This window comes from Sedimenticola thiotaurini, from assembly GCF_001007875.1.
GTDB classification, from domain to species: domain Bacteria; phylum Pseudomonadota; class Gammaproteobacteria; order Chromatiales; family Chromatiaceae; genus Sedimenticola; species Sedimenticola thiotaurini.
Genome location: NZ_CP011412.1, coordinates 979,170 through 1,094,512, shown reverse-complemented (window position 1 = coordinate 1,094,512; position 115,343 = coordinate 979,170). Strand labels below are relative to the sequence as shown.

The 115,343-nt window shown below is 55.9% G+C and carries 100 protein-coding genes and 1 pseudogene (2 of these 101 cut by a window edge); 63 read left to right on the top strand and 38 right to left on the bottom strand.

Translation table 11 applies throughout. The features are described 5' to 3' along the window. The 8 genes from AAY24_RS04805 to AAY24_RS04770 form a co-directional block, all read left to right on the top strand. Positions 1-267 carry the final stretch of an FAD-binding and (Fe-S)-binding domain-containing protein gene (locus tag AAY24_RS04805; RefSeq protein ID WP_046858727.1) on the top strand. 2,565 nt of this gene lie to the left of the window's left edge, so only the last 267 of its 2,832 coding nucleotides appear in the window; the start codon falls outside the window, past its left edge; it ends in the stop codon at positions 265-267. Positions 268-318: 51 nt separating this feature from the next. Further along, the gene (locus AAY24_RS04800; protein ID WP_046858726.1) at positions 319-1,776 is read left to right on the top strand and encodes a sulfatase family protein; all 1,458 of its coding nucleotides are present in this window, start codon (positions 319-321) and stop codon (positions 1,774-1,776) included. Positions 1,777-2,038: 262 nt separating this feature from the next. Beyond that, positions 2,039-3,715 carry a VRR-NUC domain-containing protein gene (locus AAY24_RS04795; protein ID WP_046858725.1) on the top strand — a complete coding sequence of 559 codons (1,677 nt, stop codon included), beginning with the start codon at positions 2,039-2,041 and terminating at the stop codon, positions 3,713-3,715. After that, entirely contained in the window at positions 3,685-6,000 is a 2,316-nt protein-coding gene (locus tag AAY24_RS04790) for an ATP-dependent DNA helicase (RefSeq protein ID WP_335337212.1), read from the top strand. Before AAY24_RS04795 ends, AAY24_RS04790 begins: the two co-directional genes overlap by 31 nt. Before the next feature lie 77 nt (positions 6,001-6,077). Next, complete coding sequence (locus tag AAY24_RS04785; protein ID WP_046858723.1) at positions 6,078-6,731, top strand: alpha/beta hydrolase; 654 nt, start codon at positions 6,078-6,080, stop codon at positions 6,729-6,731. Positions 6,732-7,036: 305 nt separating this feature from the next. Next, positions 7,037-8,140 (top strand): Re/Si-specific NAD(P)(+) transhydrogenase subunit alpha, encoded by a 1,104-nt coding sequence (locus AAY24_RS04780; RefSeq protein WP_046858722.1) that lies wholly within the window; start codon positions 7,037-7,039, stop codon positions 8,138-8,140. Positions 8,141-8,278: 138 nt separating this feature from the next. Continuing rightward, complete coding sequence (locus AAY24_RS04775; protein ID WP_046858721.1) at positions 8,279-8,563, top strand: proton-translocating transhydrogenase family protein; 285 nt, start codon at positions 8,279-8,281, stop codon at positions 8,561-8,563. A gap of 15 nt (positions 8,564-8,578) precedes the next feature. After that, positions 8,579-9,982, top strand: a complete 1,404-nt coding sequence (locus AAY24_RS04770) for an NAD(P)(+) transhydrogenase (Re/Si-specific) subunit beta (RefSeq protein WP_046858720.1) — start codon at positions 8,579-8,581, stop codon at positions 9,980-9,982. A 1,365-nt stretch (positions 9,983-11,347) separates the two neighbouring features. Here AAY24_RS04770 and AAY24_RS04765 read toward each other — a convergent pair. The 3 genes from AAY24_RS04765 to AAY24_RS04755 are packed head-to-tail and all read right to left on the bottom strand — an operon-like array spanning position 11,348 to position 13,792. Next, positions 11,348-12,391, bottom strand: coding sequence for a succinylglutamate desuccinylase/aspartoacylase family protein (locus AAY24_RS04765; RefSeq protein WP_046858719.1), 1,044 nt, complete (start codon positions 12,389-12,391; stop codon positions 11,348-11,350). Between the two features lie 3 nt (positions 12,392-12,394). Beyond that, the gene (gene rimK / locus AAY24_RS04760) at positions 12,395-13,300 is read right to left on the bottom strand and encodes a 30S ribosomal protein S6--L-glutamate ligase (RefSeq protein WP_046858718.1); all 906 of its coding nucleotides are present in this window, start codon (positions 13,298-13,300) and stop codon (positions 12,395-12,397) included. A 15-nt stretch (positions 13,301-13,315) separates the two neighbouring features. Next, on the bottom strand, positions 13,316-13,792 hold the full coding sequence (locus AAY24_RS04755) for an ATP-dependent zinc protease family protein (RefSeq protein ID WP_046858717.1): 477 nt from the start codon (positions 13,790-13,792) through the stop codon (positions 13,316-13,318). A 255-nt stretch (positions 13,793-14,047) separates the two neighbouring features. On the opposite strand from AAY24_RS04755, the gene acnA reads away from it, so the two are divergent. The 7 genes from acnA (at position 14,048) to AAY24_RS04720 (ending at position 22,292) form a co-directional block, all read left to right on the top strand. After that, the gene (acnA, locus tag AAY24_RS04750) at positions 14,048-16,762 is read left to right on the top strand and encodes an aconitate hydratase AcnA (RefSeq protein ID WP_046858716.1); all 2,715 of its coding nucleotides are present in this window, start codon (positions 14,048-14,050) and stop codon (positions 16,760-16,762) included. Between the two features lie 143 nt (positions 16,763-16,905). Next, positions 16,906-18,243: a DUF2254 domain-containing protein gene (locus AAY24_RS04745; RefSeq protein ID WP_046858715.1), complete on the top strand. Its 1,338-nt coding sequence runs from the start codon at positions 16,906-16,908 to the stop codon at positions 18,241-18,243. A gap of 317 nt (positions 18,244-18,560) precedes the next feature. After that, a complete protein-coding gene (locus AAY24_RS04740; RefSeq protein WP_234422243.1) occupies positions 18,561-19,496 on the top strand; it encodes a TRAP transporter substrate-binding protein in 936 nt (311 codons plus the stop codon). A 61-nt stretch (positions 19,497-19,557) separates the two neighbouring features. Beyond that, entirely contained in the window at positions 19,558-20,064 is a 507-nt protein-coding gene (locus AAY24_RS04735) for a TRAP transporter small permease (protein ID WP_052761067.1), read from the top strand. A gap of 30 nt (positions 20,065-20,094) precedes the next feature. After that, a complete protein-coding gene (locus tag AAY24_RS04730; protein ID WP_046858713.1) occupies positions 20,095-21,396 on the top strand; it encodes a TRAP transporter large permease in 1,302 nt (433 codons plus the stop codon). A 15-nt stretch (positions 21,397-21,411) separates the two neighbouring features. Next, positions 21,412-21,819 (top strand): bacteriohemerythrin, encoded by a 408-nt coding sequence (locus AAY24_RS04725; protein WP_046858712.1) that lies wholly within the window; start codon positions 21,412-21,414, stop codon positions 21,817-21,819. 26 nt (positions 21,820-21,845) lie between these two features. After that, positions 21,846-22,292, top strand: coding sequence for a MarR family winged helix-turn-helix transcriptional regulator (locus AAY24_RS04720; protein ID WP_046858711.1), 447 nt, complete (start codon positions 21,846-21,848; stop codon positions 22,290-22,292). Positions 22,293-22,345: 53 nt separating this feature from the next. Here AAY24_RS04720 and AAY24_RS04715 read toward each other — a convergent pair whose 3' ends face one another. Both AAY24_RS04715 and AAY24_RS04710 read right to left on the bottom strand, forming a co-directional pair. Next, positions 22,346-23,359, bottom strand: a complete 1,014-nt coding sequence (locus AAY24_RS04715; RefSeq protein WP_046858710.1) for a class I fructose-bisphosphate aldolase — start codon at positions 23,357-23,359, stop codon at positions 22,346-22,348. 77 nt (positions 23,360-23,436) lie between these two features. Continuing rightward, a complete protein-coding gene (locus AAY24_RS04710; RefSeq protein WP_046858709.1) occupies positions 23,437-23,895 on the bottom strand; it encodes an Lrp/AsnC family transcriptional regulator in 459 nt (152 codons plus the stop codon). Positions 23,896-24,032: 137 nt separating this feature from the next. Between AAY24_RS04710 and AAY24_RS04705 the strand changes: the two genes are divergently transcribed. Next, the gene (locus AAY24_RS04705; protein ID WP_052761066.1) at positions 24,033-25,760 is read left to right on the top strand and encodes an aminotransferase class V-fold PLP-dependent enzyme; all 1,728 of its coding nucleotides are present in this window, start codon (positions 24,033-24,035) and stop codon (positions 25,758-25,760) included. Between the two features lie 78 nt (positions 25,761-25,838). Here the strand turns inward: AAY24_RS04705 and AAY24_RS04700 are convergent, their stop codons facing one another. Continuing rightward, positions 25,839-27,467, bottom strand: a complete 1,629-nt coding sequence (locus tag AAY24_RS04700) for a methyl-accepting chemotaxis protein (RefSeq protein WP_046858708.1) — start codon at positions 27,465-27,467, stop codon at positions 25,839-25,841. Between the two features lie 231 nt (positions 27,468-27,698). Here AAY24_RS04700 and hrpA point away from each other — a divergent pair, with 231 nt between their 5' ends. After that, positions 27,699-31,607: an ATP-dependent RNA helicase HrpA gene (gene hrpA, locus AAY24_RS04695; protein WP_234422242.1), complete on the top strand. Its 3,909-nt coding sequence runs from the start codon at positions 27,699-27,701 to the stop codon at positions 31,605-31,607. Between the two features lie 15 nt (positions 31,608-31,622). On the opposite strand, the gene AAY24_RS04690 is transcribed toward hrpA, so the two are convergent. Further along, the gene (locus AAY24_RS04690) at positions 31,623-33,029 is read right to left on the bottom strand and encodes a diguanylate cyclase domain-containing protein (RefSeq protein ID WP_046858707.1); all 1,407 of its coding nucleotides are present in this window, start codon (positions 33,027-33,029) and stop codon (positions 31,623-31,625) included. 201 nt (positions 33,030-33,230) lie between these two features. Between AAY24_RS04690 and AAY24_RS04685 the strand changes: the two genes are divergently transcribed. Beyond that, on the top strand, positions 33,231-33,722 hold the full coding sequence (locus tag AAY24_RS04685; protein ID WP_046858706.1) for a YchJ family protein: 492 nt from the start codon (positions 33,231-33,233) through the stop codon (positions 33,720-33,722). Between the two features lie 342 nt (positions 33,723-34,064). Continuing rightward, positions 34,065-34,829 (top strand): OmpA family protein, encoded by a 765-nt coding sequence (locus AAY24_RS19560; RefSeq protein ID WP_052761065.1) that lies wholly within the window; start codon positions 34,065-34,067, stop codon positions 34,827-34,829. Positions 34,830-34,996: 167 nt separating this feature from the next. Here AAY24_RS19560 and purB read toward each other — a convergent pair whose 3' ends face one another. Beyond that, on the bottom strand, positions 34,997-36,364 hold the full coding sequence (gene purB / locus AAY24_RS04675; protein ID WP_046858705.1) for an adenylosuccinate lyase: 1,368 nt from the start codon (positions 36,362-36,364) through the stop codon (positions 34,997-34,999). Between the two features lie 357 nt (positions 36,365-36,721). On the opposite strand from purB, the gene acnB reads away from it, so the two are divergent. Further along, positions 36,722-39,310 (top strand): bifunctional aconitate hydratase 2/2-methylisocitrate dehydratase, encoded by a 2,589-nt coding sequence (gene acnB / locus AAY24_RS04670; protein WP_046858704.1) that lies wholly within the window; start codon positions 36,722-36,724, stop codon positions 39,308-39,310. Between the two features lie 90 nt (positions 39,311-39,400). Here acnB and AAY24_RS04665 read toward each other — a convergent pair whose 3' ends face one another. From AAY24_RS04665 to AAY24_RS04605, 13 genes and pseudogenes are all read right to left on the bottom strand, one after another. After that, positions 39,401-39,829, bottom strand: coding sequence for a hypothetical protein (locus AAY24_RS04665; protein WP_046858703.1), 429 nt, complete (start codon positions 39,827-39,829; stop codon positions 39,401-39,403). 113 nt (positions 39,830-39,942) lie between these two features. Beyond that, positions 39,943-40,560: a high frequency lysogenization protein HflD gene (gene hflD, locus AAY24_RS04660; RefSeq protein WP_046858702.1), complete on the bottom strand. Its 618-nt coding sequence runs from the start codon at positions 40,558-40,560 to the stop codon at positions 39,943-39,945. After that, positions 40,560-41,648, bottom strand: a complete 1,089-nt coding sequence (gene mnmA / locus AAY24_RS04655; protein WP_046858701.1) for a tRNA 2-thiouridine(34) synthase MnmA — start codon at positions 41,646-41,648, stop codon at positions 40,560-40,562. The genes hflD and mnmA overlap by 1 nt, the downstream gene beginning before the upstream one ends. Before the next feature lie 3 nt (positions 41,649-41,651). Further along, positions 41,652-42,215: a hypothetical protein gene (locus AAY24_RS04650; protein WP_052761064.1), complete on the bottom strand. Its 564-nt coding sequence runs from the start codon at positions 42,213-42,215 to the stop codon at positions 41,652-41,654. Continuing rightward, positions 42,212-42,826, bottom strand: a complete 615-nt coding sequence (locus tag AAY24_RS04645; RefSeq protein ID WP_052761063.1) for a hypothetical protein — start codon at positions 42,824-42,826, stop codon at positions 42,212-42,214. Before AAY24_RS04645 ends, AAY24_RS04650 begins: the two co-directional genes overlap by 4 nt. Then, positions 42,813-43,262, bottom strand: coding sequence for an NUDIX hydrolase (locus tag AAY24_RS04640; RefSeq protein ID WP_046858700.1), 450 nt, complete (start codon positions 43,260-43,262; stop codon positions 42,813-42,815). Before AAY24_RS04640 ends, AAY24_RS04645 begins: the two co-directional genes overlap by 14 nt. 42 nt (positions 43,263-43,304) lie before the next feature. Continuing rightward, a pseudogene (locus AAY24_RS04635) lies at positions 43,305-43,900 on the bottom strand (pseudouridine synthase). A gap of 108 nt (positions 43,901-44,008) precedes the next feature. Further along, positions 44,009-44,932 carry a GGDEF domain-containing protein gene (locus tag AAY24_RS04630; protein WP_063370480.1) on the bottom strand — a complete coding sequence of 308 codons (924 nt, stop codon included), beginning with the start codon at positions 44,930-44,932 and terminating at the stop codon, positions 44,009-44,011. A gap of 367 nt (positions 44,933-45,299) precedes the next feature. Beyond that, positions 45,300-46,043, bottom strand: coding sequence for a YciK family oxidoreductase (locus AAY24_RS04625; protein WP_046858699.1), 744 nt, complete (start codon positions 46,041-46,043; stop codon positions 45,300-45,302). A gap of 91 nt (positions 46,044-46,134) precedes the next feature. Then, a complete protein-coding gene (locus AAY24_RS04620) occupies positions 46,135-46,836 on the bottom strand; it encodes an HAD family hydrolase (protein WP_046858698.1) in 702 nt (233 codons plus the stop codon). Next, positions 46,829-47,545 (bottom strand): bifunctional 2-polyprenyl-6-hydroxyphenol methylase/3-demethylubiquinol 3-O-methyltransferase UbiG, encoded by a 717-nt coding sequence (gene ubiG / locus AAY24_RS04615; protein WP_046858697.1) that lies wholly within the window; start codon positions 47,543-47,545, stop codon positions 46,829-46,831. The genes AAY24_RS04620 and ubiG overlap by 8 nt, the downstream gene beginning before the upstream one ends. A gap of 82 nt (positions 47,546-47,627) precedes the next feature. Then, positions 47,628-48,101: a DUF302 domain-containing protein gene (locus tag AAY24_RS04610; protein ID WP_046858696.1), complete on the bottom strand. Its 474-nt coding sequence runs from the start codon at positions 48,099-48,101 to the stop codon at positions 47,628-47,630. Between the two features lie 83 nt (positions 48,102-48,184). Further along, entirely contained in the window at positions 48,185-49,501 is a 1,317-nt protein-coding gene (locus tag AAY24_RS04605; protein ID WP_046858695.1) for a TRZ/ATZ family hydrolase, read from the bottom strand. 61 nt (positions 49,502-49,562) lie between these two features. Here AAY24_RS04605 and mtnA point away from each other — a divergent pair, with 61 nt between their 5' ends. The 7 genes from mtnA (at position 49,563) to AAY24_RS04570 (ending at position 59,489) form a co-directional block, all read left to right on the top strand. Then, positions 49,563-50,639 carry an S-methyl-5-thioribose-1-phosphate isomerase gene (gene mtnA / locus AAY24_RS04600; RefSeq protein ID WP_234422241.1) on the top strand — a complete coding sequence of 359 codons (1,077 nt, stop codon included), beginning with the start codon at positions 49,563-49,565 and terminating at the stop codon, positions 50,637-50,639. A gap of 174 nt (positions 50,640-50,813) precedes the next feature. Beyond that, positions 50,814-53,396, top strand: coding sequence for a DNA gyrase subunit A (gene gyrA / locus AAY24_RS04595; protein WP_046858694.1), 2,583 nt, complete (start codon positions 50,814-50,816; stop codon positions 53,394-53,396). Between the two features lie 221 nt (positions 53,397-53,617). Beyond that, positions 53,618-54,697, top strand: a complete 1,080-nt coding sequence (serC, locus tag AAY24_RS04590; RefSeq protein WP_046858693.1) for a 3-phosphoserine/phosphohydroxythreonine transaminase — start codon at positions 53,618-53,620, stop codon at positions 54,695-54,697. Between the two features lie 237 nt (positions 54,698-54,934). Further along, positions 54,935-56,110, top strand: coding sequence for a phosphoglycerate dehydrogenase (locus tag AAY24_RS04585; RefSeq protein ID WP_046858692.1), 1,176 nt, complete (start codon positions 54,935-54,937; stop codon positions 56,108-56,110). Positions 56,111-56,381: 271 nt separating this feature from the next. After that, a complete protein-coding gene (gene pheA, locus AAY24_RS04580) occupies positions 56,382-57,467 on the top strand; it encodes a prephenate dehydratase (protein ID WP_046858691.1) in 1,086 nt (361 codons plus the stop codon). Between the two features lie 31 nt (positions 57,468-57,498). Further along, positions 57,499-58,611, top strand: coding sequence for a histidinol-phosphate transaminase (gene hisC / locus AAY24_RS04575; protein ID WP_046858690.1), 1,113 nt, complete (start codon positions 57,499-57,501; stop codon positions 58,609-58,611). Continuing rightward, a complete protein-coding gene (locus tag AAY24_RS04570) occupies positions 58,608-59,489 on the top strand; it encodes a prephenate dehydrogenase (protein ID WP_046858689.1) in 882 nt (293 codons plus the stop codon). The genes hisC and AAY24_RS04570 overlap by 4 nt, the downstream gene beginning before the upstream one ends. 44 nt (positions 59,490-59,533) lie before the next feature. On the opposite strand, the gene AAY24_RS18865 is transcribed toward AAY24_RS04570, so the two are convergent. The 3 genes from AAY24_RS18865 to AAY24_RS19675 all read right to left on the bottom strand — a co-directional run bounded on the left by AAY24_RS18865 (position 59,534) and on the right by AAY24_RS19675 (position 60,207). Further along, complete coding sequence (locus tag AAY24_RS18865) at positions 59,534-59,734, bottom strand: DUF1289 domain-containing protein (protein WP_082117034.1); 201 nt, start codon at positions 59,732-59,734, stop codon at positions 59,534-59,536. Between the two features lie 98 nt (positions 59,735-59,832). Then, positions 59,833-59,994 (bottom strand): hypothetical protein, encoded by a 162-nt coding sequence (locus tag AAY24_RS19120; RefSeq protein ID WP_199930494.1) that lies wholly within the window; start codon positions 59,992-59,994, stop codon positions 59,833-59,835. 12 nt (positions 59,995-60,006) lie between these two features. Beyond that, a complete protein-coding gene (locus tag AAY24_RS19675) occupies positions 60,007-60,207 on the bottom strand; it encodes a bacterioferritin-associated ferredoxin (RefSeq protein ID WP_082117033.1) in 201 nt (66 codons plus the stop codon). Positions 60,208-60,369: 162 nt separating this feature from the next. On the opposite strand from AAY24_RS19675, the gene bfr (AAY24_RS04565) reads away from it, so the two are divergent. From bfr (AAY24_RS04565) to AAY24_RS04555, 3 genes are all read left to right on the top strand, one after another. Beyond that, on the top strand, positions 60,370-60,837 hold the full coding sequence (gene bfr / locus AAY24_RS04565; protein WP_046858688.1) for a bacterioferritin: 468 nt from the start codon (positions 60,370-60,372) through the stop codon (positions 60,835-60,837). A gap of 25 nt (positions 60,838-60,862) precedes the next feature. Next, complete coding sequence (gene bfr, locus AAY24_RS04560; protein WP_046858687.1) at positions 60,863-61,333, top strand: bacterioferritin; 471 nt, start codon at positions 60,863-60,865, stop codon at positions 61,331-61,333. Positions 61,334-61,639: 306 nt separating this feature from the next. Then, complete coding sequence (locus AAY24_RS04555; RefSeq protein WP_046858686.1) at positions 61,640-62,248, top strand: DUF4202 domain-containing protein; 609 nt, start codon at positions 61,640-61,642, stop codon at positions 62,246-62,248. A gap of 186 nt (positions 62,249-62,434) precedes the next feature. Here AAY24_RS04555 and AAY24_RS04550 read toward each other — a convergent pair whose 3' ends face one another. Next, on the bottom strand, positions 62,435-62,824 hold the full coding sequence (locus AAY24_RS04550) for an ArsR/SmtB family transcription factor (protein ID WP_046858685.1): 390 nt from the start codon (positions 62,822-62,824) through the stop codon (positions 62,435-62,437). 347 nt (positions 62,825-63,171) lie between these two features. Here AAY24_RS04550 and AAY24_RS04545 point away from each other — a divergent pair, with 347 nt between their 5' ends. Together AAY24_RS04545 and AAY24_RS04540 are read left to right on the top strand one after the other, a co-directional pair. Next, positions 63,172-64,191 carry a permease gene (locus tag AAY24_RS04545; RefSeq protein WP_046858684.1) on the top strand — a complete coding sequence of 340 codons (1,020 nt, stop codon included), beginning with the start codon at positions 63,172-63,174 and terminating at the stop codon, positions 64,189-64,191. Between the two features lie 69 nt (positions 64,192-64,260). Next, the gene (locus AAY24_RS04540) at positions 64,261-64,962 is read left to right on the top strand and encodes a type 1 glutamine amidotransferase (RefSeq protein ID WP_052761061.1); all 702 of its coding nucleotides are present in this window, start codon (positions 64,261-64,263) and stop codon (positions 64,960-64,962) included. Positions 64,963-65,089: 127 nt separating this feature from the next. On the opposite strand, the gene AAY24_RS04535 is transcribed toward AAY24_RS04540, so the two are convergent. After that, a complete protein-coding gene (locus AAY24_RS04535) occupies positions 65,090-65,551 on the bottom strand; it encodes an Lrp/AsnC family transcriptional regulator (protein ID WP_046858683.1) in 462 nt (153 codons plus the stop codon). Between the two features lie 147 nt (positions 65,552-65,698). Here AAY24_RS04535 and AAY24_RS04530 point away from each other — a divergent pair, with 147 nt between their 5' ends. Then, the gene (locus AAY24_RS04530) at positions 65,699-67,012 is read left to right on the top strand and encodes a D-amino acid dehydrogenase (protein WP_046858682.1); all 1,314 of its coding nucleotides are present in this window, start codon (positions 65,699-65,701) and stop codon (positions 67,010-67,012) included. A gap of 28 nt (positions 67,013-67,040) precedes the next feature. On the opposite strand, the gene AAY24_RS04525 is transcribed toward AAY24_RS04530, so the two are convergent. Beyond that, complete coding sequence (locus AAY24_RS04525; RefSeq protein WP_046858681.1) at positions 67,041-67,373, bottom strand: hypothetical protein; 333 nt, start codon at positions 67,371-67,373, stop codon at positions 67,041-67,043. 265 nt (positions 67,374-67,638) lie between these two features. On the opposite strand from AAY24_RS04525, the gene AAY24_RS18410 reads away from it, so the two are divergent. Then, complete coding sequence (locus tag AAY24_RS18410) at positions 67,639-69,372, top strand: sensor domain-containing diguanylate cyclase (RefSeq protein ID WP_082117032.1); 1,734 nt, start codon at positions 67,639-67,641, stop codon at positions 69,370-69,372. Positions 69,373-69,447: 75 nt separating this feature from the next. Here AAY24_RS18410 and ppnN read toward each other — a convergent pair whose 3' ends face one another. The 3 genes from ppnN to AAY24_RS04505 all read right to left on the bottom strand — a co-directional run bounded on the left by ppnN (position 69,448) and on the right by AAY24_RS04505 (position 73,199). Further along, complete coding sequence (gene ppnN / locus AAY24_RS04515; protein ID WP_063370443.1) at positions 69,448-70,887, bottom strand: nucleotide 5'-monophosphate nucleosidase PpnN; 1,440 nt, start codon at positions 70,885-70,887, stop codon at positions 69,448-69,450. A 286-nt stretch (positions 70,888-71,173) separates the two neighbouring features. Beyond that, positions 71,174-72,349, bottom strand: coding sequence for a vWA domain-containing protein (locus AAY24_RS04510; RefSeq protein ID WP_046858680.1), 1,176 nt, complete (start codon positions 72,347-72,349; stop codon positions 71,174-71,176). A gap of 4 nt (positions 72,350-72,353) precedes the next feature. Next, positions 72,354-73,199 (bottom strand): AAA family ATPase, encoded by an 846-nt coding sequence (locus AAY24_RS04505; protein WP_046858679.1) that lies wholly within the window; start codon positions 73,197-73,199, stop codon positions 72,354-72,356. Between the two features lie 254 nt (positions 73,200-73,453). Here AAY24_RS04505 and AAY24_RS04500 point away from each other — a divergent pair, with 254 nt between their 5' ends. The 5 genes from AAY24_RS04500 to ppk2 all read left to right on the top strand — a co-directional run bounded on the left by AAY24_RS04500 (position 73,454) and on the right by ppk2 (position 77,689). Beyond that, entirely contained in the window at positions 73,454-73,735 is a 282-nt protein-coding gene (locus tag AAY24_RS04500) for a YebG family protein (protein WP_046858678.1), read from the top strand. 172 nt (positions 73,736-73,907) lie between these two features. Beyond that, positions 73,908-74,846 (top strand): nucleoside recognition domain-containing protein, encoded by a 939-nt coding sequence (locus tag AAY24_RS04495; protein WP_046858677.1) that lies wholly within the window; start codon positions 73,908-73,910, stop codon positions 74,844-74,846. Positions 74,847-74,968: 122 nt separating this feature from the next. Further along, entirely contained in the window at positions 74,969-76,252 is a 1,284-nt protein-coding gene (locus tag AAY24_RS04490) for a nucleoside recognition domain-containing protein (protein ID WP_046858676.1), read from the top strand. A gap of 9 nt (positions 76,253-76,261) precedes the next feature. Then, positions 76,262-76,675 carry an alternative ribosome rescue aminoacyl-tRNA hydrolase ArfB gene (gene arfB / locus AAY24_RS04485; protein ID WP_046858675.1) on the top strand — a complete coding sequence of 138 codons (414 nt, stop codon included), beginning with the start codon at positions 76,262-76,264 and terminating at the stop codon, positions 76,673-76,675. Positions 76,676-76,810: 135 nt separating this feature from the next. Beyond that, positions 76,811-77,689 (top strand): polyphosphate kinase 2, encoded by an 879-nt coding sequence (ppk2, locus tag AAY24_RS04480; protein ID WP_082117031.1) that lies wholly within the window; start codon positions 76,811-76,813, stop codon positions 77,687-77,689. A gap of 76 nt (positions 77,690-77,765) precedes the next feature. Here ppk2 and AAY24_RS04475 read toward each other — a convergent pair whose 3' ends face one another. Next, positions 77,766-78,659: a DMT family transporter gene (locus AAY24_RS04475; protein ID WP_046858673.1), complete on the bottom strand. Its 894-nt coding sequence runs from the start codon at positions 78,657-78,659 to the stop codon at positions 77,766-77,768. 186 nt (positions 78,660-78,845) lie between these two features. Between AAY24_RS04475 and AAY24_RS04470 the strand changes: the two genes are divergently transcribed. Then, positions 78,846-79,520: a hypothetical protein gene (locus tag AAY24_RS04470; RefSeq protein WP_046858672.1), complete on the top strand. Its 675-nt coding sequence runs from the start codon at positions 78,846-78,848 to the stop codon at positions 79,518-79,520. Positions 79,521-79,617: 97 nt separating this feature from the next. Here AAY24_RS04470 and AAY24_RS04465 read toward each other — a convergent pair whose 3' ends face one another. The 5 genes from AAY24_RS04465 to glpK all read right to left on the bottom strand — a co-directional run bounded on the left by AAY24_RS04465 (position 79,618) and on the right by glpK (position 84,435). Continuing rightward, positions 79,618-80,298: a DUF3334 family protein gene (locus AAY24_RS04465; RefSeq protein ID WP_046858671.1), complete on the bottom strand. Its 681-nt coding sequence runs from the start codon at positions 80,296-80,298 to the stop codon at positions 79,618-79,620. Between the two features lie 142 nt (positions 80,299-80,440). Further along, entirely contained in the window at positions 80,441-81,010 is a 570-nt protein-coding gene (locus tag AAY24_RS04460) for a phosphoribosyltransferase (RefSeq protein WP_046858670.1), read from the bottom strand. A 155-nt stretch (positions 81,011-81,165) separates the two neighbouring features. Next, the gene (locus AAY24_RS04455) at positions 81,166-82,068 is read right to left on the bottom strand and encodes a DMT family transporter (RefSeq protein ID WP_046858669.1); all 903 of its coding nucleotides are present in this window, start codon (positions 82,066-82,068) and stop codon (positions 81,166-81,168) included. 43 nt (positions 82,069-82,111) lie between these two features. Beyond that, positions 82,112-82,861 (bottom strand): alpha/beta fold hydrolase, encoded by a 750-nt coding sequence (locus tag AAY24_RS04450; RefSeq protein WP_046858668.1) that lies wholly within the window; start codon positions 82,859-82,861, stop codon positions 82,112-82,114. An 83-nt stretch (positions 82,862-82,944) separates the two neighbouring features. Then, the gene (gene glpK / locus AAY24_RS04445) at positions 82,945-84,435 is read right to left on the bottom strand and encodes a glycerol kinase GlpK (RefSeq protein ID WP_046858667.1); all 1,491 of its coding nucleotides are present in this window, start codon (positions 84,433-84,435) and stop codon (positions 82,945-82,947) included. A 214-nt stretch (positions 84,436-84,649) separates the two neighbouring features. Between glpK and glpD the strand changes: the two genes are divergently transcribed. Beyond that, positions 84,650-86,161: a glycerol-3-phosphate dehydrogenase gene (gene glpD / locus AAY24_RS04440; RefSeq protein ID WP_046858666.1), complete on the top strand. Its 1,512-nt coding sequence runs from the start codon at positions 84,650-84,652 to the stop codon at positions 86,159-86,161. A 123-nt stretch (positions 86,162-86,284) separates the two neighbouring features. Continuing rightward, positions 86,285-87,298 (top strand): UDP-glucose 4-epimerase GalE, encoded by a 1,014-nt coding sequence (gene galE / locus AAY24_RS04435; protein ID WP_046858665.1) that lies wholly within the window; start codon positions 86,285-86,287, stop codon positions 87,296-87,298. 9 nt (positions 87,299-87,307) lie between these two features. On the opposite strand, the gene AAY24_RS04430 is transcribed toward galE, so the two are convergent. Beyond that, positions 87,308-87,508 carry a hypothetical protein gene (locus AAY24_RS04430; protein ID WP_046858664.1) on the bottom strand — a complete coding sequence of 67 codons (201 nt, stop codon included), beginning with the start codon at positions 87,506-87,508 and terminating at the stop codon, positions 87,308-87,310. Between the two features lie 319 nt (positions 87,509-87,827). On the opposite strand from AAY24_RS04430, the gene AAY24_RS04425 reads away from it, so the two are divergent. Genes AAY24_RS04425 through AAY24_RS04415 form a run of 3 tightly spaced genes read left to right on the top strand, consistent with a single transcriptional unit; the run spans position 87,828 to position 90,173 of the window. Continuing rightward, complete coding sequence (locus tag AAY24_RS04425; protein ID WP_199930492.1) at positions 87,828-88,136, top strand: HPr-rel-A system PqqD family peptide chaperone; 309 nt, start codon at positions 87,828-87,830, stop codon at positions 88,134-88,136. Further along, entirely contained in the window at positions 88,133-89,056 is a 924-nt protein-coding gene (locus AAY24_RS04420) for an HprK-related kinase A (RefSeq protein ID WP_052761059.1), read from the top strand. Before AAY24_RS04425 ends, AAY24_RS04420 begins: the two co-directional genes overlap by 4 nt. Before the next feature lies 1 nt (position 89,057). Further along, positions 89,058-90,173 (top strand): nucleotidyltransferase domain-containing protein, encoded by a 1,116-nt coding sequence (locus AAY24_RS04415; protein WP_046858662.1) that lies wholly within the window; start codon positions 89,058-89,060, stop codon positions 90,171-90,173. Positions 90,174-90,234: 61 nt separating this feature from the next. Here the strand turns inward: AAY24_RS04415 and AAY24_RS04410 are convergent, their stop codons facing one another. After that, positions 90,235-90,831 carry a hypothetical protein gene (locus tag AAY24_RS04410; protein WP_046858661.1) on the bottom strand — a complete coding sequence of 199 codons (597 nt, stop codon included), beginning with the start codon at positions 90,829-90,831 and terminating at the stop codon, positions 90,235-90,237. Between the two features lie 793 nt (positions 90,832-91,624). Between AAY24_RS04410 and AAY24_RS04400 the strand changes: the two genes are divergently transcribed. From AAY24_RS04400 to AAY24_RS04315, 18 genes are all read left to right on the top strand, one after another. After that, positions 91,625-92,416, top strand: coding sequence for an outer membrane lipoprotein-sorting protein (locus AAY24_RS04400; protein ID WP_052761058.1), 792 nt, complete (start codon positions 91,625-91,627; stop codon positions 92,414-92,416). A 40-nt stretch (positions 92,417-92,456) separates the two neighbouring features. Next, a complete protein-coding gene (locus tag AAY24_RS04395) occupies positions 92,457-93,962 on the top strand; it encodes a hypothetical protein (protein WP_052761057.1) in 1,506 nt (501 codons plus the stop codon). A 126-nt stretch (positions 93,963-94,088) separates the two neighbouring features. Beyond that, positions 94,089-96,773, top strand: coding sequence for an MMPL family transporter (locus AAY24_RS04390; protein ID WP_052761056.1), 2,685 nt, complete (start codon positions 94,089-94,091; stop codon positions 96,771-96,773). A gap of 448 nt (positions 96,774-97,221) precedes the next feature. Continuing rightward, positions 97,222-97,845, top strand: a complete 624-nt coding sequence (locus AAY24_RS04385) for an XrtA/PEP-CTERM system exopolysaccharide export protein (RefSeq protein ID WP_046858658.1) — start codon at positions 97,222-97,224, stop codon at positions 97,843-97,845. A 214-nt stretch (positions 97,846-98,059) separates the two neighbouring features. Then, positions 98,060-99,643 (top strand): XrtA system polysaccharide chain length determinant, encoded by a 1,584-nt coding sequence (locus AAY24_RS04380; protein ID WP_046858657.1) that lies wholly within the window; start codon positions 98,060-98,062, stop codon positions 99,641-99,643. After that, entirely contained in the window at positions 99,640-100,608 is a 969-nt protein-coding gene (locus tag AAY24_RS04375; protein WP_046858656.1) for an XrtA-associated tyrosine autokinase, read from the top strand. Before AAY24_RS04380 ends, AAY24_RS04375 begins: the two co-directional genes overlap by 4 nt. A 12-nt stretch (positions 100,609-100,620) precedes the next feature. After that, entirely contained in the window at positions 100,621-102,063 is a 1,443-nt protein-coding gene (locus tag AAY24_RS04370; protein ID WP_082117028.1) for a TIGR03016 family PEP-CTERM system-associated outer membrane protein, read from the top strand. 18 nt (positions 102,064-102,081) lie between these two features. Further along, a complete protein-coding gene (wecB, locus tag AAY24_RS04365) occupies positions 102,082-103,242 on the top strand; it encodes a non-hydrolyzing UDP-N-acetylglucosamine 2-epimerase (RefSeq protein WP_046858654.1) in 1,161 nt (386 codons plus the stop codon). Between the two features lie 2 nt (positions 103,243-103,244). Beyond that, positions 103,245-104,114 (top strand): XrtA system polysaccharide deacetylase, encoded by an 870-nt coding sequence (locus AAY24_RS04360; RefSeq protein WP_335337211.1) that lies wholly within the window; start codon positions 103,245-103,247, stop codon positions 104,112-104,114. Positions 104,115-104,172: 58 nt separating this feature from the next. Then, the gene (locus AAY24_RS04355) at positions 104,173-105,225 is read left to right on the top strand and encodes a FemAB family XrtA/PEP-CTERM system-associated protein (RefSeq protein ID WP_046858653.1); all 1,053 of its coding nucleotides are present in this window, start codon (positions 104,173-104,175) and stop codon (positions 105,223-105,225) included. A gap of 7 nt (positions 105,226-105,232) precedes the next feature. Continuing rightward, positions 105,233-106,450: a TIGR03087 family PEP-CTERM/XrtA system glycosyltransferase gene (locus AAY24_RS04350; protein ID WP_046858652.1), complete on the top strand. Its 1,218-nt coding sequence runs from the start codon at positions 105,233-105,235 to the stop codon at positions 106,448-106,450. Between the two features lie 61 nt (positions 106,451-106,511). Further along, positions 106,512-107,993, top strand: coding sequence for an exosortase A (gene xrtA, locus AAY24_RS04345; RefSeq protein WP_052761055.1), 1,482 nt, complete (start codon positions 106,512-106,514; stop codon positions 107,991-107,993). Between the two features lie 90 nt (positions 107,994-108,083). After that, positions 108,084-109,970 carry an XrtA/PEP-CTERM system amidotransferase gene (locus AAY24_RS04340; RefSeq protein WP_046858650.1) on the top strand — a complete coding sequence of 629 codons (1,887 nt, stop codon included), beginning with the start codon at positions 108,084-108,086 and terminating at the stop codon, positions 109,968-109,970. A 17-nt stretch (positions 109,971-109,987) separates the two neighbouring features. Further along, a complete protein-coding gene (locus AAY24_RS04335; protein ID WP_046858649.1) occupies positions 109,988-111,199 on the top strand; it encodes a TIGR04063 family PEP-CTERM/XrtA system glycosyltransferase in 1,212 nt (403 codons plus the stop codon). Between the two features lie 48 nt (positions 111,200-111,247). Beyond that, a complete protein-coding gene (locus tag AAY24_RS04330) occupies positions 111,248-112,351 on the top strand; it encodes a glycosyltransferase family 4 protein (protein WP_046858648.1) in 1,104 nt (367 codons plus the stop codon). A gap of 251 nt (positions 112,352-112,602) precedes the next feature. Then, positions 112,603-113,952: a phenylacetate--CoA ligase family protein gene (locus AAY24_RS04325; protein ID WP_046858647.1), complete on the top strand. Its 1,350-nt coding sequence runs from the start codon at positions 112,603-112,605 to the stop codon at positions 113,950-113,952. 55 nt (positions 113,953-114,007) lie between these two features. Then, positions 114,008-114,766 carry a class I SAM-dependent methyltransferase gene (locus AAY24_RS04320; protein ID WP_046858646.1) on the top strand — a complete coding sequence of 253 codons (759 nt, stop codon included), beginning with the start codon at positions 114,008-114,010 and terminating at the stop codon, positions 114,764-114,766. Positions 114,767-115,109: 343 nt separating this feature from the next. After that, positions 115,110-115,343 carry the 5' portion of a putative O-glycosylation ligase, exosortase A system-associated gene (locus tag AAY24_RS04315; RefSeq protein ID WP_046858645.1) on the top strand. It continues 1,080 nt past the right edge of the window, so 234 of the gene's 1,314 nt are visible here — the first part of the coding sequence; the start codon lies at positions 115,110-115,112; the stop codon falls past the right edge of the window.

The following is a 115,343-nucleotide window of genomic DNA, read 5'->3' as shown; positions in this document are numbered from 1 at the left end:
CTGATCGAGATCGCCAAAGCCTGCGCCGATGAAATTTTCATGCCGGAAGAGACGGGTTGTTGCGGCTTTGCTGGTGATCGGGGGTATATCTATCCCGAACTGAATGCCAGTGCCCTGAGTCGGCTTAAAGGACAGTTGCCGGCAACCTGCCGGGAGGGTGTCTCCAACAGTCGCACCTGCGAGATCGGCCTGTCGCGCCACGCCGGCATTCCTTACCGGTCGATAGCCTACTTGGTGGATCGCTGCTTTGTGGCACCCAATGATTAAGTGGTCGGTTGAAATATCCCATAGACATTATCGATCATAGTGAGTTTGATTATGAAGCATGAAAATCAAAACCTGGTCATTATCATGTCGGATGAGCATAACCCAAAATACCTGGGGTGTTATGGCCATGAACTGGTTTCGACTCCCCATCTGGATGCGCTGGCCGCTTCCGGCACCGTATTTGAAAATGCCTATACACCTTCCCCGGTCTGTGTGCCGGCGCGGGCGGCCTTTGCTACGGGGCGACCGGTCCACCAGATTGGCTACTGGGACAATGCCACACCTTACGATGGCAGGGAGGTCTCCTGGCATCACACTCTGCGACAACAGGGGCACCAGGTGGTATCTATCGGTAAGCTCCATTTCAGCGGTGAAGGGCGTGACCACGGTTTCAGCGAAGAACAGATTCCCCTGCATGTACTCGACGGCAAAGGGGATCTGATGGGGTTGGTTCGTGACGATCTTCCAGTACGTGGAAATGCCTGGAAGATGGCCAGGCTGGCCGGTCCCGGAGAGTCCTCCTACACGCTGTATGATCGGGAGATCGCCGCCCGGGCGCAGATATGGTTGCAGGAGGCGGCAAACCGGGATCATGCAAAGCCGTGGTGCCTATTTGTCTCTTTTGTCGCGCCCCATTTTCCCCTGACAGCGCCGCCAGAATACTATTATCGTTATTACAACGATCCCGATCTCCCCATGCCAAAGCAGTATGGTCAGATTCCCTCCCATCCGTTCCACCAGGATTATGCTCGATCCTTCTGCTACGACGATCATTTTGAAGATGCGGACAATGTTCGGCGAGCGATTGCCGGCTATTTTGGATTGTGTACCTTTCTGGATGAGCAGGTGGGCAAGGTACTGGGGGCGTTGGACAGAACCGGGTTGTCTGATTCAACCCGGGTCCTTTATCTTTCCGATCACGGAGACTCCCTGGGCGCCCGGGGACTGTGGGGAAAATCCAATATGTATGAGGAGGCCGTTTCCGTGCCCCTGATTGCCAAAGGACCGTATATCCCCGCCGGGCGACGGCTTTCGGCACCCTGTTCACTGCTGGACGTGCACCCCTTTATCCTGGAGACGGTGGGAGCCGAAGGGGATGATACCGTGCGACCTGGTATCTCCCTGACGCAACAATGGCAACAGCCAGACTGTAACCGGGTAATCATCAGCGAATACCATGGTATGGGATCACGCACCGCCGCCTACATGGTACGCCGGAGGGAGTGGAAATATATTCACTACGCCGATCCCGCTTATCCGCCGGAGCTGTTCAACCTGGTACTGGATCCCGAAGAGCTGATCGACCTGGCAGCGGAGCCGGATTGTCAGACGGTCCGGGCTGAGCTGCTGGCGGAACTGGAACAACAGCTGGATCCGGTGGAGACCGATCGGCGTGCGAAAGCCTTTCAGGAAGCACTGCTTAATCAACATGGTGGACGTGAAGTGGTTATCGCCCGGGGTGATCTGGGTTTTTCACCGACGCCGGGTTCAGGTGCCGATCTGCGCTGATACAGGCTATAGGCACCGGGTCATATTTTCCGTTGGGTGGCTGTGTCAGTCTGGACAGCATACAGTGCGTGATTCTGGTCGAGGCATTGCGATTGGCCGGCCCGGAATCAGAGATCGATTGGTTGAACAGCTTATAAATCACTCTTCAATGATGCAGGGCCCGTGATCGGGAACCCGGCGGGATCTGGGAACCGTTTAAGCCGCGGCTGGAAATTTTTGTCTGCGCATTCCAAGCCCTGTACGACTGGGACATAATAAATGGGTGACCACACCACTACCCATTGCTGCTCCCCTGGATGATCCGCTCTACTACCTGGCGAATTTCCGCAGTGTGCTTGCCTGGATACTGTCCCACCATCGGGATCTCCTGAGCCGATCCGAAACTGATCGTTTGCAGCAGTTCGACTCGCTTCCCCGGGCAGCCCAGGCGCTGCTGGTGCGACTTGTGATGCGCAAGGGGACCCTGTTTCGGCTGGACAAGCTCAACTATCCGGAGCTTGGCGTGCCACTTGACCAGGCGCTGGAGCCGCTGTTCAAGGCCGCCTGGCTGGATCCACAGCCGGTGCTGGCACTGGAGGATCTGTTCCGACTCCTGACCCGCCGGGAACTGGTTGTGGTGTTTGCCCGCCGGCTTGAACAGAGCGGTCTGCCGAGCAGCGTCTCCAAGGGGGCGATGCGTGATGCTCTGACCACCCAGACCTTGCCGCCAGCCCCTCTCCATTCCTGGTGGCCGGATACATCGACACAGCTGGTGGAGGTGACCGATACGCCCCTGTTCGAACGGGTCCGGTTACTGTTCTTCGGCAATCTGCGCCAGAGCTGGAGTGAGTTTGTCCTGACCGAACTGGGTCATCAACGCTATGAGAAAGTGGAATTCAAGCGCACCTCCCGTGCCTTTCAGAGCCGGGCAGAGGTGGATGCCTATCTGCATCTGCAACGCTGCCGCGAGGCACTGGAACAGGAGGTGTCACTGGCCGAGGTGCTGGCGGCGATTCCTTCCGAAACAGCTGTCAATCCTTGGCTGGAGAGTCGTCGTGGGCGGCTGCTTTATGCCCTGGGGCACAAGGCGGAGCGGGGTGGACAGCTGGATCTGGCTATCCAGGCCTATATCCAGAGCAGCCATAGTGAGGCCCGGGTGCGCTGGTTGCGGGTGCTGGAGCGCCAGGGTCAGCTGACTGAGGCGGTCGAACTGGCCGAGCGGTCGCTGGCGTCGCCCGTCCCGGCGGCACAGCGGGAAGCGATTGAACGGCTTCTGAGACGTGTCGCCAGAAAACTGGGCCGATCCGCGCCAGTCGCCGATCCCCGACCGGTCATTCCGGTGATGGATCTGGGCCTGCCACCCCTGAAGGATGTCAGCGTGGAGCAGGCGGTGGCCCGCTACCTGACTGAGCCGGATACGGTACTCTTTTATGTGGAGAATACCCTGATCAATGGGCTGTTCGGCCTGCTCTGCTGGTCGGCAATCTACGCCCCCTTGCCGGGGGCCTTTTTTCACCCGTTTCACGCCGGCCCGGCGGATCTCTACCGGGATGATTTTGTAACGCGACGCCAAGCGCTGTTTGATGCCTGCCTGGCGGCACTGGATCGGGGTGATTACCGAGAATACATTGTTCAGACCTATGAACAGAAACAGGGTATTGCTTCCCCTTTTGTGCACTGGCCGAGCCTGGATAGGACGCTGCTGGAACTCGCCCTGCAGTGCATACCCGCCGACCATCTCAAGCGCATGTTCCGGCGTCTGCTGGAGGATCCGGGGCAGCATCGCTCCGGCCTGCCGGATCTGGTGCAGTTCTGGCCAGAAGAGGGGCGCTACCGCCTGATCGAGGTGAAGGGACCGGGGGATCGTCTGCAGGATAATCAACGGCGCTGGTTTGACTACTGCCTGGCCCAGGATATTCCGGTGCTGCTGTGTCAGGTGCAGTGGATGGAGCCGGAGTGATGCGGGTGGCGGTTAAATCTCTGTGTGAGTTCGCTGCGCGACGTGGCGACCTGGACCACCGTTACACACCATCACCCACCGCCAGGGAGGGGATAGAGGGACACGGACGGGTGCAGAAGGGACGTGAGCCGGGGTACCAGGCGGAGTATCCGTTGAGCGGAACCTGTGAAGGCCTTGAACTGGTGGGCCGGGCGGACGGCTATGACGCCACGACGGGCTATATCGAGGAGATCAAAACCCATCGCGGCAGCCTGGAGCGGCTGCCCGAGGCGCAGCAGGCACTGCACTGGGCTCAGCTGAAAGTGTATGGCGCACTGCTGTGTGCGGCCCGGTCGCTGGACAGCATCGAGTTGCGCCTGACCTATTTTGATCTGGATCGGGAGCGGCAGACCACCCTGACCGAGCGGGCCTCGGCCGAAGCTTTGTGGCAGGCTCTGCAGTCGTTGTGTCGGGTCTACGCCGCCTGGGCGGTACGGGAACAGGCCCATCGGGAACGACGGGACCGGGCCCTGGCCGGACTGCGTTTTCCGTTTGATGATTTCCGGCCGGGACAGCGTCAGCTGGCAGAGCAGGCTTACCGCTCGATCTGTACCGGCCAGAGTGTCATGTTGCAGGCCCCGACCGGGATCGGCAAAACCCTGGGCACCCTGTTTCCCGCCCTGATGGCCATGGCCAGACGGCCGCTGGATAGGCTGTTCTACCTGACACCGCGCAACACCGGGCGCCGTTTGGCGGTAGCCGGGGTGGAAAGGATCCGGCAGCGGCAGGATCGACCACTGCCGCTGCGGGTACTGGTGCTGGCCTCCCGCGAACAGAGCTGTGAGCATCCGCAGCTGGCCTGCCATGGTGAATCCTGTCCCCTGGCCAGGGGCTTCTTCGACAAGCTGGTTGCTGCCCGGGACGCGGCGGTTGCCGACACCGGTATCCTGGATGAGGCGCGGCTGCGCGCCATTGCACTGGATTATGAACTCTGTCCCTACTATCTGGCCCAGGAGATGGCCCGCTGGTGTGACCTGGTGATTGCCGATGTAAACCGCTATTTCGATCAACAGGCCATTCTGCATGCCCTCACCAAGCAGAACGGCTGGCGCGTCGGCCTGCTGGTGGACGAGGCCCATAATCTGGTCGATCGGGCCCGGGGCATGTACAGCACCGAGCTGCAGCAGCAGCGGCTGCTGGCTCTGAAGCGCCAGACTCACCCGGCGTTGAAGCGTCCCTTCACCCGTCTGGCCCGGGCCTGGAGTGACACCCTGGCCAAACAGGGTCTGAGCCGGATCGACAAGGCGAGGGGGGATAGGCAACAGCAGCTTGAGGCGCTGCCGGCTGGACTGCTGGGTGCGGCCCACGGCGCGGTGGCGGCGATCAGTGACTTTCTCAGTGAACACCCGGCTGATGCCGATCTGCAACAGCTGCTGTTTGAACTACTGGGATTTCTCCGGCTGAGTGAGTTGTTCGATGATCACTCCCTTTGCAGCCTCAGCCTGCCACGCCGGGGGCGTGGATGTCTGGCTATCAGCAACCTGATTCCTGCCGATTTCCTGGCTCCACGGTTTGACAGCGCCGATAGTAGTCTGCTCTTTTCGGCCACCCTGCGGCCGGCTGATTATCACCAGCAGCTGTTGGGACTGCCCGACACGGTGCGCTGGCTGGATGTGGATAGCCCGTTCCATCAGCAACAACTCCAGGTGAGGCTGGAGACCGGTATCAGCACCCGGTTGCAGCACCGCCAGGACTCAGTAGAGCCCATTGTGCAACTGATCGCGGCGCAGTTTCAGCGCAAGCCCGGTAACTACCTGGCCTATTTCAGCAGTTTCGCCTACCTGGAGGCGATCCATGAGCGGTTTCAGACAGCGTTTCCCCATATCCCCGGTTGGCGCCAGCAGCCGGGTATGTCGGATCAGGCGCGCAACGACTTTATCCATCAGTTCCGGGAGGCGGGGCAGGGGGTTGGCTTTGCCGTGCTGGGTGGGGCCTTTGCCGAGGGAATAGATCTGCCGGGTAGTCGCCTGATCGGGGTGTTCATCGCCACCCTGGGGCTGCCGCCGTTTGACCCCTGGCACCGGGTCTTGAGTGACCGGCTGCAGCAGCGCTATGGCAAGGGGTATGACTATACCTATCTCTATCCTGGCTTGCAGAAGGTGTCCCAGGCGGCAGGTCGGGTGATCCGCGGTCCCGACGATACCGGCGTAGTGGTACTGATCGATGACCGTTACGCCGATCCCCGGGTGCAACAGCTGTTGCCGGACTGGTGGGGATTGCCACACCCCTCTGATTCCCGGACCTGATGCCAGATTGCTGCATTGATGTGGCCGGACTTCAGATAAATATGTGGACCGGCTGGTTTGTTGATAGGATGTGATGCATGAATATTATCGAGTTGGAAACCGGCGATACCGTTGATGCAGCGATTATCTGGCTGCACGGACTGGGTGCCAGCGGGGAGGATTTTATCCCGTTGGTGCCGGAACTGCGGCTTCCGGACAGCGCCGGGATACGCTTCCTGTTTCCCAATGCCCCGCAACTGCCGGTGACAGTAAACGGTGGTTATGTCATGCCGGCCTGGTATGACATCCTGGAGATGGATATCGATCGCCGGATCGATCAGGTTCAGTTGCTGGCATCCGCCAGGGCGGTAGCGGAACTGATCGATGAACAGGTGGAGCAGGGCATCGACTCCCGGCGGATTATGGTAGCGGGCTTCTCACAGGGCGGAGCGGTCAGCTACCAGGTGGCCCTGACCTATCCCCGGCCGCTGGCCGGTCTCATCGGCATGTCCACCTATTTTGCCACTGCCGACACCATTACTCCCCATCGCGCCAACGGGACGCTTGCCATTCAGCTGCATCACGGCAGCGAGGATCCGGTGGTGCCGGAAATGCTCGGTCAAAAAGCGCGGGACCAACTGGTCGCCCTGGGTTATCAGCCGGAGTATCTCACCTATCCCATGGAGCACACCCTCTGTATGGAAGAGGTCGCCAACATCGCCCGCTTTGTCCGGCAGCGACTCTCGCTCTAGTTGCCAACTCGTTTCAGAGAGGCGTCAGGCCGGATATTAGCCGGGTCGGTGATTCCGGGCCCCGTTGTCCCAACCTGCTGGCAGTCAAGGAAAATGCCACTACACTCTATTGAATGTTTAACCGGCTTTCCGCAGGGATATTGTCGGATTGGCAGGACGTTATTTCGGTAAAACGGAATGGATAAAAAAATCTTTGGCATTCCATAACATTACTCACTTGTACACCGCCTGTTCTAGAAAAGATAATGGACTGTTTTTATTAAAAAATTAAACGTTTTTCGGGAAATTTCAGAAAGCTGAACGATATGAAAATAGGGGTTCCAAAAGAGATACGGCAGGGGGAGACAAGGGTCGCTTCCACACCTGATGTGGTCAAGAAGCTGGTCGCCAAGGGGTTCTCTGTACTGCTGGAACGGGGGGCCGGTAGCGGCGCCCATTTTACGGATGCCGAGTATGAGCAGGCCGGAGCCACCCTGGTGGACCGGGCCACTGCCCTGGCGGCGGACATTGTGCTGAAAGTGCGTAAACCAGACCTGGAAGAGATCGCCATGATGTCTGAAGGTTCGGTGCTGGTCGGTTTTATGGAGACTTGCGAACAGGATGAGACGCTGCGTGCCCTGTTCGACAAGAACATTCGACCCATAGCGCTGGAGCGGGTGCCACGTATTTCCCGTGCCCAGTCCATGGACGCACTCTCCTCCCAGAGCAATATTGCCGGTTATCGTGCGGTCATTGAGGCGGCTACCCGCTTCGGGCGCTTCTTTCCGCTGATGATGACCTCGGCCGGTTCAGCCAAGCCGGCCCGGGTGGTGGTGCTGGGTGTGGGGGTTGCCGGTCTGCAGGCTATCGCCACGGCGCGCCGCCTGGGTGCGGATGTATACGCCTATGATATCCGGCCGGAGACCCGGGAGCAGATACTCTCACTGGGTGCCAAACCGATCGACCTGGATATCGGTGAGAGCGGTTCAGGCGAGGGGGGTTACGCCAAAGAGCTGTCAGATGAAGCCAAGGCGAAACAGCAGCAGTTGCTGGCGGATGAGCTGAGCAAGGCCCATATCCTGATTACCACCGCACTGATCCCCTGCCGTCCGGCACCTGTTCTGGTCACCGAAGAGGTGGTCAAGCGGCTGCGTGAAGGTTCGGTAATTGTGGACCTGGCGGCGGAGAGCGGCGGCAACTGTCCCCTGACGGAAAAAGACCAGGTGGTCAACAAGGATGGCGTGATTCTGGTGGGACACACCAACTATCCCGCCATGATGCCGTCGGATGCCAGCGCCTTCTACGCCAAGAATATCGCCAACCTGCTGGATATTATGGTCAGTGTGGAGGAGGGCAAACCGGTGCTGAATGATTTCGAACAGGATGAGATCACCCAGGCGGCACTGGTCAGGCCCGAGACCGGGAGCTGATCCCGGTAATCGCCGGACCGTCAGGTCGGGATCTGAAGTATCACCGTTACAGTTTTTCGGGGCCGCATCGGGTTGCCATGGGACAATGCTCATGGAGGGCCGGACGGCACGATTGGAATCGAACAGGAGGGCAGTCAAATGCCTGATACATTGGTAGCACTCTACGTTTTTGTGCTTGCTTGTTTTATTGGTTATTACGTGATCTGGGGTGTCACCCCGTCACTGCATACGCCGCTGGTATCGCTGACCAACGCCATTTCGGGAATCATCATCGTCGGTGCGCTTTTGGTGACCGGGCTTGAGGAGGCGAGTGTGGCTGCGGAGATCATGGGTTTCTTCGCGGTGCTGCTGGCCTCGATCAATGTGTTTGGTGGCTTTCTGGTGACCAACCGCATGCTCGCCATGTTTAAAAAGAAGAAGTAGGGGAGCCGGACAACCATGCAGATTTCAGCTAACTACCAGGCGGTTGCCTATCTGGTTTCCGCTATTCTGTTCATTTTTGCCCTCAAAGGGTTGACCCACCCGGCTACCGCACGGCGTGGCAACTACTACGGTATGGCCGGTATGGTACTGGCTATCGGGGCCACCCTGCTGGGGGCCGAGGTGCAGTCATACGGTTTCATCGTGGCCGGTGTGATTGCCGGTGCCGCCATCGGTGCGCTACTGGCCTCGAAAGTGAAGATGACCGCTATGCCCCAGTTGGTGGCGGCACTGCACAGCTTTGTCGGTATGGCTGCGGTGCTGGTGGCGATCGGCACCTACATCAACCGGGCCGCCGCCGGCACCCTGAATCCGGTACTGATGACCGAACTGTCGGTGGGTATCGTGATCGGTGCCATCACCTTCAGTGGTTCGGTGATCGCCTTTGGTAAGTTGCAGGGCATCATCAGTGGCAAGCCGGTGATCTTCAAAGGGCAGCATATGCTGAATGCGGTGCTGGCCCTGGTCATTGTCGCCTTCGGTGTGCACTTCGGCATGACCGAGAGCGTGGTCTCCCTGGTGCTGATGACTCTGCTGGCCTTTGTGCTCGGTTTCACCCTGATTATCCCCATCGGCGGTGCTGACATGCCGGTGATCATCTCCATGCTCAACAGTTACTCCGGCTGGGCCGCGGCGGCCACCGGTTTCACGCTGCAGAATAACCTGCTGATTATTGTCGGTGCCCTGGTGGGATTCTCCGGCGCCATTCTCTCTTACATCATGTGTCGGGCGATGAACCGTTCCATTATCAACGTGGTGTTCGGTGGATTTGGCAGTGATTCCTCCGGTGGGGTATCCAGTGCGGCGGCCCAGGCGGTGGAAAAGGGTGTCCGTTCCGCTTCCGTGGAAGATGCCATCTACTGGATGGAGGATGCCAACAAGGTGATCATCATTCCCGGTTACGGCATGGCGGTGGCACAGGCGCAACACGCCCTCAAGGAGTTCATGGAACTGCTGCTGGAACGTGGCGTGGAGGTGAAGTTTGCTATCCATCCGGTGGCCGGGCGTATGCCGGGCCATATGAATGTACTGCTGGCGGAGGCGGATATTCCCTACGACCATGTGTTGGAGATGGACGAGATCAATCCGGAGTTTCCAACCGCCGATGTGGCGCTAGTGGTGGGTGCCAACGACGTCACCAACCCTGCGGCGAAGACCGATCCCTCCAGCCCGATTCACGGTATGCCGATCCTGGATGTCTCCAAGGCGAAACAGATTTACGTCATCAAGCGCTCCATGAATCCCGGTTATGCCGGTGTGGATAATCTGCTCTACTACCAGGACAACTGTTCGCTCATCTTCGGTGATGCCAAGGATGTGTGCGAGGGGTTGGCCAATGCGCTGAAAGGTGGGGGGCACTGAATCCCGCTTGAGTAACTCGAAGGGGAAAGATCTTTTCAGGTGAGGGGGAAGAAGGGATTGACCTGCCAAAGGCATTTCGCCCGGCCTGACGGCCTTTCGCGAGGTACTTTTGTGGCCAAAAGTACCCAAAAGCCTTTCCCCGGTCAGCCTGCCCTTCGGGTGCTCTGCGCTTCTCGGCCTGAGCGGCGAGTGAAAAAAACTCGCCGCTATGCGGCTCAAACAATTTCATGCTTGATTCCGCTCAGTCCTGCGATGCTCGACAGGCTGAACGGGAAGGCGCACGAATATACAGCCTGCCAATCTGCTCGTTCATCAGAAAATAGCCCCCGAGATTCAGGTTCCGCAAGGTAATCCGACTTCCGCGCCACCGAGTATCGCAGCCAGGGACGGAAAAAGGCGCGCATCTGTTTGAGCGCAGCGAGTTATGCGCGCCCCGTCGCTGGCGAGAAACGCAGGGAACCCCGCAGGGGTGGCGTGGTGGAGCGGGGGTTTTGGTTACTTTTACCCGTAAAAGTAACCCGGCCCAATGGGCCGGAACCCCTTTTTAACAAAGACTCTTCGCCGCTAATAGTTAACAAATATTTGACCAGCAAAAGGCATTTCGCCCGGCCTTGCGGCCTTCGGCGAGGTACTTTTGTGGCCAAAAGTATCCAAAAGCCTTTCCCCGGTCAGCCTGCCCTTCGGGTGCTCTGCGCTTCTCGGCCTGAGCGGCGCGTGAAAAAACTCGCCGCTATGCGGCTCAGACAATTTCACGCTTGATTCCGCTCAGCCCTGCGATGCTCGACAAGCTGAACGGGAAGGTGCGCTATCATACGGCCTGCCATTCGGCATGTTCATAATAAAAAGCGTTATTAAGGGTTTGGGTTCCGCAGAAAGATCCGACTTCCACGCCACCGAGTATCGCAGCCAGGGACGGACAAAGGCGCGCATCTGTTTGAGCGCAGCGAGTTATGCGCGCCCCGTTGCTGGCGAGAAACACTGGGGACCCCGCAGGGGTGGCGTGGTGGAGCGGGGGGGTTGGTTACTTTTACCCGTAAAAGTAACCCGGCCCAGCGGGCCGGAACCGCTTTTTAGCAAAGACTTTTGGCAGCTAATAGTTAAGCAATGCTTGACCTGCCAAAGGCATTTCGCCCGGCCTTGCGGCCTTCGGCGAGGTACTTTTGTGGCCAAAGGTATCCAAGCCTTTTTCCGCTCAGCTCTGTGATGCTCGACAGGCTGAACGGGGCAGTGCACGGTTATCGGTCCTACCAATCCGGTTTGTTCATCGTGACACAGATCACTTGATACAATTGGCCAAAACTCCCGTTTAACACGATCAGCGATGTTACTGACACATCGTTCTTTTGGCGTGCCAAACTCACCTCACTAAACAATCACCGGCTCATCCTGCAGATAGGGAATGGCAGGCAACGGATCCTCTTCCTGTATGGCATCTTCCAACTGTTCCATCTCATTCCGACCGAGTCGGGCGATGTGATAGAGCGCTTCGCCCTGGTAAGCCAACGGTAGCGTGGTGCGACCGATGACAATGCCGCGCCAGGGTGAGATGACCTGGGTCTCACTCTCGCCAAAAGGGTCGCTGATGTAACCGAGGATACTGTTTTTCTCCACGCTGGCACCCAATGGTGCCACCGCCCTGAGAATGCCGCTCTGGGAGGCACGCACCCAGGCGCTGGTGTGGGTCACCACTGATGCCTGTTTGCTGCGGGTAGCCCGGGCTGCCGGTAGCATGCCGAGGTGGCGCATGACCCGCACGATGCCCCGCAGCCCGATACGAATCGAGTGTTCATCGAAACGCAGTGCCTCGCCGCACTCATAGACAATCATGGGTATACCCAGGGTGGCGCCGGCCTGGCGGACCGATCCGTCGCGCAGGTTGGCGTTGAGGGTGACCGGTGTGCGAAAAGCCTCTGCCATGGCGGCAGCGATAGGGTCATCCAGGTTGGCACGCACCTGGGGCAGATTGGCCCGGTCGATGGCGGCTGTGTGCAGATCAATACCGTGGCTGCACTGGGCCACAATCTCGTTGAGAAACAGGTGGGCCACACGACCGGCCAATGAACCCTTTTCCGAGCCGGGAAAAGAGCGGTTCAGGTCACGGCGATCGGGCAGATAGCGGGAGCGTTGCAGGAAGCCAGGTACATTCACGATGGGGACGGCGATCAGGTCACCGCGAAGTTTCTTCAGTAGTGGCAGGCTCAGCAGTCGACGAATAATCTCCACGCCGTTGATCTCGTCACCGTGAATGGCGGCGCAGACAAACAGTCGCGGGCCGGCCCGGCGCCCCCGAATGACATGTACCGGCATGGTCATGGGGGTATGGGTATAAAGCTGGGCAAGGGGCAGGTCGATGGTGAGATTCTGTCCCGGTAACACCTCTTCGGTTCCGATACGAAGTGGTTTGTCCATGATTCAACCCTTGCCCCGGGTCTTGGTGTGATTGGGGCGACCGTTTTTTTCGATAAACTCGATAATAGTGCTGGCGATATCCTTGTTGGTGGCGTGCTCGATCCCTTCCAGACCGGGAGAGGAGTTTACCTCCATCACCACCGGGCCATGATTAGAACGCAACAGATCCACGCCACACACATTGAGTCCCATGACCCGGGCCGCCCGGGTCGCGGTGGAGCGCTCCTCCGGCGTGATGCGGACCAGGGCGGCGGAGCCGCCCCGGTGCAGGTTGGAGCGGAACTCACCCTCCCGGGCCTGGCGCTTCATGGCTGCCACCACCTTGCCACCGATGACCAGACAGCGCAGATCGGAACCCTTCGACTCCGAAATGAACTCCTGCACCATGATATTGGCCTTAAGACCCATGAATGCCTGGAGCACGCTCTCGGCCGCTTTGTGGGTCTCTGCCAGTACCACACCGATACCCTGGGTCCCCTCCAGCAGTTTGATCACCACCGGGGCACCACCTACCTGGGTCATCAGGTCATTGATATCGTCCGGTGAGTGGGCGAATCCGGTCACCGGCAGGCCGATGCCCTTGCGGGCCAGCAGTTGGGCTGAACGCAACTTGTCCCGGGCGCGGGAGATGGCGACCGACTCGTTCAGCGGATAGACCCCCATCATCTCGAACTGGCGCAGCACCGCGGTACCGTAGAAGGTGATGGAGGCGCCGATGCGGGGAATCACCGCATCGAAATCATCCAAGGTCTCCCCCTTATAGTGGATGGATGGGCGATGCGAGGTAATGTTCATGTAACAGCGTAGCGGGTCGATAACCCGCACCTGATGTCCGCGCGCCTTGGCTGCTTCCACCAGTCTGGCGGTGGAGTAGAGTCGGGCATTGCGTGACAAGATAGCGATATTCATGGCATGGTTTCCTGGTCATTCAGATAAGGGGTGTACCGGTGTGCCGGCCTGAAACGAGCGTTCCGCATCGACCAGAAAATCTCCCCGTAATGCCGTGCGGCCCAACAGCATTCGAAACAGCATGGTATCCCGGTCGGTCAGGGTCAGCTCGATCTGCTTGGTGAGTGAGCCGATCACCACCTCGGTCTGGATCACGTAACGCATTTCACGATGTCCACCCGAGTCGCTCACTACCCGCTGCTCCAGCAGATCAGCGGTGCAGATGATGGCGTTGTCCCGGTCCCGCTGGTGGGGATGCACGCCGAAGCGGACCCGGTCCCGGCCCTGATGCCGGTACGGATCGATAAAGAACGCATGCAGGGCCGACGTTCGGGCACCGGTATCCACCTTGGCCTTGATACGTGGAATGCCCAGTTCCGGCAGGGCCAGCCACTCCCGCCAGCCCAGGGTCAACGGTGCGTCGGTCAGTTTTTTTTCTTTTAATCTCTTCACAACCCAATATTAGCACCAGAGATTCCCGGCTCGAGAGAAAAAGTTTTACCGGGTCGGATGGATCCGGCATATGGCCGGTGTGGTGCTTTTTCGACAGCCCGGTGGAATGCAGGGTAGGAAGTCGATAAGCGGTCTTTCCGAGTACGCCCTGTAACCGGCGATCTGCTAAACTTATCCGTGTATCGGAATATTTCCGGTCACACCTCTACCGCGCGACTGCGGCATTCCAGATTCAGACCCGGGAGACTTCAGGCGATGAGCAGCACCTACAGCCAGTCGGCAAAATTGATGGTCGGACAGACCGAATACACCATCTACCCCTTTGACCAGCTTGAGCAGCGCTATGCCATTGAGCGACTGCCTTTTTCGCTCCGCATACTGCTGGAGAATCTGCTCCGGCACGGGGACGAGAACTATGTGTCGGATGAGGATGTTGAATTCCTGGCCAGCTGGGATCCCCAGGCAGAGCCATCCCAGGAGATCGCCTTTGTGCCGTCCCGGGTGCTGTTGCAGGACTTCACCGGGGTGCCGGCTATCGTGGATCTGGCGGCGATGCGCGATGCCATGGTGGAACTGGGTGGAGCGGCGTCCCGTATCAATCCGCTCTCTCCGGTGGAACTGGTCATTGATCACTCGGTCATGGTGGACCACTTTGGCACCAAGGATGCACTAAGCCAGAACACGGAAATAGAGATCGCCCGCAATCTGGAACGCTACAAGTTCTTGCGCTGGGGACAGACCGCCTTTGAGAACTTCAAGGTAGTGCCTCCGGGCACCGGCATTGTGCACCAGGTGAATCTGGAGTACCTGGCCCGGGGTGTGTTTACCCGGCAGCAGGATGGTGAACAGCTGGCCTATCCGGACAGCCTGGTGGGCACGGACTCCCACACCACCATGATTAACGGCCTGGGCGTGCTGGGCTGGGGTGTGGGAGGAATCGAAGCGGAGGCGGCCATGCTCGGTCAGCCTATCACCATGCTGATTCCCCAAGTGGTGGGATTCCGCCTGGTCGGTAAGCTGCCTGAAGGCGCCACCGCCACTGACCTGGTGCTGACGGTTACCCAACAGCTGCGTGAGTTTGGCGTGGTGGGAAAATTCGTGGAATTTTTTGGCGAAGGGCTGACCAATCTCTCCCTGGCCGATCGTGCCACCATAGCCAACATGGCGCCGGAATACGGGGCCACCTGCGGTATCTTCCCGATCGATGCCGAGACCATCCGTTATCTGCAACTGACCGGTCGGGATGATCACACTCTGGAACTGGTGGAGAGCTACGCGCGCCGGATGGGCTTATGGCATGACGCCAATACGCCAGAGGCCCATTACAGCGCCCTGTTGACACTGGACCTGTCCGAAGTGGTTCCATCAATTGCGGGCCCGAAACGCCCTCAGGACAGGATTCCCCTGACCGATGCCAGCAGCCGTTTTCATCAGCTCCTTTCCGAACATCACCAACAGATATCGGCTGCCGAGGTGGTCACCGATTTTGAAGAGGAGGGCGGACATCCACCGAGTGATAACGGTGCAGTAGAGGTGACCTACCAGGGCGAGACCTTCATCCTGGAGCAGGGGGCGGTGGTAATTGCCGCTATCACCAGCTGTACCAATACCTCCAATCCTGCGGTGCTGGTGGCCGCGGGTCTGCTGGCCAGAAACGCACGCAGACTCGGCTTGCAGACCAAACCCTGGGTGAAAACCAGTTTTGCACCGGGTTCCAAGGTGGTGACCGACTATCTGCAGCGGGCCGGCCTGATGAAAGAGCTGGAGGCCCTGGGTTTCTATCTGGTTGGCTATGGCTGTACCACCTGTATCGGCAATTCCGGGCCACTGGCCCCTGAGATCAGCCAGGGGATCAATGCCGGGAACCTGCTGGTCACCTCGGTACTCTCCGGCAATCGCAATTTTGAGGGGCGTATCCATCAGGAGGTTCAGGCCAACTACCTGGCCTCTCCACCGCTGGTGGTGGCCTATGCACTGGCCGGCAACATGAGTGTGGATCTGTACAACGATCCGCTCGGTCTGGATCCGCAGGGAAATCCGGTGAAGCTGGCCGACATCTGGCCCGACAGCCAGGAGATCCAGGCGGTGATGGCCGGGTCACTGGATGCGGCGATGTTCCGCAAAAAGTACCAGGATGTCTATACCGGCAACGAAGTGTGGAACAATCTGCCGATTGAGACGGGTGAACGCTACGCCTGGGCCGATTCCACCTATGTACGTCAGCCCACCTTCTTTGAAAATATTGCACAGAAACAACCGGGCGTGGATTCGATTACCGATGCCCGCTGTCTGGTGAAAGTGGGCGACAGTATCACCACCGATCACATATCGCCCGCCGGTGCCATCGCCATCGACAGCCCCGCCGGCATCTACCTGCAGGCCCACCAGGTGGCGCCACAGGATTTCAACTCTTACGGTTCACGGCGGGGCAATCACGAAGTGATGATGCGTGGTACTTTCGCCAATATTCGCCTGCGCAATCAGTTGGCGCCGGGCACGGAAGGGAGCTGGACCACCCACTTCCCATCCGGTGAACAACTCTCCATATTTGACGCCGCTGAACGTTACAAGGAGAGCGGGACACCACTCGTTGTGCTGGCCGGCAAGGAGTATGGCACCGGTTCATCCCGTGACTGGGCGGCCAAGGGACCGGCGCTGCTGGGTGTGAAAGCGGTGATCGCGGAGAGCTATGAACGGATTCACCGCTCCAACCTGATCGGCATGGGTATTCTGCCTCTGCAGTTTGCCGAAGGTGAATCGGCGGAGAAGTTAAAACTGGATGGCACGGAGTATTTTTCCATTCCGGCCATTACCGAAGGACAGGAGTCTGTCGAGGTATCGGTTCGGCGGGATAGCGGGGATCGCTTCAGTTTTATGGCGAAGATTCGTATCGATACGCCTAATGAGTTTGCCTATTACGAGAATGGCGGAATATTGCACTACGTACTTCGGCAGCTAGCGAATAGCTGACCGGGGATGTCGTCGCTATGTTGATCGACTGTTTCAGGTGATGTTGCGGAGGGGATTGACACACTTCGCGGGTTTGTAGAAAAGAGCCTGTCTGTTTCTCAACACCGGTTGGAAGCCGGTTATCATCGGAGCCCGGGGTAAAAGTGAAACCGCTCAGATATAGCCGGCTTTTCAAATTATGGGACCAGGTACACTCCAGTTACTGGTTTATCCCCACACTGATGGTGGCGTTGTCGGCCATGTTGGCGTTTCTGCTGATTCTGGCCGACCAGCATTACGTCTTGGACCCGGCCGATGAATCACCCTGGCTGTTTCCGGGCGAGGCGGATTCTGCCAGGGTTATTCTCTCCACCATAGCGACGGTGATGATGACTGTCGTCAGTCTGACCTTCTCCATCACCATAGTGGTGCTGACCCTTGCCAGTTCCCAGTTCGGTCCGCGCCTCATCTACAACTTCATGCGTGATCGCAAGAGCCAGGTTGCACTGGGGCTTTTTCTTGCGTGTTTTGTATTCTGTCTGTTGATCTTACGTTCTGTGCAATCAGCGGCTGGCGGCGGTTTTGTTCCGCAACTCGGTACCAGTGCCGCCATGCTGTTTGCATTGGTCAGTGTCGGCATGCTGATCTTCTACATCCACCACATTGCCGACAGCATTCACGCCAGCAGAATAATCGCCAACGTACGCAATGAGTTGGAGATGATAGTGACACGGCTATTGCCTGAACGCTCTGGAAGTGCCGTTGAGGAAGAAGAGGATCGTCAGTACCTGATCCGATTGATGGATGATTCAGCCGTACCGGTTCCGGCCCGGGAGCGGGGCGTTTTGCAGGCGGTGGAAGAGACCCGGCTGGTCACCTGGGCCGAACAACATGATCTGTTTATACGGCTCAATTATCGTCCCGGTCAGTTTGTACTGTGCGGAGCCACGCTGTTTGATGTATCGCCGTCGGAACGTGTGCCAAAGGAGCAACTGGATGACCTGCAGGATGCATTTCGTTTTGGTCACCAGCGGACCCTGGTACAGGATATTGAGTTTCCGTTTCAACAGCTGGTAGAGATTGCGTTGCGGGCCTTGTCACCAGGTATAAACGATCCCTATACCGCCACTTCCTGTCTGGATGAGCTGGGTTCCGGGCTGGTGCTGTTTTCCGGCCGCGGTGCCGGTTCCACTATCTGTCGGGACAAAGATGGAAAAGCACGTGTTCTGCTACAGGCTGTGGACTTTACCCGGCTGACCGATACAGCTTTTGTGCAGATCAGGCAGTCAGCTGCGGTTTTCCCGACCGTCATGATGCATATGTTGAAAGTGATCGGAGCGATAGCTCCGGTTATTGATGATAGAGAGCACGACACCATTTTACGGCGCCACGCGATTGCGATTCATGCCATGGCTGTTCAAGCTCTCTGCTATTCAGAAGACCGCCATGCTGTTGATGCCTGTTTCCGTCAGGTGATGAGTCAGCTGGATGGGGGCGAATGAATCCTGTTGTATGGCAAGAATAAAAAGTCTGTGAGCCTCGTCGCGCAAGATGGTCAAGACGACAGGGTTCAGCTTTAATCCATCTGCCATTTTTGGTGGACGCTGGTTTGGTTATTCAAACGAAATACCGGCTATTTCCATCTTGTTTGTGCAGTATTGTCGAGTTGACATAAGTTACACATGCAACTAAGTTGAACTTGATCGACAGATCCTGAGGAGGAATGCACATGATAAAAAGAGCTATAACAGCCAGTTTATTGATTGTATCAATCGTCATCAGTACAGCGACTTTTGCAGCCGATACAATTGAACTCAAAATGAGTCACTTTCTGCCATCGACCTATCCCGTACAGCGCGACTTTCTGGAGCCCTGGGCCAGGGAACTGGAAGCACGCACTAACGGGCGGGTAAAGGTACAGATTTTTCCGGCAGGTTCATCCTTTGGCCATGTGGCAAAACAGATGGATCAGGTACGTGCCGGGGTGGTGGACATCGCCCACGGTCTTACCGGCATTCCGCGGGGACGTCTGCCACGCACATCCATTATCGATCTGCCATTCCTGGTCCAGACCTCTGATGCCGCCAGCAGGACCTTGTGGAAACTCTATCCCAAATACCTGAAGAGTGAATACCGTGGGGTCAAGGTGTTGGCCCTGCATGCCCACAACGCGGGTCTGATCCATACCCGTGACAAGAAGGTTACTTCCATCGATGACCTGAAAGGGCTGCGTCTGCGCACACCGTCGCTGGCCATCTCCATGATGCTGGAAGAGTTGGGGGCTTCACCGGTGGGTATGCCGCCCACGCAGGTTTATGAAAACCTGGAAAAGGGGGTTATCGATGGTACCGTGTTTCCCTGGGATGCAGTAAATGGTTTCAAACTTTACGAGCCGCTTAACTATCACCTGGATGCCCGGGCGTACACCACCTCATTCTTTTTCGTCATGAACGAGCGCAAGTATAACGCGCTACCCGCTGATATCCGGCAGGTGATTGACGAGATGTCCGGCGAAGCCCTGGTCAACAAGTTTGGTGACTGGTGGAATCAGTGGGATCAACCTGGATTGGATGCGGCGATGAAGAAGGGCAATGAGGTGAGCAAACTCACTGCTGAGCAGCGTACACAGTGGAGAGAGCGGTTGGCCCCGGCCATTGAAAGATATCTGGTCGACCTGGAAAAGAAAGGGATCAAGGATGCACGGGAGATTTACCGGAAAGCGCAGGAGTATGTGGCGGAAGTCGAAGGTAAATAGGCCGCTGGCGTGGTGATGGCGGCTGTCTGTCATCACACGCTCGAAGGCTGTGTAGATATCCATGATCCGACAACTTAATCGTGTGCTGTTGCTGATCAGCAAGTGGTCCGCCTGGGGCGGTATACTGCTGCTGTTGGGTGCGGTGCTTGCCACCACGGCCGATGTACTGGCCAGAAAACTGTTGGGTTTTACTTACCAGGGTACGATCGATGTGGTGCAGTTGTTCGTGCTCTCCGCCGCCTTTCTGTCCATTCCCTACGCCTTTATCAGTCGCAGTCATGTGGCGGTAGCCCTCTTTACCGATAAGTTTGGCCCCCGTGGACAGTCGGCTATCTCCCTGCTGGCCAGTTTTTTGGCAACTGTGATTATGGCGGCCTTTGCCTGGTTTGGTTTTGGCCATGCGGCTATGCAGATGGAGTATGGTGATGTCTCCCAGACCATTGGCATTCCCATTATCTGGTATTGGGTGCCGGTGATTTATGGTTCTGCTCTGTCCAGTCTGATCTCCCTGGTCATGAGTAGTGAATCGATCTGTAAACTGCTGCTCGGGGAGCGCTCCCTGACATGAAGCCTGCTGATCTCACAGTGGTGACCGACTATGTCTGAAACGGTGCTTGGATTGGTCGCGATCGCGGTGATGTTTCTGCTGATAGGTTTACGCATTCCCATCGCTATTGCCATGGCGACCGTGGGTGCCGGTGGTGGACTGATTCTGAACGGTTCGGAGAGTGTCAGTTTTATTATGGGATCACTGCCGTTTGAAACTGTCTTTCCCTACAGTCTCTCAGTCGTTCCGTTGTTCATCATGATGGGAGTATTTGCTGCCCGTGCCGGGCTTTCCAAGAGTCTTTATACAGCGGTACACGCCTTTATCGGTCATTACCGGGGCGGCCTGGGCATGGCGACTGTGGGTGCCTGTGCCGCCTTTGGCGCCATCTGCGGCAGTAGCCTGGCTACCGCCGCCACCATGAGCAAGGTAGCGATGCCGGAGATGCGCAAGCGTAACTATCACGACGGCCTGGCTTCGGCAAGTATTGCTGCTGGTGGCACCCTGGGGGTACTGATTCCTCCCAGCGTCATTATCGTCATCTATGCCCTGCTGACCGAACAGTCCATCGGCCAGATGTTTGCGGCTGCGATTATTCCGGGAATTCTGGCCACACTGCTTTATATGCTTGCGGTGTGGGGCCAGACATTGATTGATCCTGCTGCCGGACCGGCGGATGAACGGGTGAGGGCGCGCGGGCGTATTCAGGCGCTGCTCAATGTCTGGCCGGTACTTTTGCTGTTCGGCCTGGTTATCGGCGGCATCTACCTGGGCTGGTTTTCTCCCACTGAGGCGGCTGCCATTGGCGCCTTCGGTGCCTTGTCGCTGGCGCTTTTGAAACGGAAGCTGACCCTGGATGTGTTCCTGGACTGCCTGGGTGAAACCGCCACAACCAGTGGCATGATCTTCATGATTCTGATCGGTACGGCGCTGTTTAACTATTTTATCGAGACGACCGGTTTGCCCCATCAACTGGTGGCCTACGTGGATCAACTCGGCTGGGCACCGTTGGCCATATTGCTGGTGCTGATCGTTTTCTATATTCTGCTCGGCTGTGTAATGGATGCGCTCTCCATGCTGCTGTTAACGCTGCCGTTTGTCTTTCCCCTGATCCAGTCGCTCGGGTTCGATCCAATCTGGTTTGGAATTATCATGGTATCGGTGGTGGAGGTGGGGCTGATTACGCCACCTGTCGGCATGAATCTGTTTGTCATTATGGCCACAACACCCGATCTGAAATTGGGCACAATCAGCAAGGGAGTGATACCTTTTCTGATGGCGGACGCCGTGCGGGTAGCCCTGCTGGTCCTGTTCCCGGCGCTGGTGCTCTGGTTGCCTTCCTATATGCAGTAGATAAGGAGTAGACTATTGGCTACACTGGAGTGGAGTGAAAGCTACAGCGTTGGTATTCCACGCCTGGATGCACAACACAAGGTGCTGATTCGGGTGATCAACCAACTGGAAGAGGAGCGACGTACCGGTGGTTTGATCGTGGCGGTATTTGCCGATCTGCGCCGTTATGTAAAAGAACATTTCCGCGATGAAGAGGCCATGATGCGGGCGGCCGATTATGCGGATCTCGAGCCACATATCCAGGGGCACCGGCATTTCGAAGAGTGGCTGACATCCATCGAAATGGCCTATAACAGTGGCGGCACATCGGCCTATTACATAGCCGAGAGCGTACATCAATTTCTCAAGGACTGGCTGATTACCCATATCCTCGCCAAGGACATGGCGTACAAGGAGACCTTGACCAGACAGATTAACGATTAAGCGGCGTTGCAGGACGAGGTATTACAATGGAGCTTGCCAGCTTTCTTCCCTATCGCTTTTCCGTATTAACCAACGACATTTCAAAAAGTATCGCCTCTATCTATTCAAAACGATTTCATATCTCCATCCAGGAGTGGCGTATCATCGCCAACCTGGGTGACCGTCAGCCCCTGTCAGCCAACGAGATCGGCGCCCATGTTAATCTGGACAAGGTGCAGATAAGCCGGGCACTGAACAAACTGATCGACAAGGGATTGGTGCTGCGTACGCTGGACAAGGTGGATAAACGTAAATCCTCATTGCGGCTGAGTCGCAAGGGACACCGCCTGTACGAGAAAATTGTACCGATCGCACTGGAGCGGGAACGCCAGTTACTCGCCGCACTGAATCGACAGGAGCAGGCCCAGTTGAACCGTATTCTGGACAAGCTGGAACAGCGGGTGCGGGCGCTGCCGGATATCAATCCGGAGTGAGCGGGTGCCGGGATGAGAGGGATAACTGAATCCCGCTTCCGATACGGCTCCCTCTATTCCATGTTTGTCTGGTACTCCCCGCGTCGTGCCGCGCCGTTCAACCCGGCGCGCCGGTAGAGGGCCGCCTGAGCCGCAGCCACATTGTCGGGATCACCCTTCCAGGCCAGCAGGGCCGGTTGCTGAAGCGCCCGACCGTAGGAGAAGCTCAACTCCCAGGGTTGTGGCGCCAGGGCGTTCATGGCATTGAGATTGGCAGTGGCCTGTTCCGGTGACTGTCCACCGGAGAGGAAATTGATACTGGGTAGGGCCGCCGGCACTGTACGGCGCAGGATACGCACGGTCTCCCGGGCCACTTCCTCCGGCCTGGCCTGGTGGGGATGCCGGTTGCCCGGTGTCACCATACTGGGTTTCAGCAATGCGTGTTCCAACACCACCCGGTGCCGGTGCAGGGCGTGAAACAGGGCGTGCAGCACCACCTCACTCACCTCCGCGCAGCGCTGTATATCATGCTCCCCATCCATCAGGACCTCCGGCTCCACAATGGGTACGATGCCCTGGGACTGACAGATGGCGGCATAGCGGGCCAATACCTCTGCATTGGCTTCGACGGCCAGGGGGCTCGGGGTATGGGAGGAGATGTGATAAACGTTACGCCACTTGGCGAAGCGTGCTCCCTGTGCCTTGTAGCCGGCCAGTCGCTGCTCCAGACCATCCAGTCCCTGGGTGATCTCATCACCGGGGGCATTGGCCAACGGCCCCTTGCCCTTGTCCACCTTGATACCGGCAACCACGCCTTGCAGGCTGGCCAGTTCCGGCAGCAGTGTACCCTCATCGGTACGCTGCTCCAGTGTCTCCTCAAACAGAATGATGCCGCTGATATAGTCCCCCAGCCCGGGCGTCTCCAGAATCAGGCTGCGGTAACGGCGGCGTTGTTCTTCGGTGGATTCCACACCGATGGCGTCGAATCGTTTGGCAATAGTCGGGTTACTCTCGTCAGCCGCAAGTATCCCTTTACCCTTCTGTACCAGCTGTTCAATGGTTTCCTGCAACTCATCCTGTATAGCCATTGCTCTGCACTCCCATGCATGCGTCCAATCTGCCGCTCTGATACCAGTATAGTCAGTGAACCACTCACCCGGGTCACTCAGGCATAGTCCACCGGCAGGGCGGTGGTGTATTTGATCTGCTCCATGGCGAAGCTGGAGCTGACGTCCTGGATATCCACCTTTTCGATCAACCGTTTGTAGAACTTGTCATAGGCGGTGATGTCCGGCACCACGACCCGCATCAGGTAGTCGATCTCACCGCTCATGCGATAGAACTCCACCACTTCGGGGAAGGCCGATACCGTGCGGGCGAATTCATCCAGCCAGGCGGCATTGTGGTGGCGGGTCTTGATGGAGACAAACACGTCCACACCCAGGTTGATGCGACTCCGCTCCAACAGGGCGACCCGCTTGCGGATCACACCGCTCTTTTCCAGGTTCTGTATGCGTCGCCAGCAGGGCGTGGTGCTGAGTCCGACCTGGTCGGCAATCTCCGCCGTAGTCAGATTGCTGTCCTGTTGCAGAAGGTTCAGTATTCTCTTGTCTGTCTTATCCATGAAAAAATATACTGTAATTATTCAATTAAGTAGAAAAATAACATAAATAATCCCCCTTTATACAGATAATGGAGAAACAACTGCCTGCCGTCACGGTGTAGGATAGGGTGGAATGCATGCACAGGGGTAGGCGAGTAATGAAACAGCTCAAACCGGACTATTTGCGCAGCCAGATCATCGGTATCGATACGGTATTACAGACTCCGTTTGGAGAGCGTTGCATGGTTTACGCAGACTACACCGCGTCGGGTCGGGGAGTGCAGTTTGTGGAGGAGTACCTGCAGCGCATCCTGCAACTCTACGCCAACAGCCATACCGAGGATGACACCAGCGGCCGTACCACCACCCAACTACTGCATCAGGCCGAGCAGGTGATCAAACAGGCGGTGAATGCCGGCCCGGACGGTTGTATCATCGCCTGTGGCAGTGGCGCTACCGGCGCCATCGATCGTATGCAACAGATAGTGGGGGTGAAACTGCCGGCGGCCAGCCGTCAGTTGCTGGACTTCCTGTGGCGGGGATTTACCGGAGAGGAGCAGGCGGAGGCCTTTGCCGACTACTGCCGAAGCCATCAGCCGGTGGTGTTTGTGGGACCCTATGAACACCACTCCAACGAGGTCTCCTGGCGCGAAAGTCTGGCCACCGTGGTGGAGGTTCGCCTGGATCAGGATGGCGGTATCGACCTGGCGCATCTGGAACGGCTGTTACAGCGGCCGGAGTACCAGGGGCGTTTACGTATCGGTTCTTTCTCCGCCGCCTCCAATGTGACCGGGATGAAGTCCCCGGTACATGAGATTGCCGTACTGTTGCATCGTTATGATGCACTGGCATTTTTTGACTACGCTGCCAGTGCGCCCTACGTGGAGATCGATATGAACCCGCCGCCGCAGCCGGACGGTGGCGATGCCTCACTGGATGCCGTGTTCATTTCGCCCCACAAGTTTGTCGGCGGACCGGGTGCCAGTGGCGTCCTGGTGTTTGACAGGCGTTGTTACCATGCCGAACTGCCCCCCAGTGTGGCGGGTGGTGGGACGGTTGATTATGTCGGGCCCGACAGCCACGACTTCATCCGGGATATCGAGACCCGGGAGAATGCCGGCACACCGGGCATTCTGCAGACCCTCAGGGCTGCCCTGGTTTTTCAGATCAAACAGGCGGTAGGGCAGGATGTGATCGATCAGCGGGAGCATGCCTATCTGCGGCAGGCGTTGACGCGTTGGGGCCGGCATCCCCATATCGAGATTCTGGGCAACCCGGACCCGGAACGGCGCATCGGTATTGTATCATTCAACCTGAAGGGCCCGGGGGGACGCTATTACCACCCCCGTTTCATTACCACCCTGCTGGATGATCTGTTCGGCATCCAGAGTCGGGCGGGCTGCTCCTGTGCCGGCCCCTATGGCCACAAACTGCTGGGCATTGACGATGCCATGGCCGAAGAGTTCCGGGCGGTTATCGCGGATGGTCACTGTGGGATCAAGCCGGGTTGGTGCCGGATCGGTTTTCACTATCTTTTTGACCAGGCAGAAGTGGACTATCTGTTGGATGCGGTGGAGTTTGCAGCCGAGTACGGTTATCGGTTTCTGCCGCTGTACCGGTTTGATTCGGCCACCGGTCTCTGGCACCACGCCGGGCAGGTCCGCTCCACAGTCCGCCTTTCCCTGGACGAGGCGCTGGCGAACTCCTCTCCATCAGGGGAACAGCTCTCCCCCCGACAACGGCAGCAGCACTACAGCGCTAATCTGGCGGCGGCCCATCGATATGCCGCGGGACTGGAAGATGTTGGTGGTGACGAGATAACTCTGAAAGGGGACCAGGGAGCGCTGCAGTTTTTTCTAGTTACCCGGGAGAGCCTTGAGGACTGACAGACTCCGTCTGGACTCACAACAGATCCGCATCGCGGTGGCTAAAAGTGGCCGCGATGCGGAATCTGTAGCGGTCGCTTAGACCTTGAACTGTGCCATCTCTTCGCGCAATTCAGAAGCCAGTCCGGCCAGCTGTTTGCTGGTCTGGGCGATCTGCTCCGAGTGATCAGCGGTCTGCCCGGTGACGTCACTGATCGCGGTGATGTTGCGACTGATCTCGCCGGCCACCATGCTCTGCTGCTGGGCGGCAGTAGCGATATGCTCATTCATCTGGCTGATGGTGTTGATGGAGTGGGTGATCTTATTCAGGGATTCACCCACATGGCCCGCCTCGGCGACAGTGGCTTCCACCCGCTGCTGACTCTGGGACATCATGTTGGCGGCGTTCTGGGACTGCTGCTGCAGTCCTTCGATCATTCCCTGGATCTCCTGGGTGGCCTGGTGGGTGCGGGTTGCCAGGGTACGCACCTCGTCCGCCACCACGGCAAATCCACGCCCCTGTTCGCCGGCCCGGGCCGCCTCAATAGCCGCATTCAGGGCCAGCAGGTTGGTCTGTTCGGCAATATTGGTGATCACTTCCACCACCTTGCCGATACCGTCACTGTCCGCTTCCAGTTGTCGGATTACGTCGAACGCCTGGTTTACCTCACTGGCCAGCGCGTTGATGCTGGCGATGGCGCTGCTGACCACCTTGCCGCCCTCGGCCGCCTCTGTATCGGCATGGTTGGCGGCATCCGAGGCGTTAGCGGCGCTGCTGGCCACTTCGTTGGAGTTCGCCTCCATCTCGGTCATGGCGGTGGCCACCTGTTGACTCTCCATCTGCTGGCGCCGCACACCCTCGATACTCTGGGTAGTGATGTCGGTCAGGTGGGTGGACTCCTCAGCCAGCTGCTGAGTCGAGTTATTGACATGGTTGATGATGGAGCTGAACTTCTCCATCATCAGGTTGATGGCCTGTGCCAGCCGCCCCAGTTCGTCACTGGAGTGGTCACTCGCCCGTAGACCGAGGTCCGATTCCCGCTCAATCGTGCGAACCAATTCGGTGACCCGACGCAGCCGTGCAACGACCAGCTTTTTCAGGATGAAGCTGATGATGATGAGCCCGCCGATCAACAGGGCAGAGTTGAGGCCGATATTGGTCCACAGCTCCTTGAGCACTTTATCGTCGAGTATCTTCAGGGAGTAATCGACCCGCACCGCGCCGAGCACCTCATTTTCCGGAACCGGGTGGCAGAGCAGGCAGTTGGTGCCGCGGTAATCTTTCTTGGCAAACATGGGCAGGATCACGGTCAGCACACGCCCGTTCTCATCTCTGTAAAGCTCGTCGATCTTTTCACCGGCCAGGGCGCGTTTGTCCAGATCATCCCGGATCTCGTTCTGTTCAGTGCCAGCGCCGTAAGTGTCGATTATCGCCTTGCCGCGAATAATGCGGGCGTCCAGTACGTCTTCCCGGGCGATGACCTTTTTGCGCGGGATCTCCTTGTTGGCCATGCCGCCGGTCAACATCAGGGTGTTGACGTTGTCGAAATAGGAGTCTGCCAGGGTCTCTGTCTGATCCATGACCATATGCTCGACCAGATCCCGCTGGCTGTTGAACTGATAGAGCGCGGAGACGATCAGGATAATCAAAAACAGCACGACTAATGCAAGGTCGATTTTGGTGCTGATGGAGAGACCGCTGGCGCGATTATTACTGGCTTTTTTCATCTAGGAATCCCGCAAGTATCAGTTTCAAAAAGGTAAGGACTAAAAAAACCGGTTGCTTTCCAGTTTTTATTTCGACTTGTTGGGCAGTTTCTTTAGGTGTTGAATTTCTAATTGCACCATAAATGACCTGTATCAATATCCATGCCATTCCCGTGCTGGGGGTGAGGAATCTGTGTGCAAGCAACGCAAATCTGTAAAATAGCCGCTCTTTTATGAAATGGGCCCCCTGTTGTGAAGGTAGAGTCGACAATTCCTGCGCTGGAGATACTGGATGGTTGCCTGATTCAGGATCGCCACCGATTGCGGCGGCAGATCAGAAACCTGCGCAGAAAACAGCGCGACGGTCAGGTCCCGGAGGCCGAGCTGACACGCCTTCAGGAGCGGATTGAGCGATCCCGCAAGGCGGTGGAGCTGCGCCGGCAACGGCTCCCCGCAGCCCATTTTCCGGATGAGTTGCCGATTAATGAACGACGTTCGGAAATCGCTGAACTGATTGCCGGGCATCAGGTGGTCATTCTGTGCGGTGAGACCGGTTCGGGCAAATCGACCCAGTTACCGAAAATCTGTCTGGAACTGGGGCGGGGTATATTTGGCCGCATCGGTCACACCCAGCCGCGCCGTATTGCGGCCCGCGCCCTGGCCAGCCGTATCTCCGAAGAGCTGGGCCGGGAACTGGGGGATTCGGTAGGTTACAAGGTGCGTTTTCATGACCGGGTCGGGCCCAACAGCCACATCAAGCTGCTGACAGACGGTATGCTGCTGGCGGAGATCCAGCAGGATCGCTACCTGAACGAATACGATACCCTGATTATTGATGAGGCCCACGAACGTAGTCTGAATATCGATTTTCTGCTGGGTTACCTGAAGGAGTTGCTGCCGAAACGTCCCGATCTGAAGCTGATCATCACCTCGGCGACCATCGATCCGGAGCGATTCGCCAGGCACTTCTGGGATGCACCCATTATTAACGTCAGCGGGCGAACCTATCCGGTGGAAGTGCGTTACCGGCCGCCCCAGGATGAGGGGGGTGGGGAGCGGGATGATGCGCTTCAACAAGCCATCCTGGAGGCGGTGGATGAGCTGTCCCGCATCGACCGGGGCGATATCCTGGTGTTTCTCAGTGGTGAGCGGGAGATCCGTGAAACCGCCGAAAATCTGCGCAAGCATAAACTGCCATTGACCGAAGTGCTGCCGCTATACGCGCGACTGGGTCCCGCCGAGCAGGCGCGGGTGTTCCGCAGCGGCGGCAGCCGGCGCATTATTCTGGCTACCAATGTGGCGGAGACCTCGCTCACGGTACCCGGTATCCGCTATGTCATCGATGTTGGCTATGCCCGGATCAGCCGTTACAGCCATCGCAGCAAAGTTCAGCGCCTGCCGGTGGAGCGGATCTCCCGGGCCAGTGCGGATCAGCGCAAGGGGCGCTGTGGTCGGGTGGCGGCAGGTGTCTGCATCCGGCTCTACAGCGAGGAGGATTTTAGCGCCCGGGCCGAATTTACCGAACCGGAGATCCAGCGTACCAACCTGGCTTCGGTCATTCTGCAGATGCAGTTGCTGGGTTTCGGGGATATTGAACAGTTCCCTTTTGTTGATAAGCCGGACAGCCGCCTGATTAAAGATGGCTACCGGGTGCTGGAAGAGGTCGGCGCGATGACCGGTGATCGCCAGGTGACAGCCATCGGTAAGGCGCTCTCCCGCCTGCCGGTGGATCCCCGGGTGGGACGGATGCTGCTGGCAGCGACGGAAAACCGGTGTCTCAATGAACTGCTGGTGATCGCCGCGGCCCTGAGTGTGCAGGATCCGCGGGAGCGTCCCATGGAGAAACAGCAGGCAGCGGACGAGGCGCACCGTGAATTCCGCCACGAAGAGTCCGATTTTCTCACTATTCTCAACCTTTGGCGGCACCTGGAAGAGGTGCAGCGACACCTTTCGCGGCGTAAATTCCAGGCCCACTGCCGGAGCCGCTTTCTCTCCTGGACCCGGGTGCAGGAGTGGCGCGATATTCACCACCAGCTGCGTGGCCAGTTGCACGAAATGGGTTATCGGGAGAACGAGGAACCGGCCGACTATGAGGCGATTCACCGTTCGCTGCTGAGTGGCTTGTTGAGCTATATCGGTATGCAGCAGGGCGGCAAGAATCGCCAGTACCTGGGTACCAGAAACAGTCACTTTTCCATATTTCCCGGATCGGGCCTGTTTAAAAAGCAACCGAAATGGGTGGTGTCGGCGGAGCTGGTCGAGACCAGCAAACTCTACGCGCGCACCGTTGCCCGAATCCAGCCGGAATGGGTCGAGACGATCGCCGGGCACCTGATCAAACAGAGCTATTCCGAACCCCATTGGGAGAAGAAACGGGGCCAGGTGGCGGCCTATACCCGGATCACCCTGTTTGGTCTGCCGATAATTCCCCGGCGCAAGGTCAATTACGGGCCGATCAACCCGGTGGAGGCGCGGGAGATATTTATCCGTTCCGCCCTGGTGGATCAGGATTTCCAGACCCGGGCACCATTCTGGCGACACAACCGACAGGTGATCGACTCGATTCATCTGCTGGAGGAGAAGACCCGCAGGCGCGATCTGCTGGTGGATGAACAGACACTGTACGACTACTACGACAAGCGGATTCCGGCCCGTATCTACAGCGCCGCCCAGTTTGAAAAGTGGCTGCGGGAAGCGAGCAGAGAACAGCCTAAACTGCTCCATATGCGCATGGAGGATCTGATGGTCAACAGCGCCGACGATACGGCTGACCTCTATCCCGACACCTTTGCCATGAACGGGCTGCGTCTGCCACTGGCGTACCGGTTTGATCCCGCTGACCCGGCAGATGGGGTCAGTCTCAGGATTCCCCAGGCGGTACTCAACCAGGTATCGGAGGCCCATACCGACTGGCTGGTGCCCGGGTTGTTGCGGGAGCGGATTATCGCCCTGTTGAAGTCCCTGCCGAAATCCCTGCGTAAATCGTTCGTGCCGGTGCCTGATTATGCCGACGCCTGTCTCAAGGTGATGACTCCATCGGATAAGCCACTTACCCGGCAGTTGTCGGAGCATCTGCACCAGATGACCGGTGTCTACATCCCGGAAGATGCCTGGCAGGAGAGTGATCTGGAGAAGCATCTGCGGATGAATTTTCAGGTGCTGGATGAGCAGGGGCGTGCACTGGGAGAGGGGCGAGAATTACAGCAGTTGAAAAAACAGTACGCCAGCCAGGGGAGTACAGGTTTCCACCCAACCAGCGAAACCGGGTTGGAGCGGGAAGGGGTGACGGACTGGGACTTTGGTCCACTGCCCCGGTCGGTCACGCTGGAGCGGGCCGGCATCAAACTGCCAGGATTTCCCGCCCTGGTGGAGAACGGGCAGGGGGTGGATGTGCGTGTGGTGGATTCTGAACAGAACGCCAGAATCGCGCATCGCATCGGTGTTGGACGTCTGGTGATGCTCAGACTGGCCAAGGATATCCGCTATATCAGGCGGAATATTCCCCAACTGCAGAAAATGCGTCTTCAGTATGCCAAGGCGCCAAAGCCCGCCGGGGGGGATCGTTCCAGCCAGGTTGATCTGGAGCAGGAACTGGTTGCTCTCATTGTCGACCTCACCTTTATTGCCGATCAACCGGAGATCCGGGATGCCCAGGTATTCAATCAGCGCATCGAGCAGTGCAAACCACAGTTGGTGCCCACCGCCAACCGGGTAACCCGGCTGGCAGCGGAGATCCTGGAAAAGTATCAGCAATTTTCGAAAAAGCTCGCCGCCAGTAACAAGATCAACTGGATCTCTTCGTTGACGGATATGCGTCAGCAGCTGGATCGACTGGTATTCAAGGGCTTTTTCAAACAGACGCCACCGGAACAGTTGCGCCAGATGCCACGCTATCTGGATGCCTTGCAACGGCGCTTGGAGAAGCTTAACCATGCAGCGGCCCGGGATCAGCAACTGATGGGAGAGATGCATACGCTTTATCAGAAATGGCTGGAACGGGATCGCCGACTACAGGATGATGGCAAGTCGGATCAGCGGTTGCAGGAGATCCGCTGGCAGTTGGAGGAGTTGCGCGTCTCTATGTTTGCCCAGGAACTGAAAACCGCTTACCCGGTCTCAGTCAAACGGATTGAGAAGCGCTGGAAGGAGTTGGGTCTGTAGACTCACGGCCCCGGTCTATGGGGTTTGGGGCGCATCGGATGCCTGGTTTTCCATCGGTTGCCCGGCCAGCAGCCAGCTGGTATCCGGGGCGTGTTTGGCTTGATACATGGCGATATCTGCATGGTGGAACAGTTCCGTAAGGTCATCTCCGTGGGTGGGGTAGAGCGCTATGCCAATACTGACTCCGACACTCAGTTTTTGTCCCTTCCATATAAAAGGTTCATGCAGTCGATCCGCCAGTTTTGTGGCGATGATGTTGATATCCTGAAGTGAATTGATCCCCACCAGCAGTATGGTGAACTCATCACCACCGGTCCTCGCCACAATATCCTCCTGGCGCAGGGTCGTGCGGATACGGCTTGCCACCTGTTGCAACACATAGTCTCCGGCCAGGTGCCCGTATGTGTCGTTCACCGGTTTGAATTTATTCAGGTCCAGCACCGCAATCGCCACCTGCTCCTGATGGCGTTTGGCATGGGCCAGCGCCTGGGAAACCCGTTCATCGAACAGCAACCGGTTGGGGAGTCTGGTCAGCTGGTCGTGCATGGCAATATGCTTGATACGGAGACTGTTGCGATAGATGATAACCGTCAGCACGGCCACCAGGAGTGAGGTCAGGACGCCGAAAATCATGATCCACAGAAGATTCTCTGTCAGCGGGCTATGGTCGCTGGTCTGAACAGCGGCGAGTTGCCAGGAGCCGTTGGGGTAGGTGACATCCATCAACTGCGCATCCTGTTCAAACAGGGCTGGATCCCCATAAAAAACCTCACCATCCACACCCAGGCCATCCTTGCCCCGGATTGCAATCCGGTATCTGGCACCTGGCTCCGGTAAGTCAGCAAATTTGAAGATGGCATCCATGTCGATCACCATGCTGGCGATACCCCAGAAATCGCCGGAGTCGGCTTTTCCGGAAAAGGATGATTTGAAAATTGGCGTACGGTTGATAAAGGCCCGGCCGCCCTGGACCAGCTCCAATGGGCCAGCCACCACGGTTTTGCGGGTATCGATAGCGCGTTTTACCGCATCGTACTGGGAAGGTATCTGGGTGTAGTCCAGTCCCAGAATGGCCTTATTGGTTGCCAGTGGATAAACCAGTTTGATCACATAACCCTCGGCCACAGCCACGTTATGGACATAGGGGTTGTCGTCCATTAGCTCACGGGCGATGCGATGAAACTTTTCCTGGCTGATGCCGTTTTCTGCGGTAATGATTATGGAAAGGGCTCGGTTCAGGTAAATGGTGGAATTAAAAGCGCTTTCCAGGCGGGCATGTACGGAACTGAGGTAGGTGAGGGTCTGGTTGCTACTCACCTGCTCATGTTTTCTGGTCTGGTCGTAAGCGATTAAAAAAGTAACACCCAGGGAGATAATCAGCGCGATGGCGCCAAGAACAAAGGGTGAATAGGTTTGTCTCATTTATGCTTGTCCACCACAATCTCTGTTTTGGGAGATGCCCATGCCTTGTCACATTGTGGTGCGGCATTTGGATAGTATCAATATACCGGATAAGCAGCAGGATGGGAAAATGGCCAATCTGCTATCCAGATCTGGTATCGGCAGTCGGTTGACTGCATACTTTACAGGTTTGGTTACTAACTTATCCAGGAGATTGATTAGATGTCGCTTTGTCCATGTGGTTCCAGCAAACAGGCTGCGGATTGTTGTGATCCGGTGATTAACGGCGAGCAGAATGCCGCGACGGCGGAAAGCCTGATGCGGGCACGCTATTGTGCTTTTGCCTCCGGACAAGTCGAGTTTCTCAACAGCAGTCTCCATCCGGAGCACCGGGATGACCATGATGTGCATGCTACGCGACGCTGGGCAGAAAATTCACAATGGCTCGGATTGCAGATCGTGGCCAGTGAGCGGGGTGGTGAGCAGGATCAGGACGGCGAAGTTGAATTTATAGCCACCTATAAAGAGAAGGGTGTCATCCGTCAACACCATGAACGCAGCAGTTTCAGCAAGCTGGATGGTGTCTGGTATTTTGTCGAAGGTGAACTGGTCCCGCCAGCCACCCGGGTCAATAGTTCCCCAAAGATCGGCAGAAACGACCCGTGTCCCTGCGGCAGTGGAAAAAAGTACAAAAAGTGCTGCGGATCGGCATGAATCTGCCTGGCTACTTCATCCTGACATTTCCCGGGGAACATCTATACTTGGGGCTACGAGTGCGCAATTCAGCGTGATCGGGGGGTGTATAGTACGGAACGAAACCAAGGGGCCGAACGCAAGGAGCAGCTATAACCACTCTATTCAGCAGGTATACGCTCAATTGTAATATTTTGTTTCATACTATAGATATTCCGAAGATGCTGTGACAAGCTTCTCGTATGGAAACGATATAGAGCAAGGCTTAAAGTAATACGTTATTTTGAAAATTGTTCGAATCATCACTTCAGGGCAGAAGATGTCTCAGCATCAGGCGCCATAGTTAATAATAGAGAGGAAAAAATGGCTCAATTGAAACACAAAAAGATCGCCGCAATGCTCGCCCCCTTGGGCCTGATTGGCGGCTTGGTTATGTCCACCACTGGTCTGGCTGACCACCACAACCGTTATGCAATCGATGCTGCCCGGGGCGTAGTTAAAAACTCTGCGGGTGAGTGTTGGATAACTGCCGGTGGTGTGCAGGAGAAGCTGGAAGCATGTGGTGACATGGTGATGGTCGATTCCGACGGTGATGGCGTGACTGATGACAAGGATCGCTGCCCGGATACCCCCCGTGGTGCACCGGTAGACGCTTCCGGTTGTCCGCTTGACTCGGACGGTGACGGTGTCGCTGATTACATGGATAAATGTCCCGGTACCCGGGCTGGCGCCAAGGTTGACCAGGACGGCTGCGAAGTCATGAAGCCGATGACCAAGGTCGAAAATGTCGTGATCGATAACGTTCTGCTGTTTGACTTTGACAGTGCTGAGCTGAAATCCGGTGCTGCTGAAGTACTGGACAGCAGCTATGCCAAATTCAAGGGTAAGGATGCTGTCAAGTCGGTGATTGTCACTGGTCATACTGACAGCATTGGTTCTGAAGCCTACAACCAGGGGCTGTCGGAGCGTCGTGCCAACGCCGTCCGTAACTATCTGATCAGCCAGGGTGCGGATGCCAGTAAACTGGAGGCGCGTGGTGCCGGTGAGTCACAGCCCGCCTACAGCAACGATACCAAGGAAGGCCGTTCGATGAACCGTCGCGTGGAGTTCCAGGTCATCATGAAGTAAATCGGCGAGCCTGCCAGAAATGGCAAGGTACCGAAAAAAACCGGGGCTGGTTCAGCCCCGGTTTTTTTGTGCCGTGAAAGGATAGATTGGCTGGGAGGGGCAAGGGTTCGGGTATTGTTGAGGTGACCGAAGCCACCGATCCTGTCCCGCCCGGATATTGTTGTCGTTCAGATCTTTTTGGCCTGCTCCACAGCGTTGCCGATATAGCTGTCGGGAGTCAGTTTCCTGAGGCTTGCCTTGGCCTCTTCAGGAATCTCCAGTCCATCCACAAATGTGCGCAGCTGCTCGGCGTTGATCCGTTGTCCGCGGGTCAGTGCCTTCAGCTTTTCGTACGGCTTCTCGATACCGTAGCGGCGCATTACCGTCTGGATCGGCTCAGCCAGCACTTCCCAGTTTCCATCCAGGTCGGCGGCCAGTGCGTCTGCATTGGCTTCCAGCTTGCTGATACCTTTCAGAATGGATTGCAGGGCAATGGAGGTATAGGCGAACCCAACGCCCACGTTGCGTAATACCGTAGAGTCGGTCAGATCCCGCTGCCAGCGGGAGATCGGCAGTTTCATGGCCAGGTGGCTGAACAGTGCGTTGGCGATACCCAGGTTGCCTTCACCGTTTTCGAAATCGATCGGGTTGACCTTGTGCGGCATGGTGGATGAGCCAACTTCGCCCGCGATGGTCCGCTGCTTGAAGTAACCGAGCGAGATATAGCCCCATACATCCCGGGAAAAATCGATGGCGATGGTGTTGAAGCGGGCGGTGGCGTCGAACAGTTCCGCCATGTAGTCGTGGGGTTCGATCTGGGTGGTGTAGGGGTTCCAGACCAGTCCCAGGGATTCCACGAACTGTTGTGCAAACTGCTCCCAGTTGATATCCGGGTAGGCGGAGAGATGGGCGTTGTAGTTGCCCACGGCGCCGTTGATCTTGCCCAGCAGGGGGACACCGGCGACCTGGTCGCGCTGGCGCTTGAGCCGGTAGACCACATTGGCCATCTCCTTGCCCAGGGTGGTGGGGGAGGCAGGTTGGCCGTGGGTGCGGGAGAGCATGGGGATATGGGCATGGGCATGGGACAGATCGCGGATGGCAGCGATCAGCTGATCCATCTCCGCCAGCAGCTGCTGTTCACGACCCTGTTGCAGCATGATGGCGTGGGAGAGATTGTTAATATCCTCCGAGGTACAGGCAAAATGGATAAACTCACTGATCGCCTCCAGTTCACTGTTGCCGGCAATCTTGCGCTTGAGGAAATACTCCACCGCCTTGACGTCGTGGTTGGTCTCCCGCTCGATCTCTTTGACCAGGGCGGCATCCGCTGTGCTGAAATCATCCAGAATACCGTTCAGTATGGCATTGGCCTCGGCACTGAGTGGCGGCACTTCCACGATCTGCTCGTTGGCAGACAGGGCCTGAAGCCATCGGATTTCGACCTTCACCCGGGCACGGATCAGTCCGTACTCACTGAAAATGGGTCGAAGATCTGCGGTCTTGCTGCCGTAGCGACCATCAACTGGGGATATTGCGGTTAAAGTAGAGAGTTCCATGGGATTCCTGGTGCCTGCGTTAGTCTGGTTAAAGCCAGATCGGATAAATCGGCGGATTATAACATTCCAACTCTATTGGTGACCAAAGGTTAACGGGCCGGTCGGTGCGGGGTGGTTTGGGTTTGCTCGCTAAAGCCGACCTGATGGGGTAATATCCGAAAGATTGTTTTAAAGATAAAAAAAGGATGAATGTCCTAATTATTTATCTTTTTTTTGGAAAATAATACTGCTGCGGTGCAGAAATTTTTCTGATTATGGGTTATAAATAGGCGTTATTTATGGCGTAATAAAGCTAATCCATTGAATTTTTTAATGAAATAGGGCCTGATCCAGGCATGAACCCAGGAGGATCACTCGGTGTTAGAAAGCTATCGCAAACACGTAGAAGAGCGTGCCGCGCAGGGCATCCCGCCACTGCCGCTTAATCCGGAACAGACCGCTCAGCTGGTCGAACTACTGAAAAATCCTCCCGCGGGTGAAGAAGCCTACCTGCTGGAACTGATTACCCACCGTGTTCCCGCCGGTGTGGATCAGTCGGCCTATGTGAAGGCTGCCTTCCTGGCAGATGTGGCCAAGGGCAGCTGTGAATGTCCCCTGATTGACCGGGTCAAGGCAACCGAACTGCTGGGTACCATGCTGGGTGGCTACAATATTCAGCCGCTGGTTGAGGCGTTGGATGACGAAGAGCTTGCCCCCACTGCGGTGAAGGCGCTCTCCCATACCCTGCTGGTGTTTGATGCTTTCAACGATGTAAAGGAGAAGGCGGATGCGGGCAATGTGCATGCTGCCGCTATTCTGAAATCCTGGGCTGAGGGAGAGTGGTTTACCGAAAAACCCGAACTGGCGGAAAAAATCACCCTGACCGTATTCAAGGTGACCGGTGAGACCAACACAGATGACCTTTCACCGGCACCGGATGCCTGGTCCCGTCCGGATATTCCGTTGCATGCCAACGCGATGCTGAAGATGGAACGGGAAGGAATTACCCCGGATGAGCCGGGTGTGATCGGTCCGGTCAAGTTTATTCAGCAGTTGAAAGAGAAGGGCTTCCCGGTCGCCTACGTGGGTGACGTGGTGGGTACCGGGTCGTCACGCAAATCCGCCACCAACTCGGTGTTGTGGCACATGGGTGATGACATCCCCTATATACCGAACAAGCGAGCCGGCGGCTTCTGTCTCGGCGGCAAAATTGCTCCCATCTTCTTCAATACCATGGAAGATGCCGGCGCACTGCCGTTCGAGTGTGATGTCTCCAGGCTGAACATGGGTGACGTGATCGACGTCTATCCCTACGAAGGCGTGGTGAAGAGCCATGAAACCGGTGAGGAGCTGTGCCGCTTCGAGCTGAAGACCGACGTATTGCTGGACGAGGTGCGTGCCGGTGGCCGTATCCCGCTGATTATTGGTCGTGGACTCACCACCCGGGCCCGTGAGGCCCTGGGCCTGGAGCCGTCCACACTGTTCAAGTCTCCGGCCCCAGCCGCTGACAGCGGCAAAGGCTTCTCGCTGGCGCAGAAGATGGTTGGCCGCGCCTGTGGCGTTGAGGGCGTTCGCCCCGGTTCCTATTGCGAGCCCAGGATGACCACGGTGGGTTCCCAGGATACCACCGGCCCCATGACCCGGGACGAGCTGAAGGATCTGGCCTGTCTGGGGTTCTCCGCCGATCTGGTGATGCAGTCTTTCTGCCATACGGCGGCCTATCCGAAACCGGTGGATATCACCACCCATCACACCCTGCCTGACTTCATCTCTTCACGGGGTGGTGTGGCGCTGCGTCCAGGGGACGGCATTATCCACTCCTGGCTCAATCGTATGCTGCTGCCGGATACCCTGGGTACCGGTGGTGATTCACACACCCGTTTCCCGATCGGGCTCTCGTTTCCGGCCGGTTCCGGACTGGTTGCCTTTGCCGCTGCCACCGGTGTGATGCCGCTGGATATGCCGGAGTCTGTACTGGTGCGTTTCAAGGGCGAGATGCAGCCTGGGGTCACCCTGCGTGATCTGGTCAACGCGATTCCCTATTATGCCATCAAGCAGGGTCTGCTGACGGTTGCCAAGGCGGGCAAGAAGAACATCTTCTCCGGGCGCATTCTGGAGATCGAAGGGCTGCCGGATCTGAAAGTGGAGCAGGCATTCGAGCTGTCCGATGCGTCGGCCGAGCGTTCTGCGGCCGGCTGTACCATCAAGCTGGATAAGGCGCCCATCATCGAGTATCTGAACTCCAACATCACCCTGTTGAAGTGGATGATCGCCAGTGGTTATGAAGATGCACGTACGCTGCAGCGTCGTATAGAGGGCATGGAGAAGTGGCTGGAGAATCCGGAGTTGCTGGAAGGCGACGCGGATGCAGAGTATGCCGCGGTGATTGAGATCGATCTGGCCGATGTGAAGGAGCCGATCCTGGCCTGCCCCAATGACCCGGATGATGTGAAGCCGCTCTCTGAAGTGGCCGGCGAGAAGATCGACGAGGTGTTCATCGGTTCCTGCATGACCAATATCGGTCATTTCCGTGCGGCGGGTAAATTGCTGGAAGGGAAGCATGATATCCCAACCCGTCTGTGGATGGCGCCACCGACCAAGATGGATGCCTATGTACTGAATGAGGAGGGCTACTACGCCACCTTCGGTAAAGCGGGTGCACGGATGGAGATGCCGGGTTGTTCGCTCTGCATGGGTAACCAGGCGCGGGTGAAGGATAACGCCACGGTGGTTTCCACCTCGACGCGAAACTTCCCCAACCGTCTCGGTACCGGTGCCAACGTCTATCTGTCGTCTGCTGAACTGGCAGCGGTTGCGGCGATCCTGGGCAAACTGCCGACGGTTGAAGAGTACATGGTCTACGCAGAACAGATCGACGCCATGTCGGCGGATATCTTCCGCTACATGAACTTCGATCAGATCGAGGCCTACCAGTCGGTCGCCAACCGGGTGGAGTTCCACGCCTGATTGGTGCCCTTGTTATTCAGGTAATGATCAAGCCCCTGGTAACCCCAGGGGCTTTTTTTATGGTGTTAGTGCAGTGATCGATGGTTGGCCTCAGATCTCCTGGCCCGAGGGCTGTGGAGCGGATTGAGTGGCCTTGCGATAGAGGGACTTGGACTTATCGGCAACGGCACTGCCAAATTTGCCGGCTTTATCGGCCACCTGTGCACCGGCCTGTCGGGTTTTTGACCAGGCGTTGCGGGACGTTTCGGCTATCGCCCCTCCGGCCTCGCCACCCTTTTGCTTGACGACCTGGTAGGCCTGTTTTGACTTGCGGGCAACCGCTGAACCAAACTCCTGCGTGTTATCCAGTGCGCTGGACCCCATTTCACGGGCTCTGTCCCAGATGTCGGTAGTATCGGTTTCAGTTGTGCTGGGAGCCTGGTTGGATTGCGGTGCTGATGCGCTGCCTGCCAGCGCAGAGAGGGTCAGCAGTGAAACCCACAACATCAATATCAGCAGTTGGAAATAGCGTTTGTGCATGGTTTTGGTTTCCGGTGGTGATAGTGGACCATTGTTGCATGGCTGCGAACCTGGGAGGTTGGAATAGTTCCCGTTTTCCAGGTCTGGCAATCTGCGGGGTGTAACAGATTGGATCAGATAATATGCAGGAGTCGTCGTGCCTGTTCCGCCACCCGCTTGCGCCCCATGATCACCTGCCATCGGCTCCCGTCACACTGTCGCCAGAGCATGGCGGACCGGATACCGGCCAGCAACAGCGCCCTGATCCGGTTCACGTTGTCGGGATTTTGCAGATGCAAAGGCTCTCCCTTGACCATGATGCGGGGCTTCAGGGTGCTGATGGTCTGGGTGTAGATGTCGGCCAGTTGGGCAATGATATTGGGGTGCAGCAGATGGAAATGGGCGATTCGCTCCTCGGTCGAGCGGATCCCTTCCTGAATCTGCTGCTGCATGGCTCTGTTCCTGCTCAGCTTCCGCTCCAGGTGGAGCAGGGCGATCACATAGGGGGTAACCTGCAGGTTATCGGTCCGTTTTTCACCCAACTGCTGCTGGATCAGGCGCAAGCCGGTTTCAACGCCCTGCAGACCACCGTAGACGCTCTCCACGCTCTCCGCGTCGATCTTGAACAGACTGTGGATACTGGCCTCCAGGGCGTCGCTGTCCACCATACCCTGTTCAGCAATATTGGCCGCCATGTGGGCCGCCTGGAATATACCCGCCAGGGCGATGCATCGATCTCGATCACTCTTCATTAGTAGGCCTGTTCGATGATTCCGCCGCCAAGGCACTCCTGGCCCTGGTAGAAGACGACCGATTGTCCCGGCGTCACGGCGCGCTGTTTATTGTTAAATTGGACCTGCAGGTTACCGTTTTCAAGCGGCGACAGTGTGCACGCCTGGAGTGGCTGACGGTGACGAATACGGGCCATGCAGGTGATCGGCAGTTCCGGTGGCGTGCCGGCGACCCAGTGCAACTGACTCGCCGCCAGTCCCTGTTTCAGCAGGCGCGGATGATTGTGCCCCTGGGCAACGATCAACCGGTTGCTGGCGATCTCCTTGTCCACCACAAACCAGGGGTCGGCATCACCGTCCGCCCGCCCGCCGATGCCCAGTCCCTTGCGCTGGCCCAGGGTATAGTACATCAGGCCCTGGTGTTCGCCGATTACTGTTCCTTCGGGGGTGACCATCTGACCCGGCTGGGCCGGTAGAAAACGACTCAGGAATTCGCTGAATTTCCGTTCACCAATGAAACAGATACCGGTACTGTCCTTCTTTTTGTGATTCGGCAGTCCGGCTTGCTCGGCTATTCTGCGTACCACCGGTTTCTCCAGATCCCCCAAGGGGAACTGGCTGTGGCGCAGTTGCGCCTGGCCCAGCATGTAGAGAAAGTAGGTCTGGTCCTTGTTTTCGTCCTGGGCCCGTAACAGCTGCCAGCGTTCCCCCTGTCGAGCGATGCTGGCGTAGTGTCCGGTGGCGATGCGGTCGGCGCCGAGATGCAGGGCGTAGTCCAGAAATGCCTTGAACTTGATTTCACGATTACACAGCACATCCGGATTGGGCGTGCGTCCGGCGCGGTACTCGGCCAGAAAATACTCGAATACGTTGTCCCAGTACTCGCCGGAGAAATTGACCGTATGGAGCCGGATGCCGAGTTGATCCGCCACCGATTGTGCATCCGCCAGGTCGACCGTCGCTGAGCAGTATTCCTGCGTGTCGTCCTCCTCCCAGTTCTTCATGAACAGGCCTTCGACCTGATAACCCTGCTCAAGCAACAGGAGTGCTGCAACCGAAGAGTCCACCCCACCGGACATGCCGACGATGATCTTTTCTTTTTTACCCATATTTTACTTAGGTCCGAAGTCCTGCCCGGCCAACCAGGCCTCGATGGGCTGGATGACTGGGGGGTGCCCATTTGCAAAAAACCAGGAATCCACCGCGTACTCCTGCCGGCTCTGGATCTCCATGATAGTGGCGGTCCAGTGGATATTGAACAGCCAGGGATTGCGCCGTCGCCGCTCAGTCACCTGGTGCCATCTCAGCAGCCGATCCTGTGCCAGCAACTTCAGATAGATCGTGGTGTTGGTCGACTCGGCAATACAGTCGAGCTGGCCGATCTCCGAACCATCGCCGTCATTTTTGGCCAGATCACGCCAGCTGCCGGTCTGTTCGCCAACCTGCTGTTCCATCAGGGCGATGGCAGCCCGAATCTGCTCGCGCTCCTGCTCGGCTGTCCGTGTATCGGTAAACAGGGCGCGAATCTCCTGCCAGTGTCGACCGCCCAGTTTAACAGGTTTCTGCACATCGCAATGGTAGTCGGCACAGACCTGAAAGGGAGCCGGGACGGATGTGGCGTGCCCCTGGACGACCGGTAACAGGCAGCAGAGCAGCGCGATGTCTCTGGCCGTCATGAGTCGGCGGGGCTCCAGCCATCTCGCCACTGCTCCAGGGGTACGATCTCCGGTGGCAGGCCGTTGTCATGAAACCAGGCGTCCACCGCCCAGAGGCGGTTCCCCTCCTGTTGTTCGATTACCGCAGTGGTGTGGGGCCAGCCAAACAGGAAGAAACCCCGGGTAACCGGGTCTTTGAGTCGGTGCCACTTCAGCAGGCCCTGCTTCTGCAGCATATAGAGGTAGGTGGTGGTATTGGTCGATTCATCGATACAGTCCATGGAGCGATCCAGTGGATTGCCAGTGCGTTCATTGCGTCCCCGGTCATTGCTGGTGCCGGTCAGGGGGCCAATGATCTGTTCCAGCCGGGCTACCGCCTTGCCTATGATTGTGCGCTCTCCGGCGGCGCTGCTGGGGGCGGGGTGGAACAGGTTACGGATCTCCTGCCACTGCTGTTTTGTCAGGGTGAGCTGACGGATGGACTGACAGCTGTTATCAAAACAGATGGAGAAGTTGTCCGGCGTCGGGCTGGTGTTGACCTGGTCACTGACAAACACCACGGCAGCGGCGTTGCCGCTACAGAGCAGTAGCCAGGCCAGGAGGCAGGGAAGGGCTCCCTTACGCCAGATCATTCAACAGCTCCAGTGGATAGCGGCAGCCGGCCAGGTAGTCGTCGATACAGCGCAGCACCAGTGGGCTTCGTAACCGCTCCGGCTGGGCTGCCAATTCATCGCGGCTCAGCCAGATGGCGCGCTGGATTCCCTCATCCAGTGGTAAATCCGGCCGGTGGTCGTGACAGCTGCCGTGGAAACAGAAACGCAGATAAGTGGTACCGGCCGGTGGTACCTGCCAGCGGTAAACGCCGATCAGATAGTCAGGCGAGAAACCCCAGGCGGTCTCTTCCCGGGTCTCCCGGATGACTGCCTCTGCCAGGCTTTCCGCCTGTTCCAGGTGGCCGGCCGGCTGGTTCAGTACCAGGTTGCCGTCGCGGTCCAGCTCTTCAACCATGAGAAAACGTCCGGATCGCTCGATAACCGAAGCGACCGTGGTGTGAGGTGTCCAGATCATGGCGCTATTTTAACCCGAATTTGCCCCGTGGTCTGTACCGCTTCAGCGCTCTGTTTTCTTAGTTCGACGCCTGCGGGAGCGGGGGACGGCGGGGTGTGCCGGCAGTTCCACCAGTCGATACTCGCCGGGTTGAAGATCACCCAGCTCCCACTCGCCGATACCTGCCCGTACCAGGCGGAGTGTCGGGAATCCGATCGCCGCTGTCATACGCCGGACCTGTCGATTACGGCCCTCCCGAATCTCGATCTCCAGCCATTGGGTCGGGATGTTGGCCCTGAAGCGCACCGGTGGGTTGCGCGGCCAGAGGGCGGGGGCTCGATCAGCCGGGCGCGGGCCGGCAACGTCGGGCCGTCCTTCAGTTCCAGGCCATCCCGCAGCTGTTGCAGGGCGGCCGGGTCGGGAATGCGCTCCACTTCGGCCCAATAGCGTTTCCAGGTCTTGGCTTTGGGGTTGGCCAGGCGGTGTTGCAGTTTACCGTCATCGGTGAGCAGTAGCAGACCTTCGCTATCGCGATCCAGGCGGCCGGCCGGATAGACGCCGCTGATCGGGATAAACTCAGCCAGGGTACGGCGTCCTGACTGGTCGGTGAACTGGGTGAGTACCCCGTAGGGCTTGTTGAACAGGATTAATCGGGGCATTTCGGGCTCATGTATCGACGGGCAGGCGACGGATTATGGGCACTCCCCCGTATTCGTCAAGTCTACCTGCCCTGATGCCAGTCCTCCCCGCTGTGGAGGGAGGCCGGATTAATCGTCTGTTCGATCGACCACCACGCAGTTTCTACCACTATCCTTGGCACGATACAGTGCACTGTCCATGCGTTGGAAAAGGCTGCTGACATCATCGCTTTCGATCAGGCTGGTGACACCGAGACTGACGGTCATGGTGATCTCCTTGTCAGTCTGGGGGGGCATGGATTCGATATTTTCACGAATTCGCTCCGCCAGCAGTTCGGCGCCCTCCAGGCTGGTTCCGGTCAGCAGGATCAGAAACTCCTCACCCCCATAGCGGAAGATCATGTCGGATTCCCGAATACTCTGTTCGGCGCACTGGGCAGCGGCTTTCAGGGCCTGGTCGCCATACAGGTGACCATACTGGTCATTGATTGACTTGAACCGGTCTATGTCCATCAGGATGACCGAGAGCGGCGTCTTGTGGCGCAGGGCCAGGCCGATCTCCCGTTTCATGGTGCTGTCCATAGCGGCGCGATTTCGCACGCCGGTAAGGGGGTCGATGCTGGCGGATTCCACGGCCCGTTGGTAGAGGAGGGTGTTGCGCAGTGGATAGAGCAACCCGGCCAGCAGATTCTCGATGATCTCCAGTTCGGAGGGCTCGAAAGGATAATTGCGGAAGAAGTTCAGATCACCCAGGTGATCTCCCGCCACCACCAACTCATAGGCACAGCTGTTGGCTGGCTGTTCACCCAAACGGATATCGATTTTCAGAGACGGAAAGTGGTAAGTAAGGCCATCGTACTGGACGAACTGGCGGATCTCCTTGGCAAACAGTGCCAACAGCTCGTTGATCTCCAGCGTACTCTGGAGAATACCGCTGAGTGCCAGTACTTTTGAGGCGAGCCGGTGCTGGGTCTCATGGTTCAGGTCCGGGTGCGATGGGTGCGTTGTGACCCTTTTGGTGTTGCCTGAAACACAATGTGTCTGGTTTATCATAATCGCAGTTTCCAACTTGTTTTTATTCGTCACAGAATACCCATTGAATTTAAAAGCGATTATCATGCCAAAATCAGTAAAAATATATAAAACAAATAGTTACAGCCTTAGTTAGTCTTGATGCCAAAATTATGACGGTAATTTGCGGCCGATTATTGCCGCTTGCTGGCTGTTTGGCGGCGAAATTGACCCTCTGTTGGCAAGGGTGGTACGGGCGGCTGGCCGGCGCTCGGGTCAGTTGTTCGCTGATGGCCGGGGCATTAATGGGGCAGGTGATGCCTGCAAGTCCGCATTGGGCGGTTTGGAAGTGAGGTAACTGTCCCTGTTGCCGGTTGTTGGCTGGATTGGGTGGTCACTATCCGGCCTTTTATCCGCCGTACTCCAGCATTTGGCCGCTGGTGCCGATGCTGTCAGGGCCCATCAGCCAGAGGTAATCGGGCATCAGCTGGTCGGCGGTTTTTACGGTTTCCAGATCTTCTCCCGGGAAGGCGAGCATGCGCAGCTTGGTGCGGGTCGGTCCGGGGGCGAAGCTGTTGACCCGAATATTACTGCTGCCGCGGGTCTCCTCTGCCAACAGTCGCATCAGTCCTTCCAGTCCGAACTTGGAGACCCCGTAGGCGCCCCAATAGGCCTTTGATTCCCGGCCCACATGGTCGCCGGTAAATACGATCGAGGCATCTTCGGCCTTGCGTAACAGCGGCAGGCAGGCCTGGGTGAGCAGGAATGGGGCGTTCAGGTTTACCTGCATGACCTGGTGCCAGATGCCCGGATCGTAGTCATCAAGACGGCTCAGGTAGGGCAGGTGGGCGGCGTTGTGCAACAACCCCTCCAGGGAGCCGAACTCCTTGCCCAGGGTCTCCGCCAGTTCGGTATAGTCGTGCGGACTGGCGCCCTCCAGGTTCATCGGGTAGATGGCCGGCTTAACGCCCCCGGCGGCTTCGATGGTGTCGTAGACCGCCTCCAGTTTGGCGATGGTTCTACCCAGCAGAATCACCGTGGCTCCGTGGTTGGCAAAGGCGATAGCCGCTTCCCGGCCGATGCCATCACCGGCACCCGTAACAAGGATAGTGCGTCCGGCCAGTAGCTCTTTCGGGGGGTGATAGTCGCGCATATCAGGATCCTGATGTTGAATATCCGGCTATTCTAACCGGCTGACGCCCATGATTCGAGTCCGCATGGGGCGCTGGGGGAAATTATCTGCCTCACTTGAGGCCAAGCTTCTCCAGTATCTGGATGGGGAGGGCGATGTTGTCATCGGCACCCCACGCTTCGGGTTGGTCGGTGCTGTTCAGGTAGCCAAACAGGGCGGTGAGGGTGCAGGTACCCGCCGCCCGACCGGCGCTGATGTCCCGTTCAGCATCGCCTATATAGAGGCACTCCTGGGGCGGGATGCCGGCCTCTTGGCAGGCGTAAAGTATGGGGCCGGGATGGGGTTTGCTGTTCGGCGTGGTGTCACCACTGACGATACAGGCGGCTCTCCTGGTCAATTCCATGCTATCCATGAGCGGATCGGTCAGCCAGGCCGGCTTGTTGGTCACCACGCCCCAGCCGATGGCGTGGTGCTCCAGTTGTATCAGCACCTGCTCCATGCCGGGGAACAGGGCGGTATGCCGGGCGATATTGTCCTGGTAGATAGCCAGCATGTCATCCCGGTAGCGCTGGAACTCCGGGTGCCCTGGCTCGATACCGAAACCGGCCCGGATCAGGGCGATGCCGCCGTGGGAGACATGGGGACGAATCTGCTCGAAAGGCAGGGCTTCCCGGCCATGGCGAAGCAGGGTCTGGTTCAGGGCGTAGGCGAGATCCGGTGCGGTATCAGCCAGGGTGCCGTCCAGGTCGAACAGCACCAGTCTGATCGGCCGTCCGTGAAAACGGGCGCCGTCGCTGCCGTTCTGATCACTCATGCTCTTTACGGCAGCTCACCATGTAATTGACGTCCACATCACCGGGGGAGAGGCGGTACTGTCCGGTGAGGGGATTGTAGGTGAGGCCGATCATGTCGGTGGTCTGCAGTTCGGCCCGGCGGATCCAGCCGTCCAGTTCCGACGGCTTGATGAATTTGGAGAAGTCGTGAGTGCCCTTTGGCAGCAGTCGCAACAGGTACTCCGCCCCCACAATGGCGAACAGATAGGATTTCGGATTGCGGTTCAGGGTGGAGAAGAAGATCCGGCCGCCTGGTTTGGCCAGTCGGGCACACGCCTCGATCACTGAAGCGGGGTCCGGTACATGTTCCAGCATCTCCATGCAGGTGACCACATCAAATGTGCCGGGTTGCTGTTCAGCCAGTTGCTCCACCGGAATGCGTTGATAGTCCACTTCCAGGCCCGACTCCAGCAGGTGCAGTCTGGCAACCTGCAGGGGCGCCTCGCCCATGTCGATGCCGGTGACCGTTGCCCCTTGCCGTGCCATGCTCTCGGAGAGAATGCCGCCGCCGCAACCCACGTCCAGTACCTGTTTGCCCTGCAATCCGGCCGTGCGATCGATATAGTCCAGGCGCAGGGGGTTGATGTCGTGGAGTGGCTTGAATTCGCTGTGGGGGTCCCACCAGCGAGCGGCCAGCTCTTCAAATTTGTTGATTTCGGCTTGATCGACATTGATGCTGCTGTCAGTCATGGTGGTTCGGACTCTTTAGGCGAATATCTGGAATGGCTGTTTCCTGCCGACCGGTTCGGCTGGCGATGCAGTATACCCCAATTTACTCCATGGCCTCCTGGATAATCCCCTCGTAGAGTTCGATCAGTGCCTGTTCCACTTCCCTGGCTTCGCCCAGCATGACCGGTCGTTGATAGCTGAGAAAGACCTCGCCGGGTTGGTCCTGCAGGCTGTAGATACCGACGGTTAGCGGGCAGATCGACAGGTTGGCTGGGTGTGCGTCGGACATCTGCCAGGAGAGTTTCAGGTTACAGAATTCAAACGATTCCGCCTTATCGTAGAAGGTGTTGGCCAGGCCGGTGTCTTCTGCGGTGCGATTGAGCATGTCGCTGATATGCAGCACCCCGCTGACCAGCATGCCCCGCCCGGTAATGGCGATCTCCAGGTTGGAGCGGATGGCATCATAGTCGTCGCTGATCTGGTAGATCACGATGGGAGAGTCGACGTCTGTGATGGGCGTCTGGGCGAAGCTCAATCCGGTCGGCAGGAGAAGTAGAAAAAAGAGTATCAAGCGCATCAATCGCTCCTTGTCAGATGGTTGTTGGCAGTCGGCTGATTCGGCTGCATCGGGTAAGTGATAGATTGTGTGACCGCCGCGGGTTATTTGAATTCACTGATACGTTCCCGCCACTCTTCTGCGCGCTGGATAATCTCGCCCTGGTCCAGGTTGGTGAGGCGTCCATCGTGAACCACCTGTTTACCAGCGACCCAGACCTGGGTCACCTTGTCACGGCCGGTAGCATAAACCAGTTGTGATATGGGCTGATAGAGCGGCTGGGTCTCCAGGCTGCCCAGGTTCACCGCGGTGATGTCCGCCGCCTTGCCTGGTTCCAGTGAGCCGGTCCGATCCCCGATGCCCAATGCCATGGCGCCGTTGAGGGTCGCCATGCGCAGTGCTGCATGGGCTGGAATGGCACCGGCATCATCAGCTACGCCCTTGGCCAGCAGGGCCGCTGTGCGCATCTCGCTGAACATATCCAGGTCGTTGTTGCTGGCGGCGCCGTCGGTGCCGATGGCGATATTGATCCCGGCCCGGTGCAGTTTCTCCACCGGGCAGAAACCGGAGGCCAGTTTCAGATTGGATTCGGGGCAGTGGACCACGCTGGCACCGCTCTCGGCAAACAGCTCGATCTCCGCCGTCTCCAGCTGGGTCATGTGCACCGCCGTGAGGGCGGGGGAGAGCAGCCCCAGTTGCCGGAGTCGTTCAATGGGGCGGTTGCCGTAACGACTGACACCCTGGCTGATCTCGTCCCGGGTCTCGTGCACGTGCATGTGGATAGGGATCTCCAGTTCATCGGCCAGCACCCGGATACGCTCGAAGGGCTGATCGGAGACCGTGTAGGGGGCGTGGGGTGCGAAAGCCGTGCTGATCAGGGTGTGGTTGCGGAACTGGTCATGGACTTCCAGGCCGCGACGGAGGTACTCATCGGGATCACTGGCCCAGGCGGATGGAAAGTCGATCACGATCAGGCCCACCACCGCACGCATACCGGCCGCTGCGGATACCTTGCCGGTCACATCCGGAAAGAAGTACATATCATTAAAACAGGTCGTCCCGCCCCGCAGCATCTCGGCCACCGCCAGCCGGGTGCCATCGGCGATGAACTCCTCATTCACCCAACGGCCTTCGGCCGGCCAGATGTGCTCGTTGAGCCAGTTCATCAGGGGCAGATCGTCTGCCAATCCACGCATCAGGCTCATACTGGCGTGGGTGTGGGCGTTGATCAGGCCGGGAATCAGGGCGTGATCCGGCAGTTCGTGCACCCTGGTGGGCTGGTACTTGGCGCGGGCCTGCTCCGCCGGTAACAGCTCCAGAATGTTGCCGTTGTGGATGGCCAAGGCGTGCCCTTCCAGTACCTGCTGGTCGGGTACCACCGGGATAATCCAGCGGGCGAAGATGAGGGTGTCAATATTCACATGGCTGTCCGTTCTGAATGCGCTGTGTTAATGAAATCGGGTAGAATAGCGCGAATTTGCCATGGGTTTGAACAAGATGGAAGCACTACCGCTCAGGATTCGTCCCACTGCCGATCAGGCGATCGTCTGGGCCAATGATCGGCTCTACCTGCTGGATCAGCGAATTCTTCCCAACGAAACCGTCTATATCGAGCTGCAGAGTGCCACTGACACCGCCCGGGCGATCCGCGACATGGTGGTGCGTGGCGCCCCGGCGATCGGGATCACGGCCGCGTTCGGCGTGGTGTTGGCAGCACGTGCCAGCTACCGGGCTGCCCCCGATAACTGGCGTGATCGAATGACCGAAGAGCTGCAACGGCTGGCGGATTCCCGTCCCACGGCGGTGAATCTGTTCTGGGCTCTGGAGCGGATGCAGCGGGTGATGGGGGGTATCGGTGACGGGAACCCGGAGCCGCGCCTGCTGCAGGAGGCACAGCTGATCCACCGGGAGGATGTGGCCGCCAACCGGGCCATGGGTGAACATGGCGCCAGCCTGATCGGATCAAAAACCTCGGTAATCACCCACTGCAACGCCGGGGCCCTGGCCACCGGTGGCTATGGGACCGCCCTTGGCGTGATACGCAGCGCCCATGCCGCTGGCCGTATAGAGATGGTGTATGCCGATGAAACACGGCCTTGGTTGCAAGGCTCACGACTGACCGCCTGGGAGCTGGCCCAGGACCGCATACCGGTGACGTTGCTGACCGATGGAGCCGCCGCCAGCCGCATGGCGCAGGGCGGTATCGACTGGATCATTGTGGGATCGGACCGTATCGCCGCCAATGGGGATGTGGCCAACAAGATCGGCACCTATAACCTGGCGCTGGCGGCCAGATACCACGGTGTGAAGGTGATGGTGGCGGCACCCACTTCGACTATCGACATGACCCTGAAGAGCGGAACAGCCATACCGATCGAATCACGGGATCCGCATGAAGTGCTCCACTGTGGCGGACAGCGGGTTGGTGCCCCCGGGGTGGCAGCGTGGAATCCGGTATTTGATGTGACCCCGGCGGCGCTGGTGGACGCGATTGTCACAGAGAAGGGGATTGTGTTGTCGCCAGACAGGCAAAAGATGGCTGAGTTAATGGCGCTGTGAGCTGAGAGTCTCGAAACGCCGTTTTCAGGGGCTTTTTTTCAGGCAGTACCATCCCGGATTGTGTTACTATAAGCGGCTTAAAAAAGCGCGCCCCGGCTCTGTGTGCATATCGCCGCGGGCAGCCCGAGCCCGATTGAATGCTGTCAAAAAACAAAACAGGTTAATGAACCGCCTATGACCGAATTTGCCAAAGAAGTCCTGCCGGTCAATCTCGAAGATGAGATGCAGACGTCCTATCTCGATTACGCCATGAGTGTGATCGTGGGACGCGCCCTCCCGGATGTACGTGATGGACTGAAACCGGTCCATCGTCGTGTGCTCTACGCCATGAGCGAACTGGGCAACGACTGGAACAAGCCCTACAAGAAATCCGCCCGTGTGGTGGGTGACGTGATCGGTAAATACCATCCCCATGGTGATACGGCGGTGTATGACACCATCGTGCGCATGGCCCAGCCCTTCTCCATGCGCTACATGCTGGTGGACGGGCAGGGTAACTTCGGTTCGGTGGATGGCGACGCGCCGGCTGCCATGCGTTATACCGAGGTGCGGATGGCCCGCATCGCCCACAGCATGCTGGATGATCTCGATAAGGAGACGGTCGATTTCATTCCCAACTATGACGAATCTGAACATGAACCGGCGGTCCTGCCGGCGCGGATTCCCAACCTGCTGGTGAATGGCTCCACCGGTATCGCGGTGGGTATGGCCACCAATATCCCGCCGCATAACCTGACCGAGATCGTCGATGGCTGTGTGGCCATGATCGATAACCCGGCCATCTCCATCGATGAGCTGATGGCGTATATTCCCGGTCCCGATTTCCCGACGGCGGCACTGATCAACGGTGCCCGGGGTATTCACGAAGCCTACAAGACCGGTCGCGGGCGGATCTACGTACGGGCACGTACCGAGATCGAAACCAACGACAAGACCGGGCGGCAGACCATTGTGGTGCATGAGTTGCCTTACCAGGTGAACAAGGCGCGACTGCTGGAGAAGATCGCCGAACTGGTCAAGGAGAAGCGCATCGAGGGGATCAGCGAGCTGCGCGACGAGTCCGACAAGGACGGTATGCGCATGGTGATCGAACTGCGCCGGGGTGAAGTGGCCGAAGTGGTGCTGAACAATCTCTATCAGCACACCCAGATGCAGAACGTGTTCGGCATCAACATGGTCTCCCTGGTGGATGGCCAGCCACGCCTGCTCAATCTGAAACAGATGCTGGAGTATTTCATCCGGCATCGCCGCGAGGTGGTGACCCGCCGCACCCTGTTTGAACTGCGCAAGGCGCGGGATCGGGCCCATGTGCTGGAAGGCCTGGCGGTTGCCCTGGCCAATATTGATGAAGTGATCAAGCTGATCCGCGAAGCGGCCAGTCCGGCGGATGCCAAGCGGGAACTGCTGGCCCGGCAATGGAAGTCAGGCGCGGTGGAGGCGATGCTGGAGCGGGCCGGAGCGGACGCTTCACGACCCCAGGATCTGCCCGCCGAGTTTGGTCTGAGCGAGCAGGGCTACCGCCTGACCGAGACCCAGGCCCAGGCTATTCTGGATCTGCGCCTGCACCGTCTGACGGGGTTGGAGCAGGACAAAATACTCAATGAATACAGTGAGATAATAGATAAAATTAAGGATCTTCTTGATATTCTGTCGAGCCCGGACCGTCTGATGCAGGTGATCCGGGACGAACTGATTGCGATCCGAGATCAATACGGTGATGCACGACGTACCGAGATCATCAGTAACCGGCTCGACCTGACCCTGGAAGATCTGATCACCGAAGAGGATGTGGTGGTGACCCTCTCCCATGCCGGCTATGCCAAGGCGCAGACCCTGGATATCTACCAGGCCCAGCGACGTGGCGGCAAGGGCAAGACGGCCACCAGTACCAAGGACGAGGATTTTGTTGATCAGCTGTTTGTCGCCAGTACCCACGACACCATCCTCTGCTTCTCGAGCCGGGGGCGGGTCTACTGGATGAAGGTGTATGAGCTGCCCCAGGCGGGACGTAACGCACGGGGCAAACCGATCGTCAATCTGCTGCCGCTGGAGAAAGATGAGCGGATCAATGCCGTTCTGCCGATCCGCGAGTACTCGGAGGACAAGTACGTCTTCATGGCTACCAGCTCCGGCACGGTGAAGAAGACCCCGCTGATCAACTTCTCCCGGCAGCGCGCCAGCGGCATTATCGCCGTGGATCTGCGGGATGATGATCAACTGGTGGGTGTGGCCATCACTGACGGCCACCAGGACGTGATGCTGTTTACATCCGCCAGCAAGGCGATCCGCTTCAACGAATCCCAGGTGCGCCCCATGGGTCGTACCGCCTGTGGTGTGCGGGGCGTGAAGCTGGGTCCCGGTCAGGAGGTGATCGCCCTGATGATCGCCGAACCGGGCCGTACCGTGCTGACTGTCACCGAAAACGGCTACGGTAAGCGCACACCGGTGGAACAGTTCCCGCTGCGTGGCCGCGGTGGTATGGGCGTTATCTCCATCAAGGCATCAGAGCGCAATGGCAAGCAGGTCGGCGCGGTCCTGGTGGACGAGGGTGACGAAGTGATGCTGATCACCAATGGCGGTACTTTGGTGCGTACTCCCATCTCCGATGTATCAGTCATGGGCCGGGATACCCAGGGCGTGACCATGATCCGTCTCTCCAAAAAGGAGAAGCTGGTAGGTATTGAGCGTATCGAATCCCTGGAAGGGGAAGAGGACGTGGATGCAACCGAAGAGGTCGAGGCCGATTCAGAGGAGTAGCGGTGAGGTTACTGCTCAGCCGGCGTTTGATGGACAGAATCCACCGGTTTTAAAGCGCCTGCCAAAGGTATCAACGGCACCTGAAGGGTGCCGCTCCGTCCATGGCATCCTGCGGGATTGGGTATGCCCGGATTAACCGATGGCTGTGTTGTTTCATGGGATTTAGCGAGGGGTGGGTTACTTCTCGTTCCGTAAAAAATAAGAGAGCTGGAGAGTCAATCATGTCGAGAGTCTACAATTTCAGTGCCGGGCCGGCCGCCCTGCCTGAAGAGGTGTTGAAGCAGGCCCAGGAAGAGATGCTGGATTGGCAGGGCAGTGGCATGTCCGTGATGGAGATGAGCCACCGGGGCAAGGAGTTTATGTCCATTGCCGCCCAGGCGGAGGCTGATCTGCGCGAGTTGATGGCGATTCCCGACAATTACAAGGTGCTGTTCATGCAGGGCGGTGCTTCCAGCCAGTTCTCCATGGTTCCCATGAACCTGCTGCGGGGCAAAACCAGTGCTGACTATATCAATACCGGTTCCTGGTCCAAGAAGGCGATAGCGGAGGCCAGGAAGTATTGTCAGGTCAATGTGGTGGCTGAGTCCCCGGCCGGCGAATACACGGTGCCTGCGCCCGATACGTTGAAACTCAATCGGGATGCCGCCTACCTGCACTACACCCCCAACGAAACCATCCAGGGGGTGGAATTCCCCTACGTGCCGGAGAGCGGCGATGTGCCGCTGGTGGCGGATCTATCTTCCACTATTCTTTCCCGCCCGGTGGATGTGAGCAAATTTGGGGTGATCTACGCGGGCGCACAGAAGAATATCGGCCCGGCCGGACTCACCGTGGTCATTGTTCGGGATGATCTGATAGGTGAACCGGTAAAAGGTACGCCGGCCATGTTTGATTACAAAATCCAGGCAGATGGCGATTCCATGTATAACACCCCGCCAACCTATGGCTGGTATCTGGCCGGCCTGGTATTCCAGTGGTTGAAACGCAACGGTGGACTGGCGGCGATGGCCGAAACCAATCAGCGCAAGGCGGCCGCCCTGTATGCCGCCATTGATGGTTCCGATTTCTATCACAACCCGGTGGAGAAGAGCTGCCGCTCCTGGATGAATGTTCCCTTCACGCTGGCGGATGCGGAACTGGATGGCAAGTTCCTGGCTGAAGCCAAGGAGGCCGGCCTGGTGACCCTGAAAGGCCATCGATCGGTTGGCGGAATGCGGGCCAGTATCTACAACGCCATGCCGGAGTCCGGTGTGAAGGCCCTGATCGACTTCATGGCCGATTTCGAAAAACGCAACGGTTAAATAGCCCGGGGACGGAGTTATTTGGGATGGGGGCGCTGCATCGATAGTGTGAATTGATAACTAACTAAAATACAATAAGTTATTGATTACTCTTGATCTGATTTATTAGTAACGGAAGGCCTTGCAGGTCCATACCTCAAACAGCTGCCGGAGGAGCTCTCAGCTCCTCGGCAGCTGTTTGTAACCCCGGATGTTCCGCCCCCTCGTTGAAGTACTTGTAAGAGCGGGAGGACATCTATGCACAAAATTCTGACCCTGAATAATATCGCACTGGCCGGTCTGGACCGGTTGCCCCGGGACAATTACGAAGTTGCCTCGGAAATCACTCACCCGGACGCCATTCTGCTGCGCTCCTACAAAATGCACGATATGGAGATCCCGCCTACCGTGAAGGCCATCGGTCGTGCCGGTGCGGGGGTCAATAATATCCCCGTCGAGCGCATGACCCAGCAGGGCGTGGTGGTATTCAATGCCCCCGGTGCCAACTCCAACGCGGTTAAGGAACTGGTGCTCGCCGGTCTGCTGATGGCATCCCGCAACATCGCCCAGGCGTGGGAGTTTGCCAAGGGGTTGAGTGGTGATGACAGTGAGATCAACAAGGCGGTAGAGGCGGGCAAGAAGAGCTTTGTCGGTTTCGAACTGCCGGGTCGTACCCTGGGAGTGGTGGGGCTTGGCGCCATCGGTGTCCGGGTGGCCAATGCGGCCCATGCCCTGGGGATGCGCGTGATCGGCTACGATCCCACCATTACGGTCAGGAGCGCCTGGCAACTCTCGTCCGATATCCAGCAGGCCCTGAGCGTGGACGACCTGGTCTCCAAGTGCGACTTCATCACTTTCCACGTGCCGCTGGTCGATTCAACCCGGCACATGATCAATGCGGAGCGGCTCAAGTGCATGAAGAAGCACAGCGTGCTGCTCAACTTCGCCCGCTCCGGGATTATTGATGACGAAGCGGCAGTGGCGGCCCTGGACAGTGGCCATCTCTACGCCTATATCTGTGATTTTCCCAGCAATCTGCTGAAGGATCACCCGCGCTGCATCACGCTGCCACACCTGGGGGCTTCCACCACGGAAGCGGAGGAGAACTGTGCGGTGATGGTAGCGGACCAGATACGTAGTTATCTGGAGGATGGCAATATCACCAATTCGGTCAACTTTCCCGATATTACGCTGCCGCGAAATGGCGGGCATCGCATCGCGGTGGTCAACTCCAACGTTCCTAACATGCTGGGGCAGATATCCACCGAACTGGCCGACAGTAATCTGAACATTATCGATATGCTGAACCGCTCCCGTGACAACGTGGCGGTCACTCTGATTGATGTGGATCGGGCACCGGATGAAGCCACGCTGGAGCGGATTGCCGGGATAGCCGGAGTGCTTTCGGTGCGCTGCCTGGGTTGTTCGGGCTAACACAGAGACCGTTCGCCCGGCTGCTGAGCGACAGCACAGTCCGGGCCGAGTGACACGACCCGTATCAGTTCCGACTGGTACGGGTCGTTCTGCTTGTGCTGTGGTTCTGTCCTTTAGCCCGATCCGGGGCAGGGAAATTATGCGCTGTCCGATAAGCGCTGCTGACTGTGCGGGTCAGACGTCATAAGGTAGAATGCCTCTCTTTATCGTGGGCCGGTGTGTCACTCCGGCCTATCGTCAACACTTCCTACTGCTATTTGGCCGAATATTTATGAGTGACTCGGAGAGTCTGGAACAGATCAGATCACGTATAGACGCCCTGGATAACCAGATCCAGGAACTGATCAATCAGCGCGCAGCGGCGGCCCAGGCCGTGGCCAGGATCAAACAGCGCGAAGATGCCGATGCGTTTTTCTACCGTCCGGAGCGGGAAGCCGCCATCCTCAGGACCATTAAACAGCGTAACACCGGCCCCATGGGCAGCGAGGAGATGGCCCGGCTGTTTCGGGAGATCATGTCTGCCTGCCTGGCCCTGGAACTGCCCATGCGCATCGCCTTTCTCGGCCCCGCCGGCACCTTTACCCAGGCGGCGGCGTTGAAGCACTTCGGCCATTCGGTGGAGACGGTGCCGATGCAGTCCATTCCGGATATCTTCCGGGAGGTGGAGTCGGGCAACGCCCAATATGGAGTGGTGCCGGTGGAGAACTCCACCGAGGGGGTGATCAACCATACCCTGGACATGTTTATCGCCTCGTCGCTCTCCATCTGCGGCGAGGTGATGATGCGTATCCATCACCACCTGCTCAGCCAGGAGTCCGATCTCAGTAAGATCAAACGGGTCTACTCACACCAGCAGTCCCTGGCCCAGTGCCGGCTCTGGCTGGACAGAAACCTGCCCCATGCGGAGCAGATCACGGTGGGCAGCAACGCCGAGGCGGCTCGACTGGTGGGCAAGGAGAGCGGCAGTGCCGCTATCGCCGGTGAGATGGCCGCCGAGTTGTATCACTTGAAGGGGCTGGCCCGGAACATTGAAGATGAGCCGGATAACACCACCCGTTTCCTGGTGGTGGGTCGCCAGCTGGCGTCACCCAGTGGCGAAGATAAAACCACCCTGATGTGCGCCACCCGCAATGTGGCCGGCGGACTGAATGCCCTGTTGGCGCCACTGGCCGAGCACGGCATCAGCATGTCACGCATCGAGTCCCGGCCCTCTCGTCAGGGGAACTGGGACTATCTGTTTTTTATCGATATCAACGGCCACCGGGAAGATGAGAATGTCCAGCAGGCGCTCGCCGTGCTGGAGCGCGAATCCCGTTTGCTCAAGGTATTGGGCTCCTATCCCAACGCCGTGCTGTAAAACTACCGAATTATACTGAAGGACATCTATCATGACCGAGACTGCCAACCGATTTCTGGAGATTGCCGTACCCGCTGTCACCAACCTGAAACCCTACGTGCCGGGCAAGCCGATCTCTGAACTGGAGCGGGAACTGGGCATTACCGATTCGGTCAAGCTGGCTTCCAATGAGAATCCCCTGGGTTGCAGTGAACTGGCCAAAGAGGCGGTGCGGGCGGAACTGGCCCAGGTGGGTCTCTATCCGGATGGCGGTGGGGTGGCACTGCGTAACGCCCTGGCGGAAAAGCACGGGGTGTCACCGAATCAGATCACCCTGGGGAACGGCTCCAATGATGTACTGGATATGATCGCCCGGGTGTTCCTGGCGCCGGGTCTGGAGTCGCTCTTCTCCCAATATGCGTTCGCTGTCTACCCGATCAGCAGTCAGGCGGTGGGGGCTACGCTCAACGTGGTGCCGGCCCGGGATTATGGCCACGACCTGGAGGAGATGCTCAACCGGATAGGGGAGAAGACCCGGGTGGTCTGGATCGCCAACCCCAATAACCCGACCGGGACCTGGTTGAACGGGGAGGAACTGGAGGGCTTTATCGCCGCCGTGCCGTCCAACGTGATTGTGGTGGTGGATGAGGCCTATATCGAATATGTGGACGAGCCGGATTACCCGGATGCCAGCCTGTGGCTGGACAAGTATCCCAACCTGGTAGTAACCCGAACCTTCTCCAAGAGCTATGGCCTGGCCTCGCTGCGGGTCGGGTACGGACTCGCCCATGCCGATATTACCGACCTGCTGAACCGGGTGAGGCAACCTTTCAATGTGAACAGTATGGCTTTGGCGGCGGCCCGGGCGGCCCTGGAGGATCAGGCATTCATCCAGCGTTCGGTAGAGATGAACCGGGCCGGCATGGCTCAGATGACCGCTGCTTTTGAGGCGATGGGCCTGTCTTACATTCCTTCAGTGGGTAACTTCATCACCGTGGATCTGGGACGACCGGCCGCCGAGGTCGACCAAGGTCTGCTACAGGCCGGCTGTATCACCCGGCCGGTGGCCAACTACGGCCTGCCCAATCATCTGCGGATCACCATTGGCACCGAGTCGGAGAACAGCCGCGTGCTGGCCGCGCTCAAGCAGGTGCTGGGAAAATGACTATCCGGCGGCTGGCTATTATCGGCGTCGGGCTGATCGGTGGTTCGCTGGCGCGAGCCCTGCGGGCGGCTGATGCCGTGGAAGAGATCGTCGGCTGTGGCCGGGGACGTGACAATCTGCAGCGGGCGGTCGAACTGGGTGTGATTGATCGCTATACCCATGATGTGGCTGAAGCGGTGAGTGGTGCCGACATGGTGTTTCTCGCGGTACCCCTGGGTGCCATGCGAGAGACCTTTGCCGCGATGCAGGGACACCTGGCTGCTGACGCGGTGGTTACCGATGGTGGTAGCTCGAAATACAGTGTGATCGAGGATTGTAGGGCGGTCTTTGGCGAAGTGCTGCCCAATCTGGTGGCGGGGCATCCAATCGCCGGTACGGAAAACAGCGGGGTAGAGGCCTCTTTTGCTGAGCTCTACCAGAATCGCCGCATCATCCTGACTCCTACGGAAGCCACCTCGCCGGATGCCCTGGCCCGTGTCCAGGCCATGTGGCAGGCCTGTGGTGCTGAAGTGACCCTGATGAGTGTGGAGCACCATGATGAGGTGCTGGCCGCCACCTCCCATCTACCCCACATGCTGGCATTTGGTCTGGTGGATACCCTGGCCCGCATGAAGGAGAACGACGAAATCTTCCGTTACGCCGCCGGTGGATTCAGGGACTTTACCCGCATTGCCTCCAGTAACCCGGTGATGTGGCGCGATGTCTGTGTCGCCAATCGGCGGGCATTGGGGAAGATGATGAACCACTACCTGGGCGAGATGCAGGAGCTGGCCGAGACCATTGAGCGTGGTGACGGTGACGCCTTGCTGGAGATATTCAGCCGGGCCAAACGTGCCCGGGACCGCTACATTGATGGGGTGTTGGACTCCACGGAGTGATTCCGAGCCGGGCAGGGTTGAAGGCTCACTGACTCCAGTGATAACTACTGATCAGCCAAACCCGATTTGGCACGAAGCGCCCGGCGTTTCCGACTTAGCTGCAGTAGTGCGGTTCGTGTAGCCAAGTCATATGACGACCAGCCTTTGATCTCTTCCAGCGTTCGTCCGCAGCCGATACAGATATCGTCATCGTCCAGGGTGCACAGGCGCACGCAGGGAGAGTGTGGTGCTTTATCCTGGGTCATGAAGTGTGGGGGGGGATCACGGCGGATTTAAGGAAAATGGGGGAAGGGTGGCTGGCTGAAAATTGATGCTCACCTATAGCGGGCCACTCTTTGCCGGATCAGCCCTTTCCAGTACCTGAACTGCAGGCCAGTTTGCGCAGGACTCTCCACCGTCTATGGTGTCCGGAAGGGTTGCCACGCTTGACCAGCCTGTTCAGGTAGTCCAGCAGGTTGAAATGGCCCCGCCGGTCGCCGCCTTCAATCTGTATGTGTCGTTTCATCTTCCAGTATCCTCAGGCAGCCGCTGCGCAGTTGCGGCTGGTATCGGGCGACTGAATCGCTTCATGTAGAAGGCTGCGGGCGCAATCTGCACAGCGGCCACAACAGGTCGCCACATTCAGCTGTTCACGCAATCCCTCTAAAGAATCCACCCCGTTGCTGGCTGCTGTCCGGATGTCGTTGTCAGTTACACCATGACAAATACACACATACATGTTGGGAATCTCCGTTAAAGGTGCAAATGAGAATGATTCATAATATAATTAAGATTAGTGCGTTTGTCCAGAGAGAACCTGGTACAAACGGTTTGCAGATGGTGGCAGGATACGGTGGGTGAGCTATACCAGAGAGCTATTCAGGCCGAATTTGGAGGGGTAATGCAAGGTAATAAACAGGTAATTGCGGGACTGAACGGGGCGTTGCGCAATCAGTTGACGGCGATAAATCAGTTTTTCTTACATGCACGTATGTTTCAGAACTGGGGGCTTGGCAAGCTGAACCAGCATGACTACGACTGGTCGATCAAGGCGATGAAACAGGCGGATGCACTGATTGAGAGAATTCTGCTGCTAGAGGGCCTGCCCAATCTGCAGGACTTGGGCAAACTGCTGCTGGGGGAAGATGTGCAGGAGATGTTGGAGGGGGACCTGAAGCTGGTGTCGGAACTTCGCACCGGCTTGTTGGGAGTGATAGCCCTGTGCGAGGCGGAACAGGACTATGTATCGCGGGATCTCCTGGAAGATATTCTGCAGACGGAAGAGGCCCATATCGATTGGCTTGAAAGCCAGCTCTGGTTAATCGGCAATACCGGCTTGGAAAATTATCAACAGTCCATGGCCTCCTGAACAGTAACCGAATGAGGGGAAAATAATGAAGGGTAATCAGCGAGTGATTGAACAGCTCCAACATCTCCTGGCGGGAGAACTGGCGGCCAGAGATCAGTATTTTATTCATTCACGCATGTACGATGACTGGGGGCTGCAGAAGCTCTATGAGCGAATCAATCACGAGATGGAGGATGAGACCCAACATGCGGATGCGTTGATTAAGCGTATTCTGTTTCTGGAGGGAGTACCGGATCTGTCGGTTCAGGATCCACTGCACGTTGGCAAGACCGTGGTCGAGATGCTGCAAAACGACCTGGAGGTGGAGTATCAGGTGGTTGCCGCCCTGAAAAAGGCCATCAGCATCTGTGAAGAGGAGCAGGATTTTCAAACCCGTGAGATTCTAGAAGTGATGCTGGATGATACAGAAGAGGATCACGCCTACTGGTTGGAGAAACAACTGGGGCTGATCAAACGGATCGGGTTGGAGAATTATCTGCAGTTACAGGCTGAGTGAGCCAGTCATGTCCGGTTATGGTCTGCCGGTGCCTGCTGAGCCTTCCCGAAATCACGCGCCTGCCCGGTTTTCCGCTTCGCTGTTATGGGCGATCAAAAGCTTAAGTGGGGCAGATGGTCAGTTATGGCCATGATGGGTGGAAAATCCCGGGATACATAGTCCGGGTGAGATCCGCCTGTTTTGATAAATTGATTAGCGTATAGTTCGTAAGGTATTGAAAAATCATGGTTATTAATACTAATTACTTTTGATTTTTGTAGCTTGAGCAGTTATATAATAGACCGCTAATAAAGCATTGGAGGCGGTATGTCGGAACAAGAAAAATTTCAAAAAGCCCTGGCTTTGATCGATCAGGCGAATGGGGAAGATCCCAACCGAGTCACGGTGGATGGTAAGGAGTGGCCGAAAGAGTTGCTCTATTCCCACCGGATGTCCGAGATGTTGTCCCGTTTTGCACCGGACACGGATGATGCCATGAAGCTGGCGATCCATGCCCAGCATGTGCAGCGTTGGAAAACCCCCCGCAACACTTACCCGGAAGGGCGGCAGGGCTATTTCCAATGGCGTACCGGTCTCTATAAATTTCATGCGGAAACCACCGGTCGATTAATGGCGGAAGCGGGTTACGATGAAGCGAGTATTGAGCGGGCGAAAAAGGCTGTCGGGAAAAAGGCGCTGAAGATCAATCCGGACAGTCAACTGCTGGAGGATGTGGCGGATCTGGTATTCATCGAACACTACATGCTGGAGTTTGCTGAAAAGCATCCGGAGTATGATGAAGAGAAGTGGATCGACATAATCCGCAAGACCTGGGCGAAGATGTCCGCTGCAGCCCAGGAGTTCGCACTCTCTGGTGCCATCAAACTGCCGGAGCCCCTGGTGCCCCTGATTCAGAAGGCGGTCAGCGGGAAATAGCCAGTCGGTGGTTGACTGGCCAGCCCTGCCGTTAATCCGATCTGCGCCATGCAGATCGGATTAGTCACTATTCGGTGTCACGGCATAGTGATCCTGACGTGCGACTGTTGTGGGTAGATATGGGCAGTTATTTTCCATGGTTTGAGTAGAACCAGTGGGGATGAGATTCTATTTCCGTCCTCATCCTTAAGAAATCCTCTTCAGCCACGCCTGGCTATTGGGCCCAACAATGCACTCGCCATTAACGCGCATTGAAAGGCGCAATTTGCAGCGCGACATAATATCGGTAAACCCTTCTTGCGGCAGGCTGCGCACCGACTCTATTAACTTCTCCAAAGAGGGTCCCAGTTGGTCGGCTAGCGTGTAGTAGACCCATTTCCCCCGCTTTTCCTGTGTGAGGAGCCCCGCCTTATAGAGCATTTTCAGGTTTCGCGACGCGTTGTACTGTGTGTCGCCTGTTACGTCCATCGCCTCTGCGACCGTAATTCGCTGGTTTACCTGGACTAATAACCAGAACAGGCGGAGTCGATTGGGTTCCGCAAGCGCTTTAAGAGCGTCTATGTAATTTTCGTTCATTAACGGGTTTTGTTTTTCTAGGGTCGGTCGTCATTATAGCGACTCCGATAGGGAAAACTACATGGTCATGGGGTGCCGGGGAGGCCAGATACTGTGTTATCAGCCCGGAACAGTGACCACCTGATGTGAGCGCCGGAATCACCTGGTCTATGTGGCTGCTTGCACACACTTTATTCCATCCATTGAAAAGCGTTTTGGCTCGATGAGTTGAATCTCATACCAGCCGGCCATTTTTTACAAGATAGGCGACATGACTGTAATAGTAAAAGCATAGTTGCGCAATTAAGCATATGAGGATATATTTCACTTCACGTTTCATCAACACTATTTAAGGTGATTTTGTGAATATGGATAAGCTAACAATTGCACTCAACGAATTTCTCCATGTGGGAGGGGCGCTGGTTATCGTAATAGCCGTGGTATCGATCTTGACGGGCTTTATGCGTGAGTATATTCCCCAGGATAAATTGCAGAACAAGTTGGCCAGACATGAAAAGTGGGGGCCTCTGCTTGGTGGATTGTTCGGAATGCTGACGCCCTTTTGCAGCGCTTCTGTTGTACCGGTATCCATGGGGATGGCCACAATGGGAGTATCGCTGGGAACGGTCTTGAGCTTCCTGATCTCTGCGCCGCTATGTAACTTCATTGTTCTGGCGATGGTGTACGCCATGTTCGGTTTTAAAGTGACGGCTATCTATCTGGCGTTGACTTTTCTCGCCGCAGTCTTTGGCGGCTGGGTTATCACAAAAACCCCCTGGCGTAATGAGATTAAACGTGGTGATGAGATCGAGAAAAACCGGGTGAAATCCAGCTGTTCAGCAGAGCCCAGTAGCTCGGTTTGTTCCGCAACCCCTGCCGTTTCAACTTGCTGTGCCGGGCAGGAACAAATCCAGATCAGTGCTGATGTGAGTAACGGCTGCGACTCAACAGCGACATTGACCGTCACTGATGTTGTCCCAAGCAAGACACAGAATGCGCTGCGATTTGCACTGGTACTGTTCAATAAAATCATCCCTTATGTTCTGCTTGGCGCACTGATTAGCGGTCTGTCAGCAGCCTATCTGCCCGCAGAGATGGTCGAGCGATATGTTGGTGGAGACAGCATGTTGTCGATTGTGATTGCGGCAGTGATTGGGGTTCCTCTATACCTGCGCATCGAAATGGCAATCCCATTGTTAAAGGTTTTGATTGTCAAAGGGATGGGGCTTGGTCCTGCGATGGCACTTATTATCGGTGGTACAGGGGCAAGCTTGCCGGAGATCGCTTTGGTCTCTTCCGTGCTTAAACCAAAAGCGGTCGTTGCCTTTGTTGCTATTGTGTTGATTACTGCAATTATTGGCGGCGTACTGTTTCAGTATGTGATTTAACTCACCTGCAACAGGTTCATCTGTAAAGATGAACCTGTTCTTTGATCTATCGCTGGTTTTGAGTTGAAGATGAATATCGGCATATTGTTATGTGGGGATGTTCCAGAGTCTCTTATGGATAAGTTTGGTGGATACGCCAACTGCCTGCAGCAGCAGCTGGGTCTGGAATTGTATGGTTCAACATCGGTATGGAATGTATATCAAAAGCATGAAATTCCCCAAGACGTGAATGCTTGTGATGTGTATATCATTGGTGGGAGTCCGTGCAGTGTTAATGACGACTTTGAATGGATTGAATCACTGCGTTCATTCATTCAGACCGCCTTCTACCAAGGGAAAAAGTTGTTTGGAATTTGCTTTGGACACCAGCTCATCAATCATGCACTCGGTGGAAAGGTTGAAAGGGCGCGTAGGGGATGGGGGCTTGGTACTTATGAGGTTACGCTTTTTAAAGACCTGGAAAATATCAAACGGGGGCAGAACTTGTCATTGATCGCAATCCACCAAGATCAGGTGGTAATACCAGCCCCCTGTTTTGAAGTTGTCGCGGGAAGCGATTTCTGCCCTAACTATGTGACGAGATATAAAGATCAGGTGTTAACTGTTCAGGGACACCCGGAATTTAACTTTCCTTTCTTTTCTGCTTTAGTTAAGGAAAGGCAAGAAAATTTCTCCAAAGAGGAGATGGAGAGCGTACTGAAGCGCGGGCCGACACATCAAGATGGTGATGATTTCAATAGGTTAACTCGGTGTTTTCTTTTTGAAGGCTGATGTGATGTGACGCTCCCAATAGAAACCTCTGCGCCGTTGCTATCCGGCTAATCTCACTGGCGCCGGGCAATGGTTGATTGGACATTCCCGATCATTTTTCGGATCCGGGTATTCTATCAGCAGTTGTCTAGTCCAGTGGATAGGCGGTACTTTTACAGACCGTGCGCAGACCGAAGGCGGTTTTGATACGGGCAACGCCGGGAAGCCGGGATAGGTGGTGTCGATGCAGTCGTTCATAATCGGTTGTGCCGGCTGCGGCAACCCTTAACAGGTAGTCCGCTTCCCCGGTCATCAGGTAACACTCCATGATCTCGGGGTTATTGCGCACTGCCGCTTCAAACGCCTCCTGGCACTCTACACTCTGGCTGTTCAGTGTAATCTCCACGAAGATGGTGGTGGGCCGGCCGATAGCGCCCGGCTCCACCAGCATGACATAGCCCGTGATTACTCCGCGATCCTCAAGCTGTCTGACCCGTCTGAGACAGGCAGAAGGGGAGAGGTTGATCCGCTCCGCCAGTTCAGCGTTGGTCAACCGGCCATCCAGCTGAAGTGTGGCGAGAATCTTTTTATCTATCGCATCGAGTTTCATTAGTCGAATATTATTCTAATTAAATGCTAATTGATAGCTATTAGTTGTTTATCTTTTCTATTTTATCATCTAATTCGCAAGCAAATATCCGTTGTTCTGACGTATCCTTCTGACTGTCATGGCATTCATTAACTGGAGTATGCACCCATGAGAGTCATCATCCTTGGCAGTGGCGTCATTGGTGTGACCAGCGCCTATTATCTTGCACGGGAAGGCCACGAAGTGGTCGTCATAGATCGTCAACCGGAAGCCGCCCTGGAAACCAGTTTTGCTAATGCAGGTGAAGTCTCGCCGGGTTACTCGGCACCCTGGGCGGCACCGGGTATCCCCGCCAAGGCCATCAAATGGATGCTGATGAAGTACAGTCCCCTGATGATCCGGCCCCGGTTTGATCCAGCCATGTGGTCCTGGTGTTTGAGGATGCTCGGCAACTGCAACGCTGCACGCTATGAGCAGAACAAGGGGCGCATGGTGAGACTGGCCGAATACAGCCGGGATAAGCTCAGGGAGCTGCGTAATGAGATCGGGATCGGGTATGACGAGCGCAGCCGCGGTACCCTGCAAATGTTCCGCAGCCAGAAGCAGCTGGATGGGGCTGTCACCGATATGGCGATTCTTGATCGATACGGGGTCCCTTATGAGTTGCTGGACCGGGAAGGCTGCCTGGCAGTCGAACCGGGTCTCGCCGATGTGAGAGAGAAAGTGGCCGGCGGTTTGCGCCTGGTGAATGATGAGACCGGCGACTGTTTCCTGTTTACCCAGCGCCTCGCCAAGGAGGCGGGACAACTCGGTGTCCAGTTCGAGATGGGCGTCAATATTACGGGACTGCAGCTTGAGCAGGGCCGGATCCGGGGCGTTGAGACTGATAGCGGCAACTTTGTCGGCGACTGTTACGTGGTGGCGTTGGGCAGCTATTCGCCCCTGCTGTTGAAGCAGCACGGTATCCGGCTGCCGATCTTTCCGGTCAAGGGTTATTCCATCACCTTACCCATCATCAACCCCTACGCCTCACCGATCTCTACACTGATGGACGAGACGCACAAGGTGGCGATTACCCGCCTGGGTGATCGTATTCGTGTGGCGGGAACGGCTGAACTGGCCGGTTATGATCTGTCGTTGGACGAGAGCAGGGGGGATACGGTCCGGTTTGTTGTTTCCGATCTGTTCCCGAATGGGGGCGATTTGTCCAGATCTGAACTGTGGTGCGGGTTGCGCCCCATGACTCCCGATGGCACGCCGTGCGTCGGCGCCACTCCGATTTCCAATCTCTATCTGAACACAGGGCACGGCACCCTGGGCTGGACCATGGCCTGCGGCTCCGGCCGATTAGTGAGCGATCTTGTTTCAGGCAAGCGTCCTGAGATCGGCACTGAAGGGCTCTCCATTGATCGTTATCTGCGCAGGAGGCGTTTAGTGGGGCGTCCTCTGAAGAGGTTACCGAGCATCACTGGCAGCAGATGACCGGCAGGGGCGATGCCTGAGGCGGCGACTATGTTACGGACTGTTCCCATTGCTCCAGCAGTCGACGAATCTCTCCATAGGCCTCCTCAATCCGTTTTTCCGCTTGGGGTTCTTGCCCACTCCCCAACAGAGCCAGTGTGGTTTGATGGTACCTGGCAATTGCCTGCTTCAGCTCCCCAAGATCAGGCGTCCTTTCTGTCCCCTCCTCTGGTAGTGTATCCAGTGGGGTTACAACCGCCGCGCGCATAATCATTTTTTCCTTACCAGTAGCGGTCTCCAACGCCTGAAGGGGCCCGCTCTTTTTCATCTGAACGCCTTTGTAGACGAACAACTGGCCAATTTTCAATTTACTGAATTTCATCCGAAGCTCTGACTATCAGAATGTGGCTACAACAATTGGCGTTATTCTACCTTGCAACAGGAGCTAAACGACACTTAATTTAACGGGTGCCTGACGGTAACTCTGTTTGATAGAGGGTTAAAAAGTGCTCCGTTGGATCTATTAAAGAAATGCGTTCCCGCTTTTTTTTGCTAGGCTAGCTAGTATCGCTATTTTTTGTTGCAGGTAGATCTGCCCGATTATGGGCAGAGCAGACTAGATTAAAGGTCGAGTAACACTATTCCCTATGGATCAATTTAACCAGGCGCATATGCTGCTTGCTGGAATGGCAGATACGGCGAACGAGTTTTACCGGCATGCTGCTCAGGCTATAGCAGTGGCGTCAGGTAGTCGGTTGGGTGGAGTGAGTTTTATTCGCCCTTCATCGCCCGAAGTGGAAGTGGTGGCCCTTTGGGATGGTGAGGGGTGGGCGGATCCCTTTTCTGTCCCGATTAACGATTCACCCTTCGAAATAGCCCACCAGTCCACTTCCCGATACAAACACGTCTACTTCGCTGAAGATTTACAGAACACCTTCAGCAGTTGTGAATTTTTAAAATCGATGGGCGTGGCGAACTACCGGGGACAGGTATTTTATAGTGATGATAACCAGATACTGGGTCATGTATTTGCCCTGGATATCAATTCCCCATCAGACAGTGCGGAGATGCGTTTTTTTTATGACCTGCTCAGTCAGCGTATAAGCACAGAGTATCGGAGATTCAGGCAGCAGGATGAGTTGCGGCGCTATACCAACATGATCTCCATTACCCGTAATATGCTCTCCTTTGTTGATGACAGGTATACCTATCGGGCCGTCAGCCAGGGCTATGTGGATCTGTTCAAGACACCGCATAATAAACTGGTCGGTAGCCGGGTCGATGAGATACACGGTAACGAACGTTTTGAAGCTGTCATAAAGCCGTTGCTGGACGATAATTTTCGCGGCGAGACCGTTCATGCCAGGCACTGGATTCATCCGCCGGATACAACGCCACGCTATATCGACGTATGGCAGACCCCCTATGTGGAAGATGATGGCCGTATTAGTGGTGCAGTGGTGAGTGGCCATGATATTACCGAGCAGAAAACCATCGAGGACACCCTGCAGAAGTTGTCCCTGGCTATTACCCATAGTCCGGTTTTGACGGTCATAACCGATCCCAATGGGGTGATCGAATATGTCAGTCCCATTGTTGAAAAGATTACCGGTTATCGGCCGGAAGAGGTGATTGGCAAGACTCCCAGTCTGTTCAAATCTGGCAGAACGGATCGCAAGCTCTATCGTGAGCTCTGGCATGCCATCAAGAATAAGCGCGCCTGGCAGGGGGAGTTGGAGAACCGGCGTAAAAATGGCGAATACTATTGGGAGCGTCTATCCATTGCGCCGGTGATGGACGAACAGGGCCAGCTGGTCGCCTTTGTCGGGATCAGCATGGATATCTCCGAACGTAAACAGATGGAGCAGCAGCTCAAAGCGATGGCCTCTACCGATTCCCTGACCGGTATTTACAACCGTCGCCATTTCATGGCGGAAGTGGAATCCAAGCTGGCCTATTCAAAGCGTTATGGAACGCCGTTTTCCTGCATGATTATCGATATCGATCATTTCAAACAACTTAACGACAATGGCGGCCACGCGCTGGGCGATCAGGCGATTCTGAAATTTACCGAGACCACCCGTGACGCGATACGGATTGTGGATGTGTTTGGTCGTATGGGCGGGGATGAGTTCGGTATAGCGTTGCCGGATACGGATGAAAAAGATGCGCTGGTGCTGGCCGAACGATTGAAAGAGATGATCAGTCAGCTGACTATCGAAAACGATCTGTACAGTAGTCACATGACGGTGAGTATCGGTGTGGCAACCTATTCCAAAAGTCGTGATAAGAACGAGTCGGCCAATTCGCTGATCAGTCATGCGGACAGGGCGCTGTATAAGGCAAAACGGGGTGGCAGAAACCTGGTCGGAGTTGCTTGATTATTCAGCCATGCGCCGGCTCCAGTTAACCGGGCATGGTGATTGGCAGCGTGCGGCAGCGTATCGCAACGGGATTCAGGTCAACAGGGTGGTTTCCCGTTTGCTTGATTGCTGTTGTTCTGTTTCCGCAGTCGGATTGGATTTCACGATCTCATAACAGGGAACATAGTCACCTTTCACCTTCATGCGTCCCTGCTGGGCAAAGGAGGTCAGTAGTTCATCCATGGCATTCATCAGCTCTGGTTCACCCTTGATCTGGAAAGGCCCATATTTTCGAATGGCTTCAATGCCCTGTTCCTTCACGTTGCCGCTGACAATACCGGACAGGGCCCGGCGCAGATTGGCCGCCAGCTGCTGGGTGGGCAGCTCCCGGGAGAGTTGCAATTTGGCCATGGACTCATGGTCGGGGGTGAAGGGCTCCTGGAACTCTTTTTCAATATGCAGTGACCAGTTGTAGTGGAACGATTCATCCCGCTGTCGCCGTTCCCGGGTCACCTGGCGCAGGGCATCGCTGACCAGCTTCGCAACCAGTACCGGATCACCGATGACTTTTCTCACCAGGTTCAGGGTAGTGCTGCCGAGAGTCATTTCGATAAAACGGATCACCGCATCAAAATAGCTGCTGGATGATTCTGGTCCGGTGAGAAAGATCGGCAGTTTAATCTCCTGGTTTTTCGGGTGAGACAGCACCCCCAGGACAAACAGCAACTCCTCCATCGTGCCCACACCGCCGGGAAACACGATCAGAACATGACCCAGGCGGATGAACGCCTCCAGGCGTTTTTCGATATCCGGCATCACGATCAACTCATTGACGATGGCATTGGGTGCCTCGGCTGCGATGATGCCGGGCTCGGTGAGCCCGATGTGCCGCTCCTTGATGTGGCGTTGTTTGGCGTGGGCGATGGCTGCCCCCTTCATCGGGCCCTTCATGGCACCCGCGCCACAACCGGTGCAGATATCGATGCCCCGCAGACCCAGGTGATAACCGATCTCCTTGGTATAGTCGTACTCCTCTACCGGAATGGCATGACCACCCCAGCAGACCACGGTGTTGGGCTTCTTGCCGGGATGGAAGGCGCCGGCATGCCGTAGCCGATAGAAGATCTCGTGACTGATCTGGGCGTTGGGTGAAATCTGTTTATGATTACTGCTGATGTCGCGCAGATAAAGTATATCCCGCAGGATGGAGAACAGGTGGTAACGTATACCTTCGATCAACTGGTCATCCACAAATGCGTTGGCGGGTGCATTGACCACTTCCAGTACGATGCCCTGGTGACGCTCCCTGACCTGGATATCAAAGTCGGGGTACATCGACATCAGCTCTTCGCAGTTGTCGACCTGGGAGCCGGAGCTGAGTACCGCCAGGGCGCATTTGCGAAACAGTTTGTGCAGTCCGGTACCGCTGACATCGCGAAGTTGTTCGATCTCCCGGCGGGACAGTACGGCCATATGGGATGCGGGGCGGATGGTGCTGTTGACTACTTTATTGAATACGGGCTCTTTTGACATGGGACATCCTGCAGGGTCGGCACTACCCGACCAAAAATTGTTACCTGGTAGATACCGGAACGGAAAAACAGTTCAAAAATGGATCCATTCCCGGCTACCAGGGTTCACCGGTACGCGGTGATATGGGTTTTTATTCTCTATAAATTCAAGCATAGACGATAGTCGCTCTGTCGTCCGCTGTCGACACGACCGGTAGAGCTTAGCGGGCCTGGTTTACCGTTCTGTGAATATGGGGGAGACCCGGCTGTTTATATCCCTATGGTTAGACAGTGCCCTGAACTGCCTGTTACTGACTGAGCAGCTTCATGCCGCGGGTCAGTCCGTCCAGGGTCAGGGGAAACATGCGCTGCTGGATGATCTCCCGCACCAGTTGAACCGATTCAATATACGCCCATTGCTGCTCGGGTTGGGGATTAATCCAGATCGCATTGGGGTAGGCTTCAAGCAGTCGCTCCAGCCACACGATGCCGGGCTCCTGGTTCCAGTGTTCCACGGAACCGCCCGGGTAGGTGATCTCGTAGGGGCTCATGGTGGCGTCGCCGACAAAGATGAGCTGATAGTCGGATCCGTAAGTGTGGATCACATCCCAGGTGGAGAGCGGCTCCGTATGCCGATTGCGGCTCTCTTTCCAGACCGCTTCGTAGACGCAGTTATGGAAATAGAAATGCTCCAGGTGCTTGAACTCTGAATGCGCTGCCGAGAACAGCTCCTCGCAGACCTGCACATGATCATCCATGGAACCGCCCACATCGAGAAACAGCAGCACTTTCGCCCTGTTGTGTCGTTCCGGAACCATCTTCAGATCCAGCAGGCCGCCGTGATGGGCGGTTGAGCGGATAGTGGCCTCCAGATCCAACTCCTCGGGCGCACCGCTGCGGGCGAAGCGGCGCAGGCGCTTCAGCGCTACTTTGATATTACGGGTGCCCAGTTCCACCGAATCATCCAGGTTGCGGAACTCACGTTTGTCCCAGACTTTCACCGCCCTGCGATGTCGGGAGCGATCCTGGCCGATACGTATCCCTGCCGGGTTGTATCCATAGGCTCCAAAAGGGGAGGTGCCGCCGGTGCCGATCCACTTGCTGCCGCCCTGGTGCCGCTCCTGTTGCTCTTCCAGGCGCTTTCTCAGGGTCTCCATCAGCTTTTGCCAACCCATGGCATCGAGCTTTTTCTTCTCCTCCTCGCTGAGGTATCTCTCCAGCTGCTTGCGCAGCCACTCCTCCGGAATCTCCGCCTTGATAGCGTCACCCGCTTGCACAATCCCATTGAAGTAGCTGCCGAAGGCCTGGTCGAAGCGATCGAACAGCCGTTCATCCTTGACCAGGCAGGTGCGGGAGAGATGGTAGAAATCCTCCACGCTGGAGAAGATCACCTGCGCCTGCATGGCAGCCAGCAGATCGAGAAACTCCCGGATGGTGACCGGCAGTCCGGACTCTTTCAGGTGGTAGAAATATCCAACCAGCATGATGTCAGGAGCGACCACGTCGATGGATAAAGGCGAGACGCTCGAACAGGTGGATGTCCTGCTCGTTTTTCAGCAGGGCGCCATGCAGGGGCGGGATCGTCTGGCGTTGGTCGTCACTGTGCAGAGCTTCCGGCGGAATATCTTCGGCCATCAGCAGTTTGAGCCAGTCGAGCAGTTCCGAGGTGGACGGTTTCTTTTTCAGTCCGGGTATTTCTCGTAGCTCAAAAAACACCTCCAGGGCCTGTTTCAGCAGCTGCTTTTTCAGCTCGGGGTAGTGCACCGCCACAATCTGCTCCATGGTCTGCTTGTCTGGAAAGCGGATATAGTGGAAGAAGCAGCGGCGCAGAAAGGCGTCGGGCAGCTCTTTCTCATTGTTACTGGTGATGATGATCAGAGGCCGCTGTTTGGACTTGATCAACTGCTGGGTTTCATGGACATAAAACTCCATCCGGTCCAGTTCCCGCAACAGGTCGTTGGGGAACTCAATGTCGGCCTTGTCCACCTCGTCAATCAGCACCACAGAGTGTCCGTCGTGGGCAAAGGCCTCCCATAATTTGCCCCGGATGATGTAGTTGCTGATGTCATGCACCCGGTCATCCCCCAGTTGTGAATCCCGCAGACGGGAGACCGCATCGTATTCATACAGTCCGTGCTGGGCCTTGGTGGTGGATTTGATATGCCATTGAAACAGGGGCTGGCCAAGGGCTCTGGCGACCTCTTCCGCCAGCATGGTCTTGCCGGTGCCCGGTTCCCCCTTGATCAGTAGCGGGCGTTCCAGCTGGATAGCGGCATTGACGGCGAGCATCAGATCATCTGTCGCCACGTAGGTATCGGTTCCATTAAATCGCATAGCTGTTTCCGAGTGTATTGGTCCGGGTATTCGACCTATTCTCCATCAATACGGTTCCGATTGAAATAAACGCTCCCCAGCCATTCCGTGGCCTCAAATTTACTTGACGTTCTATATATGTTCTCTGTATGATCGATCTGTGTTTAACGAAACAGCCCAACCGTAGCGGGCAGTCAGGAGTGCCCCGCGGGGGCATCCAGCCACGCTTTTAGGAGGGCGTGGTTCAATCCAGGTTCAGCGCAGGGTGGAAGAGTATGGCCGTTATAGCAATGTGGAAATGTGATCGGGACAACAGCATGTTTGACAACAAGAAAGAGGCGGACGCCCATGATCGTATGCTTGAACTGGGTGAACACTTTTCCCACCTGCTAGAGCAGGTCATTCCCCAGGTGGATGAACAGGCTGCCGAGGAGTTCGGATTGATACTGGCCCGCAACAAGGAGTTGATCATCCAGGCCTGCAAGGGCAAGCCCGAGGTGATCTCAGAGATCGAGCTGGAGGATAAAAAGGTCACCCAGTTGAGTGCGTCCCGTTAACTGTTCTGGAAGTCGGTAGCATCGCGACCTTCCCCCGTACCCACTCGCTACCGGCTTCTACCTAATCACGGTATAGTGGCGCCAAAGTTTCACCAGACAGTCCACGGCGGCGCTGATTACCGGAGATAATTCGCAACCCGGCCTGTCCTGGACCAGCAGGTTGTTGGGGAATATGGGCGAGTTTGCAGAGATTATCTTGCGTTCCGGCAAGGCTGGCGTTGAGCTGGCCTTTTTTGTGTTTCTGCCTGTTATGGTGGTTATGCTCACCTTTATGCGCTTGCTGGAGGCGAAAGGGGTGCTGGACTGGATTACGGCCCGTCTGTCGCCGCTGCTGCATCCGTTCGGGTTGCCCGATCTGGGCATTTTTGCCCTGATCCAGATACTCTTTGTCAGTTTCGCGGCGCCGGTCGCCACGCTGGCGATCATGGATCGGGCCGGCACGTCCAGTCGCCATATTGCCGCCTCCCTGGCCATGGTGCTGGCCTGTGCCCAGGCCAACGTAGTGTTCCCTATGTCCGCGGTTGGCCTGAATGGCCTGATGACTATTCTGATCTCGGCGGTTTGCGCTGTGATTGGTGCATCCGCCACCTATTATCTGTTCGCACGTGGTGTCAGTGACAGGGATGTGCTGCCGGAACCGAAACCGGATCATCCGGTGGCAGACGATACCCTGAGTCTGCTGACGGTGATCAATCGCGCCGGACGGGAGGCGATTGAAATTTCGGTCAGTGCGGTCCCCATGCTCATCCTGGCGCTGCTGCTGGTGAACCTGCTGCGCACGGTGGGCGCAGTGGAACTACTGGAGCCGCTACTGGCCCCGGTCTTCTCCCTGTTTGATCTGCCATCGGCGGCGCTGTTGCCGATCATCACCAAGTTCATTGCCGGTGGTACCGCCATGATGGGCGTGACCATGGAGTTTGTGCAGACCGGGCTGATCGATCTCAGCACATTGAACAGGCTGGCTGGATTTTTGATTCATCCCTTCGATATTGTCGGTATCGCCATTCTGATTTCTGCGGGGCCCCGGGTGGCGGCTGTTCTTCGCCCGGCACTCTATGGTGCCGGGCTGGCGATTGTGCTGCGCACCCTGCTGCACGGGCTGTTGTTCTGAGTTCCATGGGGCTTGATGCTGCCGGTTGTTCAGTTCTGACAGTGACGAAGTTCTGGTCGGTTGCCCTCCCTATCCACATCGCGTATAAGCGATAACAGTTATGAATTCCCGCTGATGTCATCATGAATATCGTCTTTTTTTTGCTGGTGCTGATCGCCTTCCTCACCGCTGCCTGGCGGCAGTTCAGTGAGCCGACAGCTGATGTGAGTCCGATGGATGCGTTATCCGGCGCAATGATCGATTCGGCCACCGGGGCGGTGGAGCTGGCCCTGGGTCTGGTCGGGGTGATGGCGCTTTTCCTTGGTCTGATGAAGATCGCCGAGCAGGGCGGCCTGCTCAAAATCCTCGCCCGGCTGATCCGGCCGTTGATGGTCAGGCTGTTTCCCGATGTACCGGCCGATCATCCCGCCATGGGGGCGATGATCCTGAACATGTCGGCCAATATGCTGGGGCTGGGCAATGCCGCCACGCCGTTCGGTATCAAGGCGATGCAGGAGCTCAATCGGCTCAATCCCTGTAAGGGGAGTGCGAGCGACTCCATGGTTCTGTTTCTGGCCATCAACACGTCCAGTATCACGCTGCTTCCCACCGGGGTGATTGCCCTGCGTGCCTCGGCCGGTTCCATGGACCCGGCGGGTATTCTGCCCACCACACTGTTTGCCACCCTCTGCTCAACCGTAGCGGCGATCCTGGCGGCCAAGGGGTATCGCCGTTTTTTTCCGGTTAAAGCGGAGACGACGGAAGCGAATCCAGCTGAACAGAGCAGTGAACCGTCCACGCTCCCCCTGACCGAAGCGGAGGAGGGAGCTTACCCAGCCTGGGTATCGATGGCAGCCCTGATCGGCTTTCTGTTGCTGATTCCCCTGACAGTGTTCTACGGAGAGGTTATCTCGCCCTGGATACTGCCGGCGCTGATGCTCGGCTTCCTGCTGTTCGGTGTATTCCGGCGGGTGCCTATCTACGAGAGTTTCGTGGAGGGAGCCAAGGAGGGATTCCAGGTGGCGCTGAAGATCATCCCCTACCTGGTGGCCATACTGGTGGCGGTTGGTATGTTCCGGGCCAGTGGTGCCATGGAGTGGCTGGTGGGACAGATCGGCCAGTTAACCAGCCTGGTGGGCCTGCCCGCCGAGGCGTTGCCCATGGCGCTGTTACGGCCACTCTCCGGGTCCGGTGCCTACGGGGTGATGGCCTCCATTATCAACGATCCGGCCATCGGCCCGGACAGCTATGTGGGCTACCTGGTCTCCACTCTGCAAGGCTCCACCGAAACCACTTTCTATGTGCTCGCGGTCTACTTTGGTGCAGTCCAGGTGCGACGTATCCGCCATGCACTGGCTGCTGGATTGACCGCCGATATTGTGGGTGTGATCGCCGCCGTGGTCGCGGTGTCGTTCCTCTACGGCTAGAATGGTGCCATGCTACAGATTTCCAACAGCGTCACCATCCCCGAAAGTGAGATCGAGTTGACCGGCATCCGGGCACAAGGTGCGGGTGGACAGAACGTCAACAAGGTCTCCAGCGCGGTCCATCTGCGCTTTGATATCAATGCCTCCTCACTTTCCCCCTTCTACAAGGAGCGGCTGCTGAATTACAGGGATCAGCGTATCACCAAGGAGGGGGTCATAATCATCAAGGCCCAGAATCACCGTAGCCAGGAGAAGAATCGGGCTGAGGCGCTGGCGCGGCTGAAGGAGCTGATTCTGTCGGCGACCCGGATTCAGAAAACACGCAAGCCGACCAGACCCACCCGGGGGTCACAGCAACGCCGTCTGGAGAGCAAAGAGAAGCGCGGCAGAATCAAGGCGCTACGTGGTCGGGTCGATGAGTGAGACGCCTATCCGGTCCGGTTACTGATGCCCCATTGATCTGGCGCAACACCAGCTGATTGATGTCTGGGTTAATAGTGTGAATCGAGGCATTATTTCTACTTGGAGTACAAAGTATTTTTTTAAGTGGGAATTCAAATGGGTAGAAAAAAACGAGCGAAAAAAGGTGTACGGAAAATGGATAAGGGTATCCCCTATGTGGAACAGTCACTGGATGATGTCACCGATGCTCCAGTAAAGAAGATCAAGAATTCGGTATACGAAAAAGAGTTGTTCCGCCTGCAGCTGGAGCTGGTCAAACTCCAGGCCTGGATAGCCAAGGAGAAACTCAAGGTCGTGGTTATTTTTGAAGGCCGGGATGCGGCAGGGAAAGGTGGGGTTATCAAGCGGATTACCCAGCATCTCAACCCGCGTATCTGTCGGGTGGTGGCACTGCCCGCACCCACGGAGAGAGAGACCACCCAGTGGTATTTTCAACGCTATGTAACTCACCTGCCGGCGGGCGGCGAGATGGTGCTGTTTGACCGCAGTTGGTACAACCGGGCTGGTGTTGAGCGGGTCATGGGATTCTGTGATGACGAGGAGTACAGCGAGTTTCTCCGTTCCTGTCCGGAATTTGAACGTATGCTGGTACGCTCCGGCATTATTCTGCTGAAGTACTGGTTTTCGGTATCTGATGAAGAGCAGGAACGGCGTTTCCAGAGTCGCCTGCAGGAGCCACACAAGCGCTGGAAGTTGAGTCCAATGGATCTGGAATCCCGTGCCCGCTGGGTCGAGTACTCCCGCGCCAAGGATGTGATGTTTGCCCATACCGATATCAAGCAGGCACCCTGGTATGTGGTGAAATCAGATATCAAAAAACATGCGCGGCTGAACTGCATCGCCCATCTGTTGAGCAAGATCCCCTATGAAGACCTGACACCGAAAGAGATCGTGCTACCCAAGCGCCGGGACGACAAGGACTACATACGTCCGCCCATGTCGGACCAGACCTTTGTGCCGGAGGTCTATCCCTGATAGTGGGCCGCCCCGTGGCGGGATCGGATGGGCGGCTCAGGCCGCCCGGACCAGCCGGGGGGCCGGATCTGAAGTTCTAGCGGTTCATCGGCTTGGCCGGGTTGCGGATCACCAGATAGACACCGTATGCGGTCAGGCTGATACCGGCCATGCCCCAGGTTGTCAGTCGCTCATCAAACAGTAGCCAGGCCATGACGGCCGTGACCGGTGGGGTGAGGTAGAAGTAGCTGGCAACCTTGGTTGCCTCTCCCCCCCGGATCATCAGCATCAACAGCAGGATAGCGCTGAGCGAGAGCCCGAAAACCAGCCACAGTAAGGCGGCAATAAACTGCGGTTGCCAGTCGATCTCACGGGTTTCAAACAGCAAGGCAAGCAGGCTCATGATGATGGCGCTGGCCAGGTACTGGTAAAAAGTGCCGGTCAGCAGGCCCACATCGGCGCAGAAGCGCTTCTGCAACAGGGTGCCGATGGTGATACCGAACAGCGCCAGCAGGGCAAACAGCAGGGCCGTCAGATTGAACTGCAGGGCCTGGCTGCCGTCTTTACCGAGTAACAGAACTGCCGCCACGCCCAGAATACCCAGCAGTAACCCGGTCATCTGTCTCCCGTTGATCCGGTTATCCATCCAGAGCCAGGCAATCAGAGCAGTCAGAATAGGTTGCAGTCCCACCAGCAGTGAGGCCAGTCCGGCTGACATGCCGGCTTTGATGGCAGCAAAGACACCGCCCAGATAGGCCGCATGTACCAGAGATCCAACCAGCATGGAGTACAGTGCCCCTTGCAGTGACGGCCATTTCTGCCGGTAAATATTTATCAGGATCAGGAAGACCCCAAGGGTAAGGTACATACGCAGGGCCAGTACCGTGAAAGGTTCCGCATAGGGCAGGGCGTACTTGGCGCCGATAAATCCGGTTGCCCACAACAGGACAAACAGAAAGGGTATCCAACGCAACAGATTGGGGGAGATCATGTATGGCTTCCTTGGTGGAGCGGGCTCGAAATAATAGGGTTCCGTTTTACCGGATGGTACGATGTGTGGGTGGGGGCTGTAATATCAATGCTGGTAATTAAATGTATATTATCAATAGGATAAATTAGGTTATTAATGTACTATGTTACCAAAATCCATTATGTTCCGATCTGAAGGACAACGCCGATGGCAAAAGAAGATGCACGAATTCCCGCGGAAATCGGCTGCCTGGATACCGAGAACCTGCGGGTCACGTTGATTTCCACCGTTGGCGCCCATTGCGATGTATGGCAGACGGCAGGTTACCACTTTATGCGGGAAAAGAACCGCGCATTTGAGATGGTTATCAAACGCCATACCCTGAGTTGTAACGCACTGGACATCAAGATTTACCGGCGTGACTACGGCATGCTGAAAAAAGAGCTGCACGATATTATCCCTGAAGCCATCTTCGTGCACACCCGGATTGATGGCCAGGAGAATATGCTGGTGCTTGCCCAGGCGTTTACGCCCTGGTTTAACCTGGCCAATCCGGCAATCGCCGATGATGCCATCCCGTTAATGGCAAAGCTGCACAAAGCACGACTGCAACTGGGGCTGTTTATTCAGACCGCCAAAGAGATTCGTCGTACCCACCAGAAAGTGATTGATCTCTACGGGCTGGACAACCTGGTGCTGGACAAGAACAAGGAAGTCCGTTACCTGGATAGTTTTGAAGTCTTTTTCCACGAAGACCTGCTGCATATCATCGACGATCCCTGTGAGGATCTGCGGGAAAAAATAGATGTGTCCGTGACACGGCTTGCCTATCTGGAATATTTGCTGGACAAGGCCAATGAGATGGCGGCAACCTTTTCCTGAGCCGGTTGGATTAACGCTACAGGGATAAACGGTCGATCTGATCGGCAGATGGGGCCGGCAACGCCCCATAATGGCTCCGGTTTAGGTACCGTAGCGATCAGATACCCAGTTCATCCAGCAGACTGTTGGCATCATCCGGTGCATCATTGGCAGGTGTCTCTACCGCAGCGGCCCGCTTGTTCGCTTCACCTTCCAGGATCTTGTCAGGATCCACGTCCTCCATTTCAAACTCGTGCAGCTGGATGAATTCAGTTTTATCCATGGCCAGTTCAAGATAGAAAATATTATTCCGCTCGGTGGTGAAGGTGACACGACGACCCTGGGGTCGGTCCAGGTTGGTATTGACGGAGAGCTGCACTTCCTTGTTGATGGTCAGCATCTTGGGCTGATTCTGGTTGATTGGCGTCAGCAGCTGTTTGCCCACGTTGCCGATGAAATCACCGATCATCTGGTTCATCAACTCCCCCAGGACGTTGCCCACCTCATCGGAGGTGTGGCTGAGGGCCAGCTCCTCACGGGGTATCCCCATGTTGGACAGGTAGGATTGGTAGAGCTCAAGGGCGGCACTGGCGGTGAAATTGATCACCACCAGTCCGGAAAATCCGCCGTCAACCAGCACAAAACAGCCAATGTCCGGCTTAAGGCAGGTGCGGTTTATTTTCTGCACCATGGCCGAATACCTGATTTCGGTATTGGTCGCGGTGGATAACACCGATGTGACCGATTTACAGAGCATGATCAGAATATCGTCTGTGGTGACGGTCTTTGTCTTTGCCATTGAGCAATGCCTCTTATCTGTCTTGTTTTGTTATATAGCCAGACCGGTTATCGACTATTTTTCCCGTAATTTCAATAACCACTGATCATGCCGAGCTGTCCCCGTAACGGATCCGGCCGACTGGCGGAAGTGATTGGCGGGACTATTTTATCAGTCCCCGGTCCCGGAACAGCGCTTCCATCTCCGGCTTGTTGGCCAGAATCTCCTGCTGTTGCAGCCCTTTCAGCTCATGTGGGAACACCAGCCACTGGTCGGTTTCATGGATGTAGTAATCCGGCTTCAGGGCGGTCTGGTTGTTAGCCGGTTTATACCAGGGGGTGGCGATACGGATCTGTTCCGGCATGTTGCGCCGGGTCTTGGCCTTCAGCGTATCGAGAATAGCTTGCAGGCTCAATCCGGTGTCAAACACGTCGTCCACGATAAGTAGTGAACTGTCCCAGTTCATATGGCGTATCAGATAGCCCAGACCGTGCACCTGCACCTCCCTGTTGCGCTGTCCGATGCCGGTGTAGGAGGAGGTACGTATGGCAATGTGGTCCGACTGCACATCGAAATAGTCCAGGATCTCCTGCACCGCGATACCGACCGGCGTGCCGCCGCGCCACACGCCGACAATGAAATCGGGTCTGAAGCCGCTCTGCAGAATCTCCACTCCCAGGCGAAAGGAATCTGTCAGCAGTTGCTGGGCGGTAATATAGTATTTGTCACTCATAGGGTAGTTGTCTGTCTCCCGGCTCTGGCCGGAAAGCTATCTTTTTTGTCTGGTCAAGGCAACCGGTTTCGTAGGGAGTGATGGATACCCGACTCTCTGTGTCACTCCGGGGCTGCCCATCCATAGAGCCGTTATGACGGCGATTATTCGCTGGATTATTCCCGCTTCACCGGTGGCAGGACCGGTTTGCCCAGCTGTTGTAGCCCATTGCCGGCAATAATCAGCAGGAGCCCGGCGCCGCTGGACCAGTGTATATCCTCGCCCACGATAAAGTGGATCAGAAACAGAGAGAGTATGGGGGAGAGAAAGATCAGATTGGCGACTTTGGCGGTACTGGTGGTCAGGCGCAACGCATTCAGCCAGAGTACAAACGTGATGCCCATCTCGAACAGGCCCACATAGAGCGCACCGTAGAGGCCGTTGATCGAATCAAAGCCGAAGCCGGTGGTCAGTCCGGTGATCAGGGCAATGATCGGGATGGCAAACAGGAAATTGAGAAACAGCCCAACCACCGGTTCCATGCGACTGCGGGTGTTGAATATCCAGAACAGTGACCAGATCAGGGTGCTGCCCAGGGCCAGCAGGACGCCATAGCCATTGCTGAAGTGAAGCTCCAGAGGCGCGCCATGGGTGGCGATGACCAGGATACCCAGATAACTGATACCGATCGCCAGCAGGTCGAGCCGTCGCAGCTGTTGCTTGAGCAGGGGCACCGCCAGGATGGAGAGGGTGATGGCCCAGGTGTAGTTGAGTGGCTGGGCCTCCTGGGCCGGGAGCAGGTCGTAGGCCTTGAACAGCACCCAGTAGTATAGGCAGGGATTGAGCAGACCCAGTACGGCGCACAGGAGCATGTCCCGCCGGGATGTGTTTAACAGCTGTGGCAGATGTCCCTGCCGGATCACCAGTGCAAACATCACCAGCAACGAGGCGACACTGGCATAAAACAGCAGCTGTATCGGTTCCAGGTAGCGTAGCGACAGCTTGAAGGCGCTGGCGACGGTGGACCAGAGCAGCACGGCACTGATGCCGAAGAGGTACGCCCTGGCCTGCCTGGTCACCGGCCGGTCCGGTCAGGCTGCAGGGCTTCAGGGGCCGGATAGATCACAACTGCTCCAGGCAGTGCATGATCAGCTGCAGATCGGCCGGTTCCGACAGCCGGTGGTCACCCTGCTTGATCAGGGTCAGGGTAACGTCCCGACTCTCCAGCTGTTCACAGGTCCGGCGACTGAAGTCCCAGGGCACATCCCGGTCCTGCAGGCCGTGGAACATTCTTACCGGACAGTGAATCGGGATCGGGCGATCCAGCAGGCAATGCCGATCACCCTCTTCAAGCAACTGCCGGGTGATCGGGTAGGGTTGCTGGTCATCGTAGTCGCAGGGGAGCAGTACGCGGCCCTCCCTGGCCAACTGCTGTTTCTGCGTATCGTTAAACAGAGGCCGCAACAGCCGTCGGGTGAAATCGGTGGCGCAGGCCAGGGTGACCAGGGCGTGCAGACGCTCAGGCCGGGCCACGGAGGCCAGCAGTGACAGCCAGCCACCCATGCTGGAACCGACGATAATCTGCGGACCTTCGGTCAATTGATCCAGGACCGCCAGGGCATCATCCAGCCACTCGCCGATGGTGCCGCTTTCAAACAGGCCACTGGACTGGCCATGCCCCGAATAGTCAAAACGGATAAAGGCGCGCTGATGGGCTTGACACCACTGCTCCAGCGCGACGGCCTTGGTGCCGGTCATGTCGGAATGGAAACCGCCAAAGAACAGGATGCCGGGCCCGGCTCCTTCGCTCTTGTGGTAGGCGATCCGCTTGTTATCCGGCAGGTTGAGAAATCGGGGTGCGTCAGTTGTCACCAGGGTTGGTCTCGCGGTAGGGAAAAAGAGCGATGATACCGCCCGGATGCCCTATTGCAAACGGGCATGGCTGACACGGTTGCTCAGGGCGCACTGCGCACCCGTTGAATCGCCTCATGCCAACCGGCCAGCAGGGTGGTTCGGGCATCCCCCGCCAACGTGGAGGAAAATTCACTCTCCAGTTGCCAGTTCTGCTCCAGATCCTGGAAGGAGTGGTACAGGCCGCACTGCAATCCGGCCAGATAGGCCGCGCCGAGCGCGGTGGTTTCGGTCTGCACCGGGCGCTGTACCGGCAGGTCCAGAATGTCGGCTAGAAACTGGCAGAGCCAGCCATTGCTCACCATACCGCCATCCACCCGCAGTCGGGTTGCTGTTACACCGTCATCTGCCATGGCCCGGAACAGGTCGTGGGTCTGATAGCAGACCGATTCCAGGGTGGCCCGGACGATCTCCCTGATCCCGGTGCCCCGGGTCAGTCCCAGCAGGGCACCCCGGGCATCGGCATCCCAATGGGGTGCGCCCAGTCCGGTAAAGGCGGGCACCAGGTAGACGCCCTGGTTATGATCCAGGCTGTTGGCAAGGTCTTCAGTTTCGGCCGCTGTGCTGATCAGCCCGAGCTCATCCCGCAACCACTGGACGGCCGCACCCGCGATAAAGATGGATCCTTCCAGGGCGTAACTATTTTGACCATCGAGCCGGTAACCGATTGTAGTCAGCAGTCTGCTCCGGGAGGCGACCACTTCACTGCCGGTATTGGTCAATACAAAACAGCCGGTACCGTAGGTGGCTTTGGTCATGCCGGGTTGAAAACAGGTCTGGCCAAAGGCGGCCGCCTGCTGATCACCCGCCATGCCACCGATATTCAGCGACCTGCCCAGCAGTTCGCGGCTGGTCCGGCCGAAATCGGCAGCACAATCCTTCACCTCGGGGAGCAGTGCAGCGGGCAGATCAAACAGCGCCAGCAGATCCCGATCCCACGCACTCTGGTGGATGTTATACAGCAGGGTACGTGCGGCGTTGGTGGCGTCGGTGGCATGGACCTTTCCGTCGGTCAGGCGCCACAACAGAAAACTGTCCACGGTGCCGAAGGCCAGATCACCCGCTTCGGCCCGGCGGCGGGCATCGGGAACATGGTCCAGAATCCAGGCGATCTTGGTGGCGGAAAAGTAGGGATCGAGCAGCAGGCCGGTTTTTTCCATTACCCCGGGTTCGTGCCCCGCCTGCTTGAGAGTTTCGCAGTGGCGGGCAGTGCGGCGATCCTGCCAGACAATGGCGTTGTATATCGGTTTACCACTGTGGCGATCCCAGACAACCGTGGTTTCGCGCTGATTGGTAATGCCGATGCCGGCAATCGGTCGCTGTCTCTCCCGGGCGGCGGCCAGGGCGTCCCGGAGCACCGCCAACGTGGTCGTCCAGATCGCTTCCGGGTCGTGCTCCACCCAGCCGGGTTCCGGATATAACTGCGGGAACTCCCGGCGGGCAACAAATGCACAACGACTCTCCTTCTCGAACAGCATCGCCCGGGTGCTGGTGGTGCCCTGGTCGATACTGAGGATGAATGGATTGGTTGCCATGGTGGCTGTGTGACTCCTGTACGAGATTTTTCTAGAGTATAGTCACGCCACATTGACAGGCGCCGGAGCAGGCCCTGATGATGGGAGCCTGCCGGTACCGGAGGGGCAGAACCCAGATTTATCTGGGAGATGTGGATTTTACCGCCCGGCTTCAGCTCGTCCCGGGGCCACGCCTGTCCAGCGGACTCAATCCGGGCAGAGGGAGATCGTTGCTATGCCAGAGCCGCAATCCGTCACGCCACCATTCGATCTTCTGGTCATCGGCGGCGGTATCAACGGAGTGGGTGTGGCCCGGGATGCAGCGGGCAGGGGGCTGAGTGTCTGTCTTTGTGAAATGGATGACCTGGCTGGTCATACCTCATCCGCCAGTACCAAGCTGATCCACGGTGGTCTGCGTTACCTGGAGCAGTACGATTTCAAGCTGGTGCATCACGCCCTGCGGGAGCGGGAGGTGCTGCTGGCCAGCGCACCCCACATTATCCATCCGATCCGGTTTGTCCTGCCGCACAACGATTCGCTGCGTCCCGAGTGGATGATCCGGCTGGGTCTGTTTCTCTATGATCACCTGGGTGGCCGTAAACGGCTGGCGGGATCAAAGCATATCCGTTTCAACACACATCAGGCCGGCCGGGCGTTAAAACCGCTCTTCCGCAGCGGCTTCGAGTACGCCGACTGCCGGGTAGCCGATGCCCGACTGGTGGTGTTGAATGCACTGGATGCGGCGGCCCGGGGAGCAGTGATTAAGACCCATACCCGGGCCGAGGTCCTGGTCCGCGGTACCACCCACTGGCGTGTAACAGTACGCAATCAACGGGATGGCTCGGCCAGCACTATCCTGGCACGGGCGGTGGTCAATGCGGCCGGCCCCTGGGTGGAACGGGTCTGGAAAGGGGATAGCGTGGGGCGGCACGCCAGAGGGATCCGTTTTGTAAAGGGCAGCCATATCGTGGTGCCGCGGCTGTTTGAGCACAATGATGCCTATATCTTCCAGCATCCGGATGGCCGGGTGCTGTTTGCTATTCCGTTCGAATCCGATTTCACCTTGCTGGGTACAACCGAAATTGAACTCTCCACACTGCCGGAGGAGAACCGGATCAGTCCGGAGGAGGTGGCCTATATCTGCCAGGCGGTGAGTGACTATTTTATCCGGCCGGTAGAGCCTGCGGATGTGGTGTGGAGCTTCAGCGGTGTGCGTCCCCTGTACGATGACGCCGCCGGTAACGCCTCCCGGGTGACCCGGGACTATAATCTGCATCTTGATCGTGACCAGGCGCCGATCCTGTCGGTCTACGGCGGCAAAATAACTACCTATCGACGATTGGCGGAAGAGGTGCTGGGCCTCCTGTCCGATTGTCTGGAGATACCGGGGCCGGCCTGGACCGGGACCAGTCATCTGCCCGGCGGTGATCTGCCCGATGCGGACTTCGACCATTTTCTGGCGGAGTGTGCCACCGACTACTCCTGGCTGCCGGCCACACAGTTGCGCAGTTATGCGGAGTGCTACGGTACCCGCATCAAACTGTTATTGGCCGATTGTGACTCACAGGATAGATTGGGAATCGATTTTGGTGGTGGGCTGTTTGAACGGGAAGTGCGTTACCTGCTGGAACATGAATTTGCGGAGACTGCCGAAGACATTGTCTGGCGTCGCACCAAGCGGGGTCTGCGCATGTCAGCAACGCAGATTGGCCGGCTGGAGCGGTGGTTGCTTGATCGGAGCGCGTAGGTCGCTGCTACCGCTGTAACTCCGGTCGCCCGGCCCGACTGATCGATACGGGCTGTCAAATCGGTGGTCCCTGTTGCAAAATACGCCGCTGAGCGATGGACGGAACTCAAAAAGGGAGACGGTATGAAAATATTGGTTACCGGTGGTGCGGGCTATATCGGGTCCCACACCTGTGTAGAGTTGCTGGAAGCGGGGCATGAGGTGGTGGTGATCGATAACCTCTGTAACAGCAGCCGCGTCTCACTGGATCGGGTTGCGACCCTGACTGGCCGGACTGTCTCCTTTGTTGAAGGAGATATCCGGGACCCGGCGGCGCTATTGCCGATCCTGGAGCGGGGTGATGTCGATGCGGTGATCCATTTTGCCGGATTGAAGGCGGTGGGTGAATCGGTTGAGATTCCCCTGAGCTATTACCAGAACAATATCACCGGTACCCTGGCACTGCTGGAAGGGATGGTGGAGACGGGCGTGAAGCGTCTGGTGTTCAGCTCATCTGCAACCGTCTATGGTGACCCCGACTCCCTGCCGATCACGGAAGATTTCCCCCTCTCGGCGTCCAATCCCTACGGCCGGTCAAAACTGGTTATTGAAGAGATGCTGCGGGATATACAGGCTGCTGACGAGGCCTGGAACATCTCCATCCTGCGCTATTTCAACCCGGTGGGTGCCCATGAAAGCGGTCTGATCGGGGAGGATCCCCGGGGCATTCCGAATAATCTGATGCCCTATATTGCACAGGTCGCAGCGGGGCGGCTGGAGCAGTTGTCAGTATTTGGTGGCGACTATCCCACCCCGGATGGCACCGGTGTCAGGGACTATATCCATGTGGTGGATCTGGCCCGGGGGCACCTGGCTGCGTTGGAGCGGCTGCAGGGCAATCCGGGACTGATGGTCCACAACCTGGGAACCGGCAAGGGTTACTCCGTACTGGAGATGATACGGGCATTTGAATCCGCCAGTAACAGACCGGTTGCCTACCGGGTGGTGGATCGTCGGCCGGGGGATATTGCCGCCTGCTATGCCGATCCCGGTCTGGCATTCCGGGAACTGGGCTGGCGCGCCGAGCGGGGGCTGGAGCAGATGTGCCAGGATACCTGGCGATGGCAGAGCAGTAATCCGCAGGGGTATGGCGATTGAAACGGCCGCTCATCGACTGGTTCGGGAGAGGTGCTCTAACTTCAGATAACAGGCCACGATAATGGCGACGGCACCGATCATTAACAGGCTTTGCGCGCTGTACCCGAACAGATAGTAACTGCCGGACAGCCGGGTTACGCCCGCGATCAGACAGATCAGGATGCCGACAGTGCCGGCCAATGAGCCGAGGGTTGTCAATAGTGCATTCATCGTATTCTCCCAACTGGTGTACCGGTGACAGGCTAGTCCACCGATTCGAAAAGATCTGGTTATCGTAGTGCCAAAGACAGACTGTTTCGGGTCCGCCCAGCTAAAAGCATAGCCAATCCATTCACTACCGCAGCACAGGGTATGGAACCGGAAGAGGCGGTAAGGTGCTGATCCTGTGATGATCGGATTTGTCAATTTGATACGATTTATTGCCTGTTTGTATTCATTCGTTGAGGCATAACCGTTATCCTAACCCCGCAGGTTGGATAACTGATTGGATTTGCCGGTCAAGGCTTGGAAAACAGATAACGTGAGTGATATGGAGTTAACTGAAGGAGCAGGAACTCGGTGGTTTGCCAATGGGCCGGAGCAGTTCTGTTGGGCTGACTGGCCGGATGAGGAAGAGGCGGTACTGTTTCATCAGGGATCGGGTGATACGCTGATGTTGAATCCATTGGGGGAGTATCTGCTCAAGCGATTACAGCAGGAGCAGTTGACCCATCAACAGCTGTCGGCAGCGGCGGCGGACTATTTTCATATTGATAACGATGCCGGATTGACTGAATCGATAGTCACTTCACTGCGCACTTTCCGCTCGTTAGGCCTGGTTGTATCAGACACATTGTGAAGATCGGAGAACTCAGCCATCATGAAATGGCCCGCCAACTATCCGGCCCGGGGCTTCCTGTAAAGATCGGACCCTTCTGGATCAATCTGCGCTCTGCTATCCCTGATCTGCAGCGTCATGTGGCCTTCTTCTACCAGCAGTACGAAACCGCCGATACGACGGGCTTCTTTGATTTCCATATCACCCTGAAGCGTTCCGGCGGTCTGCGGCGCTGGATAAAGCCCCAGGTGAGCTTCCTGCTGGATGAATACGCGCCATTCAAGCCCTTGCCCTATGTGCACGCCTTTGCCATGTTCGAGTGGGGGCTGAACTGGTGTATCGCCACCATGGCCCACCACTATCTGATCGTGCATGCCGCCGTCCTCGAGAAAGATGGGCGGGGGATCATCATGCCGGGTGTACCCGGTTCCGGAAAGAGCACTTTGTGCGCGGCCATGAGCCTGCGGGGCTGGCGCCTCCTGTCGGATGAGATGGCCTTGATGGATCCCAAGTCCCTGGAGATCACTCCGGTACCGAGACCGGTGAGTCTTAAAAATGAATCCATAACAGTCATCAGAAATTTTTCCAGCAGTGCTGAAATCGGCCCTGCGGCCAGGGATACGGCAAAGGGCACAGTGGCACACCTGAAACCGACCCGTGCCAGTGTGGATTCAGCTCCCATTGCCTGTCAGCCCGGTGCGATCGTATTCCCAAAATACCGGGCGGGCAGCGATACGAACCTGATCAAAAGTGCCAAGACCCGGGCGCTGATGGAGATACAGGAGAATGCCTTCAATTCCCATATTCTGGGCAAGGAGGGGTTTGATTCGGCCAGAACATTAATCGACAGTTACCCGGTCTATACCCTGGAGTACTCCCGTCTGAATGAGGCGTTAACCATCATGGATCAAATTCTGGCTGATACAGAGGTGGTTGCCTGATATGGTTACGCCGCTTCTGATACAAGTGCTCAAATCGCCGGACAGAGTCACCGGATTTGGCGCAGATGAATGGGATCTGTTAATTCGGCAAGCCAAAGCGGCCAACCTGTTGGCCCATCTTCATGTGGTGTTAACTGACCAGGGGCTTGAGAGCAAAATTCCCGAACAACCGTTCCTGCATTTAAACGGGGCATACAAGATTGCACTGCGTAGCGTTCAGGCGGTTCGTTGGGAAATCTCACAACTGCATGAGGCGCTCTATAGCCTGGCGGTTCCCGTGATTGTGCTCAAGGGGGCCGCCTATGTTATGGCGGGATTGCCCATCAGCCGGGGTCGGCTGTTTCATGATATTGATATCCTGGTACCCCGGTCCATGCTCGAGCCGGTGGAGGAGGAGTTAAAGGCCTGGGGGTGGCGATCCACCCATGCCAGTGCCTATGACCAGCGCTACTACCGTACCTGGATGCATGAGATCCCTCCCATGAAGCAGGTGCGGCGCCAGACGGTGCTCGATATTCACCACTCAATCCTGCCCCTGACGGCAAGGTTGAAACCGGATGCGAATAAATTGATCTCCCGGGCGGTTAATGACGGGGCACCGGATGATCTCTACTGGTTGTGCGATCTCGACATGATTCTGCACAGCGCCACCCATCTGTTCCATGATGGGGAACTGGAGCATGGACTGAGAGATCTGGTGGATATCGCGGAGCTGTTGCGACACTTTTCAGTGCGGGACGGGTTCTGGCAGGAGCTTTGCGACCGGGCCGTGGAGTTGGATCTGGTGCGGCCGTTGATCTACGGGCTCCGCTACGTCGAGAACCTGTTGGGTCTGAAAATTCCGAATGGGGTAAAGGGATGGATGGAGGAGCGAATGCCGGGGGGCCTGTCCATGCCCTTGATGGATAGTCTGTTCCAGCGGGCTTTACGGCCGGATCATGCCAGCTGTAACCGGTGGGGAACCGGATTGGCAAGGTGGATGCTCTATGTCAGATCTCACTATCTCCGCATGCCGTTGCGGTTGCTTATTCCCCATCTGGTTCGGAAAGCGGCGATGGGTGAGGATGAGAAGACGATGCCGCCGGAAGTGCTGCGCTTTATAGACAACAACCGGTAAGACCTGTTTTTCACTGGTCTTACCGGTTGTTTGATTGTTGACTCACGGGGTCTGACTGGAGTCAGGTCCAGGTGCTGTTCAGAAACGCCTTGAAATCGCTTATTTGTCCACCCAGGGTCGTATCGATCCAAAGTGCTTTAACCTGCTGAACACTCAACACGTAGTTAGGGTCAACCATGGCGTTGAGCAGTGCTGCGATAATATGGAATTTGTCACTGCCAGAATCGGTGCAGAGTATTTCAAGCATGGATCGATTCTGGCTATCCTGCGGCCCGCTGGAAAAATAGTCATTAAACAGGGCGCCGTCTGTACATTCCCAACTTACAAGCCCATTCTGTTTGGATTTGCATTGGCGGCATTTGCTCGGAATTGAGCCATCGGGCAAAACACCCGCAGGCATTGGCCACGCAGAGGGATGGTTTTTCCAGTAGCCGGGGCTGAGTCCAAGATTACATTCGCCGCGATTAGGGTCGGACAGGTTGCCGGACAGCATGTTGGAGAGACAGCCAACACCGAATACCGGTCGTGAGGCCACGGTCATCAGTACCGGGGAGGCAAGCAATCCGGCCTTGGTGAAGCGTCTGCGACTCGATGAGATTTGCTCTTCGTTCGACACATCCATTTTCTGTTCGCTGTTTGTCTCTCGATTCTTCGACATTACTTAATACCCTGTTGGCGTATTGGTTTTCTGGACTTGATATCCAGATTTTATTCCAAGTCTATCCCTGATTCGAAGCTTTACCAGCCGTTACCTCAGGTCGATGCCGGATTACTGCTGGTTTCAACTGACGAACTCTCCCAGTTTACTGGATGAGCCGCTACACTACCACTTCACACCGGAGTTTCGGGACTTTCAAACAATCTATCCACAGGCCATCTGCTGCTTGGTTGTGGAAACAATCTGGCGGGATTCCCGTTTGGGCCGCCGCAATCGCTATATTATCGCTGCTAACTATAGCCAAAGCAATTATCACGCCATTGTGATTATGTTATTTAAAATCAATGGATTAATTAATACCTGTTTAAGGTTGGGGTTCATTCTGTAAAGAAATCTGACAGGTGTCGCGGTCTTTTGAGTCCGTTCGTGTGGGTGTGGCTGGTCGTTTCGGGTGGTATCACTCTCTGTTGGGCGGTCAGTGGGTGGCGTTTTGGATGATTGATCCGGAATAGATTGATCCGGCCATTTGCCGATATGCGACATGTTTCTCAATCGCCGGAACACCGACGGCCACATAATTGGGTGTGATTTCTCCTTTTACGGGACGCTGCGTTACTCGCCATCCGCTCTGTTCCGGTTATGGTTTGGCTGGCTTTATCGGCTATTTATGCGAATTATCTTGCAATACTTTCAAGTGCTTATAGAATGTTTCATATATAAACTATTAAGACTGTTTGCTTGCCTTCACTCGGTAGATAAATCTATGGTCACAATCGGCTCAATGGGACGGGTAATGACGGCAATATTGCTGATTATTCCTGTCGTCCTGTTTGGCGCTGAGCCTCCCAGCAACCCCGAGGGAACTGCGCTGGCTCAGGCTGTTTATGATCGTCCCAATGGCGATGATTTCAGTGCCTTGGTGGTGATGCAGCTTCAGGGTAAGGAGAGCAGTCCCAGGCAGCGGGTACTCTACAGTTATGCCAAGGAGAAGGGTGAGAAGGAGCGTTGGACCCTGATGCGGTTCATTCAGCCTGATGATATCAGTGGAACTGGATTGCTCACCCAGGATCATCCGGGCGACGAGAGCGACCAGTGGCTCTATCTGCCAGCCCTGAACAAGGTGCGCAGAATATCCTCGTCCAGAAAGGGTGGTCGTTTTGTTGGCTCAGACTTCTTTTACGAGGATCTGCTGGATCGGGAGGTGGAGATGGACTACCACTACCTGCAGGGGAAAGGGGCGGTTGGAAAAGTGCCCTGCGAAATCTTGATCAGCACTCCCAGGGATCCGGATAATTCGGTCTACTCGAAGCGGATCAGCTGTATTCACCGCGGAATACTGGTGCCGCTCAAGGTGGAGTTGTTCGAGAAAGGCAAGGATCGGCCCAGCAAAATGCTCACCGCCAGAAGAATCAAGAAAATCCAGGGCTACTGGTCGATTCTGGAGAGTACCATGTACGATCTGGAGTCCGGACACCGTACCCGGTTATTGACAAAAAAGATTAAATACAATCAGGGATTGCCGGATCGGCTCTTCTCCAGGCGCGATCTGACTGATGACAGTAACGAAAAGGCCTATCGCCCCTGATTCAACAGCCTGCTCACAACATATAAGGGAATTGATTTACATGGCAAACTCGAAGTATCCAGTCTACCATCTCGCGCCACTGCTACTGTTCTCAGTTGCGCTTTCTCCATCGGCTGCCCTGGCCGCAGATGAGGTGTTGATCGAGGAAGAGGAGTTGGTTATCGATGATGGCGGTTCGGTGGCAGCACCGACGGAAGAGTTGCTGATCATTGATGAGCAGGATGATGGTGAACTGACCATTGAACTGAGCGATGACGACACCCTTCCGGCCTCCGAAGAGGAGATTCTGATTGAGCCGGATGGGCTGTCCGATACGGGGAGCGAAGAGCGGGCGATGGTTGAAAGCAGTGACTTCTCCCTGAAACTGGATGAGCTGTGGGGTGAGTACGGTGTAATGACCCATTCCGCTTCAAATGCCAATGGATTGGGTTATCTGCACGGCCAGGTAACGGCCCTCTGGACCCCCTCCAGTCGTTGGGATCTGCAGGCATCAGTCAGGGCGGACGGCTACTCCCAGCATGGTGGTCGTGACTGGGATCACGCTGAACTGGACTATGACGAAACCTTTATCCGTTATCGTGGGGATAATTTCCGGATAACCGCCGGCGCACAGAAGATTCTGTGGGGCCGGATCGATGAGTTTCCACCTACCGATCGACTCAGCACCCAGGATATCACACGCTACATTATGGACGATCTGGCTGACCGGCGGCGTGCATCGCCGGCGATTCGTTACGAACACTTCTTTGGTGACCAGAAGCTGGATCTGGTATTTCTGCCCTGGTTCAGAGAGGCGGAACTCCCCGGCTACTCCAGTCTCTGGTTTCCGGTTAATCAACAGACCGGTCAGATTCTGGGCCTGAAATCAACTCCCGCGTTCGCTGCCCTGATCAAAAGTGTCCCGGTGGATGTGGATGCGTCAGACTCGGATGGCGGTTTTGGGCTCCGTTACAGCGGCACCGGAGAGGGGCTTGATTATGCTCTTACGGTACAGAAGACCCGACAATCATTGCCCTATTTCAGCTTCAACAATGCCCGTGGTGTGCTGGAGGCCAAGTATCAGCGCAGTTGGCTGTTGGGGGGAGATGTCGGCATTGAAGCCATGGGGGCGATCTGGCGGTTTGAAGCGGGTTGGATGAGTGATGCCCCGGTTACTCGTTTGGATGGATCATACGATACCGTCAAGAGTGTTAACTGGGGTGCGGGTGTGGAGTTTTTCCCCGGCGATGGAGATGCCCGGGTCAATCTGCAGTTAACCGGTATAAACCATGATGATGCACCGGCGGTTATTGACCGCACCGAGATCTACCTGTTTGGCGGCTCTTTTGAAGTGCCATTTGCCCATGAACAGTGGCGCTTGAAAGGGCGTTTCTATAAGGGGCTGGATACCCATGATCTCTATCTGAACCCCGAGATAGCCTACACCGGTTGGGATTCCCAGGAGGTTTATCTGGAGGCTCACTACTTCGAAGGGGCCGATGGTACGCCGGGTGGATATCATGAGGACAATTCACTTCTGGCTGTCGGGTGGCGTGCCAAGTTCTGATACGTCCTGGAATTGCAGTAGCTTGTCGGTTAGTCAGCAGCAGAGCGGTGGGGTGGAATCTGGCCACCGAATCCGGTGCGTTGGGTGCCGTGTTGGCGGGGTCGGATAGGGAATCCAGGTAATACTATGCAAGCTGACAGCCGATACGCCAGGTTAGAGCATGATCGCAAGCCGATTGCCATTCAGCATGAGGGCATGTTCGTCTATGCCAACCCTGCCTTCCTTGCGCTCCTGGGGTATGAGTCATTCGATGAACTGGAGGCGATACCGGTACTCGATCTGGTGGTTGATCGCCATAAGGATCGGTTGCGGGAGCACTTTGCTGTAGCGCGGGATGTGCCCAGGAGCGCCCGGGAGTATCCCCAGGTCAAAGTAACACTGCTGAAACGGGATGGCAGCCACCTGGTGGCCATACTCAACTCCTGCTCCAGCCAGTTTGATGGCGAAGAGACTATCCAGTTTTCACCTGTTACAGAGGCCGATGTCGGGCTGAAGAACATTTTTCTCGGATTGCCCTGGAAATTCTACTTCAGTGTACTGTTCCTGTTTCTGTTCACGGTCCTGCCGAATGGCCTGTTGCTGAATCTCAATATTAATAACGCCCCCAAAGTGTATCTGCCGGAAGATGCTCCTTCAGTGGTTATTGATGGGGAGGTAAGGCGTTATTTTCCCAGTGATCAGGCGGTCCTGCTGCTGTTTGAGGGGGTGGCACTCTACTCGGATGGTTTTGTCACCGCCTTTAACCAGTTGGCCAGTACATTGGCAGCCAATCCGTTAATTGATGATGTTATGAACATCACCACCCAGGACCACATCCATGGTACCGAAGATGGATTTCTGGTTGAGCCACTGGTCAATGTCAAGGCGCTGGAGAAGACCCGGCCGAGTGCCCGCAAAGCACGTGTGGTATCCGATCGTTTTGCCAAAAACACCCTGGTGGCGGCGGATGGTTCGGCGCTATCCATGCTGGTGATACCCAAGCCGATCGGTTCCAGTCTGGAACGATTGGCACTTGAGGATGAGATCCTTGCCGACGTGAAGGCGGCGCGGCTGGACGGATACCTGACCGGTATGGCCGGGCAGATTACCACCGATGTGGCGCAGATGCGTTCCATGTTGCGGGATAATATGCTGTTTATCCCGGCCACTACAGTGATCGGCCTGTTTCTGATCTGGTGGCTGTTCCACCGTTGGCTTGCCGTTATTGTGGCGGGCGTCGTCATCGGAGTGGTGGTGAGTTCCACGGTGGCGTTTTATGTGATTTTCAATCAGCCATTCAATCTTATCTCCAGTATTATTCCGCCCCTGTTGTCGGCCCTGACGGTGGCGGCACTGGTTCATCTGTTTAATGCTCTCCATTATGCCTCCAAGCGGGGTCTGACCGGACCGGACCGGGTCAACAGTGCGCTCAGGGAAGTGCGTCGACCGGCGTTCTATACTGCCATGACGACCGTGGCGGGGCTCTCATCCCTGGGCTTGAGCCCGATTCCGCCAATCAAGGTGTTTGGACTGATCTCCGCAACCGGTGTGGTGCTGATCTATTTCGTGGTGATTCACCTGGTACCCAATATCTTCTCACGATTTGATTATGAGCCCTGGCCGAATCGGAAGACCGGGTTGTCGGGACTGGACAAGTTAGTCAGCAAACTGTTCCGTGTTGGTGTCCGCTATCCGCTGTATGTGGTGGGTTCCATCGGGTTGTTGTTCGTCATCTTTGTGCCCCAGGTCGGCAATATCGTGGTGGAGACCAACCTCCAGGAGTTTTTCTATCCGAGCCATCCGCTGCGGAAATCAACCCAGCACATCGAGGAGAAACTGGTGGGTACGGCTTCCCTGGATGTGGTGTTTAAGGCCGCGGAGCGGGGCGGCTTGAAAAAGCCGGCAATTCTAAAGGAGATGCGGGCGTTTCAACACTGGGCGGAGTCCTTACCTGAGGTGGATAAGAGTATCTCCATGGCGGACTTCGTTGAAGAGATGCACTGGGGGTTCAATGCGGAAAACCCTGCATTCCGGCGCATACCGGACAATCCCGCTCTGATCAGTCAGTACCTGCTGGTCTATGACGGTGATGATCTGTTTGATTTTGTCGATGAGGAGTACCGGATCACCCATATCAGTCTCAATGTGAATGTACATGGGGCCAACGCGCTTTCTGAATTGATGGGGCAGGTCCGGCAATATCTGGGTAATCGCTCTCTGGATGGTGTTGAGTGGGAGATAGCCGGGTTCGGGCGCTTGTTCGCCGATCAGGAGGATCTGCTGGTCGAGGGGCAGGTGAAAAGCCTGTTTGGTGCTTTAGTGCTTATTTTCCTCCTGATGTTTATCCAGTGGCGATCGCTCGGCGGCGCGTTACTCTGCATGATTCCGAATCTGTCACCTATCCTGTTGATATTCATAGTGATGGGGCTGTTTGGTCTATGGCTGGATATGGCTACAGCGATGATTGCCAGTGTGGCGGTTGGCATTGCGGTGGATGATACCATTCACGTCTATCATGGCTTTATCAGTCGGGTAAAACAGGGGGTCAGCCCGGTAGTGGCCCTGGTGAAGACCTATCGACAGGCCGGTCGGGCCGTGATGACCACCACGATCATCCTGAGTGCGCAATTCATTGTGCTGACATTTTCTGAGTTTGTTCCAACCACCCATTTCGGCCTCCTGACCAGCATAGGTCTGATCGCCGCTCTGCTGTTCGATCTGTTGCTCCTGCCGGCAATACTGATAATCATCTATTCCAGGCACCCGGCTGTAGTAAAACAGGAGCCTCTATTTACTAAACGGTCCAATGGGGGAGATGACGGGGGTGTTTGAATCAGAGGGATTCTTTTTATTCTTATTTCAATCTCCTCTATAAGTGACTGTTTTCCTGTCCTGTCAGGATGTAAACTTGTTTCTGGCGCATTTATGGGGATGTTTATCTTCGGCGGTGTTGGAATTTGCGGCTCGCATGTTACGATCAGGCCGTTTATAGTTGGTTGAATAGCTACCGCTAGGGTAATATGTGGTGCTATTTTATTAACAAGTCCAGTAAGTTGGATTATTATCCTTATATATTGAATGAAATCTGCCCGCCAGCTTCCGGCTCATGATCACGGGGAGAGGCGGCAGGCAAAGACGCCGGACGAAAGGATATGTATAGGGAAGTGGGAAGAGTCAGTGGCGGGGGCCCGCCGATGATTCCCCGTTTTGGCCAATTACCCGTTGAACGGTTGTAAAACAATATAGCGTAAGGGAGAACCTGCTCGTGCCTAACACTAAAATGCAATTTTCACGTCAGCTGTTAATGCGCTGCCTGCTTGTTGTGCTGGTAATGCTGGTAGCTGGATGTGCATCAAAATACCCCCAGGTTACCAGTGATCAGCTTCAATCAGCTCAGGACTTTGACTACATTATCGGTCCAGGCGACGAGCTGAATATTTTTGTCTGGGGTAACGAGGAGCTGACAGTTTCTGTTCCCGTGCGGCCGGATGGCAAAATCACCACCCGCCTGGTGGAAGATATTCAGGCCAGCGGCAAGACGCCAACCCAACTCGCCCGGGACGTTGAAAAGGCCTATTCAGAATATGTGAAAAACGCGGTAGTCACCGTTATTGTGGACGAGTTCGTTGGAGTTCCCAATCAGCAGGTGCGGGTGATTGGCGAGGCCGCTGTGCCACTTACGGTGCCGTTCAGAAAGCACATGACTCTGCTTGATCTGATGATTGAGGTGGGTGGGCTGACTGAATTTGCCGATGGCAACAAGTCTGTATTGATCCGCAATATCGATGGTGAGCAGCAGGTTTATAACGTGCGGCTGGAAGACCTGGTTCAGGACGGCGATATCTCCGCGAACGTAGCACTGATGCCCGGCGATATCATGATTATCCCCGAGGCCTGGTTCTAGATTTCGGCCATGTGCTGCTTAAGTGGGACGAGTGGCAAGATGTAAAACTGGTCGGGTCCTGTCTTTGAAATAGACAGGCTCCGACCTTTCAGTCGTATATGCGGTTGATGTTGTGTCCGGGCGTTGATCCGGCATTCGGTAGACCAAATTCAGGATAGGGCCCAGTAGGGACATTGAGGTTAGTAGCTCAACCAGTTGAGCCTAGCAGGGATATATGCAAGAACTTCTAGAACAGATTCAGGAATATCTTTACGGTATTTGGCGATTCCGCTGGGTGGCGTTGGCGGCTGCCTGGATTATTGCCATCGCGGGCTGGATCGTGGTGGCCCAACTTCCGGACAAGTATGAAGCGACAGCCCGGCTGCACGTTGACAGCAACAGTGTGTTAGGGCCTCTGTTGCGAGGTCTTGCAATTCAGCCGGATGTGGGTCAGCGGGTCGCTCTGATGAGCAAGACGCTGCTCAGTCGTCCGAATATGGAAAAGCTGATGCGGATGGTCGATCTGGATCTTAAGATCAGGAACGATCAGGATAAGGAGAGCCTGATAACCGAGTTGCGGGAAAATATCAGGCTGAGTGGTCAACGTAGCAACGCCTCCCTCTATTCAATCGCCTATACCAACTCTGATCGCCTCGTTGCACAGCGGGTAGTACAGTCGCTGATCTCGATTTTTATCGAGAGCGCTCTGGGTGATAAACGGAAAGATAGCGCTGGTGCCCAGGAGTTCCTGGATAAACAGATCGCCGAGTATGAAATCAGGCTGGCAGAAGCGGAAGGCAGGCTGGCTGATTTCAAGCGTCGTTATGTCGGCACCATGCCGGGAGAGCAGGGCGGTTATTATCAACGTCTCGATGCGGCGAGAGGATTGCTGGGTTCAGCAAAACTGGAACTGCGCGAAGCAGAGAACAGGCGGGCGGAGCTGAAACGCCAGTTGTCCGGTGAAGAGCCGGTATTTATTCCCAGTGGGGGTGATGAGTTTGGCACCCCGTCACGACTGGATCAGCGTATACAGAATCTTCAGACACGACTCGATGAACTGCTGTTGAAGTACACCGAGCGGCATCCCGATGTTATCGAGATAAAAACTATTATTGCCAATCTGGAAGCTGAGAAGAAGGAGGAGCTGGAAGCGCGTCAGGCCGAGCCGTTTGCGCCCCAGTTTGGCTTGCAGAGTAGTCCGGTATATCAGCAGATGAGAACCAATCTGTCTGAAGCCGAGGCGCGTGTGGCGGAGCTCAAGGTGCGCGTCGCGGAGTACGACAAGCGGGTTAAGGAACTGGAGGCAAAGGTCGATCAGATTCCCCAGATTGAAGCCGAGTTACAGCAGTTGAACCGGGATTACGATGCGGTTTCCCAGCAGCATCAGGCGTTGTTGAAACGCCGGGAGTCGGCCCATCTGTCGGAAAAGGCGGAGCAGGATGCTTCTGAAGTGAAATTCCGCGTTATCGATCCGCCGTTCGTACCTTTGAAACCGTCCCAGCCCAACAAACTTCTGCTGAATGCGGCTGTATTCCTTGCCAGCCTGGCAGCTGGCGTTGGCCTGGCACTTCTGACGTCTTTGATCCGACCGGTATTCTACAGCCGTGGCGCACTGAATCGCGTCACCGGCCTTCCGGTTCTGGGTTCAGTGGTCTATGTATTATCGGCTGCCGAAAAACGCCGACAACGGCTTGCAGGTGCGATGTTCGTGTCCCTGGTGTTATTGTTGGGAACGTTGTTTCTTGGAGTCAATCTGATGCACGGGATGGGCTTTGATCTATTAGGGAAAGTACAAAGCCTTGGGGCCAGGATTTTATGAGCATTATTGAAAAAGCTATCGAAAAGCTTCATGTCGATCAGACCGATAAACGGGGTGAATTGGCAGAAGAATTTGGTCGTTCGCTTGATTCAGATGTCGATGCATCGGCGGCGGCCCAGGCTCCAGCGGATCAGCAGGGACAACCTGCAGCGTCTGCAGGCAGTGAGCCAACCGGCAGCGCAGCGGGCAAAAGGAACAAGACCGTCGTCGAACTTCCGCTTGGTTATCTGAAATCACTCGGCATGGTCACACCGGATGATCCACGTAGCCGAGTGGCGGAAGAGAACCGGATAATCAAACGTCCGCTGCTTATGAATATTGCCGGAAAGGGCGCCACCAAGGTCGATAACCCAAACCTGATCATGGTGACCAGTGCCCAGCCTGGTGAAGGCAAGACGTTCAGTGCCATCAATCTGGCCATCAGTATCGCCATGGAACAGGACAAGACGGTGCTGTTTGTGGACGCCGATGTGGCCAAGGCTTCCGCCGCCGCGCTGCTGGGTATTCCGGATGACTATCCCGGGTTGATCGATCTACTCATGGAGAAGGGTACCCGGATCAGTGATGTTCTACTGCACACCAGTATTCCCAACCTGCGTATATTGCCGGCAGGTCATGCCCATGAACGATCTACTGAATTGCTTGCCAGTGAGGGGATGCAACGGTTGATGATCGAATTGGCACAACGTTATCCGGATCGGGTAATCATTTTTGATTCACCGCCTATCCTGTTTACTACCGAAGCCGGCGTGCTGGCCAATTTGATGGGACAGATCGTCTTTGTGGTGGCAGAGAAGCAGACACCACAAAGCAAGGTTGTTGAGGCGCTCAGCCACCTAGGGGAAGAGAAGGTTATCGGACTCCTGCTGAATAAATCCACAAACACGAGAAACGGAGCCGGGGGTTATGGTTACGGTTACGGGTATGGATACGGCTACGGTCGTAATCGCACGGAAAATGGATAGGGGCTCAATCTGATGGTCAAAGGGGAGAGAGCGTCAATACTGTTTCATTGCCTGTTGGGTAGCGGGGTACTGTTTTCGCCCGTAACAGCCTCTGCTGCGGAGTGGAGTCGGACGGCCTCTGTAAGCGCTGGAGCTGTCTATTCGGACAATGTCAATCTGTCCGATACTGCAAAACAGGGCGAACTGACCGCAACCCTGACCCCCAGTGTTTCTCTGCATGGAAAGGGGGGGCGTGCCAGTCTTGACCTGACCGGTGCGCTGGAGATCAACGGGCAGGGTGGCAATACCGATACCGTAAATCCCCGTCTACAGGCCAATGCCAATGCGGAACTTTATGAACGGTTGGCGTTTATCGACCTTTCGGCCACTGCAACCCAGAATGCCATTGATTCACTCAGTGTGTCGGGTATAGATAACCTGAGCAACAGCACCAACAGAACCACAAGCTACAACTACAGAATCAGTCCCTACCTGAAAAGCCGTTTCAAAGGCATTGCAGACACGGAACTCCGTTACACTTACAACGAGCTGAATCATTCGGAAAACAACCTGAGTGATACCAGTAGTGACGAATTTTCCCTATCGGTAGCCAGTGGCCCTGAATTCGCGGATTGGAGCTGGCGGGTAAATGCCAGCGACAAGTCAACCGATAACAGCCAGGGGGAGGTGAGCGAGTTCAGAACGGCGAATCTGCTCCTCGGTTATCAGATCAACCGTCAATGGCAGATAAATGGAACAGTGGGTACCGAATCCAATGACTTTACCTCTGTTCAGTCGAGTCAGGATGGCTCCATCTGGGATGTTGGTGTGCGCTGGACCCCCAGTGCCAGGACACAGCTTGAAATTGGCGGTGGTGAACGGTTTTTCGGCACCACCAAGCGTTTGAGCCTGACTCACAAGTCGAAACGGTCAGTATTAACCGCCAGCTATACCACTGAACTGACCGATTCCACCACTCTGCTGAGCAATCAGGTGGTGTTTCTTGCTACTGATGAGTTTGGTAATTTCATACCACACCCTGTCACAGGCGATCCCTATCTGATTACACTCGATCTGCCGAGTATCGGACTCAGCACCTTTGTCGACGAACGCTTTGCCCTCAGTTACAGCGTCCGGGGCCGGCGCACAACGCTGACACTGAGTGCGGACATGTCTGAACAGACCTACCAGGATTCAACTCGTGAAGTATCCACCATGGGGCTTGGCGCATCGTTAAGCCGTACCCTGTCGGACAAGGTGTCGGGCGACGTCAGCCTGAACTGGGATCAGCAGGAAGAGAGCGGAACCGGGAATCGGGAAAACGATTTCTGGAGACTGCAGGCAGGGATCAATCGTCAATTGGGTCAAAAGACCAATCTGCGATTCAATTACAGCTTTACTGATCGAAGCTCAAATCAGGCCGGGCAGGACTATCAGGAAAATCGCCTCTCTCTGACACTGACTCACACCCTGTAAACAATCGGTTCAACAATTATGCCCGGAAAAATCGCCAAGATACTCTGTATTGTTGGGGCGCGTCCCAACTTTATGAAAATCGCCCCCATTATGCGGGTGTTTGAACGGCACAGTGACCGTATAAAAGCGACACTACTGCACACTGGCCAGCATTATGATGCGGCTATGAAAAAGTCCTTTTTTGACCAGCTGCATATTCCCGAACCGGATATCGACCTGGGGGTCGGCTCCGGTAGCCACGCCGTACAAACGGCCGAGATCATGCTCCGTTTTGAGCCGGTTCTTGATGAGTTACAGCCGACCGCGGTACTGGTGCTGGGCGACGTGAATTCCACCATTTCCTGTGCTCTTGTAGCGGTCAAGAAAGGTATTCCGGTAATCCACGTGGAGGCTGGCCTGCGCAGTTATGATCGTGGTATGCCTGAAGAGGTTAATCGGGTCCTGACCGACCAGATCTCTGATCTGCTGTTTACCACGGAAAGAAGCGCTGAAGCGAATCTGTTGCGGGAAGGGATTTCAGCCGATCGTATACATTTTGTCGGCAATGTCATGATCGATACGCTGCGCTACAACCTGGATCGCGCGGTGGAACCAATGAACCTGTTTTCCAAGGCGGGTGAGGCGATTGATCTGCCGGCTTTTGAAGCCGGCTATGGATTGGTTACGCTGCATCGACCCTCCAACGTAGATAACCCCGTCAATCTCAAGACTCTGCTGACGGAACTGAAAGCTATCAGTGAGCGGTTGCCTGTGGCATTTCCGGTTCATCCCCGTACAGCGCAACGGGTCAAAGAGTTCGGACTGGAAGCTATGCTTGATTCCCCACGTATTCTGCAGTTACCACCCCAGGGTTATCTGGAGATGCTTGGATTAATGAAACAGGCCAGGCTGGTATTGACCGATTCGGGTGGTATCCAGGAAGAGACCACGGCCCTGGGTGTGCCTTGTATTACTCTGCGGGAAAATACCGAACGCCCAATCACCGTCGATGAAGGAACCAATACAATTGTCGGTATTGACCCGCAGAAGATTCGTGCATGTTTTGATGACGTACTGGCCAACGGTGGTAAGCGGGGCAGGGTTCCCGAATATTGGGATGGCTGCGCCGCTGAACGGATTGCTGAAGTGGTTATCCAGTGGAGCCAGGGGCAGATCTCTGAAGCTGCAGAGGTAGAGTGACAGTGTCCGATCAGACCAGATCGCAGCGCCTCATTACCAATGCGATGACTATCGATGTGGAAGACTATTTCCAGGTCTCTGCATTTGAACAACGCTTCGACCGGTCAACCTGGGATCAGCAGGAGTGTCGGGTTGAACGGAATCTGGAAACTATTCTCGCTTTACTGGAAAGGCACGGTATCAAGGCGACATTTTTTACCCTGGGATGGATAGCTGAACGCTACCCCGGTATTGTTCGGTCCCTGGTGGAAGCGGGCCATGAACTGGCTTGCCACAGCTACTGGCATAAACGTGCCAGTGGCCAGGGTAGGGATGAGTTCGTTGAAGAGGTTATCGATACCAAGAAGCTCCTGGAGGATATTGGGGGCACTCCGGTGATTGGCTACCGTGCGCCCAGCTATTCCATTGGTGCTGGTAATCTCTGGGCGCATGAAGCGCTGATGCAGGCCGGTTATCGATACAGTTCCAGTATCTATCCGATCTCCCATGATCATTATGGTATGCCGTCGGCTCCCCGCTTTGCCTACCATCCCATCGAGGATTCGGACTTTCTGGAAATTCCCATAACCACCTCGTATATTTTTAACCGCAGGTTGCCCGCCGGCGGTGGTGGCTACTTCCGCTTTTTTCCTTATGCTTTTTCCAGAGCCTTATTGCGTAAAGTGAACAACCTGGAGCAACAACCAGGGATTTTTTACTTCCACCCCTGGGAGATTGATCCGGGCCAGCCTCGCCAGCAAGACATCAGTTTGAAAACAAGATTCAGGCATTATCTGAATCTCAATCACACGGAAAACCGGCTGAATCGCCTGTTTGCTGATTTTCAATGGGGTCGAATGGACCAGATATTTTTGTCCTCGGCCCGGTTGTAACGCATCAAGCACAGTACCAAGGGAACAGGATCTGGATTAGCCGGGTAACAGGATAACAATGCAATCGACAGTAACAGAGAGTGACGTAGTCACGGTTCAGCATCTCGACCAATCCAACTACGCACGTTGGGATCAGTATGTTAAGGAATCGACAGATGGTACTTTTTTTCATCTGTCCGGTTGGAAAGAGGTAATTGAGCGGGCATTCGGGTATCCGGTCTATTTTCTCTACAGTGAGCGGGCCGGAAAAATCACCGGGGTTTTACCCCTGGGACAGCTGAAGAGCCTGTTGTTTGGCAACACACTCAGTTCAGTGCCTTTCTGTGTTTATGGTGGGGTAGTTGCGGACGATGAAGCATCGGCAACCAGCCTGAGACAGGCTGCCTGTGATCTGGCTGATAAACTGGGCGTGGATGCGTTGGAATTGAAGAACCGAACGCCTTCCGACGCAGGATGGCCGGTGAAAGATTTATATGTCACTTTCAGAAAAGAGATATCCGCCGATCCGGATGAGAATCTGAAGGCGATTCCGAGGAAGCAGCGTGCCATGGTCCGGAAAGGGATCAAGGCAGGTTTGAGCGCTGAAACCGTATCAGGGTGCGACAGGTTTTTCCGTATCTATTCCGAGAGTGTTCGCAATCTGGGTACGCCAGTCATGCCATTGAAATACTTCCGTGTACTGCGGGAAGTATTTTGTGAGGATTGCGACGTGTTGGTCGTCACCCATGAAGGCCAGGATATCGCTGCCGTCATGAGTTTCTATTTCCGGGATGAGGTCCTGCCCTACTATGGAGGCAGTATCCCGCTGGCAAGAAATCTGAAGGGTAACGATTTCATGTACTGGGAGCTGATGCGACGCTGTGGCGAGCGAGGTATCCGGATTTTTGACTATGGTCGTAGCAAAGTGGGGGCCGGATCCTACAGCTTCAAAAAGAACTGGGGATTTACGCCGGAACCGCTGCATTATGAATACTATCTGGTTAAGGCATCCGAGGTTCCGGAAGTCAATCCAAACAATCCCAAGTACCAGATGCTCATCAAGGCCTGGCAGAGACTGCCCTTGCCGATAGCCAATGCTATCGGTCCACTGTTAGCCAGAAAACTGGGCTGACTACTCAATGCAACCCGCACTGCTCTACCTGGTTCACCGGATTCCCTATCCCCCCAACAAGGGGGATAAGATCCGTTCTTACCATCTGTTGCGCTATCTTAGCCAACACTACCGGGTGTTCCTGGGCGCATTTATAGATGACCCTCACGATTGGACCTATGTGTCGCGGTTGGAAACAGAGTGTGATGGGTGCTGTTTTGTTCCATTGAATCCCCGCAAGGCTCGCGTCAAAAGCATAAAAGGCTTGTTGCAGGGCGAGCCCTTGACTGTTCCCTATTACGCCGACCGGAAAATGGGTCAGTGGGTTGAAGAGGTAGTGGCTGAGCAGCAGATAACACGGGTCATAGTCTATTCGTCCGCCATGGCGCAGTATGTCACGCCTCACCTTGCCAGCCTGGAGCGCCGGGTGATCGATTTTGTCGATATCGATTCAGATAAGTGGCGCCAGTATGCCATGAAGAAGCAGTGGCCCATGAGTTGGGTATATCGCCGGGAGGCGGATAAACTGTTCGCCTATGAACGATCTCTCGCCGGCGTATTTGACGCCAGCCTGTTTGTCTCGTCCGCAGAGGCTGCCCTGTTTCGGGATCTCATCTCCTCTGAACAGGAAAATATCGACTATTACAATAATGGTGTGGATACGGAATACTTTGCCCCTTCAAAGGAGTTTGTGAATCCCTATCAGGAAGGTGATGAAGTGCTGGTATTTACCGGCGCCATGGATTACTGGCCGAATATTGATGCGGTAGCCTGGTTCGCCAAAGAGGTTTTTCCAGAAATATCCCGACTGGTACCCCAGGCACGCTTTTATATTGTCGGTAGCAATCCCAGTGAGTCGGTTAAGCAACTGGCCCGGCTGGATCGGGTCGAAGTGACCGGCCGGGTGGAAGATATCCGGCCCTATCTCCAATTCGCCAGGGCCGCTGTGGCGCCCATGCGAATTGCCCGGGGTATTCAGAACAAGGTTCTTGAGGCGATGGCGATGGAGAAACCGGTGATCGTCAGTGACCAGGGATATGAAGGCATCCATGCGGAGCCGGGCAAGGAGCTATTGCTGGCTAACAGTGCAAAAGAAATTCTCTCCTATATCCCAAGACTGGTCTCCGGCGCTTATGATGGTCTGGGCAGGGATGCCCGCGCCCGTGTGAAAAAAGATTTCAGTTGGGAGGCTAATCTGCCGATTGTATGTCAATGGCTGGAGGCTAAAAAAGGGAGTACTGTTTGAGTCTATGAGCACCCAAAGGGAAGTGTATTCTGGAACGTCCAGTTGGCCTACGGTATTGGTTATGACCGTCTTGTTGATTGTCGCCATCCTGGGTCTGTTTTACGAGACGGCCTGGTCAATGGTCTCTATCTGGTACCGTTCAGAAACCTTTGCGCACGGTTTTATCATTGTACCGATTACTCTCTGGCTGATCTGGGAAAAGCGCTCAAGCCTGCAGCGACTGGTTCCACAGCCAGAATACCGGGTATTGGTGCTGCTGCTGGGTGGAGGTTTTCTGTGGCTGGCGGGTTATCTTGCCGATGCTCTGGTGGTTCAGCAACTGGCGCTGGTTGCCATTCTCATATTTGCCATATGGACCCTGCTGGGAAACAGGGTTACCTGGGCGCTGGCATTCCCCCTGGCATTTCTCTTTTTCGCGGTGCCGATGGGAGAGGATCTGGTGGCGCCGTTGATGGAGGTCACCGCAACGGCAACCGTGTACCTGATCAAGTTGACCGGTATTCCCGTTTATCGGGAAGGGCTGTTTTTTTCACTTCCTTCCGGTAATTGGTCTGTAGTTGAGGCGTGCAGTGGTGTGCGTTACCTGATCGCCTCGGTGACACTGGGCGCTTTGTATGCCTATTTAACTTACAGCCGTTTAACCAAGCGGATCCTGTTTATCATCGCAGCCACCATTGTCCCGATAATCGCCAACAGCTTGCGGGCGTACATCATCGTCATGCTGGGTCATATGAGCGATATGAAAATTGCCACTGGGGTGGATCATCTGATCTACGGCTGGTTGTTTTTTGGCCTGGTTATGCTGATTCTTTTCTCCATTGGCGCGTTCTGGCGGGATCCCCACGAGCAGCCGGCAAAGGCGGATAATCAACCTGCCCATTCACTGCACAACAGCAGCAGACCGCGCTCCGCTTTGATTATGATTCTGTTGGCTGCGTCGGTCTGGCCCGTACTGGCTTACACCATGGATAATCGACAGGCTCTGGTTGTGGAGCAACAACTGGAGTTACCGGACGGATTTGCCGGCTGGGTTGGTGAGCCGGTATCTGATTCGGCCTGGCTACCCCATTTTCTGGGTGCCAGTGAGATTGTTCATCGGCAGTATCAGCATGGATCGGAACGGGTTGAGGTCTCTGTGGGATACTACGCCCAACGAAAGAAGGGTGTGGAACTGATCAATAGTCAAAATCTATTGCTCGCCATGGATGAGAAGAAGTGGCGCATTACCCAAAAGAGTAAAGTGACGATACAGGTCAATGGGGAGCCGTTGCCCATTGACCAGTTTACGATAAAGGGTGGAGATCACGCCTACCAGGTGTTGTCCTGGTATCGTATTGGCGATAAATATACTGCCAGTCGCTATCGGGGAAAACTGCTGGAAGCGTTCTACCGCCTGACCTTCGGCAGGCAGGATAGTGCCCGCATTGTTATTGCCATTCCGCGGGACGAAGTACCCAACCAGATTGGGCAAGCTGAACAGGCATTTCTCGACCACCTGATTCCTGCGTTGGAAACCTCTCTGGATCTGCTGGTCAGTAACTAGCAGCAATGCCATCCGGAAGCTGCTGCAGGATGTAAAACGTACATGGAACCTTGGCTGTAGTGGCCAACAATCAAAAAAGAAACTGAATATATGTGTGGGATAGTAGGGATATTTGATACGACAGGCCAACGTGAGATTGCCGAGCGTCTGCTATCTCAGATGAATCAGACCCAGTTTCACCGCGGGCCGGATGAAGGCGGAATTCATATTGAAGCGGGTCTTGGATTTGGCCATCGTCGCCTCTCCATTATCGATCTGGCCAGTGGCCAGCAACCCCTGTTCAACGAAGATCACTCGGTTGTGGTCACCTACAACGGCGAGATATACAATTTTCCGCAACTCTCTGAAGAACTGAAATCCCTGGGGCATCAGTTCCGCACCCATTCGGATACCGAAGTTATCGTGCATGCCTGGGAGCAGTGGGGTGAATCCTGTGTCGATCGTTTCCGGGGCATGTTTGCCTTTGCCGTCTGGGACAGGAACCGGCAAACCCTGTTTCTGGCCCGGGATCGGCTCGGTATCAAACCGCTTTTCTATTCGCTTCTTCCCGACGGACAGTTCATCTTCGGATCAGAGCTGAAATCCCTCAAGGTTCACCCGGGGTTATCCCATGAGATTGACCCGGCAGCGGTTGAGGAGTATTTCACTTTTGGTTATATCCCGGAACCCAGAACCATCTTTAAAGGGGTCCATAAGCTCTCGCCCGGGTTCAGCCTTATCCTGCGTCGTGGAGAGGCCATGCCGGAACCGAAGCAGTACTGGGACGTGGGCTTCAAGCTGCACGATCCCATGAGTGAACAGCAGGCTGGTGAAGAGCTCATACTGCGCCTGCAGGAGGCGGTAAAAATCCGGATGATCGCCGAAGTGCCCCTGGGCGCATTTCTCTCCGGTGGCGTCGATTCCAGCGCGGTGGTGGGACTGATGGCAGGGCTGTCGGATGATCCGGTCAATACCTGTTCGATCTCATTTGGTGATCCCAAATTCAACGAATCCCAGTATGCCGCCATGGTGGCGAACCAGTTTAAAACAGCGCATCGAGTGGAGCAGGTTGACCCGGATGATTTTGATCTGATCGACCATCTGGCTGATCTTTATGATGAACCCTATGCCGACAGCTCTGCACTGCCTACCTATCGTGTCTGCGAGTTGGCTAAAAAAGAGGTCACAGTGGTTTTGTCCGGTGATGGCGGGGATGAGAATCTGGCCGGTTACCGGCGTTATCGTTGGCACACCTATGAAGAGCGTATGCGATCCATGATACCGGAGAGCATCCGGCGTCCACTGTTCGGTACTCTCGGCTCGATCTATCCTAAGGCCGATTGGGCCCCGCGGATATTCCGGGCTAAATCCACCTTTGAATCGATGGCCCGGGATACCCTGCAGGGCTACATGCACAGCGTATCGATTCTTTCCAACCAGATGCGCAGTCAACTATTCAGTGACAAGTTGAAAAGTGAGCTTCAGGGCTACCAGGCCATTGAGGTATTCCGGCGCCACGCCGCGAACGCGCCTACGGATCATCCCTTGTCATTGGTTCAATACCTGGATCTGAAAACCTATCTGGTTGGAGATATTCTCACCAAGGTGGATCGGGCCAGTATGGCCCATGCCCTGGAGGTGCGGGTGCCTATTCTCGATCACCAACTGGTTGACTGGATTTCCGGTCTGTCGCCCGACTTGAAACTGAAAGGCAAGGAGGGGAAATATATTTTCAAAAAGGCACTGGAGCCCATGCTGCCTAACGAAATACTGTATCGCCAAAAGATGGGATTTGCGGTCCCGCTGGCCAGTTGGTTCAGGGGGCCATTGCGGGACAAAGTAAAAACGAACCTGCTGAGTAGCGAGATGTTGGAGTCCGGTTTGTTCAATCAACGCTATCTGGAAACATTGGTGGATCAACATCAGTCAGGTATGCGTGATTACAGTGCGAGTATCTGGACACTGCTCATGTTCCACTCTTTCCTGAAAAAGCACTGACGGGACCGCAGGCGACCATGAAAATCCTTCATATTCTCGATCACTCCATACCGCTGCACAGTGGCTATACCTTTAGGACCCGGGCTATTCTGGAGCAACAGCGTAAGCTGGGTTGGGAGACCGCCCATGTCACCAGTACCAAGCATGTTGCCGAATCACCGGACAGGGAAATGGTGGATGGGTTGCTGTTTTATCGGACCAAACCCTCCACGTCACCACTGAGCGGATTGCCGCTGCTAAACCAGCTGGATGTTATTAATACCCTGGCCAGGCGACTGGACCAGGTTATAGAGATTGAAAACCCCGATATTCTGCATGCTCACTCGCCAAGCCTGAATGGTATCGCGGCGATTCGGGCGGGCAAGAAGCATAACCTGCCCGTGGTCTATGAGTGCCGCGCTTTCTGGGAAGATGCTGCCGTGGATCACGGTACCAGCAAAGAGTGGGGATTGCGCTATCGCATTACCCGGGCATTGGAAACTTACACCTTCAAAAATGCCGATGCGGTAACAACTATCTGCAATGGCCTGAAAGGAGATATCGAGAAACGGGGTGTGGATCCGAAAAAAATTACCGTGATTCCAAATGCGGTGGACCTGGGGCAGTTTTCACACACAGCACCGGACAGTGGCGATACGCTGGCTGAGCAACTTGCGCTTACGGGCAAAGCAGTGCTCGGATTTATCGGTTCCTTCTATGCCTACGAAGGGTTGCTGCTGCTGGTAAAGTCATTGCCGGCCATTCTGGAGGCGATACCGGATACCCGCCTGTTGCTTGTTGGCGGTGGTCCGGATGATGACAAATTAAAGCAACTCAGCGCTCAACTGGGCCTGCAGGACAAGATCATATTCACCGGCCGAGTGCCCCATGACGAAGTCACCCGTTACTATAATCTGGTGGATATTTTTGTTTATCCCCGTTTGCACATGCGTCTGACCGATCTGGTGACGCCGCTCAAACCGTTGGAAGCAATGGCGCAGGAAAAACTGGTACTGGCCTCCGATGTCGGTGGGCATAAGGAGCTGATCAGGGATGGGGAGAACGGTCGTCTGTTCAGGGCAGGGGATCAGCACGCCCTGGCCCAGGCAGCCATTCAGATGATTCGTCAGGTGGGGGAATCGGACCAACTGAGAAAAAAAGGGCTTGAATACGTGGAGAATGAGCGAAACTGGGCAGTCAGTGTCGCCAACTACAATCAAGTCTACAATCCATTATTGGCGAACGGCTGATGTGCCCCGTTTTCCCGTCCCGTAGATGTATTGAGGACTGACCGGAATATGGATGCATCCGTACAGCACATCGCCCTGGTCGGACCACTAGCACCGCCGTTTGGTGGTATGGCTAATCAGACGTTACAGCTCTCCAGGCTACTGGAGTCAGAGCAGGTGAGGGTGACGCTGGTACGTACCAATTCGCCATACAAGCCCACCTGGATTGGGCGCATCAAGGGGGTCCGGGCGCTGTTTCGGCTCATCCCCTATCTGATCCATACCTGGAAAACTGTCCGTAAAGTGCAACTGGTGCATCTGATGGCGAACTCCGGCTGGTCCTGGCATCTTTTTTCCGCGCCGGTTATCTGGATCGCCCACTGGCAGAAGGTTCCGGTAGTAGTCAATTACCGGGGAGGGGAGGCAAAGGATTTTTTCACTAAGGCCATAGGCTGGGTAAAACCGAGCTTACAACGGGTAGGCAAGATCGCCGTTCCATCCGGCTTTCTTCAACAGGTGTTTGCGGAGTTCGATCTTCCGGCCACTGTTGTGCCCAACATAATAGACCTGGAGCGTTTCGCTGTGTCCGGCCAGCGCCGGTTGAACAGGTCGTCGCCGCACTTCATTGTTTGTCGCAATCTCGAACCTATCTATGATGTTGCCACTGCGATTGAAGCTTTTTCACTGATTGCGGCTCAACATGACCAAGCCCGTCTGACTATCGCGGGTGAGGGGCCGGAAAGATCCCGGCTTGAACAGCAAGCCAGATCGTTGAATATTGCGGAGAAGGTTACTTTTACCGGGCGACTCAAGCCGGCACAGATGGCTGAACTCTACCAGTCTGCCGATGTTATGCTGAATACCAGTCGAGTGGACAATATGCCCAATGCCCTGTTGGAAGCTATGTCATCCGGCGTACCTATCATCTCCACCGATGCGGGTGGAATACCCTATATGGTAGAAGATGGCGTCACCGCACTGCTCAGTCCGATTGGTGACACGCGGGCCCTTGCAGAGTCAGCCCTCCGTTTGCTGGAACAGGAGGACCTGTATCAGCAACTGTCTGAACAGGGTGTCAAAGAGGTGTCACGGTATCGTTGGGAATCAGTGAAGCCACTGTGGATGGGGATTTATACCGAGTTATTGCACAATCGTAGTGCGAAGGTTAAATAGCAGCGCCACTCCAGGCGGTTCTGGATACCGGCACGGCTATCGAACCTGGGTGGGATTTCGGGATAAACCGGATTAGGAATAGCGCAATTATCGAATAGGAGTAGCATTGATGGAATATAATCAATGGATTAACCACCCGGCTACTTCATTAATCCACATCCTGCTTGATCACCCTGGTGCTAATGCAGGTTTTGGGCACAATCGCTAGAAGTACTGAAACATAGACCACGATAAGGAAACCTGGTTAGACAATGTCGCTATATACGAAGCTGGTTAGCAATGTTCTGTTTCCGTTGCATGAACAATTGAAAGGGCACAACTCGGTCGCTATAAGAAAAGCACTGGAGCAGAGCCAGTGGTGGAGCAGGGAACAGATCAACGCTTTTCAGTCCGATCGACTGAAACAGCTGATCGCCGATGTTTATCAGCACGTACCCTATTACCGGGAGTTGATGGACCAGCACCAGATTAAACCGGCAGAGATCACCTCTGTGCAGGATCTGCGGCGTTTCCCATTTCTGACCAAGCAGTTGATCAAAAAACATACGGATGCACTGAAAGCGGATACCGATCCACAACTGCAGCGTTTCAATACGGGTGGTTCGACTGGTGAGCCCCTGATTTTCTATATAGGAAAGGAGCGTGTCAGTCATGATGTGGCTGCGAAGTGGCGAGCAACCCGCTGGTGGGGTGTCGATATTGGTGATCCGGAGATTGTAGTGTGGGGATCTCCCGTTGAACTGGGTGCCCAGGATCGGATACGGGAGATTCGTGACAAACTGTTACGGACAGAATTGATGCCGGCCTTCGAGATGTCGGATGAGAATCTTGACCGGTTTGTGGAAAAGATTCGTCAATCCAGACCAACGATGCTATTCGGTTATCCATCCGCGCTGTCACTGATCGCCCGCCATGCAAAAAAACATGGGGTGGCAATGGATAACCTGGGTATCAAGGTCGCTTTCGTTACATCCGAACGACTCTACGAGGAACAGAAAAAAGAGATCGAGTCCATATTCGGTTGTCCAACCGCCAATGGCTACGGTGGCCGGGATGGCGGCTTTATTGCCCATCAGTGTCCTGCCGGCAATATGCATATCACTGCAGAAGATATTATTGTCGAAATCGTTGATAGCAGTGGTGAACCCGTACCCGCAGGAGAGGCAGGAGAGGTGGTGGTAACCCACCTGGCAACCCGGGAGTTCCCCTTTATTCGTTATCGGACTGGTGATGTGGCGGTGATGGATGACTCCACATGTCCGTGTGGTAGAGGCTTGCCGGTGTTAAAGGAGATTCAGGGAAGGACTACCGACTTTATCGTTACCAAAAGCGGTGTCAGAATGCATGGTTTGGCACTGATCTATATTCTCAGGGATATTCCATCGGTAAAGGAGTTCCAGATAATTCAGGAATCTGTCGATTCCATCCGGGTAAAACTGGTGGTACTGGGTAGTTATGGCGAACAGGATAAACAATCGATCGTGGACGGATTCAAATTGCGCCTTGGTGACGATGTAGAAGTGATCCTGGAACAGGTAGACAAAATCGAGGCAGAAAAATCCGGAAAGTTCAGGTATGTGAAAAGCCAGGTGGTGATGTAGTACGGATCAGTAAATATTCTTAGTTCCAGGAAGGATTTCAAGGGAGTGTCTGGGTATGGATCTAACCGAATACAGGAAAAGCGAATCCGAACAGCGTAGAACTGAAGGTTTGCTGAAAATGGTCTCGGATGTTTCTGACCGTGGGAAAAGCGTATTGGATATAGGAGCACGGGATGGCCACTTTTCAAATTTGCTGACCGGTTATTTTGAAAGGGTAACTGCGCTTGATCTTGTTACCCCGGAGATTCAGCATCACAATATCAACTGTGTACAGGGGGATATAACCAATCTGGAGCATGCGGACAATTCATTTGATTTTCTGTTTTGCGTAGAGGTGCTTGAGCATATTCCCCCGCACCTGCTGGAACAGGCATGCGCGGAACTCAGTCGGGTTGCCAGGAAATACCTTCTTATAGGGGTTCCCTATAAGCAGGATATTCGTTTTGGACGGACTACCTGCTACTCCTGCGGCAGACAGAATCCGCCCTGGGGTCATGTGAATAGCTTTGATCGTCAGCGTCTCGTCGGTTTGTTTCCTGGGTGGGCTGCGGAATCAGTAGCATTTGTGGGAGAAAGTGCCGGCTCTACCAATGCGCTATCAGCTTTCCTCATGGATCTGGCGGGAAACCCCTACGGCACCTATGAACAGGAAGAGGGATGTATTTATTGTGGTCAGAAACTGATACAGCCGCCGGAACGTACATTTATTCAGAAAGTATTTACCAGGGTTGCTACTTATACCAGAGATGCCCAGATGATTTTCCATAAAAACCATCCAAACTGGATTCACATGCTTTTTAAAAAAGCCGGTTGAGTATGGATATAATGTAAACCCATCCGGGCTTTGCCGAGCGGGCGGGAAAAAGATCATGGAAGTTGTTCAACGATTTGTATATCGGTTTCGACTCCAATGTTTCCGTGAGTGGCCTATTGAACTACTAAAACAGTTATCAGGACATTGATTTAGCTTTATTGGATAGGCCAGGAGTCAGAGATTCAAAGACTTTCCATGTGGCAGCGCATCAGTGTCGCCATGAGCTAAAGTAAATCGGATACTTTTGATCTTCCTGGTAGTCGTTTTCAGGACGTTTGTTAAATAGAAAATAGAATTTTTATCCATGGGCTGAAGAGCGCCAGGACTGACAAGACCGGAATTTATGCGCGATATTGTTATCACATTGCTAGTATTCGGATCATTGCCCTTCATTCTGCGGAATGCTTATATCGGGGTTTTGGTCTGGTCGTGGTTAAGCTATATGAATCCCCACCGTTTTGGCTGGGGATTTGCCTATAACTTTCCGTTTGCCCAGATCGTTGCGCTTGTTTTGCTGATTTCAGTACTTTTCAGTAAAGAGAAAAAATCGATACCAATAACCGGACTTACTGTCTTC

Bases quoted from the DNA above. Each gene is read 5' to 3' on its own strand.
- AAY24_RS04395 (WP_052761057.1), top strand. From the start codon at position 92,457: ATGGCAAACTCGAAGTATCCAGTCTACCATCTCGCGCCACTGCTACTG.
- AAY24_RS04320 (WP_046858646.1), top strand. From the start codon at position 114,008: ATGGATCTAACCGAATACAGGAAAAGCGAATCCGAACAGCGTAGAACT.
- rimK (WP_046858718.1), bottom strand. From the start codon at position 13,300: ATGAATATCGCTATCTTGTCACGCAATGCCCGACTCTACTCCACCGCC.
- AAY24_RS18410 (WP_082117032.1), top strand. From the start codon at position 67,639: ATGGATCAATTTAACCAGGCGCATATGCTGCTTGCTGGAATGGCAGAT.
- AAY24_RS04685 (WP_046858706.1), top strand. From the start codon at position 33,231: ATGTCGCTTTGTCCATGTGGTTCCAGCAAACAGGCTGCGGATTGTTGT.
- AAY24_RS04525 (WP_046858681.1), bottom strand. From the start codon at position 67,373: ATGAAATTCAGTAAATTGAAAATTGGCCAGTTGTTCGTCTACAAAGGC.
- AAY24_RS19560 (WP_052761065.1), top strand. From the start codon at position 34,065: ATGGCTCAATTGAAACACAAAAAGATCGCCGCAATGCTCGCCCCCTTG.
- AAY24_RS04800 (WP_046858726.1), top strand. From the start codon at position 319: ATGAAGCATGAAAATCAAAACCTGGTCATTATCATGTCGGATGAGCAT.
- bfr (WP_046858687.1), top strand. From the start codon at position 60,863: ATGAAGGGTAATCAGCGAGTGATTGAACAGCTCCAACATCTCCTGGCG.
- AAY24_RS04630 (WP_063370480.1), bottom strand. From the start codon at position 44,932: ATGATAAACCAGACACATTGTGTTTCAGGCAACACCAAAAGGGTCACA.
- glpK (WP_046858667.1), bottom strand. From the start codon at position 84,435: ATGGCAACCAATCCATTCATCCTCAGTATCGACCAGGGCACCACCAGC.
- AAY24_RS04350 (WP_046858652.1), top strand. From the start codon at position 105,233: ATGCAACCCGCACTGCTCTACCTGGTTCACCGGATTCCCTATCCCCCC.
- AAY24_RS04715 (WP_046858710.1), bottom strand. From the start codon at position 23,359: ATGGCTATACAGGATGAGTTGCAGGAAACCATTGAACAGCTGGTACAG.
- ppk2 (WP_082117031.1), top strand. From the start codon at position 76,811: ATGGGTAGAAAAAAACGAGCGAAAAAAGGTGTACGGAAAATGGATAAG.
- AAY24_RS04340 (WP_046858650.1), top strand. From the start codon at position 108,084: ATGTGTGGGATAGTAGGGATATTTGATACGACAGGCCAACGTGAGATT.
- glpD (WP_046858666.1), top strand. From the start codon at position 84,650: ATGCCAGAGCCGCAATCCGTCACGCCACCATTCGATCTTCTGGTCATC.
- AAY24_RS04550 (WP_046858685.1), bottom strand. From the start codon at position 62,824: ATGAACGAAAATTACATAGACGCTCTTAAAGCGCTTGCGGAACCCAAT.
- hisC (WP_046858690.1), top strand. From the start codon at position 57,499: ATGACCGAGACTGCCAACCGATTTCTGGAGATTGCCGTACCCGCTGTC.
- AAY24_RS04770 (WP_046858720.1), top strand. From the start codon at position 8,579: ATGCAGATTTCAGCTAACTACCAGGCGGTTGCCTATCTGGTTTCCGCT.
- bfr (WP_046858688.1), top strand. From the start codon at position 60,370: ATGCAAGGTAATAAACAGGTAATTGCGGGACTGAACGGGGCGTTGCGC.
- serC (WP_046858693.1), top strand. From the start codon at position 53,618: ATGTCGAGAGTCTACAATTTCAGTGCCGGGCCGGCCGCCCTGCCTGAA.
- gyrA (WP_046858694.1), top strand. From the start codon at position 50,814: ATGACCGAATTTGCCAAAGAAGTCCTGCCGGTCAATCTCGAAGATGAG.
- mtnA (WP_234422241.1), top strand. From the start codon at position 49,563: ATGGGTTTGAACAAGATGGAAGCACTACCGCTCAGGATTCGTCCCACT.
- AAY24_RS18865 (WP_082117034.1), bottom strand. From the start codon at position 59,734: ATGACCCAGGATAAAGCACCACACTCTCCCTGCGTGCGCCTGTGCACC.
- AAY24_RS04400 (WP_052761058.1), top strand. From the start codon at position 91,625: ATGACGGCAATATTGCTGATTATTCCTGTCGTCCTGTTTGGCGCTGAG.
- AAY24_RS04535 (WP_046858683.1), bottom strand. From the start codon at position 65,551: ATGAAACTCGATGCGATAGATAAAAAGATTCTCGCCACACTTCAGCTG.
- AAY24_RS04475 (WP_046858673.1), bottom strand. From the start codon at position 78,659: ATGATCTCCCCCAATCTGTTGCGTTGGATACCCTTTCTGTTTGTCCTG.
- hflD (WP_046858702.1), bottom strand. From the start codon at position 40,560: ATGAAGAGTGATCGAGATCGATGCATCGCCCTGGCGGGTATATTCCAG.
- AAY24_RS04585 (WP_046858692.1), top strand. From the start codon at position 54,935: ATGCACAAAATTCTGACCCTGAATAATATCGCACTGGCCGGTCTGGAC.
- purB (WP_046858705.1), bottom strand. From the start codon at position 36,364: ATGGAACTCTCTACTTTAACCGCAATATCCCCAGTTGATGGTCGCTAC.
- AAY24_RS04610 (WP_046858696.1), bottom strand. From the start codon at position 48,101: ATGCGCTTGATACTCTTTTTTCTACTTCTCCTGCCGACCGGATTGAGC.
- mnmA (WP_046858701.1), bottom strand. From the start codon at position 41,648: ATGGGTAAAAAAGAAAAGATCATCGTCGGCATGTCCGGTGGGGTGGAC.
- AAY24_RS04470 (WP_046858672.1), top strand. From the start codon at position 78,846: ATGGCAAAAGAAGATGCACGAATTCCCGCGGAAATCGGCTGCCTGGAT.
- AAY24_RS04650 (WP_052761064.1), bottom strand. From the start codon at position 42,215: ATGACGGCCAGAGACATCGCGCTGCTCTGCTGCCTGTTACCGGTCGTC.
- AAY24_RS04620 (WP_046858698.1), bottom strand. From the start codon at position 46,836: ATGAGTGATCAGAACGGCAGCGACGGCGCCCGTTTTCACGGACGGCCG.
- AAY24_RS04730 (WP_046858713.1), top strand. From the start codon at position 20,095: ATGTCTGAAACGGTGCTTGGATTGGTCGCGATCGCGGTGATGTTTCTG.
- AAY24_RS04375 (WP_046858656.1), top strand. From the start codon at position 99,640: ATGAGCATTATTGAAAAAGCTATCGAAAAGCTTCATGTCGATCAGACC.
- AAY24_RS04530 (WP_046858682.1), top strand. From the start codon at position 65,699: ATGAGAGTCATCATCCTTGGCAGTGGCGTCATTGGTGTGACCAGCGCC.
- AAY24_RS04380 (WP_046858657.1), top strand. From the start codon at position 98,060: ATGCAAGAACTTCTAGAACAGATTCAGGAATATCTTTACGGTATTTGG.
- ubiG (WP_046858697.1), bottom strand. From the start codon at position 47,545: ATGACTGACAGCAGCATCAATGTCGATCAAGCCGAAATCAACAAATTT.
- AAY24_RS04460 (WP_046858670.1), bottom strand. From the start codon at position 81,010: ATGAGTGACAAATACTATATTACCGCCCAGCAACTGCTGACAGATTCC.
- galE (WP_046858665.1), top strand. From the start codon at position 86,285: ATGAAAATATTGGTTACCGGTGGTGCGGGCTATATCGGGTCCCACACC.
- AAY24_RS04540 (WP_052761061.1), top strand. From the start codon at position 64,261: ATGAATATCGGCATATTGTTATGTGGGGATGTTCCAGAGTCTCTTATG.
- AAY24_RS04555 (WP_046858686.1), top strand. From the start codon at position 61,640: ATGTCGGAACAAGAAAAATTTCAAAAAGCCCTGGCTTTGATCGATCAG.
- acnA (WP_046858716.1), top strand. From the start codon at position 14,048: ATGAGCAGCACCTACAGCCAGTCGGCAAAATTGATGGTCGGACAGACC.
- AAY24_RS04740 (WP_234422243.1), top strand. From the start codon at position 18,561: ATGAGTCACTTTCTGCCATCGACCTATCCCGTACAGCGCGACTTTCTG.
- AAY24_RS04495 (WP_046858677.1), top strand. From the start codon at position 73,908: ATGGGCGAGTTTGCAGAGATTATCTTGCGTTCCGGCAAGGCTGGCGTT.
- AAY24_RS04735 (WP_052761067.1), top strand. From the start codon at position 19,558: ATGATCCGACAACTTAATCGTGTGCTGTTGCTGATCAGCAAGTGGTCC.
- AAY24_RS04415 (WP_046858662.1), top strand. From the start codon at position 89,058: ATGGTTACGCCGCTTCTGATACAAGTGCTCAAATCGCCGGACAGAGTC.
- AAY24_RS04510 (WP_046858680.1), bottom strand. From the start codon at position 72,349: ATGCTGGTTGGATATTTCTACCACCTGAAAGAGTCCGGACTGCCGGTC.
- AAY24_RS04785 (WP_046858723.1), top strand. From the start codon at position 6,078: ATGAATATTATCGAGTTGGAAACCGGCGATACCGTTGATGCAGCGATT.
- AAY24_RS04765 (WP_046858719.1), bottom strand. From the start codon at position 12,391: ATGGACAAACCACTTCGTATCGGAACCGAAGAGGTGTTACCGGGACAG.
- AAY24_RS04490 (WP_046858676.1), top strand. From the start codon at position 74,969: ATGAATATCGTCTTTTTTTTGCTGGTGCTGATCGCCTTCCTCACCGCT.
- AAY24_RS04700 (WP_046858708.1), bottom strand. From the start codon at position 27,467: ATGAAAAAAGCCAGTAATAATCGCGCCAGCGGTCTCTCCATCAGCACC.
- AAY24_RS04645 (WP_052761063.1), bottom strand. From the start codon at position 42,826: ATGATCTGGCGTAAGGGAGCCCTTCCCTGCCTCCTGGCCTGGCTACTG.
- AAY24_RS04570 (WP_046858689.1), top strand. From the start codon at position 58,608: ATGACTATCCGGCGGCTGGCTATTATCGGCGTCGGGCTGATCGGTGGT.
- AAY24_RS04665 (WP_046858703.1), bottom strand. From the start codon at position 39,829: ATGCACAAACGCTATTTCCAACTGCTGATATTGATGTTGTGGGTTTCA.
- AAY24_RS04335 (WP_046858649.1), top strand. From the start codon at position 109,988: ATGAAAATCCTTCATATTCTCGATCACTCCATACCGCTGCACAGTGGC.
- AAY24_RS04505 (WP_046858679.1), bottom strand. From the start codon at position 73,199: ATGCGATTTAATGGAACCGATACCTACGTGGCGACAGATGATCTGATG.
- AAY24_RS04370 (WP_082117028.1), top strand. From the start codon at position 100,621: ATGGTCAAAGGGGAGAGAGCGTCAATACTGTTTCATTGCCTGTTGGGT.
- AAY24_RS04430 (WP_046858664.1), bottom strand. From the start codon at position 87,508: ATGAATGCACTATTGACAACCCTCGGCTCATTGGCCGGCACTGTCGGC.
- AAY24_RS04545 (WP_046858684.1), top strand. From the start codon at position 63,172: ATGGATAAGCTAACAATTGCACTCAACGAATTTCTCCATGTGGGAGGG.
- AAY24_RS04330 (WP_046858648.1), top strand. From the start codon at position 111,248: ATGGATGCATCCGTACAGCACATCGCCCTGGTCGGACCACTAGCACCG.
- pheA (WP_046858691.1), top strand. From the start codon at position 56,382: ATGAGTGACTCGGAGAGTCTGGAACAGATCAGATCACGTATAGACGCC.
- AAY24_RS04690 (WP_046858707.1), bottom strand. From the start codon at position 33,029: ATGAGACAAACCTATTCACCCTTTGTTCTTGGCGCCATCGCGCTGATT.
- AAY24_RS04775 (WP_046858721.1), top strand. From the start codon at position 8,279: ATGCCTGATACATTGGTAGCACTCTACGTTTTTGTGCTTGCTTGTTTT.
- AAY24_RS04385 (WP_046858658.1), top strand. From the start codon at position 97,222: ATGCAATTTTCACGTCAGCTGTTAATGCGCTGCCTGCTTGTTGTGCTG.
- wecB (WP_046858654.1), top strand. From the start codon at position 102,082: ATGCCCGGAAAAATCGCCAAGATACTCTGTATTGTTGGGGCGCGTCCC.
- AAY24_RS04425 (WP_199930492.1), top strand. From the start codon at position 87,828: ATGGAGTTAACTGAAGGAGCAGGAACTCGGTGGTTTGCCAATGGGCCG.
- AAY24_RS04355 (WP_046858653.1), top strand. From the start codon at position 104,173: ATGCAATCGACAGTAACAGAGAGTGACGTAGTCACGGTTCAGCATCTC.
- AAY24_RS04390 (WP_052761056.1), top strand. From the start codon at position 94,089: ATGCAAGCTGACAGCCGATACGCCAGGTTAGAGCATGATCGCAAGCCG.
- AAY24_RS04500 (WP_046858678.1), top strand. From the start codon at position 73,454: ATGGCCGTTATAGCAATGTGGAAATGTGATCGGGACAACAGCATGTTT.
- xrtA (WP_052761055.1), top strand. From the start codon at position 106,512: ATGACCGTCTTGTTGATTGTCGCCATCCTGGGTCTGTTTTACGAGACG.
- AAY24_RS04780 (WP_046858722.1), top strand. From the start codon at position 7,037: ATGAAAATAGGGGTTCCAAAAGAGATACGGCAGGGGGAGACAAGGGTC.
- AAY24_RS04465 (WP_046858671.1), bottom strand. From the start codon at position 80,298: ATGGCAAAGACAAAGACCGTCACCACAGACGATATTCTGATCATGCTC.
- ppnN (WP_063370443.1), bottom strand. From the start codon at position 70,887: ATGTCAAAAGAGCCCGTATTCAATAAAGTAGTCAACAGCACCATCCGC.
- AAY24_RS04410 (WP_046858661.1), bottom strand. From the start codon at position 90,831: ATGTCGAAGAATCGAGAGACAAACAGCGAACAGAAAATGGATGTGTCG.
- AAY24_RS04720 (WP_046858711.1), top strand. From the start codon at position 21,846: ATGGAGCTTGCCAGCTTTCTTCCCTATCGCTTTTCCGTATTAACCAAC.
- AAY24_RS04325 (WP_046858647.1), top strand. From the start codon at position 112,603: ATGTCGCTATATACGAAGCTGGTTAGCAATGTTCTGTTTCCGTTGCAT.
- AAY24_RS04705 (WP_052761066.1), top strand. From the start codon at position 24,033: ATGAAACAGCTCAAACCGGACTATTTGCGCAGCCAGATCATCGGTATC.
- arfB (WP_046858675.1), top strand. From the start codon at position 76,262: ATGCTACAGATTTCCAACAGCGTCACCATCCCCGAAAGTGAGATCGAG.
- AAY24_RS04625 (WP_046858699.1), bottom strand. From the start codon at position 46,043: ATGCGCGACTATCACCCCCCGAAAGAGCTACTGGCCGGACGCACTATC.
- AAY24_RS04640 (WP_046858700.1), bottom strand. From the start codon at position 43,262: ATGATCTGGACACCTCACACCACGGTCGCTTCGGTTATCGAGCGATCC.
- AAY24_RS19120 (WP_199930494.1), bottom strand. From the start codon at position 59,994: ATGAAACGACACATACAGATTGAAGGCGGCGACCGGCGGGGCCATTTC.
- AAY24_RS19675 (WP_082117033.1), bottom strand. From the start codon at position 60,207: ATGTATGTGTGTATTTGTCATGGTGTAACTGACAACGACATCCGGACA.
- AAY24_RS04710 (WP_046858709.1), bottom strand. From the start codon at position 23,895: ATGGATAAGACAGACAAGAGAATACTGAACCTTCTGCAACAGGACAGC.